The 115343-nt window shown below is 38.2% G+C and carries 118 protein-coding genes, 1 riboswitch and 1 other annotated feature (1 of these 120 running past the window's edge); of the genes, 19 read left to right on the top strand and 99 right to left on the bottom strand.

What is annotated here, in order from left to right; genetic code table 11:
* From HNQ80_RS11000 to HNQ80_RS10905, 20 genes are all read right to left on the bottom strand, one after another.
* Positions 1-226, bottom strand: partial view of an NADH-dependent [FeFe] hydrogenase, group A6 gene (locus tag HNQ80_RS11000; protein WP_184310694.1) — the 5' end (the start) only. It extends 1562 nt beyond the left edge of the window; only the first 226 of its 1788 coding nucleotides appear in the window; it begins with the start codon at positions 224-226; its stop codon lies off the left edge, out of view.
* A gap of 18 nt (positions 227-244) precedes the next feature.
* Complete coding sequence (locus tag HNQ80_RS10995) at positions 245-1891, bottom strand: NADH-ubiquinone oxidoreductase-F iron-sulfur binding region domain-containing protein (protein WP_184310693.1); 1647 nt, start codon at positions 1889-1891, stop codon at positions 245-247.
* A gap of 93 nt (positions 1892-1984) precedes the next feature.
* The gene (locus HNQ80_RS10990; RefSeq protein WP_184310692.1) at positions 1985-2377 is read right to left on the bottom strand and encodes a (2Fe-2S) ferredoxin domain-containing protein; all 393 of its coding nucleotides are present in this window, start codon (positions 2375-2377) and stop codon (positions 1985-1987) included.
* An 11-nt stretch (positions 2378-2388) separates the two neighbouring features.
* Entirely contained in the window at positions 2389-2901 is a 513-nt protein-coding gene (locus tag HNQ80_RS10985; RefSeq protein WP_184310691.1) for an NADH-quinone oxidoreductase subunit NuoE family protein, read from the bottom strand.
* Between the two features lie 150 nt (positions 2902-3051).
* Entirely contained in the window at positions 3052-3987 is a 936-nt protein-coding gene (locus HNQ80_RS10980) for an AEC family transporter (protein WP_184310690.1), read from the bottom strand.
* 113 nt (positions 3988-4100) lie between these two features.
* A complete protein-coding gene (locus tag HNQ80_RS10975; protein ID WP_184310689.1) occupies positions 4101-5756 on the bottom strand; it encodes an L-lactate permease in 1656 nt (551 codons plus the stop codon).
* Between the two features lie 254 nt (positions 5757-6010).
* Entirely contained in the window at positions 6011-7405 is a 1395-nt protein-coding gene (locus HNQ80_RS10970; protein ID WP_184310688.1) for an FAD-binding oxidoreductase, read from the bottom strand.
* Positions 7406-7427: 22 nt separating this feature from the next.
* Complete coding sequence (locus HNQ80_RS10965) at positions 7428-8648, bottom strand: electron transfer flavoprotein subunit alpha/FixB family protein (protein WP_184310687.1); 1221 nt, start codon at positions 8646-8648, stop codon at positions 7428-7430.
* An 11-nt stretch (positions 8649-8659) separates the two neighbouring features.
* Positions 8660-9448 (bottom strand): electron transfer flavoprotein subunit beta/FixA family protein, encoded by a 789-nt coding sequence (locus tag HNQ80_RS10960; RefSeq protein WP_184310686.1) that lies wholly within the window; start codon positions 9446-9448, stop codon positions 8660-8662.
* Between the two features lie 536 nt (positions 9449-9984).
* Entirely contained in the window at positions 9985-10689 is a 705-nt protein-coding gene (locus HNQ80_RS10955; RefSeq protein WP_184310685.1) for a FadR/GntR family transcriptional regulator, read from the bottom strand.
* A 255-nt stretch (positions 10690-10944) separates the two neighbouring features.
* A complete protein-coding gene (locus HNQ80_RS10950) occupies positions 10945-12102 on the bottom strand; it encodes a RuBisCO large subunit C-terminal-like domain-containing protein (protein ID WP_184310684.1) in 1158 nt (385 codons plus the stop codon).
* Between the two features lie 24 nt (positions 12103-12126).
* Positions 12127-13134: a transketolase family protein gene (locus HNQ80_RS10945; RefSeq protein ID WP_184310683.1), complete on the bottom strand. Its 1008-nt coding sequence runs from the start codon at positions 13132-13134 to the stop codon at positions 12127-12129.
* A 1-nt stretch (position 13135) separates the two neighbouring features.
* The gene (locus tag HNQ80_RS10940) at positions 13136-14089 is read right to left on the bottom strand and encodes a transketolase (RefSeq protein WP_243183169.1); all 954 of its coding nucleotides are present in this window, start codon (positions 14087-14089) and stop codon (positions 13136-13138) included.
* Positions 14090-14100: 11 nt separating this feature from the next.
* Positions 14101-15177: an S-methyl-5-thioribose-1-phosphate isomerase gene (gene mtnA / locus HNQ80_RS10935; protein WP_243183168.1), complete on the bottom strand. Its 1077-nt coding sequence runs from the start codon at positions 15175-15177 to the stop codon at positions 14101-14103.
* 35 nt (positions 15178-15212) lie between these two features.
* Entirely contained in the window at positions 15213-16439 is a 1227-nt protein-coding gene (gene mtnK / locus HNQ80_RS10930; protein ID WP_184310682.1) for an S-methyl-5-thioribose kinase, read from the bottom strand.
* Positions 16440-16545: 106 nt separating this feature from the next.
* Complete coding sequence (locus HNQ80_RS10925; protein ID WP_184310681.1) at positions 16546-17004, bottom strand: YdeI/OmpD-associated family protein; 459 nt, start codon at positions 17002-17004, stop codon at positions 16546-16548.
* Positions 17005-17058: 54 nt separating this feature from the next.
* The gene (menA, locus tag HNQ80_RS10920) at positions 17059-18006 is read right to left on the bottom strand and encodes a 1,4-dihydroxy-2-naphthoate polyprenyltransferase (RefSeq protein ID WP_184310680.1); all 948 of its coding nucleotides are present in this window, start codon (positions 18004-18006) and stop codon (positions 17059-17061) included.
* 191 nt (positions 18007-18197) lie between these two features.
* Positions 18198-19799 carry a CotH kinase family protein gene (locus tag HNQ80_RS10915; RefSeq protein ID WP_184310679.1) on the bottom strand — a complete coding sequence of 534 codons (1602 nt, stop codon included), beginning with the start codon at positions 19797-19799 and terminating at the stop codon, positions 18198-18200.
* Positions 19800-19816: 17 nt separating this feature from the next.
* Positions 19817-20503: a DUF4956 domain-containing protein gene (locus HNQ80_RS10910; RefSeq protein WP_184310678.1), complete on the bottom strand. Its 687-nt coding sequence runs from the start codon at positions 20501-20503 to the stop codon at positions 19817-19819.
* Positions 20452-21240: a polyphosphate polymerase domain-containing protein gene (locus HNQ80_RS10905; RefSeq protein WP_184310677.1), complete on the bottom strand. Its 789-nt coding sequence runs from the start codon at positions 21238-21240 to the stop codon at positions 20452-20454. Before HNQ80_RS10905 ends, HNQ80_RS10910 begins: the two co-directional genes overlap by 52 nt.
* Positions 21241-21442: 202 nt before the next feature.
* Between HNQ80_RS10905 and HNQ80_RS10900 the strand changes: the two genes are divergently transcribed.
* Both HNQ80_RS10900 and HNQ80_RS10895 read left to right on the top strand, forming a co-directional pair.
* A complete protein-coding gene (locus tag HNQ80_RS10900; protein ID WP_184310676.1) occupies positions 21443-22120 on the top strand; it encodes a response regulator transcription factor in 678 nt (225 codons plus the stop codon).
* Positions 22121-23386, top strand: a complete 1266-nt coding sequence (locus tag HNQ80_RS10895; protein WP_184310675.1) for a sensor histidine kinase — start codon at positions 22121-22123, stop codon at positions 23384-23386.
* Positions 23387-23496: 110 nt separating this feature from the next.
* On the opposite strand, the gene HNQ80_RS10890 is transcribed toward HNQ80_RS10895, so the two are convergent.
* Positions 23497-25182 (bottom strand): glutamine--tRNA ligase/YqeY domain fusion protein, encoded by a 1686-nt coding sequence (locus HNQ80_RS10890; protein WP_184310674.1) that lies wholly within the window; start codon positions 25180-25182, stop codon positions 23497-23499.
* A 72-nt stretch (positions 25183-25254) separates the two neighbouring features.
* Positions 25255-25518 (bottom strand) — a binding site (T-box leader).
* A 301-nt stretch (positions 25519-25819) separates the two neighbouring features.
* On the opposite strand from HNQ80_RS10890, the gene HNQ80_RS10885 reads away from it, so the two are divergent.
* Positions 25820-25957 carry a hypothetical protein gene (locus HNQ80_RS10885; protein WP_184310673.1) on the top strand — a complete coding sequence of 46 codons (138 nt, stop codon included), beginning with the start codon at positions 25820-25822 and terminating at the stop codon, positions 25955-25957.
* Positions 25958-26114: 157 nt separating this feature from the next.
* Here the strand turns inward: HNQ80_RS10885 and HNQ80_RS10880 are convergent, their stop codons facing one another.
* Positions 26115-26705: a glutamine amidotransferase gene (locus tag HNQ80_RS10880; protein ID WP_243183166.1), complete on the bottom strand. Its 591-nt coding sequence runs from the start codon at positions 26703-26705 to the stop codon at positions 26115-26117.
* 36 nt (positions 26706-26741) lie between these two features.
* Entirely contained in the window at positions 26742-26912 is a 171-nt protein-coding gene (locus tag HNQ80_RS10875) for an SHOCT domain-containing protein (RefSeq protein WP_184310672.1), read from the bottom strand.
* A 353-nt stretch (positions 26913-27265) separates the two neighbouring features.
* On the opposite strand from HNQ80_RS10875, the gene HNQ80_RS10870 reads away from it, so the two are divergent.
* Positions 27266-28870: a peptide chain release factor 3 gene (locus HNQ80_RS10870; RefSeq protein ID WP_184310671.1), complete on the top strand. Its 1605-nt coding sequence runs from the start codon at positions 27266-27268 to the stop codon at positions 28868-28870.
* Between the two features lie 86 nt (positions 28871-28956).
* Here HNQ80_RS10870 and HNQ80_RS10865 read toward each other — a convergent pair whose 3' ends face one another.
* The 18 genes from HNQ80_RS10865 to HNQ80_RS10780 all read right to left on the bottom strand — a co-directional run bounded on the left by HNQ80_RS10865 (position 28957) and on the right by HNQ80_RS10780 (position 48217).
* Positions 28957-29349 carry a bacteriohemerythrin gene (locus HNQ80_RS10865; protein ID WP_184310670.1) on the bottom strand — a complete coding sequence of 131 codons (393 nt, stop codon included), beginning with the start codon at positions 29347-29349 and terminating at the stop codon, positions 28957-28959.
* Between the two features lie 182 nt (positions 29350-29531).
* Entirely contained in the window at positions 29532-30815 is a 1284-nt protein-coding gene (gene larA / locus HNQ80_RS10860; protein WP_184310725.1) for a nickel-dependent lactate racemase, read from the bottom strand.
* A 43-nt stretch (positions 30816-30858) separates the two neighbouring features.
* Positions 30859-32283, bottom strand: a complete 1425-nt coding sequence (locus HNQ80_RS10855; RefSeq protein WP_184310669.1) for an FAD-binding oxidoreductase — start codon at positions 32281-32283, stop codon at positions 30859-30861.
* A gap of 1 nt (position 32284) precedes the next feature.
* The gene (locus HNQ80_RS10850) at positions 32285-33286 is read right to left on the bottom strand and encodes an electron transfer flavoprotein subunit alpha/FixB family protein (RefSeq protein WP_184310668.1); all 1002 of its coding nucleotides are present in this window, start codon (positions 33284-33286) and stop codon (positions 32285-32287) included.
* Between the two features lie 13 nt (positions 33287-33299).
* Entirely contained in the window at positions 33300-34103 is an 804-nt protein-coding gene (locus HNQ80_RS10845) for an electron transfer flavoprotein subunit beta/FixA family protein (RefSeq protein WP_243183165.1), read from the bottom strand.
* 93 nt (positions 34104-34196) lie between these two features.
* Positions 34197-35879, bottom strand: a complete 1683-nt coding sequence (locus HNQ80_RS10840) for an L-lactate permease (RefSeq protein WP_184310666.1) — start codon at positions 35877-35879, stop codon at positions 34197-34199.
* A 407-nt stretch (positions 35880-36286) separates the two neighbouring features.
* Positions 36287-37198 carry a cell division protein FtsX gene (locus tag HNQ80_RS10835; RefSeq protein ID WP_330602830.1) on the bottom strand — a complete coding sequence of 304 codons (912 nt, stop codon included), beginning with the start codon at positions 37196-37198 and terminating at the stop codon, positions 36287-36289.
* Positions 37182-37850, bottom strand: coding sequence for a cell division ATP-binding protein FtsE (locus HNQ80_RS10830; RefSeq protein WP_184310665.1), 669 nt, complete (start codon positions 37848-37850; stop codon positions 37182-37184). The genes HNQ80_RS10835 and HNQ80_RS10830 overlap by 17 nt, the downstream gene beginning before the upstream one ends.
* Positions 37851-37880: 30 nt before the next feature.
* Complete coding sequence (locus HNQ80_RS10825; RefSeq protein ID WP_184310664.1) at positions 37881-38990, bottom strand: coiled-coil domain-containing protein; 1110 nt, start codon at positions 38988-38990, stop codon at positions 37881-37883.
* Between the two features lie 273 nt (positions 38991-39263).
* Positions 39264-39860: an ABC transporter ATP-binding protein gene (locus tag HNQ80_RS10820; RefSeq protein WP_330602829.1), complete on the bottom strand. Its 597-nt coding sequence runs from the start codon at positions 39858-39860 to the stop codon at positions 39264-39266.
* A 43-nt stretch (positions 39861-39903) separates the two neighbouring features.
* The gene (locus HNQ80_RS10815) at positions 39904-40830 is read right to left on the bottom strand and encodes an ABC transporter ATP-binding protein (RefSeq protein ID WP_184310662.1); all 927 of its coding nucleotides are present in this window, start codon (positions 40828-40830) and stop codon (positions 39904-39906) included.
* 12 nt (positions 40831-40842) lie between these two features.
* Complete coding sequence (locus tag HNQ80_RS10810) at positions 40843-41703, bottom strand: ABC transporter permease (protein WP_184310661.1); 861 nt, start codon at positions 41701-41703, stop codon at positions 40843-40845.
* Complete coding sequence (locus HNQ80_RS10805; RefSeq protein ID WP_279288984.1) at positions 41693-42721, bottom strand: ABC transporter permease; 1029 nt, start codon at positions 42719-42721, stop codon at positions 41693-41695. Before HNQ80_RS10805 ends, HNQ80_RS10810 begins: the two co-directional genes overlap by 11 nt.
* Entirely contained in the window at positions 42722-44323 is a 1602-nt protein-coding gene (locus HNQ80_RS10800; protein ID WP_184310660.1) for an ABC transporter substrate-binding protein, read from the bottom strand.
* 349 nt (positions 44324-44672) lie between these two features.
* Positions 44673-45530, bottom strand: coding sequence for an amidohydrolase family protein (locus HNQ80_RS10795; protein ID WP_184310659.1), 858 nt, complete (start codon positions 45528-45530; stop codon positions 44673-44675).
* Positions 45531-45573: 43 nt separating this feature from the next.
* The gene (locus HNQ80_RS10790) at positions 45574-46749 is read right to left on the bottom strand and encodes a threonine synthase (protein ID WP_207726966.1); all 1176 of its coding nucleotides are present in this window, start codon (positions 46747-46749) and stop codon (positions 45574-45576) included.
* A gap of 314 nt (positions 46750-47063) precedes the next feature.
* Positions 47064-47312 carry a hypothetical protein gene (locus HNQ80_RS10785; RefSeq protein ID WP_184310658.1) on the bottom strand — a complete coding sequence of 83 codons (249 nt, stop codon included), beginning with the start codon at positions 47310-47312 and terminating at the stop codon, positions 47064-47066.
* Positions 47313-47452: 140 nt separating this feature from the next.
* The gene (locus HNQ80_RS10780) at positions 47453-48217 is read right to left on the bottom strand and encodes a MerR family transcriptional regulator (protein WP_184310657.1); all 765 of its coding nucleotides are present in this window, start codon (positions 48215-48217) and stop codon (positions 47453-47455) included.
* A gap of 308 nt (positions 48218-48525) precedes the next feature.
* Here HNQ80_RS10780 and HNQ80_RS10775 point away from each other — a divergent pair, with 308 nt between their 5' ends.
* Positions 48526-49104: a hypothetical protein gene (locus HNQ80_RS10775; RefSeq protein WP_184310656.1), complete on the top strand. Its 579-nt coding sequence runs from the start codon at positions 48526-48528 to the stop codon at positions 49102-49104.
* A 129-nt stretch (positions 49105-49233) separates the two neighbouring features.
* On the opposite strand, the gene HNQ80_RS10770 is transcribed toward HNQ80_RS10775, so the two are convergent.
* From HNQ80_RS10770 to HNQ80_RS10735, 8 genes are all read right to left on the bottom strand, one after another.
* Positions 49234-49887 carry a M48 family metallopeptidase gene (locus tag HNQ80_RS10770; RefSeq protein WP_184310655.1) on the bottom strand — a complete coding sequence of 218 codons (654 nt, stop codon included), beginning with the start codon at positions 49885-49887 and terminating at the stop codon, positions 49234-49236.
* A gap of 10 nt (positions 49888-49897) precedes the next feature.
* Entirely contained in the window at positions 49898-52807 is a 2910-nt protein-coding gene (locus HNQ80_RS10765; protein WP_184310654.1) for an N-acetylmuramoyl-L-alanine amidase, read from the bottom strand.
* 180 nt (positions 52808-52987) lie between these two features.
* Positions 52988-53713, bottom strand: coding sequence for a VCBS repeat-containing protein (locus HNQ80_RS10760; RefSeq protein WP_330602828.1), 726 nt, complete (start codon positions 53711-53713; stop codon positions 52988-52990).
* Between the two features lie 161 nt (positions 53714-53874).
* Complete coding sequence (locus HNQ80_RS10755; protein WP_184310653.1) at positions 53875-54654, bottom strand: ABC transporter permease; 780 nt, start codon at positions 54652-54654, stop codon at positions 53875-53877.
* Positions 54655-55440, bottom strand: coding sequence for an ABC transporter permease (locus tag HNQ80_RS10750; RefSeq protein WP_184310652.1), 786 nt, complete (start codon positions 55438-55440; stop codon positions 54655-54657).
* Positions 55433-56407, bottom strand: coding sequence for an ATP-binding cassette domain-containing protein (locus tag HNQ80_RS10745; RefSeq protein WP_184310651.1), 975 nt, complete (start codon positions 56405-56407; stop codon positions 55433-55435). Before HNQ80_RS10745 ends, HNQ80_RS10750 begins: the two co-directional genes overlap by 8 nt.
* A gap of 153 nt (positions 56408-56560) precedes the next feature.
* A complete protein-coding gene (locus HNQ80_RS10740) occupies positions 56561-57547 on the bottom strand; it encodes an ArsR/SmtB family transcription factor (RefSeq protein WP_207726965.1) in 987 nt (328 codons plus the stop codon).
* 80 nt (positions 57548-57627) lie between these two features.
* Positions 57628-58356: an MBL fold metallo-hydrolase gene (locus HNQ80_RS10735; protein ID WP_184310649.1), complete on the bottom strand. Its 729-nt coding sequence runs from the start codon at positions 58354-58356 to the stop codon at positions 57628-57630.
* 313 nt (positions 58357-58669) lie between these two features.
* Here HNQ80_RS10735 and HNQ80_RS10730 point away from each other — a divergent pair, with 313 nt between their 5' ends.
* A complete protein-coding gene (locus tag HNQ80_RS10730) occupies positions 58670-58846 on the top strand; it encodes a hypothetical protein (RefSeq protein ID WP_184310648.1) in 177 nt (58 codons plus the stop codon).
* A gap of 228 nt (positions 58847-59074) precedes the next feature.
* A complete protein-coding gene (locus tag HNQ80_RS10725) occupies positions 59075-59656 on the top strand; it encodes a LysM peptidoglycan-binding domain-containing protein (RefSeq protein WP_243183163.1) in 582 nt (193 codons plus the stop codon).
* Between the two features lie 110 nt (positions 59657-59766).
* Here HNQ80_RS10725 and HNQ80_RS10720 read toward each other — a convergent pair whose 3' ends face one another.
* From HNQ80_RS10720 to dhaS, 3 genes are all read right to left on the bottom strand, one after another.
* Positions 59767-60006, bottom strand: a complete 240-nt coding sequence (locus tag HNQ80_RS10720) for a YkoF family thiamine/hydroxymethylpyrimidine-binding protein (protein WP_184310646.1) — start codon at positions 60004-60006, stop codon at positions 59767-59769.
* A gap of 200 nt (positions 60007-60206) precedes the next feature.
* Positions 60207-61793, bottom strand: coding sequence for an oleate hydratase (locus tag HNQ80_RS10715; RefSeq protein ID WP_184310645.1), 1587 nt, complete (start codon positions 61791-61793; stop codon positions 60207-60209).
* A 185-nt stretch (positions 61794-61978) separates the two neighbouring features.
* A complete protein-coding gene (gene dhaS / locus HNQ80_RS10710; protein ID WP_184310644.1) occupies positions 61979-62533 on the bottom strand; it encodes a dihydroxyacetone kinase transcriptional activator DhaS in 555 nt (184 codons plus the stop codon).
* A gap of 406 nt (positions 62534-62939) precedes the next feature.
* On the opposite strand from dhaS, the gene HNQ80_RS10705 reads away from it, so the two are divergent.
* On the top strand, positions 62940-63977 hold the full coding sequence (locus HNQ80_RS10705) for a LysM peptidoglycan-binding domain-containing protein (protein ID WP_184310643.1): 1038 nt from the start codon (positions 62940-62942) through the stop codon (positions 63975-63977).
* 108 nt (positions 63978-64085) lie between these two features.
* Here HNQ80_RS10705 and HNQ80_RS10700 read toward each other — a convergent pair whose 3' ends face one another.
* The 7 genes from HNQ80_RS10700 to HNQ80_RS10670 form a co-directional block, all read right to left on the bottom strand.
* Positions 64086-65606, bottom strand: a complete 1521-nt coding sequence (locus tag HNQ80_RS10700) for a M56 family metallopeptidase (RefSeq protein WP_184310642.1) — start codon at positions 65604-65606, stop codon at positions 64086-64088.
* On the bottom strand, positions 65599-65982 hold the full coding sequence (locus tag HNQ80_RS10695) for a BlaI/MecI/CopY family transcriptional regulator (protein WP_184310641.1): 384 nt from the start codon (positions 65980-65982) through the stop codon (positions 65599-65601). The genes HNQ80_RS10700 and HNQ80_RS10695 overlap by 8 nt, the downstream gene beginning before the upstream one ends.
* A 106-nt stretch (positions 65983-66088) precedes the next feature.
* Positions 66089-66757: a flavodoxin family protein gene (locus HNQ80_RS10690; RefSeq protein ID WP_184310640.1), complete on the bottom strand. Its 669-nt coding sequence runs from the start codon at positions 66755-66757 to the stop codon at positions 66089-66091.
* A gap of 83 nt (positions 66758-66840) precedes the next feature.
* Positions 66841-67191 (bottom strand): GIY-YIG nuclease family protein, encoded by a 351-nt coding sequence (locus tag HNQ80_RS10685; protein WP_184310639.1) that lies wholly within the window; start codon positions 67189-67191, stop codon positions 66841-66843.
* Positions 67188-67493 (bottom strand): DUF2087 domain-containing protein, encoded by a 306-nt coding sequence (locus HNQ80_RS10680; RefSeq protein ID WP_184310638.1) that lies wholly within the window; start codon positions 67491-67493, stop codon positions 67188-67190. Before HNQ80_RS10680 ends, HNQ80_RS10685 begins: the two co-directional genes overlap by 4 nt.
* Positions 67494-67731: 238 nt before the next feature.
* A complete protein-coding gene (locus tag HNQ80_RS10675; RefSeq protein ID WP_184310637.1) occupies positions 67732-68403 on the bottom strand; it encodes a LysM peptidoglycan-binding domain-containing protein in 672 nt (223 codons plus the stop codon).
* Positions 68404-68516: 113 nt separating this feature from the next.
* Positions 68517-68924 (bottom strand): YjdF family protein, encoded by a 408-nt coding sequence (locus HNQ80_RS10670; protein WP_184310636.1) that lies wholly within the window; start codon positions 68922-68924, stop codon positions 68517-68519.
* A gap of 397 nt (positions 68925-69321) precedes the next feature.
* Between HNQ80_RS10670 and lpdD the strand changes: the two genes are divergently transcribed.
* The gene (gene lpdD / locus HNQ80_RS10665) at positions 69322-69723 is read left to right on the top strand and encodes a prenylated flavin chaperone LpdD (RefSeq protein ID WP_184310635.1); all 402 of its coding nucleotides are present in this window, start codon (positions 69322-69324) and stop codon (positions 69721-69723) included.
* A gap of 179 nt (positions 69724-69902) precedes the next feature.
* Here lpdD and HNQ80_RS10660 read toward each other — a convergent pair whose 3' ends face one another.
* The 14 genes from HNQ80_RS10660 to HNQ80_RS10595 all read right to left on the bottom strand — a co-directional run bounded on the left by HNQ80_RS10660 (position 69903) and on the right by HNQ80_RS10595 (position 85771).
* Positions 69903-70664, bottom strand: coding sequence for an energy-coupling factor transporter transmembrane component T family protein (locus HNQ80_RS10660; protein WP_184310634.1), 762 nt, complete (start codon positions 70662-70664; stop codon positions 69903-69905).
* Positions 70642-72177 (bottom strand): ABC transporter ATP-binding protein, encoded by a 1536-nt coding sequence (locus tag HNQ80_RS10655; protein ID WP_184310633.1) that lies wholly within the window; start codon positions 72175-72177, stop codon positions 70642-70644. The genes HNQ80_RS10660 and HNQ80_RS10655 overlap by 23 nt, the downstream gene beginning before the upstream one ends.
* Positions 72178-72218: 41 nt before the next feature.
* Entirely contained in the window at positions 72219-73592 is a 1374-nt protein-coding gene (locus tag HNQ80_RS10650) for a UbiD family decarboxylase (protein WP_184310632.1), read from the bottom strand.
* Between the two features lie 12 nt (positions 73593-73604).
* Positions 73605-74177 carry a hypothetical protein gene (locus tag HNQ80_RS10645; RefSeq protein ID WP_243183161.1) on the bottom strand — a complete coding sequence of 191 codons (573 nt, stop codon included), beginning with the start codon at positions 74175-74177 and terminating at the stop codon, positions 73605-73607.
* Positions 74174-75910, bottom strand: a complete 1737-nt coding sequence (locus HNQ80_RS10640; RefSeq protein WP_184310631.1) for a hydantoinase B/oxoprolinase family protein — start codon at positions 75908-75910, stop codon at positions 74174-74176. The genes HNQ80_RS10645 and HNQ80_RS10640 overlap by 4 nt, the downstream gene beginning before the upstream one ends.
* Positions 75901-77979: a hydantoinase/oxoprolinase family protein gene (locus tag HNQ80_RS10635; RefSeq protein WP_184310630.1), complete on the bottom strand. Its 2079-nt coding sequence runs from the start codon at positions 77977-77979 to the stop codon at positions 75901-75903. The genes HNQ80_RS10640 and HNQ80_RS10635 overlap by 10 nt, the downstream gene beginning before the upstream one ends.
* A 102-nt stretch (positions 77980-78081) precedes the next feature.
* Positions 78082-78271: riboswitch (cobalamin riboswitch) on the bottom strand.
* Positions 78272-78401: 130 nt separating this feature from the next.
* Entirely contained in the window at positions 78402-78989 is a 588-nt protein-coding gene (locus tag HNQ80_RS10630) for a GNAT family N-acetyltransferase (RefSeq protein ID WP_184310629.1), read from the bottom strand.
* A 119-nt stretch (positions 78990-79108) separates the two neighbouring features.
* Positions 79109-80554: an MFS transporter gene (locus tag HNQ80_RS10625; protein ID WP_184310628.1), complete on the bottom strand. Its 1446-nt coding sequence runs from the start codon at positions 80552-80554 to the stop codon at positions 79109-79111.
* A gap of 19 nt (positions 80555-80573) precedes the next feature.
* Entirely contained in the window at positions 80574-81017 is a 444-nt protein-coding gene (locus HNQ80_RS10620) for a MarR family winged helix-turn-helix transcriptional regulator (protein WP_184310627.1), read from the bottom strand.
* A gap of 404 nt (positions 81018-81421) precedes the next feature.
* Positions 81422-82114 (bottom strand): hypothetical protein, encoded by a 693-nt coding sequence (locus tag HNQ80_RS10615; protein ID WP_184310626.1) that lies wholly within the window; start codon positions 82112-82114, stop codon positions 81422-81424.
* A 64-nt stretch (positions 82115-82178) separates the two neighbouring features.
* Entirely contained in the window at positions 82179-82778 is a 600-nt protein-coding gene (rpsD, locus tag HNQ80_RS10610; protein WP_184310625.1) for a 30S ribosomal protein S4, read from the bottom strand.
* 215 nt (positions 82779-82993) lie between these two features.
* Positions 82994-83521, bottom strand: a complete 528-nt coding sequence (locus tag HNQ80_RS10605) for a DUF2284 domain-containing protein (RefSeq protein WP_207726964.1) — start codon at positions 83519-83521, stop codon at positions 82994-82996.
* 173 nt (positions 83522-83694) lie between these two features.
* The gene (locus HNQ80_RS10600; protein ID WP_184310624.1) at positions 83695-84882 is read right to left on the bottom strand and encodes an MFS transporter; all 1188 of its coding nucleotides are present in this window, start codon (positions 84880-84882) and stop codon (positions 83695-83697) included.
* A 253-nt stretch (positions 84883-85135) separates the two neighbouring features.
* On the bottom strand, positions 85136-85771 hold the full coding sequence (locus HNQ80_RS10595; protein WP_184310623.1) for a flavodoxin family protein: 636 nt from the start codon (positions 85769-85771) through the stop codon (positions 85136-85138).
* A gap of 221 nt (positions 85772-85992) precedes the next feature.
* Between HNQ80_RS10595 and HNQ80_RS10590 the strand changes: the two genes are divergently transcribed.
* A complete protein-coding gene (locus HNQ80_RS10590; protein ID WP_184310622.1) occupies positions 85993-86319 on the top strand; it encodes a winged helix-turn-helix transcriptional regulator in 327 nt (108 codons plus the stop codon).
* Between the two features lie 80 nt (positions 86320-86399).
* On the opposite strand, the gene HNQ80_RS10585 is transcribed toward HNQ80_RS10590, so the two are convergent.
* The 16 genes from HNQ80_RS10585 to HNQ80_RS10510 form a co-directional block, all read right to left on the bottom strand.
* Positions 86400-86690, bottom strand: a complete 291-nt coding sequence (locus HNQ80_RS10585) for a copper amine oxidase N-terminal domain-containing protein (protein ID WP_408626315.1) — start codon at positions 86688-86690, stop codon at positions 86400-86402.
* 42 nt (positions 86691-86732) lie between these two features.
* A complete protein-coding gene (locus tag HNQ80_RS10580; protein ID WP_184310621.1) occupies positions 86733-87650 on the bottom strand; it encodes an MBL fold metallo-hydrolase in 918 nt (305 codons plus the stop codon).
* 31 nt (positions 87651-87681) lie between these two features.
* Positions 87682-89859 carry an EAL domain-containing protein gene (locus HNQ80_RS10575; RefSeq protein WP_330602826.1) on the bottom strand — a complete coding sequence of 726 codons (2178 nt, stop codon included), beginning with the start codon at positions 89857-89859 and terminating at the stop codon, positions 87682-87684.
* 471 nt (positions 89860-90330) lie between these two features.
* Positions 90331-90522, bottom strand: a complete 192-nt coding sequence (locus HNQ80_RS10570; RefSeq protein ID WP_184310620.1) for a hypothetical protein — start codon at positions 90520-90522, stop codon at positions 90331-90333.
* Positions 90523-90723: 201 nt separating this feature from the next.
* Positions 90724-91794: a M24 family metallopeptidase gene (locus tag HNQ80_RS10565; RefSeq protein WP_184310619.1), complete on the bottom strand. Its 1071-nt coding sequence runs from the start codon at positions 91792-91794 to the stop codon at positions 90724-90726.
* A gap of 64 nt (positions 91795-91858) precedes the next feature.
* Positions 91859-92953: a M24 family metallopeptidase gene (locus HNQ80_RS10560; RefSeq protein WP_184310618.1), complete on the bottom strand. Its 1095-nt coding sequence runs from the start codon at positions 92951-92953 to the stop codon at positions 91859-91861.
* 21 nt (positions 92954-92974) lie between these two features.
* Positions 92975-93934 (bottom strand): ABC transporter ATP-binding protein, encoded by a 960-nt coding sequence (locus tag HNQ80_RS10555; protein WP_184310617.1) that lies wholly within the window; start codon positions 93932-93934, stop codon positions 92975-92977.
* A gap of 32 nt (positions 93935-93966) precedes the next feature.
* The gene (locus HNQ80_RS10550) at positions 93967-94995 is read right to left on the bottom strand and encodes an ABC transporter ATP-binding protein (protein ID WP_184310616.1); all 1029 of its coding nucleotides are present in this window, start codon (positions 94993-94995) and stop codon (positions 93967-93969) included.
* Positions 94996-95021: 26 nt separating this feature from the next.
* On the bottom strand, positions 95022-95960 hold the full coding sequence (locus HNQ80_RS10545; RefSeq protein ID WP_330602825.1) for an ABC transporter permease: 939 nt from the start codon (positions 95958-95960) through the stop codon (positions 95022-95024).
* Between the two features lie 11 nt (positions 95961-95971).
* Positions 95972-96892 carry an ABC transporter permease gene (locus HNQ80_RS10540; protein WP_184310615.1) on the bottom strand — a complete coding sequence of 307 codons (921 nt, stop codon included), beginning with the start codon at positions 96890-96892 and terminating at the stop codon, positions 95972-95974.
* A 76-nt stretch (positions 96893-96968) separates the two neighbouring features.
* Complete coding sequence (locus HNQ80_RS10535) at positions 96969-98606, bottom strand: peptide ABC transporter substrate-binding protein (protein ID WP_184310614.1); 1638 nt, start codon at positions 98604-98606, stop codon at positions 96969-96971.
* Between the two features lie 182 nt (positions 98607-98788).
* Positions 98789-99361 (bottom strand): cupin domain-containing protein, encoded by a 573-nt coding sequence (locus HNQ80_RS10530; RefSeq protein WP_184310613.1) that lies wholly within the window; start codon positions 99359-99361, stop codon positions 98789-98791.
* Between the two features lie 308 nt (positions 99362-99669).
* Positions 99670-100392 carry a DUF169 domain-containing protein gene (locus HNQ80_RS10525; RefSeq protein WP_184310612.1) on the bottom strand — a complete coding sequence of 241 codons (723 nt, stop codon included), beginning with the start codon at positions 100390-100392 and terminating at the stop codon, positions 99670-99672.
* Positions 100393-100550: 158 nt separating this feature from the next.
* Positions 100551-100739, bottom strand: coding sequence for a 4-oxalocrotonate tautomerase DmpI (gene dmpI / locus HNQ80_RS10520; protein WP_184310611.1), 189 nt, complete (start codon positions 100737-100739; stop codon positions 100551-100553).
* A gap of 67 nt (positions 100740-100806) precedes the next feature.
* Positions 100807-101253: a MarR family winged helix-turn-helix transcriptional regulator gene (locus HNQ80_RS10515; protein WP_184310610.1), complete on the bottom strand. Its 447-nt coding sequence runs from the start codon at positions 101251-101253 to the stop codon at positions 100807-100809.
* 210 nt (positions 101254-101463) lie between these two features.
* Positions 101464-101706 (bottom strand): hypothetical protein, encoded by a 243-nt coding sequence (locus HNQ80_RS10510; RefSeq protein ID WP_184310609.1) that lies wholly within the window; start codon positions 101704-101706, stop codon positions 101464-101466.
* 386 nt (positions 101707-102092) lie between these two features.
* Between HNQ80_RS10510 and HNQ80_RS10505 the strand changes: the two genes are divergently transcribed.
* Positions 102093-102308, top strand: a complete 216-nt coding sequence (locus HNQ80_RS10505; protein ID WP_334297384.1) for a DUF1657 domain-containing protein — start codon at positions 102093-102095, stop codon at positions 102306-102308.
* 373 nt (positions 102309-102681) lie between these two features.
* Here the strand turns inward: HNQ80_RS10505 and HNQ80_RS10500 are convergent, their stop codons facing one another.
* From HNQ80_RS10500 to lgt, 4 genes are all read right to left on the bottom strand, one after another.
* On the bottom strand, positions 102682-103062 hold the full coding sequence (locus tag HNQ80_RS10500; RefSeq protein WP_184310607.1) for a YkvA family protein: 381 nt from the start codon (positions 103060-103062) through the stop codon (positions 102682-102684).
* Between the two features lie 1153 nt (positions 103063-104215).
* Entirely contained in the window at positions 104216-104830 is a 615-nt protein-coding gene (locus HNQ80_RS10495; protein WP_184310606.1) for a class I SAM-dependent methyltransferase, read from the bottom strand.
* A 72-nt stretch (positions 104831-104902) separates the two neighbouring features.
* On the bottom strand, positions 104903-105289 hold the full coding sequence (locus HNQ80_RS10490; protein ID WP_184310605.1) for a NusG domain II-containing protein: 387 nt from the start codon (positions 105287-105289) through the stop codon (positions 104903-104905).
* A 17-nt stretch (positions 105290-105306) separates the two neighbouring features.
* Positions 105307-106137, bottom strand: a complete 831-nt coding sequence (lgt, locus tag HNQ80_RS10485; protein WP_184310604.1) for a prolipoprotein diacylglyceryl transferase — start codon at positions 106135-106137, stop codon at positions 105307-105309.
* 472 nt (positions 106138-106609) lie between these two features.
* On the opposite strand from lgt, the gene HNQ80_RS10480 reads away from it, so the two are divergent.
* Genes HNQ80_RS10480 through HNQ80_RS10465 form a run of 4 tightly spaced genes read left to right on the top strand, consistent with a single transcriptional unit; the run spans position 106610 to position 108480 of the window.
* Positions 106610-107308, top strand: coding sequence for a YetF domain-containing protein (locus tag HNQ80_RS10480; protein ID WP_243183130.1), 699 nt, complete (start codon positions 106610-106612; stop codon positions 107306-107308).
* 19 nt (positions 107309-107327) lie between these two features.
* A complete protein-coding gene (locus tag HNQ80_RS10475) occupies positions 107328-108050 on the top strand; it encodes a YetF domain-containing protein (RefSeq protein WP_184310603.1) in 723 nt (240 codons plus the stop codon).
* 14 nt (positions 108051-108064) lie between these two features.
* A complete protein-coding gene (locus HNQ80_RS10470) occupies positions 108065-108265 on the top strand; it encodes a hypothetical protein (protein WP_184310602.1) in 201 nt (66 codons plus the stop codon).
* 17 nt (positions 108266-108282) lie between these two features.
* Positions 108283-108480, top strand: a complete 198-nt coding sequence (locus HNQ80_RS10465) for a spore coat protein (protein ID WP_184310601.1) — start codon at positions 108283-108285, stop codon at positions 108478-108480.
* A 45-nt stretch (positions 108481-108525) separates the two neighbouring features.
* Here the strand turns inward: HNQ80_RS10465 and HNQ80_RS10460 are convergent, their stop codons facing one another.
* On the bottom strand, positions 108526-108723 hold the full coding sequence (locus HNQ80_RS10460; RefSeq protein ID WP_184310600.1) for a hypothetical protein: 198 nt from the start codon (positions 108721-108723) through the stop codon (positions 108526-108528).
* 46 nt (positions 108724-108769) lie between these two features.
* Positions 108770-108946 carry a hypothetical protein gene (locus HNQ80_RS10455; RefSeq protein ID WP_184310599.1) on the bottom strand — a complete coding sequence of 59 codons (177 nt, stop codon included), beginning with the start codon at positions 108944-108946 and terminating at the stop codon, positions 108770-108772.
* Positions 108947-109296: 350 nt separating this feature from the next.
* Here HNQ80_RS10455 and HNQ80_RS10450 point away from each other — a divergent pair, with 350 nt between their 5' ends.
* Together HNQ80_RS10450 and HNQ80_RS10445 are read left to right on the top strand one after the other, a co-directional pair.
* Positions 109297-110484, top strand: a complete 1188-nt coding sequence (locus HNQ80_RS10450; protein WP_184310598.1) for an SAM-dependent methyltransferase — start codon at positions 109297-109299, stop codon at positions 110482-110484.
* A 58-nt stretch (positions 110485-110542) separates the two neighbouring features.
* The gene (locus HNQ80_RS10445) at positions 110543-111205 is read left to right on the top strand and encodes a DUF421 domain-containing protein (protein WP_330602836.1); all 663 of its coding nucleotides are present in this window, start codon (positions 110543-110545) and stop codon (positions 111203-111205) included.
* 42 nt (positions 111206-111247) lie between these two features.
* On the opposite strand, the gene HNQ80_RS10440 is transcribed toward HNQ80_RS10445, so the two are convergent.
* A complete protein-coding gene (locus HNQ80_RS10440) occupies positions 111248-112144 on the bottom strand; it encodes a multicopper oxidase family protein (RefSeq protein WP_184310596.1) in 897 nt (298 codons plus the stop codon).
* A gap of 171 nt (positions 112145-112315) precedes the next feature.
* Between HNQ80_RS10440 and HNQ80_RS10435 the strand changes: the two genes are divergently transcribed.
* Positions 112316-112825, top strand: a complete 510-nt coding sequence (locus HNQ80_RS10435; protein WP_184310595.1) for a DUF4149 domain-containing protein — start codon at positions 112316-112318, stop codon at positions 112823-112825.
* Positions 112826-113537: 712 nt separating this feature from the next.
* Here HNQ80_RS10435 and HNQ80_RS26665 read toward each other — a convergent pair.
* Both HNQ80_RS26665 and HNQ80_RS10425 read right to left on the bottom strand, forming a co-directional pair.
* Positions 113538-113705, bottom strand: a complete 168-nt coding sequence (locus HNQ80_RS26665; protein ID WP_408626314.1) for a double zinc ribbon domain-containing protein — start codon at positions 113703-113705, stop codon at positions 113538-113540.
* A 77-nt stretch (positions 113706-113782) separates the two neighbouring features.
* A complete protein-coding gene (locus HNQ80_RS10425; RefSeq protein WP_184310593.1) occupies positions 113783-114073 on the bottom strand; it encodes a hypothetical protein in 291 nt (96 codons plus the stop codon).
* A gap of 494 nt (positions 114074-114567) precedes the next feature.
* On the opposite strand from HNQ80_RS10425, the gene HNQ80_RS26660 reads away from it, so the two are divergent.
* Positions 114568-114732, top strand: a complete 165-nt coding sequence (locus tag HNQ80_RS26660) for an SHOCT domain-containing protein (protein ID WP_184310714.1) — start codon at positions 114568-114570, stop codon at positions 114730-114732.
* A 37-nt stretch (positions 114733-114769) separates the two neighbouring features.
* Here HNQ80_RS26660 and HNQ80_RS10415 read toward each other — a convergent pair whose 3' ends face one another.
* The gene (locus HNQ80_RS10415; RefSeq protein ID WP_184310592.1) at positions 114770-115066 is read right to left on the bottom strand and encodes a zinc ribbon domain-containing protein; all 297 of its coding nucleotides are present in this window, start codon (positions 115064-115066) and stop codon (positions 114770-114772) included.
* Positions 115067-115343 lie beyond the last annotated feature (277 nt).

Raw genomic sequence — 115343 nt, 5'->3', positions numbered from 1 at the left:
TTTGATTGCCGCCATCTACCAGTTCAACCATGCAAACCCTGCATGATGCTGTTTTGTTATACAATTGCAAATCATGGAGATCCAGATGGCATAGGGTAGGAATTTTCACTCCCACCTCATGGGCAGACTCTAGAATCGTTATTCCTTCTGGTACCGTCAGGTCCTGATCGTTAATTTTTATCTGAATTTTTTTCCTATCTTTATATTTTTCTTGATTTTCAGCCATAATTTCACCTCGCTTAATTTAGGACTTCATACCGATCTTATTCTTCGGAACATATTTTCCTTCCCCTTGTGGATGATCCTCATCCTTGATAAACGCCAAATACTCATCCCAGAAATGTTTCATGGTACTAATGATAGGATTGGGTGCTGTTTGACATAGACCACACAAGGCGCTATCCTTCACCATATAGGCCAATTGCTTCATCGCATCTAGATCCGCCATGGTAGCCTTGCCGCTGGTTATTTTATGAAGCATCTCAAACAATCTTTTGGTACCGATTCGTCCTGGGCCACATTTTCCGCAGGCCTCGTCCATGGTAAATTCAAGATAGAATTTTGCAATGTTCACCATATTGTCATCCTCATCCATGACAATCATACCACCGGATCCCATCATAGAACCACGTGCAATAAGACTATCATAATCAATGGGAGTATCCAGCCCTTCTTCTGTAATCACGCCTCCCGATGGCCCGCCGGTTTGTACAGCTTTAAACCTCTTCCCTTTAGGAATTCCTCCTCCAATATCAAAAATAATCTCACGAAGGGTAATTCCCATGGGCACCTCCACAAGACCTACGTTGTTGATCTTGCCTGCTAAGGCAAAAACCTTTGTCCCCTTGCTCTTTTCTGTACCCATAGATGCAAACCAGTCTGCTCCCTTTATGATGATGGAAGGGACATTGGCAAAGGTCTCCACATTATTCACACAAGTCGGATGACCCCAGTATCCTTCCTCCGCTGGATAAGGCGGTTTAAAATTGGGTTCTCCTCTTTTCCCTTCGCATGAATTAATCAGTGCTGTTTCTTCACCACAAACAAAGGCACCAGCTCCGTATTTTAAGCTAATGTCAAAGCTAAAATCTGTTCCGAAAATGTTCTTTCCAATCAATCCAAACTCTCTAGCCTGCTTTAATGCTGTATTCAATCTAGCGATGGCCAATGGATATTCTGCGCGAATGTAGATGATGCCTTTGTCCGCACCGATGGCATAGGCGCCTATGGCCATGGCCTCCAATACGCTATGAGGGTCACCTTCTAGTATGCTTCGATCCATGAATGCTCCTGGGTCACCCTCATCGGCATTGCAAATCATGAATTTTACATCACGCTCTTGCTTCTTGGTAATCTCCCATTTAAGTCCTGTAGGAAAACCTCCGCCGCCTCGTCCTCTCAAACCTGACCTTTTTACCTCTTCAATCACTTGATCTCTTGTCATCTGGGTAATGGCTTTCCCTAAGGCCTCGTAGCCACCCAATGCAATATAGTCATAGATATCCTCTGGATTAATCAAGCCACAGTTACGAAGGGCAACTCTTAGCTGCTTTTTATAAAAGGGCATATCTTCTTGTTTCTTTATTTTTTCCTTTTCATTTGGTTCCACATATAAAAGCCGTTCCACTTTTCTACCTTTAATGATATGCTCATCAATAATATCCTTGGCATCCTTAGGACTTACTCTGACATAAAATACATTGTCCGGTTCGACCTTTACGATGGGGCCTTGTTCGCAAAAGCCAAAACAACCAGTTTTGATAATCTGTACTTCCTCAGCATATCCCCGGGCCTTTGCAATTACCTCTAAATTTTTTAATACCTTTTCACTTTCGCTTGCCAAACAGCCTGTACCACAACAAACCATGATATTTGTACGAGTGCTTGCCATGGCTAACCTCCTCTGCATAATTAATATTTAATGCTAAGATATGATATTTCAACAACCATGATAGCTTATCCATAATTCTATAAACTCTATTTTCTAAGCTCTTTCAAAATCCACATGTAAAATCAGACTTTCTACCGGTTTTCCACCTTTGATGTGTTTTTCTAATATCTCCCGAACCTTGTTTTCCTTTACATTTCCATAAAGTACAGGCCTTTGACCCGGTATATTCACCTGTACTGTTGGTTCTGAATGACAATATCCTATGCAGCCCACTGGTACTACCTTGACATTGTCCATCCTTTCACTGGATAGTAGATTTACAAAGGTATTGAGGGTCTCTCTTGCACCTGAAGAAATCCCACAGGTGGCCATACCGATTAATATCTCGATTTTGTCTCCGGTTACTTCCCCATGCTCCCGTAATCGTACTTGATTTGAATGCTCTTCTCTTATCTTTCTTAATTCATCTAGGGTTTTGATCTTCATGATTTTGCCTCCTAACTGCGATATGCTTTGATAATATCATCTAAATCTTCTTCCTTTACCCGTCCATATACCTTGTCATCCACCGTCACTACGGGGGCAAGGCCGCAGGCACCTATACAACGGACATCTCTCAACGTAAAAAGACCATCCTCGGTGATTTCATTAGATTCAACGCCGAGCTTTTCCTTAAACTTCTCAATCACCTTGTCAGCACCCCTAACAAAGCAAGCCGTTCCCATACAGATACTTAGGGTGTGCTTTCCCCTTGGCTTCGTCGTAAAATAAGAATAAAAGCTTACGACACCAAAAACCTCTGCCCCAGGAATACCCAGTTTTCTGGCAATATAAAGCTGTACATCCCTTGGAAGATACCCAAATATATCCTGGGCTTTATGAAGAATTTCAATCAAAGCTCCCTTTGTAGTTTCCAAATTATCGATAAAGGTTTCCAGTTCGTTAAATTTTTCTTCAGGTAAATCTTCACTTATGGGTTTTGTTACACTAATGGTTTGTGGTTTTGTCACGATATTCACCATCCTTTCCAATTATTGAAAAACTTACTATCTCCAATAATATTTCCGTTTCCTAAAACATTTAATACATATTTTGGAATGTTTTATTAAAATCAAAAGGCAGTTCACCTTAGTGAACTGCCTTTTGATTTTAATAAAATTCTATATGGTCAAAACAAATAGAATATATACTGCTATCGTAACAACCGTATTTAATACAACCGTGTTGTTTGTTAATTCTTCATGTTCTTTTGTGCTATAATTTCCAACAAATATCGATAATGACAGGGGGGGAGGCAGAATCAAAAATGTAAAGTACGCATAATCAAACATCACATCTGTCATCACGAGGCGATCCATAATAAAAAACTTAAATACATAACCTATGATTAAAATGCTTATACTCCGAAGCAAGACAAATTGTATGCTTTGTCTCATGTACTTTTTATCGAATTTGAGTCCATACCCTACAATGATTAATATTAAAGGTGTAGCCAAATTGGACAAATACTGAAGCGTAGTATAGAGCCCCTTTGTAAAGGAATACTCCTGTATCCATACTCCCAAACCCATGATATTCAATACAACGCCTAAAACCACACTAATGATCAAAGGAGATTTGATCATTTCCTTGGCTATATCCATGGAGAGTCTCTCATTCTTAAGCTTCATCCTCATAAGCGTTATAAATACAAACCAAATAAAGAATTCGTGCCCAACGCCAAGAATCGATAGTTTCCCTATATTCTCATTGCCGAAAACTGTGCCAAAAAGAGTTATTCCCAGTAGTCCAAAGGCATTTCCTGTTATGATGAAAGGTATTAAGGGATGGCGTAATCCTTTTAACCGATTCAATCCCACACCTATGCTATACAATATACATAGCAAAACAAAAATCAACAAACAAAGGAGAAAATATTCTGCCTTCAATTCCATGTTAATAAAAGCAAGAAAAAGAACAGAAGAGAGGGCAACATCCATTACAACCTTCTTTATCTCATCAATGGTGCTTTGGCTTAATATATGTTTATAACTCAAATAGCGCCCAAAAGCAATCAATAAAAGTATCGGTATGATTTTTGCAACGATATCTGCCATTATTTTGACCTACCTTTACACTTTTGTAATACCTCGTATTATATATCTGTATACTGTATATTGTCAAATAAAAATAAAAACCGATTAATCCAAAGGATTAACCGGTTTCATGGTTAGAGCGGTAGTGGGTTAAAGCCACTATAGATGAGAATCGCAACAACAGCAGCTACCACGATACCATAAATAAAGCACGGCACTGCATTTCTTCTTATGATTTTTCCTTCATTCCCTTCACTTCCTACCGTGGCACAGACAGCAACTACGTTATTGATACAGATCATATTCCCCACAGCGCCACCAATAACCTGAAGGGCTACAATCAATACCTGGGGCATATGGAGGATGGATGCTGTCTCAAACTGTAAAGAAGAGAAAAGAATATTTGATACGGTATTAGAGCCTGACATGAATGCACCCAACACACCAATGAATGGCGCAAAGAATGGATAGGCTGTTCCGGCCAAGCCAGCAGCAGTCTTTGCCATTTCTGTTAACATGCTGGCAAGACCTGCATTGTTCACTCCAGAGTTCAACATCAACTGTACCAAGGCAATACCTGCAAATAATGTAATCGCCGCCCCAGTTAATTGCTTAAATGTACTGGTCCAAGCCGTTTTCACCTGTTCCCTAGTCATTCCATGGATGACGTGGGTAATCAGGGCAACAAGTATAAATGGAATGGTGCCTGGAAGATATGCCCATTGTAATCCGTAATTTAAATTTTCAATTCCTAATATGTTTGGTATGCGAATTTGTTGCGCACTGAGTAATGCCTTTAACCCAAAAGAAGGAATACGGGTAACGACTAAAATTATTGCAATCAGTATATAAGGTGTCCAAGCTTTTAGGAGGGACATTTTTGCTTCTCCTACATTACCAGTATCTACCTTCGATTTCCAATCCTCATGCCACTCAGCCTTCTCAGGGAAGTCCCAATGTTTCTTTGGTACCAAGAAACCATTCTTGGCTGCAATAACGACAATGGCTAGTCCAATAAATGCGCCTACCAGTGATGGTAATTCTGGTCCAAATATAGTTGCAATCAAGATGTAGGGAACTGTGAAGGCTAGGCCTGCAAATATGGCGAATGGAGCTGCTTCTAATCCTGGTTTAATTGATTTTTCTTTTCCAAAGAATTTCGTTAGCATACAGATTCCTAGCAATGGTATAAATGTACCTACTGCACCATGGGATAATGCAATCCATTTGGTCATGGTCATCTTGAACAGCTCTGGATCAGCATTGACAGCCTGTAGATTGTTGGCAATCGTACTCATTGCACCAAATACAGGTGTTCCGACCGCCCCAAAAGAAACAGGTGTACTGTTAAATATAAGTGCCACCATGGCTGCAGCTAATGGAGGAAATCCTAATCCTACTAGTAGTGGCCCCGCCAATGCAGCTGGTGTACCAAATCCAGCTGCCCCTTCGATGAACGCGCCAAACATCCATCCAATAATAATAGCTTGAATACGTCTATCTTTTGTAATTCCATTAAAACCATTATTGATGGTCGTCATAGCACCTGATTGTTTCAAGGTATTTAAAATCAGTATAGCACCAAAAATAATGATCAGTACATCCACTGCCTTTAATACACCAAAGACAGAGTAAGCCAATACGTTGTGAACATTCATTTTCCAGACAGCAACAGCAATCACTGCCGCTAGTATCCATGCGATTGGTAACGCTTTCTTCGCTGCCCAATTAAAACCAACCATTAATACTATCGTCAGTAAGATCGGTAAAAAAGCTATAAATGCATACATACTACGATTCCCCCTTCAATTTAAAGTAGTTTTCTTTGTTCTACCTTGACAAAAACAATGTTGCCTATCGACAATTTGTTTCGTTAGGAAACCTTGATTTCTTTCGACAGCCTCCTGAGTACAGCAAAGGGGCCCCTCCCCCTTTGCACTCTCCCAGGTCTAGGAAATCCAAAATCATCATTTCCTATATATTAAGAAGTATTACGCCTTACCTTTAAAAGCTGCTGGTAAGGTAAGGCGCAAATTCTCTCAATCTAACAAACTTTGCCTGGATTTAGAATATTTTTTGGATCAAAAGCTAATTTAATATTTTTTAATAGTTCCATACCATTGTTACCCATTGACTCAATTAAGAATGGTCTTTTCGCATAACCGATGCCATGTTCACCCGATACCTGGCCGCCTAATTCCCTAGCTCTGCCATACATACATTCAAAAACATCTCCAAGGATCTTTTTCCACGCTTCTTCTGTACGCTCATCCCTCAGTACATATACATGGAGGTTTCCATCCCCAGCGTGGCCAAAGCTCTTAATTCTTACGTTAAACTGCTCTTGCAGTTCGTGAGTATATTTAATAAAGTCTGCTACCTTATTCCTAGGAACAACCACGTCACATTCATCCATTTCTGTCGTTGAAGCCTTGATTGCCTCTAGGAACGCACCTCTCGCCTTCCATATAGACTCTTGTCTCTCTTGCGTATTTGAAATCAATACATCCAAAGCTCCTGAATCTAAACAAATATGGGCTACCTTGTCATAAGCACTTTCTATTTCTTCTTTACTGTTTCCATCAAAGGTAAGAAGTAGATATGCATCGGAAGACTTGTCAGGAAACTTCATTCCTAGAAACTCTTCCGCCGCCAGTATAGCAGCCCTTTCCATAAATTCTACCGCTGTTGGTATTGTTTTGGATTTAATGATTTTGGGAACTGTCTCGATAGCCATAGCCAAATCTGGGAAAGGAATCAATAAACTGATTGCTTTTTTAGGCAGCGGTAACAATTTCAATACGGCCTTTGTTACGATAGCCAAGGTCCCTTCTGAACCAACGATCATGTCCTTTAAACTATACCCAGAGCTATTTTTTACGATTTTCCCCCCTACTTCCATCACATCACCGTTAGGAAGCACAATTTCAAGTCCTCTCACATAGTCCCTCGTTACACCATACTTTACAGCCCTCATCCCCCCAGCATTGGTGTTGATATTTCCTGCAATCGTGGCGCTTTTCTCTCCTGGATCTGGCGGATAAAATAAATCATGGGCTTCAACGAATTTTGAAATTTCCATCAGCAACACGCCAGGCTCTACCGTTAAGGTCAAATTTTCCTCATCTAGCTCTACAATTTTATTCATCTTCGTCAAGTTCAACATGATGCCACCATGGATCGCAACAGAGCCTCCTACTAATCCTGTACCTTGTCCCCTTGGTGTTACAGGTATATGATGATCAAAAGCATATTTCATAATTTTAGATACTTCTTCAGTCGAAATTGCTTCAACCATAACCTCTGGTAATTTCTCAATGCCACCAAGTTCGTCATGGGCAAAATCTTCATTGATTTCTTCCCCTACGAATACTCGACCTTTTCCACAGACTGAAATCAGAAACTCTATATCCTGACTATCTATTGCTTTATAATTCATATGTTTCCCTCCCATTCACTTTTTAGGATACAACCTGCTTCAACTGATCTATCGATATATTTATCCCAAGACTATTTATTTTTCTTATAAGCGCTGGAATAATCTGATACATATCGCCTTTTAGCGCATAATGGGCTACTTTAAAGATCGGTGCGTTTTCATCTTGATTGATGGCAATAATACATTCCGAATTGTTCATACCTGCAACAAACTGAATCGCCCCTGAAACCCCACATGTAATAATCAATCTTGGCTTTACTGTTCTACCGCTTAGTCCGATCTGTTTTCTAGGATCGGTCCATCCTGCTTCAATCAGAGGCCGTGTACTTGCCACATGGGCACCCAAAAGATCTGCTAATTGATGAATCATCTCCAAATCTTCTTGCTTCTTTATACCTCTTCCAGCTACGATCACAACTTCCGCATCCTCAATGCTCATCTCTTTTTCCTTTTGCTTTACATCAAGTACAGTAATTTTTGATGCTAATGCTTCTTTGGCAATTACACAATTTGTTATTTTGCCTACTGGATTCTCCAATCTTTCTGGTGCCGAGAATATCTTATATCGCACAGTAGCAAATTGAGGTCTATGATTTGGTGTATAGATATGGGCCATAATGTTTCCACCAAATGCTGGTCTGATCTGGTCTAAGTCTGTGTTTTCCTGAACCCCTAAGATGGTACAATCAGCTGTAAGACCTGTTCTAAACCTTGCTGCTACCCTCGGTGCCAGGGACCTTCCTACTGTAGTTCCTCCCACTAGTACGATGGTTGGATGCAAATTCTGAATAAAATCCTCAAATACTGCTGTATAAGGTTCAATTCTAAAATCCTTTAATTCTTCATCATCATAGACGAATACCTCATCTACACCATAATGGAGCAATTCATTGGCCTTTTCTTCGATCTCATGTCCCATAAAAACACAGTAAACAGGATGATTTATTTTCTCAGCCAGCTCTTTTGCTTTTCCAATCAACTCCAATGTTACGGGATGAATCTCACCATCTACATGATCCACATAGACAGCAATTCCTCTCCATTTGCTTTTGTCAATCGTTACTGTTTCCTCTTCTACCCACTCAAATACACCTGCTCCTTTTTTGATACAAATCTTACACATTTTACACGCCGCATTTATAGATAAATATTTGTTATCATATTCAATAGCACTAAAGGGACAAAGCTTTACCAATTCCTCTGGGCTTGTTACTTGATTTTGATGAATAATTATTTTCGCCATATAATTCCCTCCTATACAAATTTTAGTTCTTTCAATTTGGTTAATAATCGATCAGCAAGGTCTTCACCTGAGCCTTCCCACATTTCATGATCCGTGTTTGCTTCTGGCGGGAATATTTTTAAAACCTGAGTTGGGGATCCATTTAAACCATAATTCTTTTCATTTTGATCTTCAAAGTCGGTCATACTGTAAAAAGGTATTTCCTTATCTTTCGTAGCCAGCTTTAATTTGAAGGAAGGCAGTCTTGGCTGGAAAATTCCCTTCTCCACTGTAATTAGACATGGGAACTTAATATCTGCGATTTCAATTGTATTGGGCATATCCATCTCAACAACAACAGAATCGTCTTTTAACTCTATGATTCTTCTTACATTGGCCACATGGGGTATGCCAAGGAACTCTGCCATTTCAGGTCCTACTTGGGCAGTATCTCCATCTGTCGTTTGTTTTCCACATACGATCAAGTCAATATTACCCATTTTCTTAACACCTTGAGATAGCGTATATGCAGTAGCCAACACATCTGCACCAGCAAACTTTCTATCTGTTAGTAATGCACCATTGTCAGCGCCCATCATAAACGCTTCCTGAATAATTTCAGCCGCTTGGGGTGGTCCCATGGTAATCACATTAACCTTTGCATCCTTTCCCTCTTTCATCTTCAATGCTGTTTCAATCGCATATAAGTCATATGGATTCAGCTTTGAGTCAATGCCATCTCTCTTTAGCACACCTGTTTTTTCATCTACTTCTACCTCTGAAGTCCCGGGTACCTGCTTAATACAGACAAGTATTTCCATTGAATAGCCTCCTTTTTTATTTGTGGTATTATGGTCTTACCAGTTAACATTTTTTAGAAGTGCTTTTCAGCACTTGAAATGGATGATAAGGTTTAATCTCTATGGAAACCCTTGAGTATAGATTTCCTAGCAAATCAACAAGCTCTTTTCTCCTTTATGCGACGCCTTCCTAGCAATTGCCAGGATTCTCTATTTGTTTGACAACGCTTTCCTCTTGACCAAAATTTAATGTGCATTTATTCACTATTACATGCCCTTATTTCATATCATGAATACACATTTAAACCTTACCTGATTTTTACACGGAATGGTACTATGGTAATACCACTTTAAATTAAAAATATCACAATATTAATAATTTTTCTACAATAATTTATTTATTAACAAGCCTATTTTTTTGTAGAAATTTTCCAAGCGTTGGTTTACCTCATTGCTTTTATTTGTTGACAAAAAAAAACACTTTTTTATCGCTTATTCATTTTGTTTTTGTCTTAAAAATAACAAGAATCACCCAGCTTCTCACTGGGTGATTCTTGTTATTCACTCTCTAAACTTTTCATACTATCAATTACGGTTTGAAAATGGGCGTCCATCGCTCGATAAGCTCGTTCCGGGTCTTTCGCAATAATAGATGCACATATTTCTTGGTGCTGTTGAAGTAATAAATTTCTTTCTTTTTTCCAGTTGATAATTCTAATTCTAGCTTCCTTTATAAATGATTCCATTAAAGTGGAGATAGCATTCAATACACTTAAAATAAGATAATTCCCCGTGATTTCTGCAATCTTATAATGAATTTCTTTGTCTATGATGGTGCTTTCATTTTCATCCTTCGCCTCTGCAAGGGCTTGTATCAATCTGTCCAAAATCTCCGCATCTTCTTTCTCAATTCTTTCGGCGGCAATTCTGGCTGCTTCATTTTCAATGATAATTCGAAGTTCTAAGATATCCAAGGATGTACCTTGATGAATCTTAAACATAACAGATAAAGGCTCAAAGAGGCTTTTCTCCATACTGGCAGTAATAAAATTCCCCTCGCCTTGCCGACTCTCAATGGTGCCTATAATCTCTAGCACTCTTAAGGCCTCACGAATAGATGTCCTGCTGACACCCAAAGTCTCTGCTAATTCTCTCTCTGCAGGTAATTTATCCCCCTTCTTCAAGGTCCCATCCATAACCATAACCTGGATCTGCTCAATTACATGCTGATAGACTTTTTTGCTCTTTATTGGTGTAAACATGTAAACATACCTCTTTCGCCTACTAAATTTATATCTATTTCATCATATTCTCATTGTACCATAAAAAGGTATTCGTCCATATATCTTTGTTAGAATTTAGTCTATCATATTCGTCTCTTTGATTCAATTTTTTCTCAAATCAAAAACCAGTTTATTTTTAAGTCTTATTTGGACTTCTAACAAGCCCTTCTATCGATAAAAAATCACACCCGCTCGTGTCAAGTCGCTCAACAAAAGGGTGTGATCTTGAAATCTTTACTTATTGTTACTTATTTCTTCCACAAGCTTTTTAAAGTATCTGCTATTCTCTATAATATCGGGACCTTGTCTAAATAAACCTCCCCCTACCAAAAATATCACATCATTACCGTATACCTTAAGGGACTCCGGAATGCTTTGGAGGCTCATTCCTCCAGCAGGACATGGAAAAATAGATTTTAAATGACCCATAGGAATCAAACTGGCCGTTGCTATTGCTTGGCATTCTTCCTTACTGAAGGAAAATCGTCCGCCAAAGTTAGGATATATGGTGCCATCTGCTCCTGCCAATCGCGGTATTTGACCAAACAGTACTTGATGAGAAAGTCCACTGTCTCCAAGGACATAACTTCCTTGAAAAGCCGGATGGCTCATGATAGGTAGTCCAATATCATCATTCTCAGCCACTTCCCTCATAGCATCTAATCCCGTAAGTCCAGGGGCAATCAAAAGACCTCCTGCCCCCAGCTTTTTTGCAAGCCTTGCTCTATCAAGAACTTCATGATGAGGAGCCGTAATGTTTGGCATATAAATACTTCGATATCCCGTCTCTTTATTGGCCCTATCCACTGCCGCTGCACATAGTTTCACTCGTCCTTCAAAAGGAGAGAACGATTGATTGGAGAGACCGTGGTCATCTTTAATGATATCAATACCACCAAGGGCAAATTTATAGGCAAGTTCCGCCAGTTCTTCATTGGTAAGTCCCATAGGTTTCAATGCCGTAAAGAGCAGCGGCCTTTGCTCTACACCTAAGAGTTTTCTCAATCCTGCTGTCCCAAATCGTGGACCTTTGAAATTACACAATATTGAATCTGGAAGCTCTAAACTCATAACCTTGATGCCAGGTTTTATGCTAATATTTCCAAAAACCACATTCAATAGCTGGGTCAATTCCTTGGCAGCACAATCCACATGATAACTCACGGCCACATGAAAGCTATGGTCGTCCCATGACGCAAATGACTCTATTCGCCCCACAATATGGTCCGCAATCACTCCTGATGGAACTAACTCCTCTGGAAACTCTACTGTTTGTTCCAAACAGATATCCTTGGCCTTTTCATAGGCTTCTTTTTCATTTCCTAAAACTCTATATATAACTGTAAACCGCTCACTAGGCAGGTTTAATTTACTAACACCAGAAAAAAACATGTCTAGACTCCTTTCAATCTTTCATTATAGAGCCTCTGCCTTTGCCTTACTATGAACCTCTACAATAAAGGCTTCCGTTAGCTCATCTTCTTTTATGTTTAGATCTTGACCGACCATTTTTTCAATTTGATTTATCAAAGCCATTGCGTCCAGCCCATATTCCTTCATCAGATACTGTTTGCTAGCTCCATGAACAAAGGTATCCTTGATCCCTATCCTAGTCAATTTCTTACCCAATCCTGCTTCAGCCATTTTCTCAGCAACGATCGTTCCAAGACCACCTACGATAGAATGGTTCTCCATGGTAATGACGCCATACTTTGATGCAGAGATGGCGTCCATTACAGCCTTGTCATTGAATGGCTTTAAGGTTGTGATATGTCGATGATGGATAGATATTCCCCTAGATTTCAATACTTTAGAAGCTCTTAACGCTTCTTCTGTACAGATGCCGCTGGTTAGGAGAACAATATCGCTACCTTCACTGACAAGTCTTGATTTACCAAGTTCCATAGGTTCTGATGCAGGGAACAGGCGAGGAATTTCTCCCCGGAGCATTCTAATATAAACAGGACCATCCACACCATTGGCCACATCTAATACCGATTCCACATCCGTTGCATCTCCACACTCAAGGATGGTCATATTGGGCAAAGATCTCATAACCGAGATATCCTCTATTGCTTGATGGGTTGCTCCTCCAGGTGTCATAATGCCAGGTAAAAACCCGAACATTACCACGGGTAGGTTAGGGTAGGCAATAGACATGGCAATCTGGTCATATGCCCTTCTATAAATGAAAACTGCAAAGGTATGAATAAAAGGTTTATATCCTTCCCTGGCAAGTCCCCCTGCAAAGCTCATCATATTCTGTTCAGCAATCCCCATGGAAAAAAAACGTTGGGGATAGGTGTCTCTGAATCCATCAACCTCTGTGGAACTAGTCAAATCCGCTGAAAGCACTAAAACCTCCGGCTTATCTGCTGCCCATTTTATCAGGTTTTTTGCGTGAACCTTAGATAATATCTCCATTCTATTTACCCCCTCTCCTTGTAATATCGACCATTTCCTGAAAGACTGTCCTATACAAATTTCGCTCTTCTTCATTATTAAATCGCACATAGTGGAGTTTAGGAATTCTATTTTTTAGTATATCCACACCTCTGCATGGGTCTGTATCGCAGAGTATAAAGGTAGGTCTTCCATCGGGTTTGAGTTTACCTAATGCCGCCAGTGCCTCCACATCATGTCCATCGATTCTAAACACTCTGACTCCAAAGGATTCCAATCGTTTATCAAAGGGTTCAATATTCATAACAGTTGCGGTTTTTCCATCACATTGATATCCGTTAATATCCACATAGGCCAGCATATTGTCCAGTTTATGGTAAGACATGGCTTGCACCGCTTCCCAGAATTGACCCGACTGGCATTCTCCATCCGACAGAAACACGACAACTCTGCCCGCTTCCTTTTTTAGTTTCCTGCCCATTGCAATTCCTGCAGCTTGGCTGATACCTTGACCCAATGAACCTGTCATGATTTCCATTCCTGGAGAATGATCTGCACCAATCATCTCTACAACACTTCCGTCTTTATTGAACTCAGCTAACCCACCAGCTGCCATGCGCCCTGCTTCAATAAGGGCAGCGTATAACACCAATGAATAATGGGTAGGTGATAGAAAGAATCTATCGTATTCTGGTGCCTTGACACCGTGGAATGAGGTCCCTGTAAGATGGTTTGGATTATCAGCACCCGGCACACCTAAAAAAGACCCTGGCATCAGTGGTTTTTCAGGCATCTCCATATTTAAAACATTTAAATATAGGGTCGCAAATATCTCTGCTGCTGAACAGGCTTGACTGAGATAACCACCATTGTTTTTTATCGTATGTTCCATTACCCGATGTCGTATTCCCTCCGCAGCTTGATAAATCTTTTGCTGCCACAGCATCGTTCTTTCATCTGTTTTGTTTTTTACCATTGATTTCACTCCTATTTATTAAACATGGTGGATAAGCTTTCGTGATATGGTGGATAAGCAATACCTTTTTCCGTAATAATGGCTGTAATCAATTCATGGTCTGTTACATCAAAGCAAGGATTATAGGCCTTTACCCCAGCAGGCGCCATGGGCTTTTCATACCACTTTGAAGTAATTTCCTCTTCGCTGCGCAGCTCAATATGGATCTTCTCTCCAGCACTGCAAGTCATATCTATGGTAGAAAGGGGAGCGCAAACATAAAAAGGTATTTGATAGTGCTTGGCCATGATGGCAACACCAGAGGTTCCTATTTTGTTGGCTGCATCACCATTGGCTGCAACCCGATCACAACCTACCAATACCGCTTGTATGCGTCCTTCCTTCATAACAATGGAAGCCATATTGTCACAAATCAACGTTACATCTACACCCGCTTCCTTCAGTTCCCAGGCTGTAAGCCGAGCTCCTTGAAGCAACGGTCTCGTTTCATCGGCATATACCTTAAAATCATATCCCTCTGCCTGCCCTAGGTAAATTGGTGCAAGGGCAGTTCCATATTTTGCAGTAGCGATGGTACCTGCATTGCAATGGGTTAATATTCCCCACCCAGGTTCCAAGAGAGAAAGGGCATAATTCCCAATAGCTTCACAGACCTGTTCATCTTCCATGCGAATTTTCTCAGCTTCGCTCTTCAAGGCATCCTTGATACTTTCTACACTTTGGTCTGCTTCCTCCTTTAATCGTGCTTCCATGCGATCAAGGGCCCAAAACAGATTCACTGCCGTAGGCCTTGAAGATCCTAAATAATCCCTCACTTTTTTAAATTCTTCATACAAATCCGCAAATGTAGTCGCAGCAGAATCCTTAATGCCTAGATAAGCACCATAGCCCGCTGCAATCCCTATGGCTGGTGCTCCCCTTACCCTTAAAGAATGAATCGCTTCCCACAAATCTTCCATTTTTTTAATCTCTAAGAATCTTTTCTCGTTTGGCAGCAGCGTTTGGTCAAGAATAATCAATGCATCTTTTTCCTCATCCAGCCTTACGGACTGGATGACCGTAGCACCTACCTCCATGAATTTTTCCATTTCTACACCTTCCTATTGAAACGACAATTCCTCGTTTACTTTATTTTTACTTCCCAATCTTTCACAACGCTCATGAAATCTCTCCCGCTTTTTAGTTTCTCACGCTGTAATATAAAAGTCTTTCCTACAGAGAGACAAATTTTTTCCGCTCGGGCTCTTTTTTCTAAGTCCTCGATGGCGGTGATATCCTTCACATGGGCAATCCCCAAGATTCTACGGCACAATTCGCAGCCTGCCACCGCTGCAGTATCTCGAATGATATTGTTTAGATAGTAGGCATCAAACCCTTTATATTTCGCCGTTCTCTCTGTGGTATGCTCTTTCCACAACTCTTTGAATTTGTCAACAAATAGATCCATCACCTGGATAATTGTTTCCTCCAACCATCCTTTATAGTCAATTTTTTCTTGTTGATCCTCAATAGTCGCCTCTGCATTTTCATAGGCAAAGATCAAGTTTGCAATCACATTCCCTACGTCATATCCAGCTGGTCCATAAAATGCAAATTCAGGATCAATCACTTTTGTAGAGTCTGGTTTGATAAATATCGAGCCCGTATGTAAGTCTCCATGGAGCAGGGATTGGGCATTGGTCATAAATTCGAACTTAAGTTTCGCAGTTTCTAGAAGAAGAGCCTCATCTGACCAGAGCTCTTTCTCTGCATACCCTCTGGTAGGTGGAAACACATCATTTCTTGGGCAGTCAAAAAACGGTTCTGTATAGACAAGATCCTCTGTGATCTCACATAACTCAGGATTTGTAAAGTTCTTTACAAGCTCCTTCTTGGCCTTATGATCCATCATCACGTCAGAGGTTAGCAATAGTGTTTTTGTCATAAAAGTGGTGATATGATCTGCAAAAAAAGGAAACTTTTTATGTTCCATCAATGCTCTACGCATAATTACATGGTCAGATAAATCCTCCATGACGCAACAATTCATTATTGGATCATATTTGAAAACCCTTGGAACAAATCCCTCTGCCAACCGGTGCTGAAGTTGAAGTATCTCACTTTCAATACGATTGCGATCTGGTGACACCTTGAATTCATCAGAGATTCTGGCGCAGGGTCCCGCTTGTTTTATTATAATGGATTTGCCCGCTTTTTCATCCATGACTCTAAAAACATAATTTAGATTTCCATCTCCAATCTCCTTGCAGCTTAGTACTGCATGAGAATCAAAGCAGTCCAGCACAGTCGTCGCATAATCAAGAACATCAGCTTCTTTCATTGTGAAATAACCCATTGTAAACTTTGACATAATATCCCCCCAAGCTTTTCTTCTCCAGCGTAACATAAATATATTGTATTATAATTATTTCTCATTTTCTACAATTCATTTACTATTCTATGTTTTCACATTCCCATTATTTCAATGGTTTACCCTCCCTCAACATTGCAATTGCCTTCTCTATTCTTGCAGCTCTCGTTTCTGCTTTTTTTGCATCAGTGATCCATTGTACATATTCTTTCCTTCGGGAATAGGACAATTTCTCAAAATGAATCTTCCCATCAAGGTTTTGTTCAAGCACTTGTTTAAAATCATCTGGTAATTCAATAACTCGTTCTTCCTCGTCTTTTTCAACTGCGACCTCGACCATATCTCCAGGATTCTTGCCAATTGACTTTCTTAACTGCTTGGTCAGTCCAAGCATATAGCAGCCGCCCATTCTCACAATAGAGCCTCTATAGGCTGCACCATCAAAGCTAGCTTTAACCTTGACACGCTTCGCCCCGAATATGGCTTCCACGTCAAAGGGTATTTCCACATAAGCACCATCGATATCCTCATGTTTCTGAATCTCAGCAGTAAATCTCTGTTTCATCCTATAATCTCCTCACTTCCCTTTGAGATTTTTATAAAACTTTGTGTATTCTTTTTATTTCATGATCAAAGCCACAACAAGCGTAACCACAAAGGTCATGTTTACCACCACGAAATTCTTGACTGCAACGATAAAAGTGTCCTTTTTGTTTTGCTTTTCATAAAAAGTACTTATATGCTTGTTCACAAGGACGAAGGTAGCCAATGTTATCACAGAAACCCACGGTACCACCCCTATGATCAATAGTATGACCAATGCAATATATCCTATATAGTATAATGACTTAAAAACTTTTAACGCAGGGCCTTTTCCAATAAAAACAGGGAGGGTGTACCTTTTGTTTTCCAGATCATCTTCAATATCACATATATTATTGGCAAGCATGATATTTGATATTCCAACCGTTGATGGCAGAGATATGAGAGCAATAAATAGGATTTCCAGTATGTTGATATCTAGATTGATCATCCCACCTTTCATGGCAATGTTCACCACATTTTGATCATATACATGTATATAGATTGCTATAAAAGGAATGATAAAGCCCATGAATCCACCGGAAAAAATCTCTCCAAAGGGTGTACGAGATATAGGAATAGGGCCAAAGGAATAGAGCACACCGATCCCAAAAGATAATACCCCTAAAACCAAGACCAGGATGTTTGTATTCAAAAATAATAAGATTCCGAATAGAATGGCTATAGCCAAAAGCATAAAGATCATAGCTAGCGCTGTAGATTCTTTAAGATTATGACTTACCATGGCATTATGACTTTCATAGCCGTAACCATGTTTCTTATTTGCTCTTTTAAAATCCTGATAATTATTGATGGCCGTTGTAGCCATATCTATACAAAATAACGACACAAACATAAGCAGGAAATTCTTCAGGTTGAAAGCATCAAACCGATATACCGCATAGCATGTGCCTAATAAGAAGGGAATGATGCTGGCTACCTTTGTTTGGATCTCTACTAGCTCTAGAAAACTGCCGATTGTCATGGTTAAAGGCTCCTTTCTCTGCTATATACGGGTAGTTGTTATCCTTTCAAATTTTATCATGAACAAATGGAATAAGCAAAGTATTATCATTTAGCAGATTCTATATGCAAACAAAAGCATCTATCCCGTTCGATAGATGCTTTTGTAACCCACTTCATACTTCCTTATACATTTCGTGATATGCATTGGTTTTATCTGTTATTTCCATTGCCTCCCCTGGAATTATTCATGGTTGTGTTTCCAGTAGTAGGAAGCTCTCCAGACAATTGTTGCAGAATGTTTGCAACCCTATCTCTGATAAAGTTCATAATAGAAGTTGATCCTCCCATCATTCCTCTGCCACCAGGCCCACCTTTCATATTCCCATCTATAGCCCCTTGTGGTGGCTCAGGTCTATCGCCATTTTCAAATCCTTCCGGCATGCCTTGTGGCGGTTCTGGCCTATTTCCTGAGAAACCATTCACATTTTTTGAATCATCGGTCGCAGCACCTGTCTGATTTTGAGGTTGCTGAGGAAGTCCTTGCTTTTCCTGGGGTGTTATTGAGGTTTGAGCTGCTTCAGCCTTCACCTCAGAATAGCTGATGTTCGCCTCAAACTGTTCCATTGTGTAAAATTTCGTTGGATCTGCTTCCACATAAGGTCTGATTATTTTTGCAAGCTCTGTCACTCTTCCCTCGAAATTCTCAAGATAACCAAGTAGATCTTTTATATATCCATGATATTCTTCTTTATACTCTTCTACCGCCAATAGATTATCAATAAGCGGAAGATTTTCAACCTTTACTCCTAATACAGGTTCATCGATAGGAATAGTTGTTTGGTCTCCTCCACCGCCAAATCCGCCTATAGACATGTTGTAATCCCAAGGGATCACCGTAAACTTACCGTCCTGCCCATACAGATAATAATTCTGTGCCATGTTTCCACTGTAACTATCATAATTACCCAGTACTGTGTTAGCTGCTATATATCTTAATGCGCTATCTACATCCAGTACTTTTTCAATATCGCCTTTTTCTCCTTCAGGCATTTCATTTAAAATCTTTATAAAATTCTTTAGGTCTGTTTTTGACGTATCGTCACCTACTTTTAACTCACTTTTATCATAACTGCTGCCCTCAATATGTTGTAAGGTGCTACCTTGTTCCTGCTTGTATAGATTGCCATCAACCTCTCCAAAGCTTCTTTCTAAAAAGCTATCGTCAACGGCTTCCACAAAAAGGTAGAAACCATATAGCTCACCATTGATATAAATATTAGCAAAATTTGCAAGAGGTACATCGGCGCCAATTATCCGAAGCGCTTCATAGCTCAGGTATTCCCTCATATAGGATGGGTCAGCATACATATTGTTTAATACAAACTCATCCAAGCCCAGAAGACTTTGTCCTTTTACATATTTATCGAGTTTGATTCGAAAACTATAGCGATCAGAGTCACTGTTTGCAACGGATCTTAACGTAAGGTTTCCCTTTGTTCTAAATCCTACATTTTCTAGAGTTATACCATCCATTTTCACCGATGCACTCTTGTATTCCTCTGCCAATGGGTCGGCAAGCATGCTTTTCCAATCCGTTTCTGATACTTCAATATAGATATCCTTCACACTGTCTTTTTTAAACAGGTCTTCATATCCCGTTGTCGCCTTTGTCGTACTTTCTGTTACTATTGTGTCACCAGACTGATTTGATTTATCAGCAGCATAGATCCTTAATATGGTGATTGATCCTAAAAGAAATACCAGTGCAAGGGCCACCGCTGCTATCTTTTTCATGATTGTTTTGTTTTCCATTTTTCATTCCTCCATTCTTAGTATTCTGCTGAATCGGCAGCCAATGATAATGTAATATTCAGATTTCCATTCCTGCACCGGAGTGCATCTAGAAATTCTTTTTGATTGATATTCTGATTCATTATAACCATGTACACAAGCTCGTAAAGACTACCTAAGTCTGTGGTCCTTACTTTTCTAAGATCATGACTTAAGGTAAATTCTTCGAACACCTCATCAAAAGCACCTTCATAATCTAAATCTTCGGGAATAATTATTTTCAACATCTTCTGGGAAGATTTCTTTGCGCCAAAATGGATAAGGTGAAGGATGAGCATCAATAGACATAGGACTGTAGTAAACAATATAGCATATCCATAAAGCTCAGCACCACAAGCAAGACCTGTTGCCATTGTTAAAAGGACGTATGCTATATCCTTAGGATCTCCAGGAGCACTTCTGAATCGGATGATTGAAAAAGCCCCTGCCAAGCTGAATGCCCTAGCAACATTGCTGCCAATCAAGAGGATAATGATGGCGATCACCGTAGGTACAAGAATCAGTGTTAATGAAAAATTTTGGGAATAAGTAGCTTTGTTGCTAGTTTTCATATATGTCAGACTGATCAACCCTCCTAGAAGGAATGATACAGCAATCGTCAGGATTGCACTGGTTAAAGATATTGAGGTAGGAGCTGAGGTTGTACTGAATATTGTTTCAAGCATGGTTTTCTTTCTCCTTTCATTTTTTGGTTTTCCAATAGCATCATTTGATGCTCTAGACCATATTTTGAAAAACTTGTCTTGTATAATCTGTATTCAGAAAGCAGTTTTGACAGCCAAAGAGGTATATTATTTTCAGCTTTTACCTCCATAAGCCATCGGTCTTTCTCCAGCAAGGGTTCTCCATAATCACCACTTTCTAACCTAAGGTCATATCTTCTTGTTCTAATGTTTGTATCGAAGGTTATCCTCAGATCTTTGTTTTCCTTGCTAAAAAGTGCTTTTCTATCATAAGCCAGATAAAGTTTTGGCTCCAGATCATATAAATTTAGCATATAGGCTATTTCATTGATCACCTGTGTATTCATATATGGCTGATACACTGGTTTTATCCCAGTGCGGACAAAGTCATAGGCTTCATTCAGCTTTAGTGTTGTCCTTCTTTTGTTGACTAGTCCAAAGACTTTTTTCTTGATTTCCAGATATACCTCTTCATCAGCTGTTGGGGCCCCATACGCTCTGATACGCAGTTTTTCTTTGTATTTAGGCTTTGATAAAGAGTTTCTAATCAAATGATCATCCTTCGTATCAAGATATATATTGCTTATTGTATAGAACCCATTTTGTTGATTGTATTTGTCCAATTCCATATAATCCAGTAGCCTATTCTGAATCTTTTCATAGGTATCTTTGTCTAGTAAGAATTTGCTCTCGTATCGATTAAAAACCTCAATTGCCATAGTGTTTTCTCCTTTCATAAATCTTGTTTGTTTCGCCTTAATTTCATTCTAGGGATGAAACCTTAAAGTAAGCTTAAATTTTTAGAGAGAATGATATAATTCACAAATTCCTCACATTTAAGGTTGTTTTAAGGATTGCCATGATATAATACAATTACAAAGTTGCCTAATATTAAAGAAAAATGAAATCCGAGGTGATGCTATGCGTATATTAATTGTAGAAGACGAACTTCATCTGGCAGAAGCATTGATGCAAATATTAAAGAAAAACAATTATACCGTTGATGCAGTTCATGACGGGGAATCCGGATTAGATAACGCTTTAAGCGATATTTATGATCTCGTCATATTAGACATCATGTTGCCAAAAATGGATGGTATCAGCTTACTGAAAAATATGAGAAAAGAAGGAATCACAACACCTGTTATATTGCTTACCGCAAAAGGTGATGTTTCTGATAAGGTGGCTGGCTTGGACAGCGGCGCCGATGATTATTTGGCAAAACCCTTTGCAACGGAGGAATTACTGGCAAGAATACGGGCAATGTCCAGACGAAAAGGAGACATTATCGTCGATAACGCTTTGAAATACGGAGATATCGAATTAAATACCTCGAATCTTAAATTGTCGAAAGGCAATAAAGAAGTGAAGCTTACTTTAAAAGAAAGCGAACTTCTAGAGTTTCTTATTTTGAGAAAAGGCATCGCATCTTCCAAAGAATTGATCATTGAAAAGCTCTGGGGATTTGAAGCTGAAGTGGAGCATAATCATGTAGAAGTTTATATTTCATTTTTAAGAAAGAAATTGACATTTTTAGAATCAGAGGTGACGATACACACTGTCCGTGGGATCGGCTATGTATTAGAGGGGGAAAACTAAATGTTTAAGAAACTCAGAAATAGGTTTCTCCTCTTAAATTTAGTTATTATTTCCGTCACGATGCTCATTGCCTTTGCATCTATCTATCTGATTACTTATAATAATGTTGCAAGGGATATTTCCATGGAACTTCATAAGGTTTCAGATTTGAATCGTAAGCCAAACAAGGGAGCAAGCCCACGACCTTGGGATTCTGGTATTGGTCAACCCCCACCTGATTTTAATCATTTGCAACCACCTGAACGGTCTGTCTCTTTCACCCTCGTAACAGATCTTCAGTGGAATATCTCTGATACGATATCCATATTTAACACGGAAGATAGCTTTTATGAAGATGCCAAAAAGGCCGCTCTCTCTGCTAAGGTAAACACAGGTAGGTTTAAGCTAGATGATAATCATTGGGCATTCATCATACTGCCCTTTCCAGAAGGCTATCGAATGGTATTCTTAGACATTACTGCTCAGCAGGCCATTCTAACGAATCTTATTTATACTTTCTGCCTAGTAGCATTTGCTATGCTAATTGTTATCTTCTTTATCAGTAGATTCTTCGCAAATAAATCTATACAACCCATCCATGAAGCTTTTGATAAACAGAAACAATTTATTGCAGATGCATCTCACGAGTTAAAAACGCCTTTGGCAGTGATCAATACCAATGTGGATGTGCTTCTATCCAACGGTGATGATCCTATTCACAATCAATCCAAGTGGCTTTATTACATTAAATCCGAAACTGAAAGAATGACCAAGCTGACAAACGATCTTTTATATCTGACACAAATGGACTATTCTGATATCAAAATGATTTTTACAGAATTTAATCTCAGTGAATTGATTGAAAATGTCATATTGACCATGGAAGCCGTATTTTTTGAAAACAATATCTCATTGAAATATGAGATTGAGCCAGAATTAACGATTCATGGCAATCGTGAGCAGATTCAGCAGGTGGCTATGATTCTTCTTGACAATGCTGTAAAATACACTAACCTCAATGGATGCATTGATATTACACTTAAAAAACGCCACAATCATAATATTTTTTCTGTCACCAACAGCGGTGAAGGAATCCCCACGGAGCATATCCATAAAGTATTTGACCGATTTTATCGCACTGACAAATCCAGGGTACGGCAAACCGGTGGCTATGGCCTTGGTCTAGCTATTGCAAAGACAATCATTGACCAGCATAACGGGAAAATTTCTGTAAAAAGTATCCCAAATGAAACCACTACCTTTCGCTTTGAATTACCTAGCGTATAAAGATTTCTTTTTATAAGACAAAAACCACTGATTTTTCAGTGGTTTTTCTACATAATAGGGCTTGTTTAAATTCTATGTGATACGCCATGATACCATGAATAATCTTTTTCTTACTTTTTACTCCATGAATCCTTCAAGGATACGATTCTATTGAAAACAAGTTTCTCCTCTGTGGTGTACTTATGATCTACTGTAAAATATCCATGCCGCATAAATTGATACTTCGCTTCTTTGAAGGCATTTCTAATACAAGGCTCTAGCATACAATCTTTTAGAATAATCAAGGATTTAGGATTCAGTTTTTCATCCCAGCCTAATGATTTATCCTTCAATAATTCTTCATCTACAATCAATTTGTCATATAGATGAACATCTGCGCAAAGCGCATCCTTTGCCGACACCCAGTGAATCGTGCCCTTCACCTTCCGGCCTATAAAGCCACTTCCACTTTTTGTTTCTGGATCATAACTGCATTGAAGCTCTATAATCTCACCTGCTGCATCCTTGATTACCTTCTCACATCGGATATAATAAGCGCCTTTCAATCGCACCTCATTTCCAGGTGATAGTCTATGGAAGCCTTTTATGGGTTCCTCCATAAAATCTTCTTTTTCAATATAGATCACCTTAGAGAAAGGTACCATCCTTTTTCCTAGCTCTGAATTACTGGGATTATTCTCAATTTCCAACAACTCACTTTCATCATCTGGATAATTGGTAATCACTACTTTCAAAGGTTTTAGCACAGCCATGATGGATGGCACTTTATCCTTTAAATCCTCCCTCAGACTGTGTTCAAGCATAGAGATATCTACAGTACTTTCATCCTTTGAAACGCCAATTTCAGAAAGAAATGATTGTATGCTCTCAGGCGTAAAGCCCCTACGTCTAAGTCCTCTCAATGTTGGTAGTCTAGGGTCATCCCAACCATCAACATATCCACCAAAAACCAACTCTCTCAAATATCTTTTGCTGGTAACTACACCTTCCAGGTTCATCCGCCCAAATTCCCTTTGCTTCGGAGGCTCTTTTATCTCTAGTTCCTGTAATACCCAATCATATAAGGGTCTATGATCCTTAAACTCGATGGAGCACAGGGAATGGGTGATACCTTCTATGGCATCCTGAATGGGATGCGCATAATCATACATGGGATATATGCACCATTTGTCTCCTGTTCGATAGTGGTTCGCATGGATGATTCTATATATAACAGGATCCCGTAGATTTATATTCGCTGATTTCATATCTATCTTTGCCCTTAAGACCTTGGCGCCAGCTGGGAATTCGCCTTTTTTCATCCTTTCAAACAAATCCAAGTTTTCTTCGATGGTACGGTTTCTATAAGGACTATCTACCCCCGGATCCTTTAGCGTACCCCTATATGCCTTTATTTCGTCACCACTTAGATCACAGACATAGGCTTTATCCTTTCTTATTAACTTTATGGCATATTCATAAATCTCCTCGCAATAATCAGACCCGTAAAATATCCTTTCATTTGGTTTAAAACCTACCCAGGTCATGTCCTCAATAATAGCATTCACATACTCAATATCTTCCTTTAATGGGTTGGTATCATCAAATCGAAGATTAAACTTACCACCATATTTTTTGGCTATGGTATAACTTATATTGATGGCATATGCACTGCCAATATGCAGGTATCCATTGGGTTCCGGAGGAAATCTTGTACAGATTTCTCTGCCATATACTTCATTCTTCAAATCTTCATCTACGATCCTATGCAAGAAATTTGAATGGAAAATCTCCTTTTCATTTATTTCATTCTCCATCATATAAACCTCCTTTTTGTACATTTATGATCAAAAACAATAAAAATACTCTCACCCCCAAGGCAATTTAGCCTTGGGGACGAGAGTATCTACTTTCGTGGTGCCACCCCAGTTTATCGATATGTCACCATATCGACCTTTTCATGTACGTCATCACCATGGTAATGGTTATACACTAGCTCTATAACAGGAGCGCCTGTCACAGCCTTCCCTTCATTCAAGGATCGGTGCGAGACTCAGAGGCTTGCTTCAATAAACAACTCTTTGCTTCTTTTCAGCTACCGAAGCTCTCTGATAAAGAATTCATTTATTTACTCTTCTCTTCATTGTCTTTTATTATGATCTATAAGTTTTGTTAGTATATTATATGAATTTTTTTATCCTGTCAACCTTATTTTTAAGTATATCCTATAATTTTGTAACCGTTTTTCATGTCTCGTATATGATGTAGTGGGACAAATCCCCTTTGTCCTACATTTAAACCCTTCTTTTTTCTACCCGCTGATGCGGGTAGTTTTTTGCCTTCATCTTCGATTTAACAAAACTTTATTTTGATCTTAATAGAGTTTTAACCTTGCTTTGTTACGATTGGTTTGTACAAGCCTTAGAAAAAAGTGATGAGGAGTGTGTATTCAAAATGAAAAACATACAGGTCCTTAACCAATCTCTTTCTATTAACGAAATGCTGGACGAAATCATAAGCAAGGGTGCTGAAAACATATCATCAGAAGATTTAATTAAGATCAATGAATTGTTAGATCTACTGGCTTCATAATTACTAACTGTAAACTCTCCCACTTAATGAAAACCATATTATTTTACAAGCTCCAGAAATCGACTTAACAAAGCTTTGCCACAGTTATTTTCTATCACAGATTTTTTTAATGCTGTCACATCATAGCCATCCTTAGCAAGGTCAGCCTCCAGTTCTTCTATATATGAAAATGTAACTCCTGCTTGAACTCTGGATGGAACTGTACTCCCCATATATGATTATCCAGTCCAAAAGCATGATGGGATTCAAAATCATTTTTTGCCAATACCCTTGCATTTGACGGTAGTGTCAGTACACTTTGAGAATGGGCAACATGCCCTAGAAACCCATGGGAGAGAACACCAAGGAGGGGGTCTTTTTTCCCTTCCTCTGTCAATTCTACCTCAACTGTTCCAAAATCCCTTCCTTTTGGGTGGTAATCTACAGTCCCGCCAAATGTATGGGCCAGCAATTGGTGTCCATAGCAAATACCAAGGGTAGGTATGGGTTTCTTTAATACTTCTCGAAGCCATTCTGCCAACATGACGCTCCAACTCTCACAATCTGTTACCATGGAATGGGATCCTGTTATGATGATCGCTGCAATATCCAGCATAGCTGGTGCAGATATATCCTTCTGTACATCCCAAACCTTCACGTCATTCTTTCTCAAATCTGCATTCTTTATGATCAAATCTTCAAAATCTCCATACTTCTCCCGTATACTCTGAAATGTTGTTCCCGTTTTTATAATGAGTATCTTTTTCATTCTAAATCACTCCTTTGAATCCCTATCCAAAATCGGCTATGAATCACGTTTGGACCTTCTATTTAAAAATGCTCTTTTTTCTTTTACATGTTCTAAATACTCTTCTTCACTTAATTCTCCTGAGGCCTTTAGTCGATCAAGGATTTCAATTACCTGAATACAAAGCAAAATTAATTTTTCCTCCAAGCGAACCCACTCATCATCCATGTATTCAGTCCTCCCTTTGTATTTTTTCAGAATATTCATTTTTCTATTTAGTAATTCTAGAAATAACTTGAATTTCCTTCTTTCTAATCCAATCATGATCAGATGGTTTGTCTACATGTATGATTCTGATCTATAGATGTATTCCTTTTATCTCCCTGTAATATCCATGTATATAGAACCATTTATCATGTTATAATCTCTACATGGCAATGGATTCACTCATTATTTAAAAATTTTTTATCTGACGGAATGGTAATTGACATAGAAACGATAGAAGTATAAAATTTAAAAGGTTATATTTAAACATAAAATAAGTTATCATACATCATTGATGATAAAGAAAGAGGAAAAGAATGGCTGAAGAAACTTTAAGTTTTATAGATGAAGTACGAAGAAGAAGAACCTTCGCAATTATTTCCCACCCCGATGCGGGTAAAACAACCCTGACAGAAAAGCTGCTATTATATGGAGGAGCTATTCGTTTGGCAGGTTCCGTTAAATCAAGGAGAGCACAAAACCATGCTGTATCTGACTGGATGGAGATCGAAAAACAAAGAGGAATCTCTGTCACCTCCAGTGTGCTTCAATTCGATTATAACGGCTATTGCATTAACATCTTGGATACACCCGGCCACCAGGATTTCAGTGAGGACACCTATCGAACCTTAATGGCTGCAGACAGTGCTGTCATGGTTATTGACTGCTCCAAAGGGGTAGAAGACCAAACAAAAAAACTGTTTCATGTTTGTAAAATGAGGGGAATCCCCATCTTCACCTTCATTAACAAACTAGATCGTGCTGGAAAAGATCCCTTTGAGCTATTAGAAGATATCGAAAACGTTTTAGGTATTCGTTCTTATCCTATGAATTGGCCTATTGGTACCGATAGAAACTTCAAAGGGGTTTTCAATCGTCAAAAAAAACAAATTGAACTCTTCAAAGACGGAAATCACGGACAGTCTGTAGCTGAAGCCATCGTAGGAGATATTTTTGACGAGCAGTTTAGAGGATTACTCGGAGAAGATCTTCATGAACAGCTAATCAATGATATTAGCCTTTTAGACATGGCAGGAGATGGTTTTAATCTGGAACAGATCTTAAATGGAGAATTAACACCTGTGTTCTTTGGAAGTGCCTTGACAAACTTTGGTGTAGAACCATTTTTAGAATCCTTTTTGAACATCACTACCCCTCCGACACCTCGCCTTAGCAATTTAGGAGAAATCAATCCTGAAACAGATAATTTTTCTGGCTTTATCTTCAAAATACAAGCCAATATGAACCCTACCCATAGGGATCGAATCGCATTTTTAAGAATTTGTTCTGGTAAGTTTGAAAAGGGTATGACTGTGAATCATGTACAAGAAAATAAAAAGGTTAGATTGGCACAACCACAGCAGTTTTTAGCCCAAGAGCGTGTTGTAGTAGAAACTGCCTACCCTGGTGATATTATCGGGATTCATGACCCTGGAATCTTTAAAATAGGTGATACCTTATGTCAGGATCAGTCTAAATTACAGTATGAAGGGATACCTCTGTTTGCGCCTGAGCATTTTGCTAAAATATATACAAAAAATGCCCTGAAGCGAAAGCAATTTATCAAGGGGATTACCCAATTGGCAGAGGAAGGTACAATACAGGTTTACAAACGACCTGATATTGGTGTAGAAGAATTAATTGTGGGTGTAGTTGGTGCCCTTCAGTTTGAAGTTTTAGAGTATCGCCTTAAAAACGAATATGGAGTAGATATCATCATGCAAAATCTTCCCTATCGTTATATTCGCTGGGTTGAAATGGATAATTTTGATCCAAAAACCTTTAGTATCACCATGGATACAATGATTGTCGAGGACGAAGATGGACATCCAGTCCTATTATTCCAAAATGAATGGTCCATCAGCCAAGTAAAAGATCGAAATAAAAATGCCGTCTTGAAAGAAATTTCCTTGCGTAAATAAAACAAACAACCCACTACAATAATCTTTTCTTCATGTAGTGGGTTGTTCCCTAAATATGTACGCACCGATATTCTCCATTCCATCTGTTACTCAGCTTTAATTAATTTATCTTTTTGCAATATATGTTCAAGCGTCCAATTAAAAATGAATGCCAATATATCTTCTAAATATTTTTCAGGATTTTCATCTACAATATCAAGATTTACTGCATTTATTTTTCTTATGAAATCATCATGTTCTACTTTTTGGCTAAAATATCTGCGGTAGTTAATTTTCTTCATATATTCTTCTTCTGATTTAAAATGAAACTGGGTATACTGGCGCAAATCTTCAATGATTTGCACAACCTTGTCATACTTATCCGTACAAAAATCATCCCGCAATAGCTTATAAGCGCTATTTCCAATTTCAAAAAGATGTTGATGCTGTGCATCAATTAGTTCTACTCCTATAGAATATTCTTCTTTCCATATCAACATGATTCGTTTCCCCTTTCGACTTATTTAAGCGTAATTTTATTATTAATAAATATATCATAACCACCTTGAATAACCAACTAATTCATTGAGTAATTCGACAAGAATCCTTATTAAAAATCAAAATGAAAGAGCCCCACGGACTCTTTCATTTTGATATCTTATATTTTAATGAACAGCCTATTCTAATTTCCTACGATTACTGAAACACCATCAGGTACAACCGTAACCGTTGCATCTTCACCCTTGATCTCATGCGCCATCGTCAATGCTTCCTCCAATGTATAGGCATGTAGCATATGCATATCCGTTACCATCTTTGGATCACATTGATCGGTAACTAGAATTACTTTATGTTTTATTAAGATTCTTGCCAATATTTGTGACTCCCACTGATCTGGAATTGTTTTTTCCATTGGAATTTGCATGATCTTATCCATAATAGACTGGGCAGTTGGATTTTCTATGAAGGTATCATAAAAGGCTTTGCCGCCGTGTCCATCATTACATGCAGCAGCAATAATAATGACGCCATCTTCTTTTGCAGTAGCCTCTGCAGCCGTCATGCCTTTTACCGCCTGATAGATATTTTGATCTAATGGATATCCGCCATTCGAAGTAATCGCAATGTCTGCTGGCTGTGCTTTCACACTTGCCAATGCAGTTACAAACTCACAGCCCCTTTCATGGGCTGCCACCCGATCCCCTGCAAATGCATTGATAATTTTCTTCTCGCTATCAATGACTACATTGAAAATAAATGCTAAATTAGCAGCCTCAGCTGCATATACCATATCCCTATGGATGGGATTTCCTTCTAAGATGCCAGTTCTAGCGTATTCACTGGCAATAAACTTGGCACAGTGATTCGCCAATACAGTTGTCCCAGAGGCCACACCAGGCAATACACTTTTTCTGCCGCCTGAGAAACCAGCAAAGAAATGGGGCTCGATAAAACCTTCTGCTATTAATAAATCTGCCTCCATGGCCAGCTTATTCAATATTAATTTTCCCCCTGATGGTAATATACCCACATCTACTAAGCTATCTTTATCCCTGCAGTCATGATTTACAAGCTTTTCGTTTTTTACGATTTCTTCTCCAAATTTATTCATCATTTCTTCATAGGTTGTTAATCGATGAAACCCAGTTGCAATTAATATGGTAACATCCGCATTGGGATTTCCACTTCTGATTTCCTCCAGCAGTAATGGCAGCGTAATTTTGCTAGGCACAGGTCTTGTATGATCACTGGTGATAATTACAATCTTATTTTTTCCCTTTGCTAACTCCATTAATCTGGGTGAATCGATGGGATTTTCCAGCGCTCTCTTTGCTATGGTTACTTGATCCTCTTCCGTCTTGAAATGATGGGCTTTCGATTCTAGCACAGCCAGTAGATTTTCATTTGATACTTCCAAATCGACAAAACCTTTAGAATAAGGTATTTTTATAACAGCCACAGGCATTTCCTCCTTTTTATCGCTCCACAGATGAATCAAATTGACTACGTCAATTTGATTCATCCAAATCGAACATCTTTCCAGGGTTCATAATATAGTTAGGATCCCACGCCTTTTTAATTGCCTTCATTAAATCCAATTCTACTGGATCCATATTCTCTAACATATATCCCTTACGCTTCACACCAATTCCATGCTCACCACTGATTTTACCACCTAATTTTTTTGTTACTTGATATAATTCTCTTAACGCCTTTGGCTCAATCTCATGCCAATGTTCTAATGTATGATCTGGATTCTTTACAAGGGTTGCATGAAGGTTACCATCACCAGCATGCCCATAGCATGGAATCTTTATATCATACTTTTCAGAGATACGATCCAACTCAGGAATAATATCTGGAATTGCTGCTATAGGAACGACAATATCCTCTAAGCTTTGAATTGGACTTACAACTTTAAAGGCTTCAGCGATATTTCTTCTAACACTCCAAATCCTTTCTTGGGTTGTATAGTTGTCGGCTACATAAACCTCAATGGCCCCATTTTCCATACACAAGTCACCAATTGCTTCGGCCTCTAATTCGACTTGCTCTTGGTTGGTTCCATCAATTTCAATTAACAGCATGGCACCAGCCTGTTGATAAGGTAGGCTTTCATTTAAATATTCGCAAGCTGTTTTAACGGATAGTTTATCCATAAATTCCATACTGGTTGGAATTGTCCCTTTTGCCATAATCACTGGTACTGTATCAATGGCAGCTTTTGGTGTTTCATATAGAACAAGAAGGTTGGACTTCGCTGTCGGCAGCCCTGTTAATCTGATTGTCGCCTTTGTCACAATACCCAGTGTCCCTTCAGAGCCTACCACCAGTTGCTTTAGATCATAACCTGTAACGTCCTTTGATAGCTTACCGCCTAAGTTTACAATTTCCCCTTTCGGTGTAACAAGCTCCATTCCCATTATATATCGGCCAGTAACGCCATATTTTACTGCTCTACCTCCACCAGCATTCTCAGCAATATTACCACCCAAATAACAGGTTTCCAAACTCATTGGATAGCCCGCATAGAATAGACCTTTTTCCTTAATCAATGCATTGATCTCGTTCGTTACAATACCAGTCTCCGTTGTCAACATCATATTTCCATAATCTATATCTAGAACCTTGTTCATTTTTTCTACAGATAAAAGAATACCGCCGAAGATGGGTATGGCTCCACCGGAAAGACCACTTCCTGCACCACGGGGAGTTATCGGAATCAGCTCACGATTGGCCAGCTTAACGATCTGTGCAATTTCTTCTGCAGTTGTTGGTGTTACAACAACCTCTGGCATATGGCCATATTCTTCTGCATTGGTTTCGTCATGGGAATAGGCTTCCATTTTTTCTTCATCACTAAAGACATTTTTGGATCCTACAATTCTCCTCAATTCTTCAATAATTTCAATGGTAATGGGATTATATCTCATCTTATTTCCCCTCCTTCTTATACGCTTCCAACCTAGCATTAATCTTTGGAATAACCTCAAACAGGTTACCTACGATGCCAAAGTCTGCTAGCTGGAATATATTTGCATCCTGATCTTGATTGATTGCAACAATATATTCAGAGGTTTTAATACCTGCTAAGTGCTGAATGGAGCCTGAAATACCTGCACAGACATATAATTTTGGTGAAATTGTTTTACCACTTAAACCTACTTGGTGAGGATAAGGTAACCAACCTCTATCAACAGCATCTCTACTAGCACCCAGTACGCCCTCGAAGTGGTTCGCAAGGTCACGTAATAAAGCGAAGTTTTCTTGTTTTTTCATACCCTTGCCACCAGCTATAACGACTTCTGCTTCCTCAATATTCACAAATTCCTCTACATCTTTTCTAAATCCTACCATCTTCACACGATGATCTACCAATTCATCTTTCAGTCCTAATCGGACAATTTTACCCTCTCTATTTTTATCTAATGGCAATGGTCTACTCGATTTTGGTCTTACCGTTGCCATCTGAGGATTATGACTTGGGGTTTTGATTGTAGCCATAATATTCCCACCAATTGCTGGTCGCGTTTGCAGCAAGTGATTTGTTCCTTCTTCAATATCCAATTCTGTACAATCTGCAGTTAAACCTGTACTAACTTGTATGGCCACATATGGCATCAGGGTTCGGCCACTGGAAGTAGCAGCAGCCAGAACTGAATGGGGATGATATGTCTTGATTAAATCTGATAATACATTACTGTGGGTTTCCACAATAAAGTTTTCCAGCTGAGGATCATCTACAAAATAAACTTCATCGGCACCTCTGTAAATGAGCTCTTGTAACGTCTCATCAGAAACATTGCTTCCCAATAAAACAGAACAGAGCTTTGTGTTCATTTTGTCAGCTAATTTTCTCCCTCTACTCAATAGTTCGAAGGAAACTTCCCTTAGTTTACCCTTACTTTGTTCGGCAATCGTCCATACATAACTCATCTATAATCCCCCCTTATATCAATTCTTTTTCTTCCAAGAATTTAATCAATTCCTCTACTGCTTCATTTACGCCCTCTTCCCCGGCTGCCTTTACAATTTTCCCGCCTCTTGTTACCTTTGGATAACCAATCTTTACAACCTTCGTTGGAGATCCCTTTAATCCGATATAGGATTCCTCTAATTGTAGATCTGCAGCTGACATTACAGGAACCTCGCTCACTCTCGCTTTTTTCTTGCCCCTCAAGGTCGGCAGCCTTGGATTACTGATTTCTTTAACCACTGTTAATAATGCTGGTAGAGGCATTTGTAATACTTGATATCCGTCTTCCACCAGTCTTTCAACAGTTATACGATCATTGGTAACCTCATTGATCTTACTGACATATGTAGCTAGAGGAATATTTAGCCAAGCAGCAACGCCTGGACCTACTTGACCTGTATCACCATCCGTTGCCCTCTCTCCAGCTAATACTAGATCGTACTCTCCAATGTGCTTAATGGCTTCTGATAGAGTGTAAGAGGTAGCCCATGTATCAGCCCCAGCAAACTTCCTATCAGAAATAAGGATTCCCTCATCGCAGCCCATTGCTATTGCTTCTTTCAAAGCCTTGGTGGCTGTTTGTGGTCCCATTGTGCATACAGTTACCTTGCCACCAAACTGTTCCTTTAGCTGAATACCTGCTTCAATCGCATAGAGGTCCAGTGGATTAATCACACTTACTACCCCATCACGGATCATAGTACCTGTCTCTTTATCCATCTTTACATTACTTGTTTCGGGGACCTGTTTAATTGGAATAATAATGTTCAATTTCATTCCCTCCTCATCATAATTGATTGTTTAAGATGCAGGATAACCCACATGCTATCCTGCACCTTTTATTGAATAGCAGTTTACTCTATTACCTTTCTAGAATAAGCCAGGTACGAAAAGATACATGGCAAGATAAGCAAAAATACCTGCAACCAAAACGTATGTAAAGCAAGGAACGACATTGGTACGGATCACTTTGCCTTCCTTTCCCAATACACCTACTGTAGTACATGCTGCCACCACGTTATGTACACAGATCATATTTCCAGCTGCTCCACCAACCACTTGGAGACCAAGAATGATCAGCCTAGACATGCCAATTTGATCAGCTACACCGAATTGGAATCCTGAGAATAGAATATTAGAAGTTGTGTTGCTTCCTGACATGAAGGCCCCTAGTATGCCGATGAATGGCGCAAAAATCGGCCATACACCCTGGAAAATATCAGCTGTCGTTCTTGATAAGGCAACCATCATACCCACTTCGCCTGTGGTATTATTGCCAGAGTTTAGCATCACCTGTACCATGGCGATTGCGAAGCTAAGGGCAATAGCTGCTGGTATCACCTGTTTAAAGGAAGTTTTCCATGTTTCTTTTACTTTAGGACTGTTCATCTTATGCATGAAGATCGTGATGATCGATACGAAAATAAACGCTATCGTTCCAGGCAAATATAAATATTGTAAAGAGTAATTTAATTTCGTTCCTAAAATTTCCTTCCAATAGATTGTAAAAGTAGGACTAGTTAGAATCGCTTTTAATCCTAGCTGTGGAATCCTTGTAACAACCAATATTAAAGATACAAGAATATAAGGAAGCCATGCTAAGAAGCTGCTGACTTCTGCAGTATCATCCTCTACCGTCGCTGCACTTTCTGATGTGCCTAACCAAGAGCTGTCCCATTTACTGCTGTTGGCAAAATCCCACGTAGTTTTAGGTTGAAGAAAACCTTTTTTCGTAGCTGTAATCACAATGGCAATTGCAATTAGCCCCGAGGCTAAAGAAGGAAGCTCTGGTCCAAAGACAAATGCGATGAATATATAAGGTACTACAAAAGCAAGACCTGCAAAAATTGCAAAAGGTGCTACCGCCAAGCCTTCCTTAAAGGACTTCTTTTCACCAAACAATTTTGTCATCATGCAAACAATGATTAACGGCATGAAGGTGCCCATGATCGCATGGGGCAATGCTGCCCAGATCCCTACATTTTGAAGGAAGCTAGGTCCTGTAAAGCCTGCAGCTTCAATTTTCGCTAAAATTTCTGTAGAACCTAATATAGAAGATACACCACCCAAAATAGGTGTTCCAACTGCGCCAAAGCTTACAGGGGTGCTATTTCCTACCAAAGCTAACATAGCTGCTGCCAATGGTGGAAATCCAAGTCCGACCATCAGTGGTCCGGCCAGTGCTGCAGGTGTACCAAACCCAGCTGCCCCTTCAATAAATGCACCAAATAGGAAAGCAATAATAATCGCTTGAATTCTTCTGTCAGGACTAATGCCATAAAAAGTCTTATTGATAGCCTTAATTGCGCCACTGTTTTTTAACGTATTCATCAATAATATTGCACCAAACACGATGATAAGAATATTAAATGCACTTAAAGCGCCAAATACAGTGGATCCTGCTAACCAGTCGAAGGATACTCCCCATTTAAGCGCGGCCAGAACCACTGCCACCCCCCAAGCCACAGGCATAACCTTTTTGGCCGGCCAGTTAAAACCAACCATTAATACTACCGTCAATAAGATAGGTATGGATGCTAGAATTGCTAACATTGCATAAAGACCCCCTTTTCCTTTTTAATCCTATTGGTAACGTTTGCCTCCCCCTGAGAATAGTTTGCCTATTCCTCTGATGTGAACCTTCTCTCTTCCCTCCTTCTTTAAAATATGATCATCCATCCATCAGATGGTCTGACCTTATAGAAGTTTATTCAATTTATATCCTGTTATTCCTTCCTGTTTTTGAAGATTCAAAATATTTTTAATGTTATTTTTTTAACTTTTTCCAACGGTTTCAGCCCATTCGTCATGATGATAATCTTACAAACCCCAGTCATTTTGCAAGTTGATTTGTTATGTATTTATCATGATGATCGAGTTATGTCGAAAGGTATATTGAATCATGTATACATCTATTTATTGATCAAAAATATAAGCAGGCTTTTCAGCCTGCTTATAACTTAATTGTTTTTTGCCGATGATAGTCCCAATAGACTTCCCACGATTCCCATGCAGGCACTTAAGCCAGTGATCAGAATCACTAAATTAAATATCAATGCATCACGGGAAGGCAAAGGAATAAAAGGAAGAGGTCCTGCCAGCTGGGCATAAATATATTTTATGGAGAATATGGCCAGAACTGCTGCAAATATGCCCCCTCCCACTGTTAGAAACAATCCTTCTAGTAAAAATGGGAATGCAATAAATAGCTCAGGAGCGCCTAAGAGTCTTAAGGTATTTATTTGTTCTCTGTTACTATATATTCCCTGCCTAATGATATGGGATATAATGACCAAGGTCGAAATACCTACCGCACCTACCACCACAAATCCTAGAAATTTCAATGTCCCTGCGATATTTTTAAGACGATCCAATATTTCTCGATTGTCTCTTACATACGCAATATCTGCCATGGTATCTAGATGGGTCAACACTGAGTTGATTTCCTCCAGATGAATTTTCACCTCAATAAATGGACTGAAGGGATTATCCTCAAAAAACTCCAATACTCTAGCATCTTCCCCTAGTATTTCTGCCATTCGATCATAGGCCTCATCTTCATTGACCAAGCGAGCCTCCTGCACACCATCAATGGTCTCGATTTTTTCAACCAATGCAGTTACTCCATCATTCCCAATATTCTCATCAAAATAAGCGTTTATTTCTGCTTCTCCTTGAACTGCCTCAACTACTTGATTACTGATCCACCATCCCGACATTACCATGGTAAGGATAAAGAAAATCAAGGTGGTACTAAAAAGCGAGAAAATGTTGGACATTAAATCTAATCGAATAATAGTCCGTACCTCTTTTAAAAAATACCCTGAATTATTTAAAAAACTCTTCATTTTCAAATCACCCCAGTCTTTCACAACAAATACGCCCCCCATCGACCTGAATTAGTTTGCCATGACTCTTATTGTCAATCAAATGGGTTGCATGGGTGGTAACAATAACCGTTGTGTTTTCATCTTTTAGCGCAGTTAAAAGCTCCAATATATTCAATGCATTGTCTGTGTCCAAATTCCCTGTGGGTTCGTCGGCCAATATGAGTGCCGGCTTCCTAGCTACTGCCCTTGCTATAGCTACCCGCTGGCTTTCTCCCCAAGACAGATTTTCTACAGGAGAAAGTGCTTTATGCTCCAACCCAACCTTTATTAATGCATTCATAGCATCCTCTTTTATCGTATTAGGATGAATATCAAGAAATCGCATGCCTAGCATAACATTTTCCATGGCAGTTCTCCCTTTAATGAGCTTAAATTCTTGAAAAACAGGTCCAATCATCCTTCGAAGTCGCCTAATATTCATTGCCTGATCTTCCCTCATAGGCTGCTCTAATACCGTCAAAGTTCCCGATGTGGGGTACTCCATACCCATAAGAAGCTTCAACAGGCTGGTTTTCCCTGAACCGCTATGCCCAATAATGTAAACCATCTCACCCGGATCAATTTGCAAATCAATATTGTTCAAAGCCATTGTCCCATCAGCATATCTCAAACAAACATCTTGTGCTTCAATCATCGTTAGTTGCCTCCCAGTATAGTACTTAAGTTATTTTGGCATTACTAGAAACTCTAGTTTTCCCTCTGATAATTCTATAGACTTTAAAACATTACCACCTACCAATGGTTTCAAATTCATCGTGGGATAGCCCTCTTGCATCAATTCTTCTATAGCTCCAGAACCCAGTGGCATCCCATAAAAACTGCCTTCTTTCACATCAAATTTCAAGATATTCCCTTCTAAAATTACAAATTTTCCTGATAAAACAAGATTCTTTTTAGGCAGATTCATGTCAACACGTCCTGGGTAAAAACGAAGTGTCATCCCTAAGAGGCTTGGATTTTCTTTTATTATATTATTGAAAGTTTCCTCTTCGATAGATCCCTTAATGCCAAATAATGTAATACTGGTCTTTATAGCATTAGATGGCAGTTTATCTGCCTTGGTCATAGAAGAAAACTCATCGGAAATTTTCGAGAACAGAGACTTGAGTTCATCCCACATTTGCTGCACATTTGCAAGTTGAGCTTGATAATGCTCCTTTTCATCATTAAGAGAATTTAAATATGCCTCCTGCTCCTTCATTAACTGTACTTTTTTGTTTAAAGATTCTCTTGCAGCATTTTGTTTTTCCTCCAGCAAAATTAGCTTTTCATCTAACTTTGTTTTTTCTACCGATAACTTCTCTCTACTTGCCTCCATGCCATCCAATAGCTCTCCCGTATTGCGGGTGAGATCTCTCAGCGCGTTGATTCGCCTTATGAGAGTTGTCAAACTGTCAGCATCCAGCATGATTTCCAGATACGTTCCAGGACCTCTTTTTTGATACGTCTTGAGAACCTCTTTCAAAACAGTCTTCTTTTTCTCATATGCTATTTCCTCATTTTCAACGGCACCCTTTAAGGCCTCAATTTCTTCTAGAATGGTATCTTTCTCTAGGCCAATTCGTTCTTCTTCTTTCTCTATTTCTTTGATTTCCTGGGCAATGGTAAACAAATTCTGAAGAATTTGCCTTTCCTCTTCAGAGATTCCAGCCAACTTTTCCTGTATTTCTGAAGAAGAATCTCTTTGACCTTCAGCCATCCTTATAGAAAAAAACATCAACACAAGAATGATGCTGAAAATCAAAACTAATTTCATCTTTCCCTTTTTGAGCATGTACTTCTTCCTCCTGTTTCCTTCAATAGAAGCATCCTTTCATTTGCGCAATGATCATCTAATGTAATCTGTAAGTTCCCAAAGTCCAGTTAAGTATCCTCTCCCCTTTATGATTAACCTATAAGAATTCATCACCATATACTTGAATTCCTCTTTTCATAAACAAGTTATTTAATAAATCGACCACAATTATTGACAAAATCACCTATCTTATCAGAAAACAACAAAAAAAGACCGTATTTCTAAGTGAAATCAGTCCCTTTTTATTGATTTCTAATCATTATGAACTTTGTCATGATACAATGTGTTTGCCTCTATATGATTGTTTAATTCTAAATCTACCATGCGGGTACATATACGTTCAGCAAGGGCTTTATTATGAGTAACTACCAATAGACCTATTTTTCTTTTTTTCACAACTTCCAAAACAAAATTCCAGATTTGTGCTTGGGTTATGGTGTCCAGCATCGTACTCATCTCATCAGCCAGAAGGAATTTGGTATTTTTCCCCAAAGACCTCAAAACACAGAAACGTTGCAATTCTCCACCCGAAAGTTCGTTTGGCCAGCGTTCTAACCATTCTCTTTCTATCCCCATCCCATCTAGAAATGTATCATCTGGAGACCATCCTTCATATAGGATATCTTTCAATTTCCATCTTGGATTAACAGCCTTTTCAGGATGTTGATATATTAATTGTACGGGACAATACCCTTTTTCTGGGAGAGGCTTGCCATCTAATAATATTTTTCCGGATACAGGCTTCTCATAACCTGCTAATAATTTCGCAAATGTACTTTTACCATATCCGCTAGGGCCTACTACTCCAACGCATTCATTTTCATCCATTTCAAAATTTACATTTTTCAATATCCAGGGGCCCTTTCCATAACGAAAACTCACATCTATTGCTTCAAGTCGCATGACAACACCTCACCATCCCCCCTCTGAGTTCTCTCATTTCCATAGGCTTAGCGCATTCTTCTGTTTCATGTTGACATCTGGATGCAAAAAGACATCCCTTAGGAAGATTTCCTGCATAAGGTTGAAACCCAGGTATTGGTTTAAAGCCATTCTGTGGAAGAGCCTCCCATAAAGCTCTACTATAAGGATGTCTAACTGCTGATCCTCCTTTCTTGAAATCTTCCACAGGTGTAATCTCAACCGTTGTCCCTCCATAGAATACAGCAATCTTATCTGCGATTTTGAAGGCTAAGTCAATGTCATGGGTAATCAATATGACAGCACACCCTTCGTCTGATAATTCTCTGAAATGTCTAATGGTCTCTTCTGCCATTTCAGGGTGCAAACCAGGTGTTGGCTCATCAGCAATAAGCAATTTCCCATCACCGATCACTGCCGTAGAAACCAATACACGTCTTGCCATTCCTCCTGATAACTGAAAGGAATACATCTCCTCTGTTTCAGAATTCAATCCATATTTCTCAAAGATTATCCTTTGAGCTTCTTTGGACCCATAAATTCCCATTGCTTGTTTTCCAATTTTCATGAGTGGGTCCAAGTACGTCACTGACTGGGGAATAAATGCAATTTCCTTTCCCCTTAATTCTTCCTGTCTTTCTTTGGTTAATTCCTGCCCTCGATATTTTATGGAACCATCAGTGATCGCATTTTGCGGAAGTATCCCTAAAATCGCATGGGCAAGTAAGCTTTTACCGGAACCGCTGGAGCCTACCACTGCCAATATTTCCCCTGCATTTACCGTGACGCTGAGTTTTGAGATCACTTCTAATTCCCTTTGCTTTAATCCTTTATCATATTGCCTAAACCTTACGGAAAGATCTTTTACCTCAAGAATTTGTATGTTCTTATTCTTCATTCTTTCCCTCCTTTACTCATGGGCACTGTAAGGGTCCATCAATAACCTTAAATAATCTCCTATGGTATCAAACAAGAGTACGATCACAAGAAGGGATAACCCTGGAAAAAATGCAAGCCACCACATACCCATAGATAGATATTTCATGGATTCAGACAAAATCACACCGATTGCAGGCATCTGCAGGGGGAGTCCAAAGCCTAAAAAAGTAATAGCAGCTTCATGTAATATGGCATGAGGAAACAATAGCACTAGGCCTACCACGAATTGGGAAAGCAAATGAGGAATCAAGTGCTTTCTTGCAATCCACCATCCGTTTTTGCCCATTTTTATAGATGCCTTCACATATTGTGAGGAACGGATTTGTATGACTTCTGAACGTATGACGCGGGTAAGATTCGGCCAATGGGTGAATGCTACACCAATAATCACACCCTTTACCCCTTTACCGCATACAAAGGAAATAAGCATCAACAATATAATATGGGGAATACCCATCATCAGATTCACCGCCATAGATATTATTCTATCTCCATGTCTCCCTAGGGTACCCGCAGCCATTCCAAGTACCGCCGCCATTACTGCACTTACAGAAGCTGCAATGAGACCTATAAATATACTCGTTGAAAGGCCCTTTATGGTTCTTGCCAGCATATCGCGCCCCAAATAATCAGTACCGAAAAGATGTTTTATAGATGGCCCTTGATTTTTCTCCATAAAATTTGAGCCATATGCATCTACATTCATGATGGAGCCTACAATCGTAATACTGGCTAATATGGTCATCGCAAGGACGATAATCATGAGAGTCGTGGTACGTCTGTTTATTGTAAATACTGTTCTTCTATTGGACGCTGCGATCTTATGCATCATGTAATCCCTCTCTTATCTCTGGTGATATGATTCCATAAATAATATCTGCCAGTAAATTTCCAGTAAATACAAAAAATGCACTGAATAAGGTAATACCCAAAAGCAGCGGAACATCTCCCCTTGTTCCTGCCATGGTTGCCGCCTGTCCTAAACCGGGATAGGAAAAAACTTGTTCCGCCAATACTGACCCACCAAAGAGTTCACTGAACGATGCAAATTGGAGGGTAATGGCAGGCATCATTATATTTTTGATTCCATGTCTCTTGATCAATGTCCAGCCCCTTTCACCTCTAGCCTTGGCAAATAGAACATAGTCTGTTTCAAGTACATCCATCATTTTCTGGCGTGTATGCAATGCTATGTTGGACACCCCTGTAATACTCAATGTCAATGCTGGCAATGTAAGATGATAGATCCGCTCACCCAAAGTCACATGCTGCGCCAGTTTTCCTACGGGTGCTGCAAGGCCAATGGGAAACCACCCCAGCCATACGGAAAATACCATAATGATGAGCAGTGCAATCCAGAAGGTAGGAGCGGAGCTCATCGTAAGACACATCAGCTTAATCACTTTATCAGGCCATCTCCCTTTGTTTACACCCGCTACGATTCCCAGGAAAAATCCAATGATGCCAGACAATACCCATGCAGTACCCATTAAGAAAAGGGATGATTTAAACTTTTCTCCAATCACTTTGATTACAGCCTGCCTGAAAATCATAGATGTCCCAAAATCACCCGTTAAAATATTTGTAAACCAGCTTAGAAACCTTTCCAAAGGAGACTTATCTAAGCCCCAATGGCGACCGATATTTGCATAATGTTCTGCAGTGATTTGGGCATCCGCTCCTATATATGCTTCCACGGGATCTATGGGCGAAATATTTATTAGTGAAAAGGTTCCTATACTTACAAGAAGCATCAGTATGATCATCTTACATAAATTCTTACCAATAAATTTTAAGATATTTTTCCCTTGCTGTATTTTTCTTCCTTCCCTATCCATTAGCAGCATCATTTATTCTCTCCATGCCCATTCATTAATATTTTGCACAATCGGCCATCCATGTCCATGGGGATGTACCCGTTGTATCCCTATATCAAGGTGGTCATTCATTAAATACAAATGTTGAATATTCACAATCCATAACCATGGTGCATCTCCATTGGCTCCCAATCCTGTTGTCCCATCCCATTGGGCCAATTTCCAATATTTCATGGATTCCTCTTCATTCGTAGCATATAGTGCTTTTTCTATATATTCATCTACCTTTGGATTATGGTATGAAGCTGTATTGTTAATGCCCACGCCTATGTTTTTGCTATGAAATGAGAAATAGATCTGTATTGGGCTATAGCTGCCAAATCCAAATACAGTGGGTGTTGACATGGACTGAGCCTTGGCTTCTGTCCATCCTATGGCTTCAGCTTTGATGTTTATTCCCAATGCTTTCGCTTGATTACTGAGAGATACTGCCAAAGTATATCTCTGCAAATCATCGGTTCTGCCATATACCGTAAATTCAGCCTTCATCCCATTTTTTTCACGGATGCCATCACCATCTGTATCGATCCATCCTGCTTCTTCAAGAATTTCACAAGCCTCTTCAATGCGCCCATCCATCACTGCTGTTTCTGGATTCCACCAAGGTTGCGTATCGCATACGGAGTATGCAGGTGTACCATAACCATTGAGGGCATCATCAATTATCTGCTGTCGATCAATACCTATATTTAAGGCTTTTCTTATAGCCAGATCAGAAGTAACATTATTTCCAATCAACTTCCCTTCTGGGTCTGTTGATTCAGGAATGGTGGGTAAATTGATTCCCCTATTGTCTACTGTATCTATAGCAACCAATTTCATTCCTTCAGGAACTTGCTCTGAAAACTGCGGATTTATCATCGCTATATCTAACTGCCCCGATTGAACTGCTGCAAGTACTGCATCCTCATCTAAGAAAAGTATTGTAACCTTTTTAAAAGATGATCGTGTCCCGTAGTAATATGGATTTGATTCAAGGATCATCTGCTGTCCCTTATCCCATTGGGTAAGTATGAAAGGCCCTGACCCTATAGGCTTTTGGCTATATTCACTGCCATATGCATGCTCTGGCACAATACCCCTCTCAGCAACTACATTTAAAAATACAGAATAGGGCTTTTCAAGGGTAAATACGATGGTCTTGGCATCCTTCGCTTCGACAGATTTCATAAAACTGAGATCAACGGTCGAACCGCTTTCCTTTGTCGTGTTGTATGTAAAAACAACATCTTGGGCTGTCACAGGTGTTCCATCACTGAATTTCACATCATCTCTGAGTATAAATGTATAGGTTAGTCCATCTTGACTTACACTGTAGTCTGATGCCAAATCCTTTGTAAGATTACATTCCTTATCAAATCCCAATAGTCCACTAAAAAAGAGATTTATACCTGCTCCAGTACATGGATCATAGCCATCTTCGCTTTCTGCACCCACCGAGATCACAATTTCATCTTTCTTCTCTCCTTCTACTCTATCTGCATTACTGGATTTACTAGAGCAACCTGCCAACATACTCGTCATGATCAAAATGATAGTTAACATTAAGTACCATTTTCTTTGTTTGTTTTTCATGAATATCCTCCTTATCGTATTCTTATTGATAGGTCATTCTTACTGGTACATTCACCTCCTTTTGAATTATTTGAGCTTCCATATCAAATATAAAAATGTATACAAAAAACCACGATAGAGATATCAGCATATTCAAATACACCGACAGCGCTCCTTCGTGGTTCGCATTATTCCAAAGTATACAATTTTTCAATTTATCATTTAACAATAGATTGTCTTCACCGTATAAGCCTTCATGGCTCTTACTTTTAAAATATTACCATTCATTTCTTAGAATGTCAATTATTGCTTTTCAACCAGTTTTATTTGATCTCCCGCTCACAGATATTAAAATACCCTATCATTTATTTTACTTACCATTGAGCAAGCTTTTAAGCTTAGGAAAGACACGCAGAGCATTTTTGTAAAATACATCTTCATGGTACATATCGGGAATGATATGCTGAACAAACTCTACATAAGGCCCAATCGGTACTAGGGGCCAGTCTGTTCCGAAAAGAATCTTATCATACCGATTGGCGTATACGAAGCCCTGCTGAAGAGGCTCCACAAATAGCCTTGTATCTTTCATCGTCCTCACATGATCCTTGTTTCCAGCAAGGAGCCCTGATACATCCGTATAGACATTTGGATTTTTCAAGATCAATTCCGCCGTATCCATCACCCATGGCACACCCAAATGGCATATGACAAAAGTAATATCTGGATGATTTACAGCCAACTCATCGATGGTTAAAGGATGAGAATACTTTAAAAGTCCACGAGCAGATTGAGTATCTCCACAGTGTATCACCACAGGGACATTATATTTTCTAGCCAATTCATAGATTGGATCGTAGACCTGATCATAGACATAATAATGAAAGTAGCCCGCATAGAGTTTTATACCAATCACATTTTTTTTGTTGAGCTCTTTTTCAATCCTTATCAATTCATCATTATTCTCTTGAAGTCTTATTGGATTAACGCCTACACAAGCCATCAAGCAGCATGGCTCATCTTCTCCTAACATTAATGCTATGGAGTCCTCAATAGATCGATCCTCATCATCCCCAGGTGTCATCATGACGATCCCTGCAACCACATTTGCGTCTTCAAACTCTTTCATCAACCCCTTTGCACTATACTCAACCTGCCCAATCTCCCTGGCAGTTTCCTCCAAACCTTCATGATTTGTAAAATGAAGATGGGTATCTATTATTTTCAAAGGGAAGCACCTCTTTTCTCATTTTATTTCTAAGTAAACATTATTAGTTTGCTTTCAATCCTGCACCACACAGCGGTATTAATATTTTCCCACACATCCTACTGCTATTTTCTTTATAATAGGTCATGAATCCTGCATAAGTGGCAGCTGTTGTGGGTTCTACATAGAATCCTTTTTCTGCTAAATATTCTCTGGCTTCAACAATCTTATCCTCTGGAGCTTTAATGATCTCCCCTGCTGTCGCCCTTACAGCCTCCAATATTTGTTTTCCACGCTTTGGCGCCGCAATAGCAATTCCCTCTGCCAGTGTACCGCTGTTGGTAACCTCTTCAACGGAATCCCTGCCTTCTTTGAAAGCCTTGTATATGGGTGCGCAGCCTTCAGCTTGGACTGCTATGATCCTTGGCATTTTTTTGATGAGACCTACATCCAATAACTCTTTGAAGCCATAGTAGGAACCTAAAAGCAAGGTGCCGTTTCCCACGGGTATGACCAAGATTTCTGGAACATCTCCTTTTAATTGTTCATAGATTTCATAGGCATAGGTTTTGGTTCCCTGATAGAAGAACGGATTATAAACATGACTTGCATAGAAACCTCCTCCTTTTTCTACAGCCTCCAACGCCGCCCTTGCAGTATCCTCCCTCGTTCCCTTGATGACATGAATCTTTGCTCCATGGGCAGTAATCTGCTTGATCTTCTTTTCGGAAGTACCTTCAGGTACATAAATGTCGCATGCCATACCAGCCCTGCCAGCATAGGCAGCGATGGAGTTTCCAGCATTGCCACTACTATCTTGAATCACTTTTTTTACGCCAATCGCCTTAGCTTGTGCAATTAACACTGCTGCACCACGATCCTTAAAAGATAGCGTAGGCATCATATAATCAACCTTCGCCAGTAGGTTTGGATTGTTCCTATCAATGGGTACAATAGGCGTTAAACCCTCTCCCATGGTGACATCTTTCCACAAATCAAAATCATCTTCAAAAGGAAGCGCTTTAAGATATCGAAACAAACTCCACTCATTCTTTATTATTTCTGATGGAGAAAAGGAAATAGGAAATGACTCTAAATCCAAGACGCCACCACATTCACATCTGAAGATCTGAGTTGTTGAATCGTACTTTTTTCCGCATTCAGTACATACATATTTGATGGACATATTATTTTTCCCTCCCACGACCTTTTTAATCTGCGTTTCCTTTTTTGATTTCATCTTGCATCCTGTTACCTCCTTTTGTATGATACATCCTAGATTTTCTTTTATGATATATAATTTTTTATATATTTTCTAGGATATAACCCTATTTCTTATTAAATCTATATAATATTTTATATTTTAAACATAATATTCTGAAATCCTGCAGTTTCTTATATAATATTCCTTCCTGATGTGACAAAGGCACCCACTATCGGATGCCTTCATATTACTATTTGTTTATATTGTGGCGATCTGCTTAGGAAATATTTTAATACAGGATACACTTTAATCACCAATTTTAAAACCGTGTTTTCAAAATCCTTTGTATACTATTCTTCTTCTAAAGATTTTGTATACTCTTTTTCACTGATTGGTATTACGTGCCATACCTTTACGCCTAATTGCTCCGCCAGTTCCTTTCTAAACTTTTGGACTACTTCATCCCTCTCCTTGTTATTCAGTTTCTTTTTCGCCTCAAAACATAGTTCACTGTATGCAGGTCCTGATTGAATATCCCCGTTCTTACTTTTCAGTCCAGCTTTTTTTTCTATGCGATAATAAAATTTATAGATTTTCATAAGCCACACCTCCACACTATAGCATATTAATCATGCTTCCAATAAGTCCCTAATAACAGACTGATTACTTGGTAGCGGACCCCTGAATATTTAATAAAAAAGGCTGCAGATGAATCTATTTCATCTGCAGCCTTTTTTAATTATTTTTTCATGCCCGTATAAATGAGAATGGCATCTCTTAAGAATTCTGCTGTGCCTGGTTGCTCTTTATCATAGAAGGCTCTAAATCTTTCGTCATCCACATACATTTGCGCCACTCCGGCATGGGCCTCCTTGCTGTATTCACTCCAATAATAGGTTAGCCATCGTTTGTGCAAATCAGCTGCCTTTTGCGCCAGTTCACTGGCTGGGTCTCCAGTTTTGAAAGCTTCAGCCAATGTTTCCATTACTTGTTCTGCCAATCTTGTGACTTCTTCATACTCTTCCTGAGTCATATTCTTTACTTTTTCATTGGATTTGTTTACTGCATCTTCCCCATACTTTTCTCGAATCTCTTCACCATATTTTTTCTCATTCTCATCTATCATTTTCTGCTTGAATCCTTCAAATTTTTCTTTATCTGTCATTTTTATTCTCCCTTCTGTTAGCGCTATGGTTTTATCCACGTTTGCTATTAACAAATCCAACTGTGCTCTTTTTTCAAGAAGCTTTTCACGATGTTCCCTGAGTGCTTTTGTCCCATCAAAGGAAGGTGCAGTTACAATATCCTTTATTTTTTCTAGACTTACACCTAATTCCCTGTAGAACAATATCTGCTGTAATCTATCGACTTCTCTTTGACTATAAATGCGGTATCCTGACGAATTAATTCTTGCCGGCTTAAGAATCTCTATTTCATCATAGTACCGCAGTGTTCTGGTGCTAACCCCCGCTATCTGCCCTAATTTCTGCACTGTGTATTCCACGTGATCACCTCCTGATAATATTACTTTACACCTTTACGCAGCGTCAATGTCAACGGGTTTTTCAAAAATTTTTTCAATAAAAACGAATGGGCCTCTTAGGGTACATATTATACCCCTAAAAGGCGTATTTTCATAAATATTTTACTGAAAACTCTCGAGGTCCAAAGCGTTACATCACTGGCTTAATAAATACTCTGTTAAAGCAGTCCTCAGAACTTAGCAAAAATGATACAAGCTACATTAATTCCTATCATTTTGGCAATAATGTATTTGAAGCCAAAACTACTTTATTTCAAGGAGGTTTTTATATGAAAGTCAAAGCCCTATTATTAACATTTGTTCTACTTACTTCACTTTTTGTAGGATGTACACAGCAGCCAGCACCAACGCCTGCTCCGGAACCAACAACACCGCCTCAGACAACACCTCCAGAGACTACACCTGATGTGGTAACAACAGCTTCTATCGTAGATAATGTAGAAGACTTTGAAGAGGCTATAAGCAATACTGGCACCTGGATTATCGCGACTGTAAACGATCTCTCTACCGATAAGGAGCTTGTCCTTGATGGCGAATTTAAGAATGGCAAAAAAGATGATGCTGGGAAGGATATCATTCAGCGTAAGATCGCTCTTTACACTCAGGATGAGAATCGAAATGTAACAGCTAGATTCACTTTAACCGCTCCGAAACTAACCATCAATAGCCCTAACGCTAGGATTCAAAGCGGGACTTTCAAAGGAGATGTATATGTTTCTGCGGCTAACTTTGAGTTAGTAGATGCTACCGTTGACGGAAACGTATTTTTTACGACGGATGACGCCAAGGCCACATTCAAAATGGATGACAAAAGTAAAGTAACTGGAAAGCAAGAGCTGAAGAAGTAATACTAGATTCAACAAAGAATCTCAAAATTTAAGAAGTCCTGACCAACATAAATACAAATCATGTTGATTAGGACTTCTTTTGTTGCCATATGCTTTGCGCTTCACTAAGGCTTTTTTATTCAACAAGTTTTACAACGTCATATCATGCCCGTGTCTTGCCAGATATTCTTGCTTTTTTTTATAATCTGGCACAATACTCCCGACACGGCGCCAAAAAGACCGATCATGGTTCATATGAATCAGGTGGCACAGTTCATGGATGATTACATAATCGATAATTTCCACAGGCGCCATGGCTAATCGATAATTAAAGGTTAGTTTCTTAGATGAACTACAACTTCCCCATTGGCTATTAGACTCAACGATTGCAATGTTTTTTGGCTTTACACCTAACTGTTGCTGATAGATCCTTATTCGCTCTTCAATGATCTTTGCACAACTTGTAATGTAGAATTTTTTAAGATTCTTCTTTAATTCTTCTTCCCCTAACTCCCCAGTCTTTATCAATTCATGGAGAAAATATTCTTTTCCAAGATAAAAGAATTTCCCTTGGTCATCATAGACTCTCGTCTTAGGTCTTTCCTTAATCTTTGTGATTTCATCTAATTTTGCTTTTATCCATTTACCATTCTGCTTTACAGCATGTATGATAGTCTCTTCACTTATATTCTTAGGAGCTTTCACGGTGATGAGGCCTATGGCATCAATGTGAATAGATAGTTTTTCCCGTTTTCCATATTGAATATCACATTCTATTATCCCATCTTCAATTTCTATCCTCATACATCCCGTCCTATTTAATGCTCTTCGATGGGCTAAAATATTGAACGATGGCATCCGCCATACTCTTGGCCAACAGTCCTTGTTCATTTTCATCGATCAACCACTCAAATTCATTTGGATTAGGTACAAAACCACTTTCAATAAGTATGGATGGTGTCCATGTCCCTCTGGTAACATAGAAGTTTTTATTGTGGATTCCCTTATTATTTCGCTTTAACGTATTGATTGTATAGTTAAAAACTGTCTCTGAAAGGGGTTGAGCAAATTCTTCTCGATAAAACACCGAGAATCCATCAATTTTTGATATATCCACATTGTCCCCCATACTATTGGCATGAATAGATATAAACATATCAGGTCTTGCATTTCTAGAAGCAGCTAGGCGTTCTTCAAGGGATACATTTTTGTCCTCGGTCCTTGTCATGAGAACGGTAGCCCCAAGCTTCTCCAGCTCTGCTCGCAGCTTCATAGCAGTATTTAGGTTTATTACTTTTTCTGAACTATCTAACCCCAGGGGCCCTTGGGCTCCCGAGTCACTTCCACCATGGCCTGGATCCACCATGATCATTATTCCTGAAAGGGGCTCAGTGCCTTCTTTTGCAACTACAGGTCTTTTAATATTTAAGATTAACCCCGTATCTGTTTTTTCAACGTGATAACCTTCGATGGGCTGATTTTCTTTTAGGGTAAAAATATATTGAACTTTGTTTCCGTTTTTGGAAACAACAACGGATGAAAATAGTGATTCCTTTGGTAAAACAGGTGTAACAGCTGATGAAGTGTTCGAAATATCAAGCTTTATCGATGTCCCGTCAAAAGATGGAAATGCGCTTACAGGGGAAGACATATCTAGCTTTAATGTATCCCAACCCTCCCCTACGGTATACTCCGCTGCTTTAACCTTTGATTGTAATTGAGATTGGGTTGTATAAATTTTTACATTCTCTTTTTTTACCCATTGACCTGCAGATAAACGAATGTAATCACCTGTCATTCCTGTTATATAATCTACCATTCCCTTATAAAGCTCGTAGTCCGCTCCATTAGATGAAGCAGGCGTAGCGTAGGTATCTACGACATCTTTGATCACTTCTGCATAGAAAGGTGAGCTTTCCATAATCACGCCTATCTTAGCTGGAGCCGTTTGCGTTTTTGCAACACCTTGGTAGTTCATAGAATATTCAGGTGCCCCTAAATCAATATTACGAGGCTCACCTTTATAAGCTGGAATGGTGTATTCATAAGTAAAGGTATCGGCATAGATTCCATTGCCAATAGATGCCGTATTGGAGGATTTCATATCATAGTTCTTTCCATCAATTTTCACCGTTACCTTAGCGCCTATAGGTGCTTGGCAGGAAAGGGTTATTTTTTCTCCTGTCATACGATATACCTGGGCTTGTGGAGAAACAGATGCGGCAGGAATTTCTGCTACATTCATTTCTTTAAGTGCTGTAGAAGGAATTTCTCTGTTAATTACACGTGTAACAGAAGAAGCTCCTTGGGAAAATGTGAATATATTTTCGCCCTCAACAAGGGAGACTAACACACCAAAGTAACCATTTTTAGAACGATTTTCTACAACTTGTCCATTGAGATATAATGGCTGTTTTGGATCAGAAGTCCCATACAGGTAAAACTGACTTAGATTTGTCTTTGTATTGTCCGATGGCTTTGCAACACTAAGAGGCCTCGACCCAATGCTTCCATCCCGCTGTAGATAGGTGTCCTTGATCACTGCACTTAGGGCAAGATTATCCCGCAGAGATTTTTGGCTGAAAAAGATGCTTCCCTTTACTTCTGGATAATCTGCATTTAGTTTAAGCTGCTTTTCAATTTCAGCGACACCATACCACGGACTGGCTGGGTCGGTATTTCCGGCACGATAAGCTGCCTGTCCAATATATAGATCTACCCCAGTACCGTACACTGTATCCTTCCACCAGGATAGCAGCTTACTATAGTCTGCCGCTGTGAATCCAATATTCCAGTATATCTGAGGAGCGATATAATCTATCAAACCCTCTTTTACCCATTTTCTTGAATCGGCAAACTGATCATAATATGCCTGCATACCTTGCGTATCACTACCAAGAGGATTTGTTTTCTTGTTTGCCCATATACCTACAGGGCTAATCCCAAAGCGTATGTTCTTTGAAGTCTCCAGGATGGCTTTTGATAAATCACGGATAAGGATGTTCACATTCTCTCTACGCCAATCACTGATATTTCCATAGGCAGTTCCATACTTTTCATAGCTTGCCTTGTCATTGAAGTCCTTGCCCGGATAGAAATAGTCATCAAAATGGATGCCATCCACCTCATAATTATTAATGATTTCCAAGATACCATCGATAACTAATTTTCTAACCTCTGGCAGTCCCGGATCATAGTACAGATTTCCATCGGTATGTTTTACAATCCAATCAGGATGTAATCGCGCTGGATTGGAAGGATCCAGTGATGCAACGTCATGTTTTGGATCTGCAGCCGTTTTTTTCGTCACCCTGTAGGGATTGATCCATGCATGCAATTCTATTCCCCGTTTATGAGCTTCCTCAATCCAAAATTTTAGAGGATCGAAATCATCTTTAGGCACTAACCCTTGGGTTCCGGTCAAGTACTTTGACCAAGGAAACAACTGTGATTTATAGATTGCATCTGATGTTGGACGAACCTGTAAAAAAACTGCGTTTAGTCCTGTATCCACTGCATGATCAAGTATCTTTACTGCCTCATCTTTCAATAATTCGGGCTCAATGGTTGCCTGTGATGGATAGTCAATATTTATTACCGTCGCTACCCATACACCGCGGAGCTCTCCCTCTTCCATGGCACTAACAGATACACCAGGTATTAGTCCATGTAGGACCAATGTGGCAATAATAAGAAAAATGCTGATTTTGACTGTCTTTTTCATGGTTCACCTCTCGATTCATTATGTAGATTCATCATTTTCAATAAAATTTCTACACATCTATGGAGATGACCTTCTCCTTCAAGTATTCTTAATATAATTGTAACAAACTCTCGCTTTCAACAAAGAAAATGAGAACTTCCTTTCACTAGAAAGCTCTCATTTCTATTAAACGATTTTTCTCTATTTCTTTGCTCCAAAAATGGCTACATATTGATCTGACAGATTAAACTGTCTTTTATTCCATTTTAATGTTGTTTGAACATATCCCAAGGAATCTGCATTGTATCTGCCTGCAATCCTTTGAAAAGCAAACAAATCATATATCCCGTCTGAATCAAAATCGATTGGATAAAGACCGCCTAAAGGATTTACAAATCCTTGAATCGGAGCCTTCAGCTTACCATTTGCTTGATATATTTCATTCAAATAGTCTTTTTCTCTATCTGATATATCAATCAAGTATCGCGTACGCTCTGTAGTATTCACTACCTCCACCTTATAGTTATCCTTGTAAGTCACGTCATACTTATAAGTTTCATTAAACACCTCATAATCAAATAATAATCTGGGCATGTTCCTGATGTCTGAATAGATGTAATAATACATCATTCCACCGCTTCCACCTGAATTAATGCCGACCATGATATCCTTTACGCCATCACCTGTGAAATCTCCTAAAAATAGGGTAGGATTATATCCTGCATCTGATTTAAGAGGAACATGATGGGTCATCCCCGTTCTCCCATCTTGAATCATAAGCGTAATTTTTTGAATAAAAGGACTATCAGGGGTCTTTACACCTGTAAGATAGACATAATCGGGTACGCCATCACCATTTACATCGCCCCATACTGAATAAACAACTTTAGCATTCATTGGATTTAGGTCACGATACCAATTATACACAATATCCTCCTCCAAAAGCATTTCAGATTTATTATTATCATATGCTTTGATATTGGGATTGTGCAAAACAACGATTGATACACCTACTGACCAATGTCCTGAAAACAGTTATGAGATTAATGTTAGGTATTTCTCTTCTTTAAATGATGTGCTGTCATTTATCAATATGCTTCCAATGTCGCAGAAACTCTAGCCTTATATTCAAAGTATCCGTAAAGTACAAAACCAATGAAAATATATACACTTCCTATCATAAGATCTATTCCCAATAGCTGTAGTGCACTAAGCAAATTTCCTTTTGCAATAATAATTCTTGAAGCATCAATACTGCGAGTAATTGGTATTAGATTTGATAGGAGATACATCCCTTCCGGTAATCTTTCCCTACTAAAGCTTGCACCTGTTAGTATATAAAGTATCATATTCGATACGTTAAGAAAAAGATGAATTTCTCTCATCACCAATGCAATACTGCCGAGAACCAATCCTATACCCATACCACCAATCATTGCAACAAGTATCGATAAGGCAAAAGCAAGTATATTGGTACCAGTAAAATTCAGTCCAAAGAATATTACACCAATGATTAATCCAATGATCACCGTAAAAGATGCATCTAAGACATTGAAAAAAGCTCTGGCAAGGAAAACATATAGTTTATTAGAAGGAGAAGCTATGATTAATTGCAAAGTTCCTTGATCTCTATCACTTCTAAGCATGCCGCCCACAGCAAATACCGCATTCTTTGTGCATAATAAGAATGCATTCCCTAGAATCCAAGGAGTTATATCCTGAGATTTATATACAAATTGAACCATAGTGGTATAAAAAATCATTTGAAGTGCTGGATCAATAATCTTATAGATGATATACATTTTGGGATCTAACCAGCCCAATAAGGCCTTAAATGAAATGAAAGATATCCTGAAAAATCTTGCCAATTACACCACCTCCAAAGTTGCTTCTTTTCTTGCCTTGATATCAATTATTCTATAGAACGTAAAATAGCCAATCGTATAAAGTATTGTTACAAAAATCAATCCAAACATATAATTTATAAACACGTTATAGTCGTTGATTCCGTTAATACTCATTCTAGCTAATTTTAGTACATAAGTAGGACTGAGAATATAGGATATAGGCTTAACCCATGAAGGTAATAATTCGACTGGAAAGAGTGTTCCGCATAGAATGAATATTGGGTAATCGATGCAGTTCATCAAAACCCTAGTATTTCTAGAAATCGCCAATAATCCAGAAAGTAACATGGCAATGGCAGCAAAAGAAACCACACCGACAAGGAGACTGATCGTAAATAATACCGGATGAACCATAGTAAATTTTACATTGAAAAGTAAATTCACAACCAGGAAGCTGATCACCATGGAGAAAATACCTAGTATCGTATTCCCCATAACTTTACCAAGCATAATAATCCGAAACTTTGTTGGTGCAGAAAAGATCACTTCCAAAGCCCCCATAAACCGTTCTCTATCAATATCTCCGGCTGATGAAAAGCTTATAGATGTCCACATGCTTGTGACTGCGGTTCCTAAAAAAACATATGAAATAAGGGTCACGTCATTTTTGCCTGCATAAATAAAATAGAAAGTAATTGCTGAAAGAATTGGATAGGCAATAATACAAAACTTAAACATGGATCTGGAAAAGGATTGTTTCATTTGCAGCTTACAGCTTGCCATAATAACCCTAATATTATCACGCACTATAATCCCCTCCAATGATTTTCAAGTACACATCTTCCAGCGTTGCTTCTCTCATTAAAATAGACTTGACATTGTTCTCACTCAGCTGATCATTTATCAGAGACATGATCTTTCTTGGATTTCTACAATCGATTTTCAATTTATACCCCACATCGTTTGGAATGACATCCACACCTGTAACGTGCTCGATATTATTTAACCTCAATAGTGTATCCTCTTTCAATGTATGTATTTCTACTTCTATGACGGATGAATCTATATTTTCTTTTAGCTTTTCACTGGTATTGAGTGCGAAAAGCTTTCCTTTATTTATGATCGCAATCCGGTCGCAAAGCTCATCCGCCTCCTGCATATAATGGGTCGTGAGTAGTATTGTTTTTCCCTCGCTAGATAATTGCTTTATTATTTTCCTAAGCGTTTTAGCCCCAACAGGATCTAGCCCAATCGTAGGCTCATCAAGAAATAACACTTCTGGATCATTTACCAACCCCCTCGCAATCTGCAATCTCTGTTTCATTCCTTTTGAAAATGTTTCAACCTTATATTGCGCTTTATCGCCAAGTCCAACCATATCTAGCAATTTCTCAATTCTATCTTTTTTGACACGCTCAGGAACATGGTATAAATCACAAAAATAAGAAAGATTATCGTATGCTGAAAGCCTCCAATAAAGACTTCTTTCACCTCCGAAAATAAAATTTATCTTTCTTCTAAGCTCTTTTTCTTCCCCAAAGCAATTGTGACCCAAGACTACCGCCTGTCCAGACGTTGGAGCCAAAAGCGTTGTCAGAATTTTGATTGTACTTGTCTTCCCTGCGCCATTCGGCCCCAGCAAACCAAAAATCTCACCTCTCTCTACTTCAAAGCTAATATCCCTTATAGCGTTTATTATTTTTTTGTCCCTTTTGATGATACCTAAAGAAGTTTCATAATCTCTCTTCAAGTTTCTAACCATAATCACGCTCATAAAAAATCCCCCTTACAAAGATAATTCTATATAAATCTAATTCGATTATCATCGTATCATATTTATTTTTCTAAATCAATCCAATATTGTTTTTTCACAAAAAAAATAACTAGATCTCTCATCTAGTTATTCATGACTTGATTTTTAATTTTCTTATTTTTCAATAAAACGTCTCATCCCATCGCAGAACCGATTATACTCTTTTCTATTTATACTAAAATACTTCGTGTTTTTTTCACGTTCTTCGTGAATGAGTCCTATAGATCGTAACTGTTCCAAATGATGGGATACTGTAGAAGTTACAATGCCAAGTTCATTTGCCAATTCTTTACCATACATCGGTCTTACAGATAACTTTTCAATAATCTCAAGACGGGTCTGGTCACCAATAATTTTCAATGCATTTACAAGCATATTTTTATTATATCCATCAGCTTCTTGAGTGGGGTAAATAACAACCTGAGTTTTTTCATTGAATGTGCGCATAGGTTGATGCCCATAAAAATACGATGGAATGAAATAATACGTATTAAAATCAAATACTCTTTTAAACTTTTTGCCCATAATGCCTTGAGCCACATCCAATGGCATCTTGGATTTCAAATCCAGACTAACCTTTGATATGCTATCCTCATATATGGTTTCCTCAACCAATAGTTCTACGACTTCTTTATTTAGGATCTTAAATACGTCAATTAATTTATCAACAAATTCATCGGTTCTTTCAAATACAAACCTCATACTGTTGCAATTATATCGCTCTAGATATTTATTATTCGCAATAATTCCTTGGATCGAGTCAAATTTCTCTATTAGCAACTCGATTTCTGACCTTGAAAATTCTTCTCCACATAATAAATATAAAAAATCGTTCTTCGCATAGTTTTTTAATACGCTCTCAAGCCTATAAATGTCATGAATATTCTCCTCATAAAGATATAATTCAAACAATTCACATCCTTCGATTCTAAAATCTTTAAACAAATCTAAGAATGAATCTTGGCTATCATTAAATTGAATTTGCCGATAAGTTCTGTCTTTTATTACTCGATTTAGCAGCGCTACCATTTCTATATAATATGCTGGTTTATTTATAATTCTTAACTCAAACTCTCTAGCCATTATATCACCTAATTTCATAGTAATATTTGAATTATATCATCTAATTCTATATTTGTCGAATTAGCATGGACGCTATGTATCCGCCCATTTAATATCAATTAGTTTGTAACAATTTTTTCTAAAGATGCTTTAACATTTTTCGTATATACGCCACCATGATAACAGACAATCCTATCTATCTCATAGCTTAGCAGCTTTTTTATAGATTCTTTCGCTTCTATCATATCTAGGGTATATTGTGGATTGGCCATACATAACTGCTCATTCTCTACTACCATTGCATCACCTGCAATCAAAGTCTTGCTCTCCTTTGCATAGATACAGATGTGTCCTGGCATATGACCTGGTGTAGCAATTACTTCAACGCCTCCACACCATGGAAAGAAATCTTTATCTTTCAAGCAGTGATCTACATCTACCGTTTCTATGGATGCAAGCAGTGCTTCAAACCGTTTTGCATTCTCTTTTTCTCCTTCTGGAAGACTATTATATATTCTTTCTGCTTGTTGCAGTCGTAAAGATTTCTCTTTCCCACTAATATACTTTGCTTCTTCAGCAGAAGAAAACACTTGAATATGGGGGTATTCTCTTTTAAATTCAGCCAGTGCCCCCATATGGTCAAAATCATGATGGGTGATGATGATCTTGGTCAACCGATTCATATCAATGCCATTTGATTTAGCAGTGTTTTTTATTAAATGCAAGAAATGTGGATATCCACAGTCAATCAAAACCATCTCGTTTTCATCCCTTAGGATCACTGGGAAAATTGTGTTTTCATTACCGTTAAAATCGAACTTTATTTTTAAAACCAGTATCTTTTCCATCGTTTCACTCCTCTATCTTTCATTTATCCTGAACTTATCCAGTTCTGAATATGCTCTCATCATATATCTTTTTAATAATCGTTGTATATATTGGAATTTGAATCTTCGTAAATTCATGGATAAGCCTTCCTATAGAATAATAACATAATTTTACACAAATAAGAAACAGCCATAGTCTCATATATGTCATCCTTTACTTCTACAGGTTTCCAAAATTTCCTCTAAATATAATTAACAACGAAAAAAGATTGCATAGATTTTAAGGTTAAGTTCATACTATTCTTGAATCATTTTAATGAAGGAGGTGTTTCATTTGCCTGGAAAAGCAAAACAACAAGTTGATCAAAGTATGGCAACTGTACAAACTGCTGTTAGCTCATTACAGCAAGCTCTTAATTCAGCAGAAAAGCAAGACAATAAAAATAGAATTCAACAAGCAATAAATTCACTTAACTCTGCATACCAACAATTGTCTGGATATCAAGATTAATGGAGCATTAAGCTTACTGTCTTAAAAAAGGGTAAGGTCAGTCTATACTGACCTTACCCTTTTTTCTCCGTTATATTCTAATGATAATGACAAAAAAATTATGAAAAAATAGCAATTTATAATGCTGTCTCATATGATATTATATCGATTTCTATAAGTTTAAATAACTCATTTCACTTCTTAGTTTTAAAAAAGAACAACGAAATAATTAATATGGAGGTAATATCTATGTTTAGACAGCTTCCACGGATTCCACGGAACTGTCCTCCTGCGTTTCTAGGCAGGTATACAGTTCAATCAGGGGATACGTTTTTTACCATCGCACAAATGTTCAGAGTAAGAATAGAAGGACTTTCGGTAAATAACCCACACATCCAAGATCCTAACCTCTTATTCCCTGGAGATGTCCTTTGCGTGCCCGGGCTCATTCCCTATCCCTGTTCTATTATTTTAAAACCTCAAGTACGTGTACCTTTTGGAACAAGCGGCGTAGCTTATGTGAATTTTGCTCCTAGGGGAGGGCAGGCCATAAGCTTTATGGCAACACTGCCATCACCTGCAACGTTCGGCAACTTCGACATGTACACAGGTGAAATATTGATCCCCGCTATTGGCGGCTATGGTAATCAATTGTTTCCAACACCAGAGGATCCACCTACTTGGTCATCTAGGGTTGAGCTTCCTACCGTTGTAACGATTACTCCAAACTCTAGAGCAGTAATTCGCCCATCTAATTCATTCACTGGAATATCTGGCCCCATTATCCTAGAAGCTGTTATTCGTAGCTCTAGCTGCCAGCCTCAGCAATAACAGCTTGATGCTCCTCTACCTATTCCTCTTTTGATGAACACCTGATTCATAAATAGATTAACCTCTATCGAAAACCATAAAGGCATCCCTCTGGATGCCTTTCGTTTTACCTATTTACCTGCATTCGTTATTGTAACCACCATACTTATTTCTCCACCGCTATTTTCAGCTTCTGTAAACATTGATTCTAAACTTCTAAAGATTTGATCTTTCGTTCCTGTCAATCTTGTATTCATTGAATTCACATTATAGCTGATATTACTATTCCTTAACACATTAATAGAACTATCTATTACATTTGTAGCATGGGTAGTCTTTAATGGATATATAGCAACTTCTGCGTTGATCATCTGCTTTCACCTCCTTATCCTTTTTTCGCTTTCCTTAGTAGTATGCTAATCATACCAAAGGGATATACTCCATCAGATTTTTAAAGATTTTTATACATCCATCATAAAATACATCCTTTAACCTTTACTTTGTCAAGGAAATGAAGATGACAAAAGCACCCATCGTTCTGACAGGCGCTTTTCAATATAATTTCTCTCTTTTATCTAAAACTAGTGTTCAAAGCTTTCAGCAGCGTACGGATATCATAATGATAGGGCGTAACAGGACAAATCTTCTTATCCAAGCCCATCAGTGTATACACGGCAATACGTGCCGCACGAACTGAGAATTCTTCAGTAAATACCATATCTTCAGGGATTTCAACAAATTGGCTGATCATGGCAAAATTGGTTGAGCCTTCTGGCACCACCTTCGGTCTATCCGTCATAGCTCTCGGCTGGAACTGGGCATCAATATATGGCATCATGCAAGGGATTACATTCACAACATCTCTCATGATTTCATCCAAGTCTTCTTCAAAATGGAGATGATGGAGCAGTTCAATGAGGATTTCTTCGCCAGTACAATCTCGCATAGGTTTCTTTACATAGTCGCCAACCTTATCCGTGTATAAGCCGTAACCCCAGAATATAGTTTCATCGGCCCCTTGGGCTTTAAAATGGGGCTGTGCTGCTATAACGATAGACATGAGCCAGTTGGATTCTTTAAAAGTCATCAATGCTCCGCTTCCTGGGACATTACGGGAATATTTCTCAATCATTTTCAACAGTTTGTTGCCTCTCATCGTTACAGTAAAGGATTCCCAATTGGTTTCTTCTGGATTGCCAAAGAAAGGTTTCGGATTGCCAAGACCACTTTTTTTCATGGCAATATTCGCCCATAAATTTCCGGAAACTGGGTCTTTTACTTTAAAAGGCGCAGGGGTATGAAAATCTCCTAAGGTTGCGCAATCCGTCATGCAGCCGTTGGTAATAATACAAAGATCACCCTCACGGAGCTGGATCATGCCATCACCATTTTCATCTCTATAGTGGATGGCAGTAACAGTAATATCATCACATTCTTCAAAATCAAGATCAGTCACTGTACATTTGATAGTAAAGTCAACACCATGGTCATCCAAGTAGGCTTTCAGTGGCAGAATTACTGAGTCATATTGGTTGTAAGGTGTTCTGGTAACCCCTTCTAACGTTTGAATTCTAGAAAATTCGAACATCATGCGGAACATATAGCGTCGAAATTCAAACAGGCTGGACCATTTCTGAAAAGCAAAGGTGGTTTGCCACATATACCAGAAGTTTGTTTCAAAGAAATGAGGGCCAAACCAATCGGATATTTTCAAGTAATCTAATTTTTCTTCTGGTGTCAACAGGAGCTTTCCCATTGCTATACGATCATTGTTATCAAAACCCATGCTCATAACGTCCAGCACCTCACCCGCTTTGTTGATTAGACGAGCGTTGGCATGGGTTGGATGAGCATGGTCAAAAGCAATGATTTCATCGGTTACACTTATACCTTCCTGCTCAATGGAAGGTATTGATGAAAAAAGTTCCCAGAAGTTTTCGTAGGTTTCCTCATTGAGCATCCGACCGCCACGGCATATAAAACCTCCTTTCGATGTACCAATCCCGTCATTGGAGCCACCCAAAATATGCATACTTTCCAAAACGTGGATATTTTCGCCCTTGAAGTCACAATCACGAATAAGATATGCGGCGCCTGCCAGTGAGGCAAGCCCTCCACCTACGAAGTAAGCCTGTTTATTGCTATAATCTTTTTCCATAGTTGTTCCCTCCCATAAAGTTTTATTTGCAGGATTTTTTCCTTGTGACCCTATTGTAATCAATGTTAGCGAACAACACTATAGACAATGAAGGCACAGTGTCAAAAGTTTCGACACTGTACCTTCATTGTAAAGATTTTAGACAAATAAACTTATTTGTTTAAAATTACTCTATAAAATTCTCTCTATTGCTCATATTTAAGCAGCGCTCTATGGATATCACCTGTAATCAGCTTGCTTAACTTATCGATAGTATCCTCAGGTCGCTCCTTCATCCCAGTCCGAATCCACTCCAGCATTAATCCTACAAAGGCATACTTATAAAAGTCCGCAATGAACTGTTTATCCACTTCAGATACACGCATTCCCTCGGCTTTTTCATTTACTACATCTATCAGCAGCTTGTAAACTACATCATATAAATATCGCTCCAGGTGCTCACGCCCTATGGAATGATATGCATTGACCACCAATGTTTTATTTTGTTCTACATATTGAAAAGCTTGTAAAAACCCCTGTTGCCAGGTATCATAAGTTTTATTGTTTGAAATAACCTTTGTAGCTTCGTTTACAAATATCCATTCCAACAGCGCATAGACATCTTGAAAATGATAATAAAAGGTTTGACGATTCACCTCACAGTCCTGCACAATATCCTTCACTGTAATTTTATCGAGGGTCGTTTTCTCTAAAAGCTTTTTAAGTGATGCTGCAAGCGCCTTTTTTGTTGTCAGTGACACAGTTACGCACCTCCATTTTCTCTAGATTTTACGTTTGCTATAAATCTGACATGAACAAATAGATATGTCCTTGAATACCCTGACATAACCTTATAAAAATAAAATGGCATACTTCCCTTGACGCATTCTCTTATTATATTTACATCCATCTTTAGTCATCAACTTTATAATTACATTTTAACTGTATAGCTGCAGGCTTTGTATCTTCTAACTTTCATCCAATATGCAATTAAATGGTATCCGAGGAAAATTGTTGAATTATTTTTAATTTTGTGTTAACATTTTATCATAAATCAACTTCTTTGCAGAGTTTCATTTACAAATATTGCAAAGAATTGATTAATAAGTCATTAAGGGGGTAGTTCATGTGAAAAAGAAACTTGCAACAATCTTAGCTTTATTGGTTTTGCTATCATCGTCCGCAGTTTATTCACAGCAACCATCAGCAGTTGATACGATTGCTGCAGCTTCTACCTGGGTAGAAGAAACTCCAGTCAAACCAGCAGCACCTGCAACAACGACTAAAGCAGCACCAAAAGCAACTCCAGCCGCAACAGAGACAAAAACAACCAGCGCTGCGGTAGGTGAAGGTCAGGTATATGTTGTCGTTAGTGGTGACATGTTGTGGAAGATTGCTCAAAAGCATAATCTTACTTTAGAGCAACTTTTAGCATTGAATCCACAATTAAAGAATCCAAACAAGATAGCTGTAGGTCAAAAAATTATCGTTGCAGCTGCAGCTCCATCTGCTACTGCATCTGCCACTACATCTGCTGCTGTACCAAGCAGTGTAAAAGTTTATCAAGGATTAGGACATACTACAACTTTCCGTAATGGTCCTGGCACAGACAGTGAAGGGGTACCTGTTTATAGTTTCAACGTTGCTATGGCTCAAGCTACCTTCGATGCTGAAGGAAGAATCCTAAGCGTGTACATAGATGGTTATGAAGTTTCTACACCAAACTATGACGGAGCATCCATGCCGCATTTTTCAGGATGGCCTGACAAAGAAGGATACAATGTAACAGACCATGACGCTGAAAAAGTAACTGGAGTATCTGTAAACACAAAAGAATCAGCTGCTGCTGAAGTTAATGGATGGCAGACCAAACGTCAACGTGGAGATAGCTACCATATGAATCCAGCCAATGAATGGTATAAGCAAATGGATTTCTTCCAAAAATTCTTTGTTGGTAAAACTGTAGCTGAATTAGAAGCTTGGTTCGAAAAGAATACAACTGCAGCTGGTCGTCCAATAAAAGCATCTACAACGAATGAAGCGGAACTTGCTAAGTTAGCGAAACTTACAGATGCAGAAAAGGCTGCCCTTGCTGATGTTGTTTCTGGTGCTACAATGTCCATTAGAGATGCCCATGGCGATTTCTTAGGTGCTGTAGCCAATGCTTATGAAAATCGTGTTGAAGTAGTAATTCCAGTTAAATAATCTATGTAATACGGCTCTTAAAATTTATTAAAACATATAGAGTCAACCCCCATCTTCTATGACCTTGTATGCACAGAGAGATTGTAAAGTGGGGGTTGAATTCTTTTCTTAGTATTTACTTTCCCTATCAATAATATCTTGAAGCAAGTCTATATTCTCTGCTAACACAGAAAGATCTCCATATTTTTCTTCGAACGAACGTCTTTGGAATGTGAAAGCAGTATCATATTTTGAGACATCAAGTTTTCCTTCAGATTGTGAAATTCGAAATGCAAAGGTTATTTCATCAAGATTATCAATCATGCAAAATGCAATAAGTGCATTTGTCCTGAAATTTGCTTCAATAGCAGAATCTGGTGTAACAATAGGCCATACACCTTCATACTTTTCATCCGATGCTGGTTCATAGTATATAGTAAGGCCATAAGGTCGTTCTTGCGTTTTCAAGGAAATATACTGATGTCTGAAATATTTATCTGGGGCAGGCAGACGGCCAGCAACTCCAGAAACCTTAATGTAGTTCCCCACATAGGGTGTTTTATATTTTGATATGTCCGTTAACCAGCTATCGGTTTCTATACTCTCCACTACAGTTTTGTTTTTTTCTGGTACATCCTTGCCAATCCCAACGCCTGCTCCTACATATAATGCGCCAAAAACAACACATCCTAGCAAAATTGCTGAGAAAATCACTCTATATTTTGATGTTTCTCTATAATTCATAATTGCGATCAATCTTTCCTTTAAACTCTTCTTCTCCTCACACATCGTTGCCTGTAAAACCCCAGCAGGATATTTATGCTCTGCCACGATAGATATTAAAGTATCCCCATAGGCTTGTTTTTCTGACGCATTCAGGCTTCTGATAACCGCTTCATCACAGGCTAATTCACAAGCATAATTGATTTCCTTTTTAATAAAGTACACCAGTGGATTAAACCAATGAATGGATGTAGCGATCATCATCAGCCATTTTACTACAATGTCAAAACGTTTAAGATGTATAATTTCATGGCGTAGAACATGCTTCAGTTGATTTTCACAAAAGTCAATGTCTGGAATGATTATATACGGTCTTAAGATTCCAATCAACATGGGGGTAGTCACAAAACGGTTGCGTACAAGACTCACATTTTTTCGCCCATTCAATAAGGCGGTCAATATTCTGTTTTCCTCATCCGTTGCTGGTTTATTCCCTTGTCTTAAATTTTTCAAAAACCGAATATAGCCAGCTATATTCACAGTAACGGCTGTAATCGTTCCAAATAACCATATATATAAAACATACTGATACAATAGATCCCTAAAATATCTATTGTGGTCTGTATCACCATTATAGAGCCCACTTTTTACGTTTGTCTTTACATTGGGCATTATGGATGTACTTCTAGGACTTTCGCTTTGAGCACTTATATCCATAAAAGGACTGTTGCTATAAAACACATCGTTCATGATACTGTCTTCAAAGGAAAGTGGAAGTATAAGTCTTAGGAGTATTACGATCCAAATGTAGTATTGTATAGACTTTGAAAGCCTGTGCTTTATCAATGGCTTTATAGCAAACAGTAAGATTGCAAGAATGCTGCCTGATAGAGAAAGAGACAGTACAAGTTTAATGGTTTCACTCATCGCGCTCACCAACCTTAAATAGCGCACGCAACTCTTCGATATCAGTATTATCGAGCTTTTTGCTTCCCAAAAGAGATGCAATAAGGTTTTTTGCGCTGCCGGCGTACAACCGATCAATTAAGTTTTGTGTAGTATATTCATTATACTCTGACTCACTCACCAAAGGCTTATAGTAGAACACGTCTCTCTTGGTTGCCAGAACAACCCCCTTTTCACAGAGTCTACGTAACAATGTTTTTATTGTGGAAGTTTCCCATTTACTCTTTTCTTCAAGGGTTCTTCTAATATCTGCCAGGGGCAGCTCACAACCTGCCTCCCACAATACACGCATGACTTCAACTTCTGAATCCGTTATCTTTGAAACTATTTTACTCATATGAATCCCTCCATTCGAGTTACAAGTGTAACCTTGCAATCAGTTTACACTTGTAGCCTCCACATGTCAATAGAGAACTCATATTTTTTCTACACAGACATGGTTCTTATATGGAGATAAGGCCTTGCTCTAATTTTTTTTCTGTTATGGCTGACAATTTCATACTGGTGGCAATCTCTTTCCCCGCCGTTTCTAGCAGTTGTAAATAGCTGGATACAGCAGAACGCAGCTGATCAGGTGGATTTGTTAGAATTTTGCTCTGTGTTGCATAAATCTCCCCTGCTAATTCCATGTGCATTTTTTCAGCAACCCGATGAATCCAGAGGGATGTTACATCAAATTCAGATCGATCGGCATGTCCACAACTTGATATCATCATCAATTTCGGCCCTTCCACCCTCGCTGGTTCCATGTGCTGTTGATCTTCTCTCGGACTCGCTTGTGAACCAGGGCCACCAATCATCGTCATTCGATCCATAAACATCTTTAACATTCCCGCTATATTCTCAAAATACACTGGTGAGGCAAAACAGATAATATTTGCACCACCCATTTGGGAGATGATGCCTAGCATATCATCATGAATTACACATTGCCCTGGTCCCCTGACCCAACAGGTATGACATCCTTTGCAATGCTCAATTTCTTTTTCAGCTAAAAAGATATTTATAGTTTCTGCGCCAGCTTCCTGAGCCCCCTTTAAAAAAGAACGAACCATTATATTTGTATTGCTGTCCTTTCCTTTAGGGCTTCCATTAATTACTACGATTTTCATCTTTGGATTTCCTTTCTCTTATTAAATTAATGATTTGAATATATACACGCTTAGATAAAGCAGTTATCTATAAACACATTCTTTTATCTTTCATAAAACTCCAGTTTTTGTTTTAATAATTTTTCTTCCCAGATCATTCGCAGCAAAGCTAAATCTTCCTTATAATCGGTTTTCGATTCATCTTTATCATATTCAAGGTTTTCAAGGATTTCAATTGTGAAGTTACCTTCACCAAATTCTTTCCATTCTTTTTGCAACTGGCGATTTGGGTGAGCACCCGCTCCTAGTTTAAATCTCGTACCATTCATGGTACCTCTTAGATCTTGCGTTGCTTCAATATAGCATTTATTATTTACTTTCGAACGAATGATGAATATTCCCATCTCATGCCTCATTTGTTTGTACTGTTCCTTTAACTCCTTTTTTCTATTCATTCACTAGCACCTTCTTTTTCTTCCTCTTTTTTTATAACCCAGTATTTTGCCCCATCTAGGGTACGCCCAAGGAACTTATAATCGATCAGCAATCTTCTCAATATGAAATAATCTCTAAAAGTATGCCATCCATCGATCACTTCATTGACTTCTTTTTCAGAATAAATCCGATCTTCTTCAAATTTTCCGGCTAGATAGGCCAAGACAGGGATTTTTGTCCTGTTTGGTACGGGAATTTGAGCTATTTTCCCAGTATCATCCAAGAAGGCGGAAATGTTGATTTTTTTCTTTGCTTTACCCATTGTCAATACCCCATCTCTTTCAATATAATAGTTTAGTAATTTAGTAAATTACTAAATAAATTATAATCCTATTTGCCTACAATGTCAATATCTGATGCAGCAATGGCGTTTGCTATTATATTCCTATTTACAACAAAAACAGAACTCCTCATATAAAGAAGTTCTGTTTTATAGCCAATATCTACGAATTTCATTTTAAAGTGTATATCCATACAATTTTAAGCTCATAAACGATATTTTACTGAGATATAGGTACACGATATCCGAAAGAATGCCATACTCCAAAATTATCCTTAACCGTTATGCCTCTCTGACCTCCCATAGCAGCATCTGTATAATAGGGGTAGCTTTTTCCTTGTGTATAGTTCCCCCTATAATTCCCTGCAAATACTACAGGCGCTGCATCAAATTGCAGCTCTCTGTCACTCACTTTTAAAACACGAGTTGTTTGCGTTGCGTTTCCATAATTTGATTCCGCTGTTTGCTGAACGTTGCTCTCAGCCTTTAGCATATTAATATCTTTTTGCATGGCTGCTATCATTTCCTGATAGTCGGAATGATCTGCAGCGCAAGCCGACGGTATACATATACGCTGACCGACTCTAAGATAATTTGGATCAATCCCTGGATTTGCTTCTAGGATGCTTGTTATAGTTACACGGTACGCTTGTGCAATTTTATATAATGTATCTCCTGGTTGAATTATTTTAGCAGTATGATTGGGCGGGCAAGCTGGTATACACAAAATTTGACCCACCCGAAGATTATACGGATCTACACCAGGATTTGACGCAATTATTCTTGAGACACTAACTTCAAGCCTATATGCAATACTATTTAAGGTATCACCTGGTTGTATCGTATATGGATAATGATTTGCAGGACACTGCCTATAAAGATCATATAACAAAAGAAATTTCTCCCTTCTATATTTATTTTCTTATGCATACTATGCGCTGAAAAATCTTTTGTTACAAGAATTAAAAAAACACAAAAAGCTGTTCGCCTTTTGTGTTTTTCAATTTAATGTCCTTTTTTCTTTTGTTTCTTTTTTTCTTGCTTCATCATAAACTTCATTTCTTTTTTTGTATCTTTTTTCTCTTTAGACACAATTTTTCTTTCTAGTTTACTTGCTTCTCTTTCAAGTTGAATTGCTTCTTGGGCTTTTGTCGATATCCCTTGGTTTTGCAGAGCATTTTTAATTTTTCTTTGCAGTCTCTTTGGGTTAATTCTTTTAGCGCTTTCTTCCTGAACGATTAGAGGTCTACTAAATTTCAATTGCGCATAATGCTTTAAAATGAACGCATACACTTCATAATCTTTAGGCTCTGCTCCAAAAACAACCCTACACGTTTCCAAATGACCATCTTCAACGCGCTCAAACACACCAACCCAAAAAGGATCATCAAAATAAACCGTTAGCTGACTCATGTTCATTTCCTCCTGTCAAATTCGCTTTGTACAGAGAATGGACAACCCCAGGAGGGCAGGTTACTGACAGATTTACATCTGCATCCGGACTACCAACCGAATCGTGTTTTTATCTCAAAGCTTTCATTCCATATAATCATAGCATATCTAAGCCTATCTTTTCTATTTGTTTTTTTCCAAATCTAGTTGTCATGAAACACCATAATGCTCATTAACCCAACCAAATTTTTCAGCAAATTCCTTTGCCGCTATAGGTAGCTCATAGGAATAAACAGGAAAGATAATACCTAGTCATTTTCTATTTGTAAGTTTTACTAGCACAACAGGTTAAGTTATAATGAGATCATGACAAAAGAAAGAGATTTCAATTTGTTAACTTTGATGGGAGGATTATCGTATGTATTCAACATTCCATATTCAATTTGGTGAAGGGAGTCTGTGTTTAAAAAGCTCTATCGTAAAAACACAAGATGGTATTCATATTTATGTTGGCGGGGGCGAAAAAGCCCACATAGGCACTACTGTCATCAGTCAACCTCGGCCTAGTTTAAAAGGGGATGGACGTACAAGCTGTACAACTTCTGTATTCAATATTTTAGGGCACAAAGATGATGAAATTGCCATCCCCATCGCAGAAGAAATATGCAAGTATTTTAACGAGACCACAGTAGTAACTGCAGGAATACATATAGGGCAGGCAACCGCTCAAGATATTGAACAATTAAAATGGTATGGAACTCAAATTACTATTCTTATCATAAGGGCCATAAATGAGGAACAAAAGCATTTCATGCTCTAAGATGTAAGGAAATGCTTTTGTTCTTCACAGGGAACTAATAGTTCCCTATGACGCTTCGCTGTAACCCTCCAATTATTAGACATAAAGGGGTGAACCCCTTTAAAAATCCCCCATATCTAGGAAATCGAAAACCGTAATTTCCTAGATTTTAAAAAATTATCCCTTTCGGGATATATTATTTAAGTCATATAGAAAAATATAAGTCCGCTAAAGTAAATAACCAAACAGCTAGAGGCAATATAATCCATCGATGAGAATGAAATACTGTCTAAAAAGGTACGGGTAGGAAATCTGTTATACCCTTTTAGTTCCATAGATAGGGCCACTTCCTGAGACCTTTTTAATGCCCGCAGGACCAGAGGAAGTATGATTGGCAGCAGGCCTTTGACCTTTTGCCAGACCGTTGTCAGTTCTAAGCCTCGAGCTTGTTGACTATCGTAAATAGCACCCAAATCCTTTTCTATAATAGGCAGAAAGTGAAGGGCTAGCCCAATCAAAACAGCATATTTATGGGGTAATCCCAGTTTTACGAATAATAACGTTAGCTCTTTAGGAGCGGTCCACATCACAAATTGAAGAAACAAAAAGGCTAAAGTTATTAAGAGCATCATACCCTTTATGCCAATAAAAACACCGCCAAGGTAGAAATTTAGGCTGCCCAACCGAAATAGAACTGTGCCTGCTGGACGCAAAAATCCTTGAAATATAATAAATTGTATGCCTATGATTGCCATTACTTTTATTAGAGGTAAAAAAACAATTAGGGATATCCCTGCTAAAATCGTAGTTATTAAAACAATTCCTAAACTAAGGAACAATACAGGGAAATACTGAAAAAAGATAATCAAGATTAGATTGCCTACGAGCCATAGAAGCTTCACCCGAGGATCCAACCTATGAATAAAGGAATTATTTTCACTATATTCCAGCAATAGCTTCATATCTCATGTCTCCTTCAGCATATACTTCTCTTATATCAAGCCCCAACTCACATAGTCTTTCTTCATATTGGAAACAATCGTCAGTTGGAATATCCAATACAATCTTTCCTCGATCCATTACGACGATTCTACTTGCAAAATGGAGGGCTAGATTTAAATCGTGGGAAATCATGATAACCGTACCGCCTTTGCGATGATGCTGGTCAATCAATTCCATTGTCTCCCAGCTCTGGGCAGTACTCATCTGGGAAGTCGGCTCATCTATGACTAATAGATGGGGCTCATTTACTAGACTGGAAGCTAGGCCAAGCTTTTGGATATCACTTTTCCCCAGACGGTAAGGGTGATCTTGTGCAAACCCAATCAGCCCCATTTTATCTAAAAGTGGTAAAACTCTCTTTCCAATTTCTCTTTTCGGCAGCTTTTTTGCCTTTAATGTAAAGGCCACTTCTGCTTCCACTGTATTGGTGCAAATCTGAACTTGAGGATTCTGAAACAAATAACCCACCTGATTTGCCAATTGGGCTGTTGAATAATTTTTTGTATTCATATGATGAATGAGGACATCCCCTTGCACAGGCTTATGTAAGCCATTAAGGTGCTTTGCAAGGGTAGTCTTACCAGCCCCATTCTTACCCATGAGGGCTACAAACTCCCTCGGATAGATATCTAATGAAACATCTCTTAATGCAAATTCTCCATTGGGATATTGAAAAGTCAGGTTATTCACGGATACGATTTGGCCCTCTGGGTTAGAACCATTTCTTGGATGAATTTTTTTAGGAAAATCCCAGATCTTTTCTCTGGAAAGAATGGCCTCTTTTTCTGGAGAACCATCATAGATGATACGTCCATTATCCATGCATATCAAACGATGGGCCAAGTGCAAGTAAAGATGGGCTTTCTCTTCTACAATCATCACCATCGTCTTCTCCTGTATGGCTAATATGCGTAACTTTTCATATATTTCCTTTCTCCCCTGGGGGTCCAATTGGGAAACTGCGCCATCTAAAATAATCACCTTAGGTTCCAGGGTCATCATGGAAGCAATGGCAACCCGTTGTCCTTCACCTCCCGAGAGGGTTTCTGGCTTTCGCTTTTCATATCCTTGTAATCCTACAAATCGAAGGGCTTTTTCAATTCTAGCCCTTATTTCTTCCGGCTCTAGCAGAAGATTGCAGGGACCAAAGGCTAGGTCTTCTTCGACTGTTGTGCAAAATAACTGGTTTTGTGATTCATCTCTAACCAGGCCAATTTTTCCTGCCATTTCTGGCAGACGTTTATTTATGATGTTTTCTCCCTCAAAGTTAATTTCACCAATCAAAGTGCCCTCTTTAAAGGAGGGTATCACACCAGCTAGGGCCTGGCATAAGGAGGATTTGCCAGAATGCGGAGAACCTACTAAGAAGACAAACTCACCCGGCCTAAAATCAATGGAAATATCCTTGAGTGTGGGGTTCATCTGCTCCGGATAATAAAGACTCTCAATTTTTGCAGTAAAATACTGTTCCATGACAGTTCCTCCTTACTTTTTATGGTCATCAAAGGTATTGCTTATAGCCCCATGTTTCTTAAAATTTCTTGGGCCTTTTTCTTGGCCTCTGGATGAAATGCGATACTACTTGCAAAATTTCCAAGGGGTTTTGTTGCATCAATTCCCATTTTGGCACTTCTGCTCAATTCATCGGTAGATGGATCCAAGGTACAACCCATTCCCATATGCTGGGGAATGATATGAACATCACGATCTGCCTGGACTCTAGTAGCAATCGCCCATAATACTTGGCTTTCGTCAAAGACATCCACATCCTCATCCACCACAACCACATGCTTTAGATTATGATCTACGGAAAGGGCAGTCATCATCGCTTGCATTGGCTGTCCCTCTGCTATTTTCTTCATGGAGATATAACAGTGAAAAAGTCCGCAAGCAGATAAAGGTGCATGAACTGCCACGATGTTCGGCAGATTATCCTTTAATGCCTTCAGCACATCTCCTTCACGCTGGACAGCTACAATCGTATTGTGCTCAGCGCACATGCCTGGTGTAATACATTGATACAAAGCATTGGTTCGATGATAGATAGCCTTGGGAATAAAAATATTCTCTGTACTTCTATAGCACGCATAGTTGGTAAATTCAGCGAAAGGTCCTTCAGGTTCTCGCTCCCCTGTTAAAATCTCACCTTCAATTACGATTTCTGCCCAGGCTGGTACTTCTACATCGATGGTACTGCAAGAAGCAATTTGTAAAGGTTCCCCTAGTAAACCACCCATTCGAGCAAACTTGCCCTGATCATAGGGAACCAGTGCCATTGACCCTAGAGATATTGCGGGATGAACGCCCAACACCACAGCTGCCTCTAAATTTTTCCCCATACTTTCAGCCCTGCGATGGTATTCCCACAGTCGCTGCCTTGAGTGAAGGCTGACACTCAGCTTACCCGGCCCTTTGAGCTGCATCCTATGATAACCACAGGTGTCAGCGCCAGAAATCGGGTCCTTCGCTGTTACCAATCCAGCTGTAATATATGGTCCAGCATCGATTGGAAAATGAGTGAAAATCGGAAGCTTGGTCAGATCCAAGTCAGGACCTGTTAGGCAATTTTCTTTAAAAGGGGGTGTTTTTATTCGTTCAGGCTCAATTGCTATCTTGATCCGCTCTGCATAAGCCGTGGACAACGCTCTCTCATCAACCCCTATGGCCATGGCCATCCGCTGCCGTGTAGCGATGGTGTTGGCTACCACACGAAAGTCTGAACCAGCAATTTTTTCAAAGTGCACAAGGGGGTAACGCTTTTGCCTCTCTAGCTCCATAATAATTCCTGTCGGTTCATATTCTCTGTTCAATTCTTCTTGAATGCGCAGTACCTCTCTGGGAAACTGTTCTTCGAAGTCTCGTAAAAAAACTCTCCAGTCCTGATTCATCAAAATCTCTCCTTATCTCAATACGCCAGATTTTATTACATTCTCGTAGATCATTTTTGTAAGGATGGTCCCACCAATAATTCCTGCTAATGTAGTAATACATGAGCTTATGATAATCACAGGCATAGGCAGTTTAAGAATCACATGGAGCCCAATTCCAACACAAATGTTACCTGCTACATTTGTCACGATTTGTGCCAATACATGATGGGACCACTTATCCATTGGCAGCTTCCAGGCGATAAGGGAATAGCCTAGAGATCCCAAAGCATTTGCAGGTATGAAGAAGGCCGCCAGCGGGGAAAGTCCCGTAGCCAAAGCGATGAAAGCCTGAATTTCAGCTGTAATAATTCCTGCAGGCTGCCTAAAAAGAAGTACCACCAATCCCATAAAAGTTGCCCAAGTTACGCCACCAATAATGACAGAAGCTGGATTAATGATGGCATCGATCCGATGGGCAATCTGTTGTACGAGGACAAAAACAACACCCAAAATCACTGCACCAACCAATGCCTTTGTATCAAACCCAGTAACCTTTTTACTTGTTTCCATGCTCACATCTTTGTTTGCTACAACTTGACTCATGATAAATCCCCCAATCCCCTTATTTTTTCCGTTTCGCTCCATTGAACACCCTTGTCTGTCAATACTACGCCATAGGCTTTTAAAGCATTCTCTTTGCTTATATATCCATTCTTATAGTCTTCGTAGACCAGTTGTGGATCTCTTTCATAGGGATTCCCCCAGCCTCCCCCACCAGAAGAGAAGAGGGTCAATGTATCGCCAGGCTGCAAGCTGAGGGGAGGTGTTTTGCTCTTTAGGCATTCACTCCCCTTTTTCTTTGTAACCAATTGATTTTTATTCAAGCTGCCCTCTTCTCCCCCTTCTAATCCATAGGGTCCTATCTTCATCCCATCTCCGAACATAACAATGCTAGGGTCAGGACCATAAAATTCAACCTGATATTTCACCCCAGGCGCACCCCGATACTTGCCTGCGCCTGCCGTATCTATTTCTAAGTGATGTCTTAATGTAAGCAAGGGGTATTGCACCTCATTGGCTTCATTATTCGGGGCACGTACCCCGCCATAGTTGGAGATGGGTGCCATATAAGGAAGTCCATCCCGCCCTTTCATTCCTCCACCTGAACCTAGGCAGCAAAAAGCAAAACCTACATAAAATTTTTCATTTCTTGGGTCTACACCATAAAAAGAAGGTCCACAGTAGCGTCCAAATCCTGCTGGAATTCTTTCAGGCACTATCTTCCCACAGGCCTTCAAAATGGCTGAGATGATTTCACTGGCACAGTGGAGGGTGGACAAGGTAACCGGTGCAGGTTCAGCAGGGTTTACAACCGTTCCCGTTGGTGCAATGACTTTTACAGGTCTAAAGGCTCCACTATTCCTTGGTATTTCTGGAGACAAAGTCCATAATAATGCGATATAGGCTGCACTTGTCGTCGTCACAAGGGCACTGTTGACAAATCCTGTTACCTGCTTATCACTTTCCGTAAAATCAATGATCACTTCATTATTTTTAAAAGTAACGGCCACTTTGATCTTTACTGGTTCTTGTTGAAAACCATCGTCATCTAACCACTCTTCACCCACATAAGTCCCTGGAGGAAATTTAGAGATTTCTATTCTTGTTAAATCTTCTGCCTTTTGGAGAAGCTGCCCAACCGATTCTTTTACTTTCTCTAATCCATATTTCCCAAGCAGCGCCCTTAATCGGTCATGACCAATTTTATTGGCTCCTATTTGAGCAAAGAGATCGCTTCTCAGCATTTCAGGATTTCTTGTGTTATAGGTGATCAGGTTAAGTACTTCATCAATGATAATATTTTGACTTGCTACCTTCGTTGGGGGGATTCTAATCCCCTCTTGAAATATTTCTGTAGCCCCCGTGTTATAACTACCCGCTACTGCTCCGCCGATATCCCCATGATGGGCGCGGCTTACCGTAAAGAATACAAGTTCTCCTTGATAAAAAACTGGAGTAATAATGCCGATATCCGGCAGGTGATTTCCACCCCAATAAGGGTCATTGACGATGAATATATCCCCTTCTTTTATATTGTCTCCATACTTCGCTAACACTGCTTGAACGCTAAAAGAACCCGCCGCAGCCAAAATAGGAATCCCATTTAATTGAGAAACAAGCTCACCCTTTTGGTTACAGACACCGCATGAAAAATCACAGGCCTCTGCAAAGATTGGAGAGCGGGATGACCGCTCAAGTGCTATCCCCATTTCCTGGGCAATTGTATCTAAACGGTGGGCAATTACTGACTGAAGAATAATCTGATCTACATGCAATTAGAATTCACCTCCCTTTCCATCAAGATAATATTATGGTTGCTGTCTGCATGGGCCTTGAAGTTCGGACTGACAAAGATTGTGGTGTAGGCTTTTTCAATGAGTGCTGGTCCTACAATTTCAAAGCCTGCTTTCAAGCTCGAGAACTGATAAACAGGGACTTCATGGAAAATTAAATCATGATGCCAACAGATTAGTCGCTGCTCTGTTGGAACAGGAACTTGGCCAATGATTGAGGTATTATTTATTTTCAAAGGGTAAGACAGTTCCTTTTCCCAAGCTTCTAGACGTATATTAATCAGTGAACATTCTTGTCCAGGTTCAGCGTATCCATAATGCTTTTCGTGAAGCAGGTGGAACTTACTGATTAAACATTCAATATCCCTAGCGTCAAGATCCTCTCCGGTAAAGGGAACTGACAGCTCATGATGCTGATCGGCATATCTCATTTCAAAGAAAAACCTAAAATCGCTGCTTTCTGGCGCAACGCCTTGCCTAATCAATTGTTCTTGTGCCTTCCCTTTTAATTGCCTTAAAACATCATTCACATCATAGGTGTTGATGTTCTTTAAATCCCTTATATAACTTTGCACCATATCTAGCTTAAGATGAGATTGCAGCATTCCCTGGGCACAAAACACTTCTCCAAAGGCAGGGATGATTACTTTTTTTATCCCTAGGTCCTGGGCTATTTGCGCAGCAAATAGGGGTGATGCACCACCCACTGCTCCCAGTACAAATTCTCTAGGATCATATCCCTTTTGCACCGTCATTAAGTGAACTGCATCTACCATTTTTGCTGCAGCAATTTGATATATAGCAACAGCTGCTGCTTCAACATCAATACCAAGAGGTATAGCCACCCTCTCCTTTATTGCCTGAAATGCAAGTTCTCTTTTTATTTCTATACTGCCCCCACCAAAACTATTTTGTTTCATAAATCCCAGTATGAAGGCAGCATCTGTAATCGTTGGTTCCTTTCCGCCCCTATCGTAGCAAGCTGGGCCTGGAAATGCCTCAGCCGAATCAGGTCCAACACCCAATTGCCCACCAGCATCTACAGCAGCAATACTACCGCCGCCAATGCCTATTGAGTTGATGTCTATCAAGGGAAGATTGATTGGATAGCCTGCTACCTCAGCTTCTGGAATAATTTTGATAGAATGGTCCTTAATTAAACTCACATCAAAGCTAGTTCCGCCCATATCTACTAGAACCAAATTGGGTTCTTCTAATTCTCTAGCCAGGGCTTGGGCGCCACAGCTCCCTGCGGCGGGTCCTGAAAAAAGCCCCTTTACACCAAACTGTTTGGCAAGGGTTATATCTGCTAAACCGCCATTATTCTGCACCAGCTGAATATTACACATTAATCCTCGTCCTTGGAGAATTGAGGTCAACTCATTCAGGTAATTTGACACAAGGGGTGTAAGATAGGCATTCAGCACAGTGGTAGAAGCCCGCTCATATTCTCCAAGCTTTGGCGCCACTTCGCTGGAAAGGGATACAAATACCTTGGGCAGCATCTCTTCCATATATGCTTTTACCAATCTTTCATGGGAAGAATTTAAAAAGGAAAATAACAGGCAGACCGCCACAGATTCTATTTTTTCAGCTTTAAGGGCATCTACTATCTCCTCAAGATTTTTGTGATCCAACGCTTCAACGACCCTTCCGCTGTAGTCAATCCTTTCCTTTAGGTTAAAACGCAGATACCGAGGAACCAACACCGGAGGAATTGGGGCAAAGAAGTCCCATTGATTACTTAACTTAGAACGCCTCATCTCTAAGGCATCATGAAATCCAGCCGTGGCGATGAGGGCAGTTTTTACCCCTCGTTTTTGTATAAGGGCATTGATAGCGACTGTATTACCATGGACGAAGCGATTGATTCTAGGTAAGAATTCCTCTAACGTTAAATGATAGCTTGCTGCAATTCCTTCTAATCCATTGATTACTGTGGCAATAGGATAATTCTTATTTGATGGAACTTTGACTGTTCTAGCATCACCTTGATGAAGCACAATAAAATCGGTAAATGTGCCACCCATATCGATCCCTATCTGAAACACGCCACCACTCCTTTGCAATTTAATAAATAAAAAAAGTCCCCAGCCTTAATAGACTGAGAACTTTGCCATCATTCTCAAATTATCACTCTTTCCTAGAGAGTTTCTAATCTGTACCAATAAGCAGGTTTCCTGACTCGCGCATCAATGCGTCCTATCTCCTTCCCATTTTCAATCAGAAAACAGTGGTTGAATGATAAGTTGCTCCTCGCTTACAGTGGCGGGACCGTTCAGGAATTACACCTGATTCCCTATTATCCTCAAAGAATGAGGCACTCATTGGAAATATTCACCTAACTAGATTATATTTGTATGTATTAGAAAAATCAAGCATAATTTATGGAATCGTAATAATCTTCTGACAAGATAATAGGACCCTGAATGTTTAATGGCATAACCTAGTATCTTCATTGATCCCATTCATCTCACGATCTTAACGATTTAAATTTCATCTTATGAATAAACTGTTTCCCCATAAGTTTAAAATAAATTTCATAAATAATCTGTCCAATTTCTTTATTCATCATCTGGCTTGAGATCTCCTGAGGCAGTGCCATAAGATGCATGGGTACATCCCATATGGAATAATCAATATGGGGTATCAAATAAAACCCTGCCTTCTGATAGAATTGAATTCTTTTTTCACGTATGGCTTTTTCTTCATTGGTTAAGGCATCTTCAGGTCTTTCAACCTCTACAAGAATCCCTTTCTTATCTGAATACCTCTTTTTTAATGCTTCAAGCAATACTGATCCGAATCCACTGCCTCGAAATTCCTCATACGCAGCCAATAAACTAATGAGAACATAGTCACTCCCATCTTCTCCAGCACAAATCCCATAGGCAACCGCCCTCTCGCCATCAAGCAAAATCAGCCCAGTTTGAACACCTTCTTGAAGCTGCTGATATAAGATCTCATATGGGGCATATTCCCCTGGTACAAAGTCACGCTCTATTCGGTCATAGATATCTTTAAATTCATGTAACTCAATTTCTCTGATGGTATACTTCATCTTATTTTCCCTTTCTAGCAGCTATTCTAAAAAAAACAAGAACCTTCTCCAATTTGAAAGTCCGAGTAATCTTTCATCCTGACCACTCGGAACGTATCCTCTCATATGGACTATGCTATTTATTCTCTACTAAGACTTCCTACACTTCCCTTTAGTTTTCCACTTTTTGCATACAATCTGTACGCAGTCAGCAGTGCTCCGATTCCACATATAACTGCTGCAGTAACATAGACATACTTCATTCCATAGATAAATGCTTTTTCTTGCCCTATTATATAGTCAGCAACATTGTATCCTAATTTATAACTCATACGATTATACAACAGGGTAGTGGCTAAAGAGATTCCAAAGACCATTCCTAAATTTCTTACCAGAGCGTTAATGCTCCCTGCAATCCCCAATTTACTCGGAGGTACTGTGGACATGATTAAAGAGTTATTGGGTGATTGAAACAAGCCGTTTCCAATAGACATAATGGCTACAAAGACAACCAATGTGGTCAAACTGGAGTGTTCATTCAAAGTAGACATAAAGGACAGGCCTGCACTGGTCAGCAGCAGTCCCAAAAATGTCAAAAACTCAGATCCGATCTTATCGGATAAATAGCCGCTGGTTGGCGCTACTACGGCCAAAATCAGCGGGTAAGCCATCATGGTCATCCCGGTGACTGCCGGTGATAGGCTCATAACATTTTGAAGATAAAAGGGCTGAATAATGTTTGAACAACTGATGGCAACAAAAGAAATAAACCCACAGAATATACTTAGAGAAAATAGCTTATTCTGAAAAATTTCCAATTGCAGCAATGGTGCGGCTACTTTTCTTTCTACTGCAATAAATATGATCATCAATATGGCTGCAACGCCAATGCCTGTAGCAATCATAGGATGAGTATACCCTATCTCTTCTCCTTTGATCAATGCACCAAACAACGTTACAATCGTTAGGATGATCAATAGGGCTCCTTTGATATCAAACTTCTCTGATGTATTGCTAACACTCTTAGGAAGAACTTTTGCTCCCATCATTAAAGTGAAGATTCCAATAGGTACATTGATTAAAAAGATATATTTCCAACTAAGGACACTGATAATAAATCCTCCCAAGGGCGGCCCCACTAACGATCCGAGTGCCACGGATGTTCCCGCAATCCCCAAAGCCCTTCCCCTTTCGTTCCTGGGAAATACCTGGGTGATGATTCCTTGATTTGTAGCCATAGCTCCTGCTGCCCCAACGGCCTGAATCACTCTGGCAATCACCAAAAGGGAAAAAGAGTTTGAAATTCCGCACAGAAGCGAACCTATGGTAAATAAAACAATTCCAAATTGAAATATCTTCGTCTTGCCCTTGATATCCCCTAGCTTTCCATAGATCAAGATTGTCGCCGCAATGGAAATCAAATAGGCCGTTACAACCCACGAGATCGACTCTGTGGAGACCGACAGCTTTTGTGCCATGATTGGCAGCGCTACGTTGACGATACTGCCATCCAGGCAGGCCATGAAAGTCATCATGACCACATTAATTAGTATAAGCATTCTATTTTCATATATTTTTTCTTCCATATATTCTATACCCTATCCTTTATTTATAGTTATTTCTACCTCTTTCTGCATTCTCTAAAACCTTGTTTAGTAAATCTTTCATTTGCTCCTCTTCCTGCGGTGTTAAACCTTCCGTTATCATCTCATTCCACCGATGCAGTTCCCCTTTAACAGCCGGAATAATTTTCTTCCCACTTTCTGTTAAATACAATTTGTAAGCCCTTGAGTCTTCATGATCTTCTTTTTTCTGCAAATACCCAAGCTCAATGAGCTTCTTGATCGCCCTAGCAGACATGGCCTTATCAATGTTTAACTCTTTACTGATTTGATTTTGATTGATGCCTTCATTTCCATAAAGGGTAAGCAGATAGGGATATGTGCCACTGCTTAACTTATATTTTGCAAGGACTTCATTGGCATAGGCCTGTGTACATCTATAAAGACTATTGGCCAGTTTCGTCAGCGCTGGTTTTCCATCTTTCATGTTGTTATATCCTTTTCTTTTATATATTTTATGACTCCTATAAAATAGGATATAGCAAAATAGTTGATTAGTCAACATTTTCGTTATATCCTATTTTGCTGCAGCAAAATGATTCTTACAGACTACCGTATGATGCCAAGGATAAGGTAATGTTTGGACAATATGACGGCTATAATATACAAGAAGAGTCGTTGGTGAAGAGGCTAAGTAAGAGAAATTCCCTCGAACCATTCGTCAGAGGGAACATAAAACACACTTAAATTTTCAACCAAAATTCTCTACATAACTTGAGATAAGATTATTTCTTTTCTATCAACACGATATATCTCGCATGAGCAGTATATTACGTTAGCATTTGCATTCTTACGAATGCTTTACGATAGCGGGTACTTTCGTTGAATATTTTAAAACCATATTGGAATTCTAATGTTTAGCAGTTCAATTATATTTTTATTGATAAGGGACTCATCATAAGCATGCTCACACATAAATCGTAGTTGCTCAATTGACATTTCAAGTTCTTCTTCAATAACCTCTTCAAATTCATCTACAATATTTTCTAAAATAAACTCCACGATCTCTTCACTTTTTTCAAACACTCTAACAAATAACTTTTTTTCAGGTTCTTGATCCCAAGAAAGATTGAAGTCGCTGCAAAATTGTATGAGCTTTTTCCTTTTCTCAGCATCATCGTATTTCCACATGCTATTTAAATAATTGTATGCTTTCTCCATTTTTATAGCATCATTCGCTATATTCCCATCTTCATCTTCCATGACAGATTTTAAAACTTCCTCTCTAAGAACATGAAAGGGCGAGAGGGGAATATAAAAGCCATCACTTTTTCTATCTATCCATGTATAAAAGGCCGTGGGCAAAAACACATGTTGTAAAAAGCCGAGGGCTGTATTTACATCCCCATGGCTACTCCATCCTGATCGTACAAGACCTTTTTTGCTATCCAATATTCCTATGTATACAATTAAAGATTCTCTTGTTAATCTTTTTTTATCTATATTTCCGAATAAAATATCCTCTGTATCTCTAATCTTTTTTTCCCAAAAGTAGAAATTATTCTTTTTATGCAGCTCTCCCATTTTTGATCTCCTTAAAAATAACGAATAGTCTAAGTTATTTGCAAAGACTATTCGACATGGTTTGTTATATAGTTTTTGAGTAAAACTCGACGACTAAATGATCATCAATATAAATCGGAATCTCCTCACGCTTCGGCAATCTTTCCAATACACCTGAAAAATTTGCTTCATTCTTACTTAAGTAAGGTGGTAAAGCTATTCCATTATTGAGAAAATTATCTTTAAACATCTGATTGTTTCTTGATTTTTCTTTCAGAGAAAGAACCTCTCCAACGGATACGGCATAGGAAGGTATATCTATTTTTTTTCCATTTACAAGAATGTGTCCGTGTACTACCATTTGTCTAGCTTGTCGGATAGAATTAGCAAAGTTTAACCGATACACGAGGTTGTCCAGTCTGCATTCCAGTCTATTTACCAATGCAGAGCCTGTCATCTCCTGGTCCTTTATTGCAGCTTGCACATATCTTCTAAATTGTTTTTCCATTACTTCATAATATGCCTTCAGCCTTTGCTTTTCTAAAAGTTGTGTACCGTAGGAAGAGAGCTTCCTAGATGCCCTTGCTTGCCCGCTTCCTTCTCGCCTCATTGCATTTGGATGTCCGCACACATTCAGTCCTAACCTTCTACACTTTTTAAACCTTGGCCCTCTCATTCTAGCCACTTAAATCATCTCCATAACATAAATTTTAGCCGCGATAATTTATGCCACTTACATATTCCTATTGTATCAAAAAAAATTTTAATTGTAAATGATTATCATTATTAATAATCATTTTTTTCTAACCCCATTATAAAAATGTACATCCCATTCCTGAACATGACTGATGATTCTATGACACATAAAAACAAGAACCCCTTATGCCTAAGGAGTTCTTGTTAATCATTGTAAAGTACCAGTGTAAAAAAGCCAACTTTACCCCTTCCAGCATTGTATGTCATTTTTTGATTCATGGACATACGAACTACGTCAATCCCACTACCTTCCATGGAATACTGTATTTTCTCCGGAAAACGGCAAAGTTTATCTTCAAGGGCAGCACAGTTTTTACATACAGTACATGGACCTGCTCCCATTACGAATACTTCCTCATTTTCGAAAGTCTTTCTAAGCGCTTGATTTATATTCGCAAGAAACTCCATGGAATCCATCATTTCTTTCCTTGATCCAATAGATGCTATCTTAGATATTATAAATGCGTTTTTATATTTTAAAACCCTTGCTTTTCTTTCAGCCTCACTTCCAGCTTTCGGTGGGCATCCATGGTTTTTGCCGAAATTTCCGCAAGTATTTCTGGCACATTGGTTAAATACGTCCTGCGAAAAGATAATATCACTAGATTTAATCGCCCTATACTCATCAAACCCAATTTCTTGGAAAGCTTCTATGAGTCGTTCTTTTAACATAATATTCTCTCCCCTTTCCTCTTCCATCATATAGGATAAATTTATTTCCGACAGAATGGGTTTAGTACGACTTTTAGTGATTTGAATATATGTTATCACAATAATATATCTTGGTCCTCTAACCTCTTATCACAGATATTGGAGATACTATCAAGTATCTATCCTGAACATCTTTAGATAACTGATCGCCTTAAAGTAAGACGAATTGAAAGAAAGAATGCCAGCATCAAAAAGCATGCAATCATGCTGATTACGCCACCCCACCCATAGTTTGTCCAAAAGATTCCTGCAGAAGTTCCACCGACACTAGAACCTGCATAATAGAAGAACAAGTAAAGGGAGGAAGCCTGTGCTCTGTCGCGAGCAGCCAAGCTCCCAACCCAACTGCTTACGATGGAATGGCCTCCGAAAAAACCAAAGGTTAGAAGGGCGATTCCAAAAATCTTTAAAACCAGATGCGTATTTAACGTTGTGGAGGCTCCAGCAAACATTAGCAAAATTGCAGCCATGAGTACTTTATGGTGACCATGGCTATCAGCTAAACGTCCCATCCAGGTAGAACTAAATGTCCCCACAATATAAATAACGAAAATAAAGCTTACTAGAGTTGGATTAAGGGAATAAGGCGGAGCTATCAATTGAAAGCCAATGTAATTATATAAAGAAACGAAACTGCCCATCAATAAAAACCCAATGCAATACAGGTAAAGTAAACCTGGATTTTTCAGATGGCAATGCATCGATTTTAATAACTTCCCTATTTCGAGATCTCTGGGCTCGAAGTGCCTTGAAGATGGCAGCTTAAACCAAAATAAAATACTGGCTGCAACACCTAAAACGCCTATACTACCCAGGGCTATCCTCCAATTAAAAAAATCTGTTAGGACGCCTATAATGATACGCCCTCCCATCCCGCCTATGGAATTTCCACTAATATAAAGTCCCATCGCCATACCAAGACTCGTCTTCTCAATTTCCTCGCTAATATAAGCCATGGCAATAGCAGGCAGTCCTGCCAAAACAATCCCCTGTAAAACTCTTAATACCAGCAGTGAAGAAAATCCTGGAACAAATGCAGTGAGCATCGCTAGCATCGATGCTGCTGAAATGGAAAAAGTCATGATAGGCTTTCGCCCCCATACTTCTGATAACGATCCCACAAGTAACATGCTAACTGCAAGGGTAATAGTTGTCACGGATAGGGATAAGCTCGCTACAGTGGGAGATATGTGAAATTCATTAGAAAGATAGGGAAGTATCGGCTGTGTGCTGTATAAAATTGCAAAAGTATTAAAGCCACCGGCAAATAGCGCAATGCTTGTATTTCGAAATTCCTTCGTACCCTTTTCTATATAAGCCATATGTTTATCACTCCAGATCTGCTATGAAAGTATGCCTCTTATTTTCATTAATGTATTATCATTAATCATTATATAAGGGTTCAACATAATACATTTCCATTCCTCCTTCAACTAGCAATTCTTTCGATAAATGATTTAAAAACAGCATAGGAACCTATCTTCTTGATAGATTCCTATGCCCATTTCTTATTCAAGTTTAAGCTAACTTCAGATAAAGTTCCGATCGTCCCTTGATTTTAGTTATAGGGTAAATTTAGCGTATAAAATTCGTATATACTTTACTTTCTCTCTCTGGTTCTTTAACAGACCCTTTTCCATTTTCAACCAATTTCATAAGCCATGCCATATTTTTACCAAGAACTCTCATGATTTGTACACCTTCTTCATCCTGCAACGCTTCTCCAGGTCTAGCACCATGAATAACATTCCAGTAATTAGAAGTTGGTATCAACATTTCTGAATAATTGATATAGTTGTTTAGTTGATCAAAGGTTGGAAGTCCACCTGAACGTCTTACAGCAACAACGGATGCACCTACCTTGTGTCTTAACATTCCATCATTAATACTGGTAACATAAAAAGCTCTATCCAAAAACGACTTCATTGTTGCTCCCAATGATGAATAATGTACAGGGGATCCTAGAATTATACCATCTGCCTCTTTCATTTTTTGAATCCACTCATTAACCTCGTCGCCTTGAAGAACACATTTTTCGTTTTTATTTTTAACACATTGATTACATGCAATACATCCTCTAATTGATTTATTCCCGACATGAATCACTTCGGTTTCTATTCCTTCTTTTCGAAGTTCATCAGCTACTATTTTTATAGCATGATAAGTGTTTCCCTCTTTATTAGGACTTCCGTTAAAAGCCACAACTTTCATTTATATTCCTCCTCTTATTCTTGATTTCATTTAGTTTTGTTTCTACTATTTCACAGTATATATCCTGTGGATATACAGAACAAGTAGGCACTTTAAAGTAAGATAACTTACCTAGGGGTTTGAATTTAGTGGTTTACATGTTTTCAAATGAGAATAAATTTATAATTTTGTACCATAATGATATAATCTATATCATAAATGAATGAAAAGCAGGTGATTCAATGTTAGAATATAATAATAAAAAATATGTCTGTCATTTAGATTTAGGAATTGATTTAATTCGGGGCAAATGGAAAGCTGTTATTCTATGTCATCTCCATAGAGGTCCTAAGCGGTTCCTTGAATTACAGAGAATAACCAGCGGAATCAGCCAAAAGGTACTCAATGAAAAATTGACTGAGCTAGAAAATGACGGTTTGATTTTTAAGACCATCTATCCGGAAGTACCCCCTAGAGTTGAATTTGAACTCACTGAAAAAGGAAAAGAAATCTATCCGGCTTTGGATATCTTAGAAAAATGGTCTTTAAAATATTTTTCAGATCTATAAGACTCGTCTACTGCCCTAAAATTTAAAACTTATATATTAAAAGAGATTGTGGAGTCCATCCACAATCTCTTCTAAGCCTTTTAGTCATGTTGAATAATAACCGTTCTAGAACTCGATTCCCAATCTACCTTTGCGCCTAAACACTCCGCAATAAATCTAGCTGGAACTAAGGTGCGTTTATTTACAATGGTTGCAGGGACATCTAGGTTTAAATCCTTTCCATTAAGCTTTGCCACATTACTACCGATCTTCAACTCCACAATGGTTTCGCCCTTGATTCCTGTAACTGTTTCTGTAGCGCCATCCCATTTTATCTCTGCTCCTAAGGCTTCGAATATTGCCCTCAAAGGAACCAACGTCCGATTATTGATCGGCAGTATATAGTATTACTCCTATAGCTTTGAATATTTTTTTCATAGATTTCCTCCTGTATGAAGGGATCTTTTTGTATATTTGAGAAAACCATTCTCCATAATCAACTCAATCATTCCTACTTCATTCAAATATTCAACATAGGATCTTAACATTCTTTCTATTACCATATATTTATAGATGCTCTTGGCACGAATATTAAAAGCTTTCATAGCAGACTTCACAATGTCTTCCATTGTCATAGCACCCTCTATGACATCATATACACTTTCTGCTCTACTCCTATAAAAATTTATATTATCCGTTATAAGCTCTGTAATATTATCATATATGCCCTTATGAGCCACTACATATTTGCTGCATTCTAGATCATAGAGTTTTTCCTTGCTTTTCAAATCTTCACTGAGAATAAAGGCATACGGGGTCTTAGCCCCTGCCATGACTTCATAGCTTATGAGGGCATCTCCTATGTAGGCAACTTCATCGGGCGTGATAATCGATACATGGGCAGGACTATGTCCAGGTGTATGAAGAATTTTAAAATTAACGCCACAAATATCTATTTGATCGTCATTATCTAAAATCATCATATCTGTTTTGCAAACCATATGCCCATAGTGTTTTGTTATGTCGGATAATGTTTGACTGTTATAGTAAACCTTGAGATTTACTGCCGAACTGCAAATAAACGCCTCATAGGCAGGCATGGCAATAATACAGTTATATTTATTCTTTAGATATTGATTATTTCCAATATGATCTACATGGGCATGGCTGCATATTATACCCATTACCTTAAAACTTTTTTTTTCTAGAAGCTCTTCTATTCCTTTTTGCTCCCCTTCTTCCCATCCTGAATCCAACATAATAATTTGTTGATCATTCATTTTATAAAAAGGTATGTATGTCATGCCGGTATCAATACAATACGTATTTCCCTTTACGTTCTTTATTTTCATGTCGTTCTCTCCTAGCCTGGGGTTTCGATTTCTATCTTTTAATATTACTATAAATATTGCCGCTGGTACAGTCATCCCTATTCAAAATATATTCTATTAACTCTTCATTAGGAATCGCCTTGCTATAGAGATATCCTTGATATTGATCACAACCCAGTTCGTGGAGGATACTCTTCTGCTCTTCATTCTCCACATACTCAGCTATCACTGAACAGTTTAATGATTTACATAAAAATACGATGGATGAAATAATATTGCGACAGTTGCTATTGGATATAATCTCACGGACCAAAGAACCATCAAGTTTGATTGTGTCAAAATCATACTCTTTTAGGTACATCAGAGAACTATGCCCCATACCGAAATCATCCATTGCCAGTTTTACGCCCAGTTTTTTTATAGATATTATCTGATTGATGATCTTATTGCTGCTTGTTAAGGCCAATTGCTCAGTTATTTCAATTTTAAGATCCTGAGGCTTAATTTCGTATTTTTTCATAATCTCTTCTAGATTCTCAATAAAATAATCACTTTCCAATTGAACTGCGGAAATATTCACAGATACTGTGATGTTTTGAAGACCCAATCCATTTATTTCTTTCAGATTACTGCAAGCAGTGTCCAATATCCAGTAACCAAGCTTATCTATCAACTGTGACTCCTCGGCAAGGGCAATGATCAAAGGGGGATAAATATACCCATAACTGTCATGCTTCCATCTCAGTAATGCCTCTACACCAAAAACATTTCCATCGTAATCCACCTGGGGCTGATAGAACAGGGTTATTTTATTGTTTTGCAGGTCATGCTCCAAATCGAATGCTAAAAACCGAGAGATATTTCCTATATCATCATACCTAGTAAGTAATGTGGATGCCATTCCACGTTCCTCGCTCTGTTTGAACCAATCATATACCTTTTGCAGGTTATTTCTCCCTTGTACATCAGCAACATCTTGGGCAAGACTTACAAAGGGTATGTAACAAAGAGTTCCCAAAACCAAATTAAACAATTGCAAAAGACTGCCATTTATTGAATTGGTCGAAGCATAGCCACTTAAAAAAATAGGAGTTGTCCACTCAATGTGGTTGCATGTATAGGGCACTAGCCCATTGTACATGGCTAGGAAAGAAGTGATGGTCAAAATGATAGGTACCAATAGAAAAGGAATCATATAAATGGGATTTAATACAACGGGGATACCAAAAACAATTAATTCATTAATATTAAATATCACAGGGATAAGCGATAGTTTTGTAAGTCGTCGTTGATTTTTATGTCTCCCTGCAATCAAAATCGCAAGGATAAGACATAGGGCAGTCCCACAACCTCCCATTAGAACGAATGTATCGAAAAAGGTTTTGGTAAATATTCTTGTGGGTACCTGACCTGACCGAATTAATATTTGGTTCGCTGTTAAGGCTGGTACAAATATGCTCTGAGCCACTGGTTCAAGGATGTTGCCGCCATGCATTCCGAAGAACCAAAAAATATGCATAAAGGCTACGAATAAAATGGCACTCAAAAATGGAGATTCTATTTTGTAAAATCCATTACGGATAACATCTGATATAAAACTTTGTATATCTGATATATCAAAAAGAATGGCTAGTACGTGACTTATCATTGCAAAAACTGTTATTGTGATGGCAGCCGGATAAATGGAAGTTAAAGCATAATTAAAGACTGGATTGGCACCGTCGGTAAAAGCTTTTATTCTTAGAGTCTTTATTGAGCTAAGCTTTAAAAAGAGCTTGGCAGAGACGACCGACACGATCATGGCTATAAAAATACCAATTACTCCGAAATTTCCGGTAAAAATCCAATCTCTACTCAACTTAGAGATTACAATAAATGAACACAAAGAAACTGAAGCTGCGATGATGGGACTTACATTATGTTCATATCGTTCACCAAATTCAATGATATATGAATAGCTGATGCATATGACCATTATGAGTGATAAAATATTGAACGTACTATCATGAATAGAGAGAAAGATATTCTTCCACCGACTACCAAACACTTCTAACATCATTCTCTGATAAGAAGGAATAGGCAAGCTTACGAATAGTAAGGCCATAGAGCCTATCAGCATCAAAGGAATCATATAAGTAAGTCCACGTCTTACTGAAATCAGCAGTGGCTTTTTTTCAAACCTCTCATCAAATTCGGAAAATAATTTAAGCATTCTACTCACACTTTCCACGTACTTCTTCCTCCCTACGTTCTGCTCCAAATATCTTTACATGACCATATGGGCGCCATCTCAAACTCAAAACAAGCACCTATTTTGTTTGAAATTGGATATATTTCGAAGACGCCTTTGTTTTTCTTTTCTCCAGAGGAAAAAGCCTTATCCAGAAATCAAAGATTTAACTCAACACATATGTATGCAATTCGCACCGATAGAAACCATATACATTATACCATATTTCGCCAATTTTTTTCAAAATAAGACAGCATTTTTTTGTCACGATTATGCTGAAGCCGTGCAAAATATTCCTCAAAACAAACAAATCCATCCTTATACTTATATAAGTCTAGAGTTTCAATACTCTTGATCCTATTAAAACCATATTGGGATTCTAGTGTTTGGCAATTCAATTATATTTTTATTGATAAGAGGCTCATCATAGGCATGATCACACATAAATCTAAGTTGATCAATTGACATTTCTTATTCTTCTTCAATAACCTCTTCAAATCCATCTTCAGCATTTTCTAAAATAAATTCAGTAATCTCTTCGCATTTCTCAAATACCTTTGCAAACAACTTTCTATCAGGCGTTTGATTCCAGTCATTATAAAACTGCTTTAGCCGTATCCTTTTCTCCCCATTGGTTGTATTTACGCACCATGACTGCTTCATTCTGATCGTAGAAGGCCTTTTTCGCGATCTAATTCATCATCACTATATGTGGCAATTACACTTAAATCTTTTAACAACATTGTACTATTAAGAAAAAAATAAACAGACCATATTTTATTGACTGGTCTGTCTTTAATAAAAAAATGTGATGAAGTAACTATATATACATATATGACTGGGGACATTTTATGTAAATTCTGATTATACTACAATCAATGCTTTGGAAGCCTTTGTTAATATTTCAGCTCCATTCTGATTAACAACCACCGTATCTTCAATTCTCACGCCACCCCAATCAGGTATGTAAATACCAGGTTCCACAGTAACTACACATCCTGATTTAAGTATATCCTTACTTTGTATTCCCATGAATGGTGCTTCATGAATATCCAGCCCAACGCCATGCCCTAGTCCAGGATAGTAATAATCTATATATCCTGCTTGATCAATCACCTCTCTCACCTGTTGATCCGGAATATTTCCTACTATTTCACTTTTTAATGCATTGACACCCCTATTCTGTGCTTCCTTTATAACACTATAGATTCTTCTCTGTTCATCATCTACTTTTCCCACTGCAATAGTTCTTGTCATATCAGAACGGTATCCGTTATATATGCCTCCAAAATCCATGGTTATGAAATCCCCGTATTCAATCTTTTTCCCCGATGGAATCCCGTGGGGCATAGACGTCTTTTTACCTGAAATCAATATTGTTTGAAATCCGATGCCCTCAGAGCCTGCCTTCTTAAGATAATACTCAAGTTCAAGAACTATTTCATTTTCAGTAAGACCTGGCTTTATAACTTCAAGAATTTTCTCAAATGCTATATCAGCAAAAGAAGCTGCTTTTCTTATACAATCGATTTCCTCTTCGTTTTTAATATATCTAAAGGATTCAATAATATTTTGCGTAGGCATTAATTCTACAGATGGCATTTCAGTAACAAGTCTGTCATAAAAATCATAGCTCATATACTTTCTTTCAAAGCCCAGTCTCCGAATACCTAGCTTAGCAGCAGTATCTGCTATGAACGCTTCAAGAGAACCTATCGTTTTTTTCCATTCTGAAACAGTAAAAGTTTTACATTCCATCTGTGCCTGCTCTGTATACCTAGCATCCGTTATGAATGTTTTTTGATCAGGTGCCATTAGGATATATGCATCTGAGCCTGTATAGCTACTAACATACCGGATATTGGAATCATTGATTAAAAGCAGTCCGTCCATTCCTAATTCTTTCATTTTTTCAAAAACTTTTGAATCAATCATTCTTTACAATCCTCCTGTTCATATTTTTAACATTGTACTTACTTTTTAGTGTTATATTTCAACTCTAAAGAATAATGATATTTCTTTCAAAATGATTCATTACTTCTGGTCCATTTCCTCCTACCACAATAATATCTTCAACTCTAACGCCAAATTTCCCGGGCAAATATATGCCTGGCTCAATGCTAAATGCCATTCCATTTTTTATAATTTGGCAATTCCCCTCCCTTATATAGGGTGCTTCATGAACACTAAAACCAATTCCATGCCCCACTCTATTAAAAAAGTAATTTCCATAACCTGCATTATGAATAATACTCCGCGCCTGGCGATCGATATATTCTGCCGTCACACCTTCCTTCACCGCACTTTTTCCTGCCTGATTTGCTTCTAAGACAACCTGATAAATCTGTTTCTCTTCTTCCGTAGCTTTACCTATAAAAAAGGTCCTGCTAATATCTGAACAACAACCCTTATATCTACACCCTAAATCTAATATAATCACGTCTTTTTCCTGTATTATTCGATCGTCCTGGTTATAATAGGGCTTGGAACTGTTGGGGCCTGAAGCAACAATAGGCTCAAAAGCTATCTCGCTTCCCCTTGCCAAGAATAATTCAATAATTTTTTTCTTGATATCCTTTTCTTTCATGCCAGGCTTTATAAAAGAAGTTAGTGCTTCCATTACTTCATCAGCTATCTGTCCTGCTTTTTTGAGATGCACAACTTCCTCCTTGGTCTTTATAATGCGAGAATCCTCTATTATCTGTATTCCGTTAATAAATTCTCCTCTAAATATTTCTGTCATATCCAAAAGATCAGTGCCCTTTATGCCACAATTAACAGCAATCTTCTTTTCAGACAAATCATTTTCTGCCAGAGCATATTTTACAGTGTTTGTAAACCCTTCCCCATCATCCCAAGAATAAATCTTCGTATTTTTTCCAAGTATATGTTCAATTTCTTCCTTATTCAGCTTAGGGGATATATAAAAACACCTTCCATTTCTTAGGATAAAAAGTCCTTGGAAGCGTTCATCCTCCTGTGACAAAAAACCAGTTGCAAACTCTAAATCTTTTGATGGTCCAATAAGGATTGCATCGATATCAAGTTCATCTATCTGTTTGGATAATCTTTCCATATATTTCTCGTTAATCATTTTCTACACCTTCCTTAAATGTTAGTAGAGGTGGCACGCAGCATAATGCTGGCTGGATATCTCTTTTAAAGCTGGTCTTGTTTCAAAACATACTGACTTTGCATATTTACATCTATCTACAAACTTGCAGCAGTCAGGAGGATTCACCGGGCTGGGAACATCACCTTCAATGATTATTCTTCTTCTGGATGCCTGTAAATTAGGATCTGCAACAGGAATTGAAGAAAGCAGTGCCTTTGTATAGGGATGAATAGGATTTTTGTATAGCTCTGCCGAATCAGTATATTCTATGATGCTTCCTAGATACATGACAGCGATCCGATGGGATACGTATTTCACCATACTTAGATCATGGGCGATAAACAGATAGGTAAGTCCCATATCTCTTTGAAACTGCAACAGCATATTGACAACTTGCGCTTGAATGGAAACATCCAGCGCTGAAATAGGTTCATCACAAACAATAAATTCCGGTCTTACCGATAATGCCCGGGCAATACCTATTCTTTGTCTTTGCCCCCCACTAAACTCATGGGGAAATCTATTCACATGCTCCTTATTTAGACCAACCAATTCCAGTAAGCTATAGACCTGTTCCTTTAATTCTTTGTCAGATATGGTGTTGTGTTCCTTTATTCCCTCCCCTATGATTTCTGATATGGTCATACGTGGGTTAAGAGATGCGTAAGGGTTCTGAAAAATCATCTGCACCTTTTTACAAAACTCACCTTTCCCCTTTTTATTAAAAAGATTGATATCATTTCCTTCTAGAAAAATACTTCCAGCCGTTGGTTCATAGAGCTTCACCAAGCATCTGCCCGTTGTCGACTTGCCACATCCGCTCTCACCGACAAGCCCTACCGTCTCACCCTTATTGATAATAAAAGAAACATCATCCACTGCTTTAAGTATTTCTTTTCTTGATAACTGAAAATATTTTCTTAGGTTTTTAACTTCTATATAAGGTTTTTCTGCGTTCATATTCTACACCCCTTTTAAGATCTTTTCCTCACCTACATGCTCTCCTTTACAAAAGCTGACTTACTTTCTTCCCATAGAACTTCAGGCGCATAAGGATGCTGCAACCAACACATTGTACGATGCTTTTCAGTTATCTCATATTCAGGTGGCAGCTCTTCATAGCAAATTTCCATGGCATACTCACATCTAGCAGCAAAGGGACATCCTTTAGGCGGCGAGAATAAATCCGGAGGCGTTCCATCTATTGGTATCAATTGTTCACTTTTATCCATATTCAACGTAGGCACCGATTTGAGAAGGCCCCAAGTATATGGATGTTTTGGGTTATAGAATATCTCATGCAGATCGCCCTGCTCAACGACCAGTCCTCCGTACATGACAATTACTCTATGACATAAGCTGGCAATTACACCTAAATCATGGGTTATCATAATGATCGAAGTATTCATTTTTAATTGTAGTGCTTTCATTAGGTCAAGTATTTGCGCTTCAATCGTAACATCCAATGACGTAGTCGGCTCATCTGCAATTAACAGACTAGGATTACATGCCATAGCTATGGCTATCATAGCCCTTTGCTTCATTCCTCCACTAAACTCGTGGGGATACTGAGAATATCTTTTCTCTGCATCGGATATTCCTACCAGTTTAAGCATTTCAACAGCTCTTATTCTTGCTTCCGTCCTAGAGACAGACATATTATTCATTACAGATTCCTCTATCTGTTTGCCTATTTTCATTGTTGGATTTAACGAAGTCATAGGATCTTGAAATATCATACCGATTTCTGAACCACGAAGCTTTTTTATCTCTTTTTTTGATAGATTGATTACTTCTGTCCCCTTATATTGGATGGATCCCTGTTTGAAATAACCCGGTGGTTCTGGATTCAGTCTCATGATGCACTGGGCAGTAACACTTTTTCCACAGCCCGATTCTCCCACAATGCCTACAACTTCTCCCTCATCTACATGAAAGGATACCCCTCTTACTGCGTTCACTTCTCCCCCATAAGTTTTAAAGGAAAAGTGAAGGTTATCTATTTCTAAAAGTCTCTTCATTTTTATTCACCTCAACTTTTCCCCAGTTACTTTTCCTGTCCTCGCAGTTTCGGATCCAGTGCATCCCTTAAACCATCACCAAGCAAGTTCAATGCCAGCATCGTTGTACATATAAAAAAACCAGGAATAAACAATTGATATGGATAAAGCCTAAATGATTGGGCCCCTATCTTAGCCAGTGATCCCCAGCTGCAATCAGGTGGCTGGATTCCTAACCCGATATAGCTTAAAAAAGCTTCTGAGAAAATATAACCGGGAACCGCCATCGTCAAAGTAGTAATCATTAAACCTACTACATTGGGAATCATATGCCTATAGATTATTTTAAATTCTGATACCCCTAGCAATTTTGCAGCAAGAACAAAATCTTGTTCCTTCAGCCCTAGGACTTCTCCCCTGATAAATCTAGCCATTCCAATCCAGCCCACTATAACCATGGCAATAATTAGCGCTTTCATTCCAGATCCCAGAACCATCATAACCAGTATCGCTACAATGATGTAGGGAATACCATATAGTACATCAATAATCCGCATGATCAACATATCAATAATCCCACCATAATAACCAGATATCCCTCCGATCAAAACACCAATAAAGCCATTTATAATCGCTGCAGTAAATCCGATTGTCAGAGAAACCCTAGCGCCCATCCATACTCTAGCCCACATATCTCTTCCAAGTTTATCGGTACCAAACCAATGGTTTGATGACATCCCCAGATTTGTAGCTGAAGCATTTGTGCTTGTATAGTCATAGGCACCTATTTTAGGTCCAACGATGGCAAGAATAATATATGTGCCAATAATGATCAGCCCTACAAAAGCAACTCTGTTTTTCTTCAAACGTCTCCATCCGTCTTGCCAATAGTTCAAACTAGGTCTGGAAATAGCCTCCATCCTATCCTTGTTTTTCCCTACATGATTAAATTTGTCTTTCTCAACATCGGTACATATATGCTCCACCTGAAACACCTCTACTTTTTATAAACTCTTATTCTGGGATCGATGATACCATAGGCTATATCTACCACTGTATTTGCAATTACTAGCAAAACGCCATAAAAGATAGTAGACCCCAGTATCAAGGTATAGTCCAAGGTCTGAACACCGGAAACATAATATTTACCCATTCCCGGTATCGTGTAGATAGACTCTATCACAAAGGTTCCCGTCAAAATTGCGGCTACTATTGGCCCTAATACAGTAATCACAGGCAGGATTGCATTCCTTATCTGATGACCAAATACGACTTGTATTTGAGACAATCCTTTGGAATTGGCTGTCTTGATATAGTCCTGATTCACTACTTCCAACATGCTGGCTCTCATGACCCTGGATACATATGCCAATGTATAGAACCCCAAGGCAATTGAAGGTAGAATTGTATACTTAAACCCTTGCCATTGGGCTACCGGTAAAAGCTTTAGTTTTACACCAAACATATATTGCAGTAATGAACCAATGATAAAATCTGGTACAGAGCAGCCTATGATCGCTATGATAATACAAAAATAATCCAAGAATCTGCTTCTGTTTAAAGCCGCGACGATTCCTAAGAATAACCCGGTAAAGACTGCAAACAGTAAAGCCCGCGCTCCCAAATCAGCTGAATAAGGAAATGAATCCTTCAGTATTCTCGTAACCGTCAAATTTTTATAATTTAACGAGTATCCAAGGTCACCATGAAGCAAATTCTTTAAGTAGATTATATACTGAGTGGTTAAAGGCTTATCAAAACCGTAATATCTCATCATGTTTTCCTTTATTTCCGGCGATAGCTTATCACTGGCGAAAGGATCTCCCGGCAATAGCCTTACAAGTATCCATACGGCGGTAATAAGTACAAGTATTGTCAACATCGATATGAACAACCTTCTTAGCAGGTATTTAGCCATAAATATCACCCCTTTATATTAAGGAAGGCAGTAAAAAACTACCTTCCTTATGATATTTCCATATTCAGTTTAATGGCTATTCTTCAATATCTGCATAAATATAATCTTCTCTTGGACCTACATATGATTTAACCAGTCCTTTAATCTTTGGGTTCATAAGCCAAGCCACTCTTCTCATCTGCAGCGGTACAATCGCCCCATCCTCTAACAGCACCTTTTCAGCTTCAAATAAAGCATCCATACGTTCTTTTGGATCTCTGCATGTGGAAGAAAAATCCAACAATTCATCATATTTTGCATTGCTATAGGATATCTGATTGTATGGAGAATTAGTGGTCCATAGACATAGATATGTATGAGGATCATCATAATCCGGTGCCCAACCGCTGAAAACCATTTGGAATTCTCGATTGGTTTCCATTTGCAATCTTTGTTTATACGGTACTTGCTTGATGTTCACAACGATTCCAAGATTTCTTTGAATCTGATCCTGAAGAACTTCTGCTTGTATTCTTGAAACATCTGTATCTGTAGTTAGTAATTCCAGCTTGATTTCTTGTGGATTACTTACACTAAGCTCTTTCATAGCTTTATCCAAATAATCCTTGGCAGTATTTATATCAGCCTTTAATGGGAAGGCTTCATAGGGATATTCCTCGCCGTACTTCTTATCTACCCCTGCAACAACAGGAAGAACATACCTCGTCCCAGCATCGAATAGTCCGTCTGTTGTAATATTGATATAATCTTCTCTATCAATCGCGTAGTTTACAGCTAATCTTAAATTTTTATTTTTAAGAGGATTCTTACCATCCATATTTAGTTTTAAGAAATCATCGGCTCCATTATAATAAAGCTGTGATTTATCTAAGTATTGTTCTACTAAATTTGAAGGCACATCCACAAAATCCAAGTCTCCGTTTTCAAACATGCTCAGAGCTGTATTTGGGTCTGGAACCACAATTACATTTACTTTATCCAGATTTACTTTGTCTTTGTCCCAATAACTTTGATTTTTCACAAGCACTAATCTGTCTTCATGCTTCCACTCTTCTAATACAAACGGACCACAATATACATTGTTATCAGGATCAGCAGCAAAGTCCTGTCCAAACTTTTCCACCAAGTCTTTTCTGACTCCATTAAAATGAGGCATATTCAACATTGCTAAGAAGTAAGGTGCCTGTTTTTCTAAAGTTATTTCCAGTGTCTTTTCATTCAATGCCTTCACGCCGGTTTCTTCTATACCCAACTCACCGGAGTTGACCTTCATCGCATTTTTGATGGGCTCAGCGATAAATGAATAGGGACTGGCAGCAGCTGGATCAACTAGCCGCTTTATGGCGTACTCGAAATCATATGCCGTGATATTCACATCATCACTCCATTTTGCATCTCTGAGGTAGAATGTATATACCAGGCCATCTTCAGATACTTCCCATTCTTTTGCAATTCCAGGCAGTACTTTGCCATCGTGGAGCCTTACTAAGCCTTCTTGTATCTGGCTTATCAACGTCATAGAATCCGTAGAGTTAACAAGTGATTGATCTAATGTAGGCATATCAATCAGAACTGAATATGTTAGAATTTTTTCCACCGAAACATTCTCTTCCTTAGCTGAGGTGTCTGCAGGTGTCTGGTTGCCACCACATCCCATAAGCGATAGCAGCATAATGATGACGAACAATAACGCTAAAACAGTTTTTCTTTTCATTTTAATACCCCCCTTTAGAACCTTAAGAAATATAACATTACCAATTCCAACAACACCTTACTTTATTTACTTATTAACTACACCAAAGCCCTCACCCCTTGCTCCGTTTTTTGTTTATCGTCGTAGAGATCATTATGTACATATTTACTGTTAGCGACTGTTCTGTTCTCGTTTTCAAGAGATTATCTAGGTTTTTTGATTTCAAAAATCTTTGGAGTGTTTACAGACAGTATTTTAACTACTTTATTGGTAAAATTTGCCCAATTGTGAGGAATCGAAGAATCTATATGCAGGCTGTCACCCGGATATAAATCATACTTCTCACGCTCAAGATAAAGGGTCAAAATGCCCTCCAACACATAAATAAATTCTTCTCCCTCATGAGCGTATGGAATCACTTCATCCTGTCCTCGTTCTGGATAGATGGTCACTAAAAACGGCGTCAATGCTTTTCCTTCTGCGTCGTTTACCAAATTATAGTATATAAACTTAGAGTTCTCTATATGGAATATCTCTTGCTCATACCCTCTGATTACCCGCTTAGAATTTTCAAAGGGGGGTGCAAAAAAGTATGAAATATCTACTTCCAATGCTTCTGCTATATTTTTTAGAGACATTATAGCAGCAGAGGTCAATCCTCTCTCTAGCTGTGACAGGAAAGCAATTGATAAACCTGTTTTTTTACTTAACTCCTTAAGGGTTATTTTTTTTGAAGCTCTCAGTTCCTTAATTTTTTGTCCCATATTATCTTCCATGTTTAGCACCTCATCAATTATCATTTGATTAAACTAAAATAATTTTAGTATTTGTAAATATTATTCTATTTGTACTTAAATTATCATCTAAATCTCCTTTTATTGTTCATAAAATATATAAAATTCAGATTATTAACGGTATTTATTTGAGCTTTACTTAATTTTATTAATGATCAATGCCCCCTTATAATGAATATCTCCCTATAACAGATTTGTTTTCATGGGTAAATAAAAAAAGCCCTTAAGAAATCAAGGGCCTATAATGTATAGCGTAAACTCTATATGGGCAATGTCGTATACAATGAAGGTTAAATAATTCTTTGAGATACATGAATCCAGTCTTTTTTTGTTAAAAAGCTTTCTTCTACGAAGGACTCCAATTCAACAAATCTTTTATAAGGCAGCGCAAAAGACAAAAGATCTTTGTCAATACACTTCCGTGCAGAGATATCGGTTAAGCCGATCAGTGCTTTTGGGCTTTCCGATCTACCCTGGGCGATAACCTCCAATATAGTCTGATGACATCCAGCAGCTGCCAAAATCAATACATTATCTTTTGATGGTTTATCAAAATTTGCAAGAGTTACACATGCTGAAAGCTGGTCGGCGTTTACAAGGAAAATGATTGCTTCAGGTACTTCATCTTCTTCAACCATTTCCAATGTTTTTAGGACAACATACTTTGTAGGAATAGTGACTTCCGGTAAGCTGTCAATAAAACCTTTTGCCAATTCAGGTGTTTTCCGGTAGCATTCACCTTCAACCTTTCCTGGAATCCCTACGGATAAAAAATGCTCGATGAAACCCATTTCAAACCTCTTAAATCCGATCCCTGTGGCTCCACCCGTACAGCCGCATGTTTTCTCGTCGAAAACCGCAGTCCGGCCTTTTGAAGCTATATTTATCATGGATATCACACAGCCCCATTTATCTTCTTTAAATTGAACAGCATTTTCAGGTTTTTGATCTGCCCAAAGTACTGCAACGGGGGAAGAATTTAGTTTAATCGCCTTCCCAATTTTGCTTTCCATGTTGGTCCCTCCTTTATTTTAAGTTTTAAAACCATGGTTTTTATGTATTGGATTTTAAGAAAGCACCAGACTTGTACAAAAAAGTATATGTTACAGAAGCGTACAAGTCTGGTTGAATACTAAAATCTACAACGCAATGCCCATCTGTTGTATAAGCGTTACTTATGTCTATCAGATAGTAATGTCGTTCCATTGCCTATGTTGTCAAAGTCATTTTCTCGAACAATGGTAACAAAAGCTTGTTCAGGAAGATTAAGTATTTCGCTGGCCTTTGTGACAAATTCCTTTACAAGTTGAGCCTTTTGTTCTTTGGTAAGCTTCGGGCCATCCAATGTAATCACTGGCATCATTTCCACCTCCTTTCTGATTATTTTTCATAGATCTTTCCATAAAACTTTGCTTCTTTCATTACGTCTATTCTTCATAGGTTTTATAGTAGGATAAAACATTGTCAGACATCTTTTGCAGGGAATTGAGTAAATACCGCCTTTCTTCCATTGAAAACCCATCTGCAATAATATTATTCCATCGCTCCAATACCTCATGTAAGCTTGGCTTTATCTGCAAGGCCTTTTCCGTAATATATATTTTATAAGCTCTTTTATCTTCAGGATCTTCCTTTCTAACCACATATTCTTCTTTTACCAGATGGTCTATTGCTCTTGCAGTAGTACTTTTATCAATACAGATCCTTGATGAGAGCTCCGCTTGATTAATACCATCCTTACCATATAGATGTAACAAAAAAATATACTGACCACTACCCAGATTAAACTGTTCTAGTTCTTCATTTAAGTAGGTTTGAGAATATCGATATAAAAGAGAAATCCATTTCCCTATGCTTTCCGTTGTTAAATCCACCATAATTCCTCCTAGTATATAGTTGCATTTGCAACTATATTATATCGTATAATAGTTGCAATTACAACTATAATTCATTTTTATATATTTTAATGAATTGTACTAAATATTGAAAAGCCCATAATTCGTGGGAAGCAATGAATTACGAGCTTCTGTTCTATAAACATAACAATAAGTTTCAAAAAAAACGATGAAGTTTATTATGGTGCTTCAGCTTCTTTCATGCTTATTTACAGAGGCTGCCTGCTTTCTGGCAAAGAATTCTGTAATCCACTTGCTTACAATCGCAATAGCAACATAGATGGGAAAGGAATAAATGTATTTCCATCCGTGGAGTTCATAAAGACCTAGCCATACAAGCAGCGGCTCCGACAGAAAGGAAAAGATGGCAGAGATTAGAATATTTGCTGCTATAAAACCCTTCCATGTGGGGAAGTATTGATAAGCAAGCATGTAGGGGTAATACCAGCAACCGTGTTATGTACTGAAAAGTAAATGTAAATTTATGTAAATTGTCGAGTGGAACGGTCGTAGGAGTATCGCATCCAGAGGTAAAGTAGATTCCAATTTATGTGGGATACGAAAACGATTCGTGTAAAAACTGCACAGAATAAAACCGCGGCTAAAATATTGGCTCTTTTTAAGAATAATGTTGATGTTATAACCTTATTAAAGGAAACCCCTTTTTGAAGTTTCCTTTAATTCATAAAATAAAAATATCTTGCGATAAAGGATATAGATGAAAATAATTTAGAAGTGATGTAATGGAAAAATCAAGATAAATCTAAATATAGAATTATTCAATACATTTTGGTTAAACTATCATCAACGAAAGAGAGGTGATTAGTTTGACTGTACAAAGTGATTTGCAAAAAGCAATAGCATCCTGTGAAGCTGCGAAAGGCAGTTATTCGATGATGGCAGAATCAACCGAAGATCAACAAGCAAAACAGATGTTCAACGGTATGAAATCGGATATTGATAGGCATTTACAATTTTTAAACGACAGGCTAGATTACTTAAGCCAAAATAATCAATTGAATAAGCAGCAATAATAGTAAAGGGGTAGTGGTAGCATCAGAAGCAAAGTAGATTCCAATTTATGTTAATCTACTTTGTTTTTATTTATCCATATAGCACCAAAAATAACGCCTATTAGGGGTCTCGCCAACATTGTCAAATCCCACGCTAAGGTAACCATTAGAGCTATTTCTTGCTTTTAGCCCACTTTAAAGATTAAACATGCAAAAGTATAAGTTTCATACGCTATTTACATTTTTAAGACAAAAACACTTTCTTGTTGCAAAACCATGATAGTTTTTCTCCTGCCTAAATTCGCGAGAGATCTAGCTACAAAAGAAAAGGCACTCTAATTGGTTCAGCACTTCCTACAAGACTAGAAATTAACCCAACAATTCCGCTTGTTGTCTATCTTGTGAATTTATGAATTACAAATACAGCAACCAGTAACCATACTAAGATGATAATAGCCCCAGCTTTCCAACTTTTAGGTTTCCCATCTTTAAACAAATCTTCTGCTTCTAATCTGCAAGATTCAATAACTTCCGCAGGAATTAATTTGATGGCTAAAGTAATACCTATTGGAATTAAAATGAGATCATCTAGATATCCTAATATCGGAACAAAATCAGGTATTAGATCTACAGGGCTTAGAGCGTAACCAACTATCAAAGCAATGAAAACTTTAGCATACCAAGGAACTTCAGGTTTTCTATAGGCCAAGTACAAAATACTTAGGTCTTTTTTTATTTTTTCAGCCTGAATTTTCAAATCGTCAAATAATTTCATCATTTCCACCTCATATATGAAATACTTTTACAATAAGGTATACGGCAACGATTCGTGTAAAAAACAGCCACAAGCAAATTTTCTGCATGGAAATGATTCGCGCAAAACTGCAATATACAAAAGGAAAGATCTCTTCTATTTGGTAGAATATATCTTTCCTTTTGCAAGTATTTCGGTTTGGTAGGACGGAACACCCCTACATTTCAGATACCGTTTTCAAGCAGTGAGCCATGATCCTTTATGACCGCAAACCAAGATTTGCTTTGGCTTCTCAATCACTTATAATATGAATCCTATACCATCGTATAGGCGAATTTTTTTCTATATTTTGGATCACGCCAACATTTCCGACTTAACGCTAAGAAAACTATCGGTTGTGAATTTGGGATTTGACTTCGTCTAATTTTCATTGAACTTTTAAACCTTTTTTCTATGGCATATAAAGAACTTAGAGCCTATTTAGGCAAAGTTTATGAATAAACCAGTCTAGATAGGCTCTTGCTATTGTGATGAAAGTAACTATATAATAATATTTTCTAATTTTTCAAGAACGAAATTTATATCTTCTTTTCATAGTATACCTTCCAAGACTAAAGCGGATTGCTCCACGTCCTTGTTCTTCTGAAACACCCATAGCCTTTAGTACAGGGAATAGGTAGTAAGACCAGAATGGCACGCAAACCCTGTTGATGCTGCAATTTGGCCCAAATGATCTAAAATCTTATGTCCGTTAAAGCCTATAAAACTAACCTATTTGACTCTGAAGAAAGTGAAGATTAAGGTATTATTTTATATAGTATTTAAAACATTATTCGCCCCTTATACTAAAAATATATAATTGGATTAATCCATTTGCATATTGCCGAAAAACTGATATTTACTTACAACTTAAAAAGATAGATGGGAACCCGTAATTAAGGGTTCCCATCTATCTTCTTGGAAACTTTAGTTCTTAATAATTTGCTCTTGCACTTCATTGCTATAGGGTTCTACTATTCTCCACATATTCGTTCATTGCCACAAATCATTTTCATAATGCGTCACTTGTTCTGAAGCCAGTTCAACAGGAGTTTTTTGTACAGAAACTTTCAGCAATCAGTGTTCCAAACCCTCCCTAGTTGTTTACTCTAACTACATAAAACAACCCTACTTCCTAGCAGAATATTTGTATTTTCTTTACAATATCACTAGAGAGGTTACTAACCTCAACCTTGGTAAAACCAGCTTTGTACACATTCTCCACAGTACGCCTATTAATATTTGCACCATAAAGGTTTACAACCAGCGGATTGAATAGATCCATCACCAGCCCTAATACCGCGCTTTCACTTCTTACATGTTCGATCATGATGATTTTTCCGTTTGATTTACATACCCGTCCCATCTCTTTCAACCCTTTTATCGGATCAGGTACAGAGCAAAAAACACAGGTTGTGAATATGGTATCAAAGGTCTGGTCTGGAAATTCTAACTTTTGTACATCCATGTTCCTAAGATCTACCTTTTTTCCAAGTCTTTCTGCTTTATCCTTTGCTTTGGCTAACATCTTCTCACTAAAATCAATGGCTGTTATATCTAACCCTTCAGGATAGTGTTCTATGTTTTTTCCTGTGCCAACCCCTACTTCAAGTACTTTCCCTTTTAACTCATTCATTACTTCTAATCGCCATTTTTTCAGTGCCATTAATTCCATGGGACTTTCCAATACATCATATAAAGTCGATACCCTATCGAACCTTCTTCTTATTTTCTCCGTATGGTTATCCATTTTTGTCACTCCCTTTGAACGATTCAATCCCCTTAGCGATTGAACCAGTATTTTTGTTAGTTTGTCCGTAATTTAAAATGCTATCATATCTACATCTGCTTCTTGCCCATCTTCAAAGCTCACAACAATTCTATTAGGCAAGCAAACAATGCTTTGATATTTCTTATTAATCCAGCCTGTATCAGAACATATGGCGTCAGGACAAATTGCTCTACTCATTTCAAGCATTCGCACAGCGCCATCCTTTGCTTCAATATATCCTGTATGATTACCGAACTGAAATTCATAGTTTTTTACTTTTCCATTATTTTCAATGGATATCTTCTTAATAACCTTACCATCAACAGTCACAGTAGCATATCTTTGCCCAACATTTGCCGCAGAAGCTGCGGTAAATATCATTCCAAATACACTGGCAACAAGTATAAATGCTATTAATAGCTTATCCCATTTCGTCATCGTATCAGCCCTTCTTATTAATGAATGTTGTAATATATCCATGTACCTATCAAACCAATAGCAGCAATGAATACATATTCCAAAATTGAAACATTGACTTCACTGCCTACTAAATCCTTCTGAAAATCTGATTGCTTACGCTTGATAATTCTTCCAATAAATAACGCCAAAATAATGATAACAAAGCTCGTTATATGCGCTATTGAAAAAGGTTGAATTACGATAGGATTACTTCTAAAAAATTCAACGATAGCCCTATTTATTGAAAATCCTATAATATATTTTATAAATAATTCTCCATTGTATTTTATCCTGGTTCTCCCTCTCCAAAGATAGGCAAATAATATTAGATCTAAAAACATTTCATATAGCTGTGCAGGATGTAATAATTGATTACCAACCTTTACTGCCCATGGATAAACATTTCTCATAGGAACTCCAAATACATCGCAACCTATTCTCCCAATGGCCTGTCCAATGATAATTCCTGGCGCAAAAGTATCCGCAGCTTGTAAAAATGAAATATTGTTTTTCTTCGTATACCATAGAGCAAATAAAACGCCTGATATTAGCGCCCCTTGTATGGATAAACCTCCACTGCGGAAATGAAATATTTCTATAGGATTTTGAAGGTAGTGATCAAAATTAAAGGCCAAAATATAGTATATTCTTGCCCCAACAACAGCAGCGATCATAGTATATAGAGCTAAATCTAGCATTTTACTGCTATCCATACCTTTTCTTCTGGCTTCTTTCATCATAATCCATAATCCAGCTAGCATGCCGAAAGCAATTGCTACGCCAAATACATATATTCCAAGATCTCCAACCCTAAATAGTTCTTTCACTTTTTTTCCTCCTCAATTTATAACTACAGATTATATATGCAATTGTCGTGCCATGACTTGAGACATTCATTTCAGTAGTTTATTGTTTTTTCCCTTCTACACACTGTATTAAATCCAACAATTCCAGTGTGATATGAGACACCAAGATATCATTAATTGCTATTTATTCTTTGTTATCCATTGAACATCATTAGATTATGACGATTGCAATTTACCATTTTCGAAAGAGGAGTATCGTCAGCATTTTCGATTTATCTTTAATCTGTTAGCTAAAATTCAGTATGTTTGAGATTATCTATGATAAATATATGTAAATAATCAATATCAAAGCTCGAAGGTAAACCCTTTGAGCTTTGTATTTTTAGCTCCTTCTTTGAGAACAATAATTGTATAATCCCAAAATGAGGCCTCTGAGGAATGCGTATTTCACAAATAGAGAAAATTAAAGGAAGTCAGTTAGGAGGAACTTGCTATGGATTGGAAATCCTTTATGGAAGGGAGTAAAGATTTATCAGTTTTCGCCTTAGCTTTAAGGGCTGTCATCCTTTATATTGCATTAATTATTGCAACTCGTATGATGGGCCATCGTCAAGTAGGGATTTTATCAGGTCATAATTATCTGGTAGCCGCCGGTATCGTCAGTTTAGCTGCCATTCGAATGCTAAATCCTGAATCTTCTCTTACCTCTGGAATCGTAATTGTTTTCGTATATGCCTTCGTGAATGTATTACTGTCCTATTTGGATATAAAATGGCCTAAAGCAATCGATCGGAAACCGACAATACTTATGAAGGGGGGCATGTTTCTCAGAGAAAATATGCTTGACTGTCATGTAACGCTGGATAACCTTTTAGGACAATTAAGGTTAAAAGGAGCTCCTAATCTATCAGAAATCGACTCCATCGTATTGGAACCCTATGGAAAAATCAGTGTTATCAAAAAGCCTGAAGCGCTACCTCTAACGCGAAAACAAATGAACTTACCGCCCAAAATGGTAGCGCTGCCTACAATTCTTATTTATGATGGTAAGATAGACGAAATGAATCTTCATCAGATGGGCCTAGACCATGAGTGGCTAATAACAAGGTTAAGGGAAAAGGGAATTATGAATCTGAAAGATGTATTTTTAGCTATGTTGGAGGCAAATGGAACAGTTTATGTAAGTGTCTAAATTTAAGGAAGTGATAGAATTGGAACTATTAAAAAAGGTATTTGGAAGCGCTCATGAAATCAGTCCCTTTGTATTCGCTTTACGCAGTATTGCAGTCGGATTTCTATTATATATTGAAGGAAAAGTCTTACCTCACAGGGCTGGCGGACAATTTGCAGGATATGACTTTGCATTTTTCTGGATGATGGGTGGAATTACTGCAGCGCCCTTATTTGAAGCGAAAATAAGTTTTATTAACACGGTTGCTATTATTGTTGTTATATACATTCTTCACTATCTTATTTCATATATCGCTGTAAAAAATAGAATCTTTGCTAAGATAGTATTAGGAAAATCCATACCATTAATTTCAGGAGGAAAAATTCTCCGACCTAATATGGCAAAAGCGTTTTTCCCGTTAGAACTGTTGTTATCTGATATGAGAAGTATAGATGCACCCAACATTAGTGAGATAGAGGCAGCGGTCTTAGAAACTAGTGGTCACGTAAGTGTTCTCAAAAAATCCGATTATCAGCCTGTAACTCCAAAGGATTTAAATATTCAAACAATGGGCGGTGGTCTTCCTACTCTTCTTATGAATGATGGGAAGGTTGTTGAAGAAAATTTAAAAGAATTAGGATATGATAATAGCTGGTTAAAAAATCAGCTGCTTAGAAAAGGTATAACAAATATAGAGGATGTCTATGCAGTAATGATTGACTCTTCTGGTGAGCTATATTACACTGTAAAAACGCAAGAATAGGGAGGTTTAAAAAAATGCTTACGGAACAAGAAATAATGAACAATGCTTTTAAAGAAATGCTATTTCATGAAGAAAGTATCGCTAAAAAGTATGCCCAGCTTTCTCAGCAGATTAACGATCCTAAACTCAAACAAATGCTAAAAGGAATGGAACAAGGGGCTCGCAATCACTATAGTACCTTATCCCAAACAATGCCAAAGTTTTCAATCGTTTAAAAAAGGAGGGAACTGAAATGAATACCATAGATTTATTGCAGGATGCCCTACAGGATGAGATGATGTTACAGACTATGTACAATAAATACATGATAGAAATTACTAATCCTGAAGTAAGGCAGCTCTTCACCCAATTAAGGGATACAAAATTGCAAAATCTCTCCCAATTACAGCAAGAAGTTAAGAACATGATGAAACAAGGGAAAACGCAATAGATAAGAAAAAGCCTTGTGATGAATTAACTCACAGGCTTTTTTGTATTACATGGTAGGTGCTTGAACTGCTTCCACAGAAAACTGACATTCTTCTATGCACAGATCCAGGTGATGAGCAGCTTCTTTAAGCATCGACTTTACTTGAACATTTGTTTCTTGATTTGCCATACTTTCAAGTTGTTGTGCTGTCTGTTGACATTTTTGGATGCATTGCTGAATATCGTTAGCAGGATTTGTCGCCATATGTGTACATCCTCCTTATCATTAAATTTAATATAATTCACTGTTTTTATTGCTGCATATTTGCATTTTCACATTGACGAATACACATTTCGATATGACCGGCTCCCAGAGTAAGCATTTCACGAACACTTGCCTTTGGAATAGCATTTGTTGCCGTACGAAGCATATTAGCTGTAGCGGTACAATCGGTAATACATTGTTGAATTTGCTGTTTGTTTGCCATAATATCACCTCCTTTAATCCAATACTAGTATGCCGATACGTCTAACAAACTATTCTATAAGTAATCAAAAAGATATATTACCATCTTCTATATTAATTTACTTTGTTTTGAACTCGATTATCTACAAGTCATTTCCATTATTTTCACCTGACACATAATAATTTTACGAGTGGGAAAACCTATCTATCATAGTTAAAATTCCAAATATGACAGGTTTTTCTTTTTTAAAAGTTCATGCAAAAAAGTGAAATATAAGATTTTATTAACACCTTACGCCTGAATAGGATACAATTGTCTATTCGAAATATTGAAACGCCATGTTAAGAATTTTAAATAAAGAGGGTGAAAATATGGAAAAAATTATCCTGCAAAAATTATCTAGCAAAATAGGAAATGCCTCCTTTGCCATTGATTTCTGGGATGGAACCAATGTGAATTATGGTCAAAGAGACCCTGCCTTTAAGATTATCTTTAAAAAAAGAATTTCAAAAGCAAAAATATTAAGAGATCCATCCCTTGCTTTTGGCGAGGCTTATATGGACGGAATCATCGACTTTGAGGGAAATCTACAGGAAATTATTGAGACTATTTTTAACCTGGATATCCCCTTTTTCCGGAAAAGAGAATTTCGCGGGCTGCGAAGGATTCTTTCACAAGAAAATAGATCAACATCGTTTCGCAAACAACAAAAGGATGTCCAACACCATTATGATCTGGGAAACGATTTTTATCAGCTGTGGCTGGATGAAACCATGAGCTACTCCTGTGCCTATTTCTGCTCGCCCGATGATTCCTTGTACAAGGCACAGCTTCAAAAAATTGATTATACCCTGAAAAAATTAAACCTTCATCCTGGTGAATCCCTCCTGGATATCGGGAGCGGATGGGGCTGGCTGATTATCCGTGCCGCTCAGCAGTATGGGGTAAAGGCATTAGGCATCACCCTGAGCGAGGAGCAGTATAACAAAACAAAACAGCGGATTGAAGAGTACGGTCTTTCTGGGCAGGTAGATGTGAAACTCATGGATTACCGAGAGCTTGCGGAAAGCGGGCAAAAATTCGATAAAATCGTCAGCATCGGGATGGTGGAGCATGTAGGAAGGGCAAACCTGCCCAAATACATGGAAACGGTAAACAAGCTTCTTGTCCCTGGTGGGGTATCCATCCTGCACTGTATTACTGGACCGATTGAAGGTTCCTGCAACCGTTGGATCAGCAAGTATATTTTCCCTGGGGGTTATATCCCTTCGAACCGCGAGTTGATCTGGCTCTTGTCAGAACATGGTTTTCACCTTTTGGACGTGGAAAGTTTGCGACTGCATTATGCAAGAACATTAGAGCACTGGGCCAAAAATTTTGAAGCGAATGTGGATTCTGTCCGTGAAAAATACGGCGAGCGCTTTGTCCGAATGTGGTGGCTGTACCTCAACTCCTGCGCTGCTGCCTTTCAGGCAAGTGACCTCAACATTCACCAGATCGGTTTTTCCAAAGGAATCAACAATAATCTGCCGATGACAAGGCATTACTTGTATCAATAAGATGTATTTCAAATACTAAGAGGGATTCTATGAATGGCTATATCGGCATCTTTATAAAATCTACAGTAACATTTTTGGGCTTCTTCTTCTGACTCGTATAATGGGAAGAAAACACTTGTCAGAGCTTACATATTTTGACCACATTGTTTCAATTACCATAGGCTCAATCATTGCCAGTATCGCTGTTGACCGGTCCATTAATACGTTGGATGGAATAACTGCTACTATAGTATGGAGTATCCTACCTATTTTGATCGGATATATCTCTTTAAAAAATTTAACCTTTAGAAAAATTGTAGACAGTGAACCTTTAATCATTATTCAAAACGGAAAATTACTCGATAAAAATATGTCGAGAATAAGGTATCATATGGATGATCTTCTCATGCGGCTTCGGCAAAAGGATGTTTTTGACATAACGGAAATTGAATTCGCAATTTTAGAGTCTAATAGTAAGTTAAGTATACTCAAAAAATCTTCATACAATCATGTAACACCAAAGGATTTGAATATTTCTACCAATTATAAAGGGCTAATGACAGAGTTGATTATAAACGGACAAATTATGGCGTCTCATTTGAAAATGCTAAACTTGGATACAAAATGGTTATCAGAACAGTTGCAGACTAGAAATATAAAAAATGTTGAAGAGGTTATATTCGCTGGCCTTCAGACAGATGGACAGCTTTACATTGCATCAAAAAGCAATGTTGTAAAGTAAATATGTTGTTATAGATAGCATTATGCACAGGGTTAGAAAATATCAATCTCGATATATAATCGTCGTAAACATACCCCCGGTGGGATTGGTTAGATTGTTGCTCATGTGGTGCGGAATGTGGCAGTGGAAAGGCCAGATGCCGTGGTTGTTCGCCTCAAACTCAACATCCCATGTTTCACCAGAAGCTACCAGAATCGTACTTTTCAGCAGTCTGTTATGAACAGGGATTGAATTTCCATCAGCAGCAGTCACATAATACTGGTGTCCGTGAATATGGATAGGATGAGCACCTTCCTGGATATTCCCTAACCTGATTCGTACATTGTCACCATATTTAACATCTAATGGTGTTGTATATGGGAAACTTCGCCCATTCATCGTAAAAAAATTAAAGGTATGTCCGTATGGGTCAATATCAAATATGCCCGGCTTAACTTCATGCGGTTGCAAGCTTTTAACATGGAATTCTTGCAGCATAATAAAGTAATCACGCTGTATATTACTTTTATGTTCATCAGGCTCTAAAATAATAAACCCACCTCCAAGCCCCATCATCTCCTGCTTTGCTGCAATATGGTGTGTATGGTACATGTGGGTGCCGGGAGGGTTAATGATTTTAAAGTGATAATCAAAGTAGTGGTTAGGTTGAATCGCAGGTGACGGTTCTACGTCAGGTACACCGTCCATAACGTTAGGTACATCTAATCCATGCCAATGAATACTTGTAGCTTCAGGAAGCCTGTTATATACTCTTATATTGACATAATCACCTGGATAGACCTGGATGGTTGGACCTGGAATGCTGCCATTATATCCCCAACCTTTCATATATAGTCCCGGCAATAATTCCCTTGTAACCGGTTCAGCAACCAATTCAAAATATTTTACACCATTTCGCATTATAAAAGGAAGGTTAGGCACATCGGGAGTAATAACCATATAAAACACCCCTTTATACTTTATTTTTCATTAACAATATATAGTTATAAGATTAAATATATGATATTGAAGTATTTAATGAATAAATTTCTGATAAAGACACAATATACTATGGAATATTTAAACTGCATAATCGATGAAGCGAATTCACTTAAGAGAGGTTTTCACGTTATGGAAAAAATACTTCATACCCTATCAAGTACATTGCACATTCTGGCTGCTGTAACCTGGATCGGCAGCATGATATATAGTGAATTTGCAATCAAACCGGCACTAAAAACACTGGACGACATGAAGGCTCACAGCATTAATGGCATAGCAATGAAAAAGTTTTCAGGTCTTACATGGGCCAGTCTCATCATTCTTGTTCTTACAGGCTTCTATGCCGCATATGACAAGAAAGACAAACTGATCCCAATTTTCCACGAGTCCCCGGGGATTGCCCTGACGTTTAAGCTTATTTTGGTAACTATACTGTTTATCATTTTACTGCTCCAGGTATTTGTTTACGGACCCAAAATGGGCAACCTCATAAGTCCGTCTACCCCTAAAAACCAAGAAAACCAAATGGCAATGACACAAACTACAAAGACTGCCGAAGTCCTGTCAAAGGTCCATTTATACGCCGGGATTGTAATTATCATCCTAGGGGTTATCCTTTCCCAATTGCTTGAAAAATAATTACTAAATCCAGTTTTTTACGAGGGAATGCTTTGGACTGGAAATCTTTTATGGAGAGAGCAATACTTTATCCACCCTCGCTATGGTTTTGAGGGCAATCATCCTTTATATCGCATTGATTATTGCTACTCTTGGATGGGTCATCATCGAGTAGCAATTTTATCAGGTCTTTTGATTACTGGCAAAAATGTGCAATCAGTTTATTTATGTCACGCGTCGCTCGCCGTTCTTGCTCTACTATATATGAAATTTAACTTATGAAGGCATAGCCACACAAACATATGTACTTTTATCAGTTTTTATAAAAATGTTTACTTGTTTACCTTCTAAATTATTGATATTTCGATTGTTACAAGATATTGAAAAATATATAATGTAATATACAGTTTTGTATTCTTTTGAGAGATGAAAATTGTTATTATAGAAAATCTTAGAGTACATGAATTTGCTATGGAAAAGTAATTATTTTACTCTTTGCTACAATAATGTATACACTTTTATGAATTAATTGAAAAGAACGTACGGACTTTTATTCTATATTACAAAAATGCCTATACTTTTAAATGACTAAGTAGTAACACAAATGTATAGGCAATATTTTGTATCAATGCAATATACGTAATTGAAAATGAGTCCAATCTATTGAAATGAATATATTTAAACTATTTGATTAAACTTGGTGATTTTTTATCATGCACATACTCTTATATTTCTAGACATTTGGAGCATTACAGTACGGGCAGTTTCGCCAAGTAATATTAATAAACTTGCCACAGCCTTTACATTTCTCTTTTAGTTCTACTTTACATTTTGGACAATATATAAAATCATCTTTTATTAAATGCCCACAATTATAGCATTTCACACGTGCATTTTCCATTTCACATGTACATTTATTTGAGTCTTCAGAATAGATAAGATAAACGATTAAGGCGAATATTATCATTCCTACCAATATCATCGCAGATCATCACCCCTTCTTTCTAAGCCACAATAAGGACACATAACCCAATCTTCTTCCATCTCTGCTGCACAGCCTAAACACAACGTTTTGTACATCATGGACCGCTTGAAGTCCAGCAATACAGATCCTAGTATCATTATTCCAATTATGATTCCAACAGTTCGCAGTGCAAGCACCTCTGAACCACAAACACCATTTTGCAGTGGATGATACATAGTCCCAATGTATATAATCAACGCAACAAGTACTAAACAAATGATAGAGATACCGATTTTCTTTTTCATATCTCCCACCTCTTTCTAATATCCTTATATATACTACATCTATCGCCAACTGATTTTTCATATATCGTTTAATTGCAACAATCATGCCAAAAACAAAAAAAGAATGAAGATCATTAATAATTGATACTCCATTCTGTTAACCTGTAAATATTCTGTATTTAGTACTGCAAAAAATTGATGCATCATACTGCTGTAACTTTATTACAATTGCGTGAGAAATCTGGATTTTTCATGTGCTTGATATGCTACACTGCATGTTGCATTTCATGCAAAAACTATCTTTTGGGGTTAACTTTTTATTGAAAGTTGATGGTCTTAAGTAAGCACCAATCATAGATTTCTTTTTGAGTAGTTTGGTGCATCACGGATAATTCTCCATAAAATCTCCATAAATTTTCGATACAATTAGATTAAACTTTTTAAAGGAGGTGACATTAGTGTTTTTGTTCCCGCTTATATCATTTATTGTTGTCATCTGGTTAGTCGTGTTTATTATGAATACACTAACAACAAATTCTCACAATGATAGGTCTAATAACTCAAATACAAACAGAACTTCAACTCAATCAAACAGACCTATGGAAATCTTGAAAGAGCGTTATGCAAAGGGTGAAATATCTGAAGAAGAATATTTAAAGGTTAAGAGAAATCTAGAATAAAATGCGGTGAAGATTCTTTCTTCACCGCATTTCTAAATTATTGTCCAAGTAATTCTTTTAGCCACTGGTTTCCATGTTCAAATACCAGTCTCTGCTTTCTGCCCTTTTTTACTTCGGTTTTACAAAACGGGCAAAATCTCCAATTTGCTTTTATCTCTTTAGAACAGCAATTACATGGCTGCATTTCTACTTTTGTTGTACAGTGGGGACAGAAATGCCACTCATCTTTCATTGGTCTTCCACATCCTTTACAGGATGCTATATGAATAACTTTAAGTTCCCTGCTATTTTCCAAAAGAACCACCTCATCATCTGTTTTATTATCTATTTTCATGATAAAGGATGGCTTTCTCATTTGTCAAAAACTAAGATTGCCGAAAAGCCACTAGTTTTATAAGTATATAAGAAGTTTTGTCGAACCCTAGTATTTTCAACATTTTTTATTGATTTGACCTATTTAGGGATATATAATTATGCTATCAGACAGGGGGATACAGCACTCTACAATATTTTTTCCAAGGGGGATACATATGAGGAATAATTTGTTAACTGTTGGAGCAGATTTGGGAAATGACGCTTTCAAAATTATAGGTCCTACCAAAAGGGAATTG

The sequence above is a fragment of the Anaerosolibacter carboniphilus genome, from assembly GCF_014205875.1.
GTDB classification, from domain to species: Bacteria; Bacillota; Clostridia; order Peptostreptococcales; family Thermotaleaceae; genus Anaerosolibacter; species Anaerosolibacter carboniphilus.
This window is presented reverse-complemented; position numbering and strand designations above follow the sequence as displayed.

Bases quoted from the DNA above. Each gene is read 5' to 3' on its own strand.
- HNQ80_RS10995 (WP_184310693.1), bottom strand. From the start codon at position 1,891: ATGGCAAGCACTCGTACAAATATCATGGTTTGTTGTGGTACAGGCTGT.
- HNQ80_RS10990 (WP_184310692.1), bottom strand. From the start codon at position 2,377: ATGAAGATCAAAACCCTAGATGAATTAAGAAAGATAAGAGAAGAGCAT.
- HNQ80_RS10980 (WP_184310690.1), bottom strand. From the start codon at position 3,987: ATGGCAGATATCGTTGCAAAAATCATACCGATACTTTTATTGATTGCT.
- HNQ80_RS10975 (WP_184310689.1), bottom strand. From the start codon at position 5,756: ATGTATGCATTTATAGCTTTTTTACCGATCTTACTGACGATAGTATTA.
- HNQ80_RS10970 (WP_184310688.1), bottom strand. From the start codon at position 7,405: ATGAATTATAAAGCAATAGATAGTCAGGATATAGAGTTTCTGATTTCA.
- HNQ80_RS10965 (WP_184310687.1), bottom strand. From the start codon at position 8,648: ATGGCGAAAATAATTATTCATCAAAATCAAGTAACAAGCCCAGAGGAA.
- HNQ80_RS10960 (WP_184310686.1), bottom strand. From the start codon at position 9,448: ATGGAAATACTTGTCTGTATTAAGCAGGTACCCGGGACTTCAGAGGTA.
- HNQ80_RS10955 (WP_184310685.1), bottom strand. From the start codon at position 10,689: ATGTTTACACCAATAAAGAGCAAAAAAGTCTATCAGCATGTAATTGAG.
- HNQ80_RS10950 (WP_184310684.1), bottom strand. From the start codon at position 12,102: ATGTTTTTTTCTGGTGTTAGTAAATTAAACCTGCCTAGTGAGCGGTTT.
- HNQ80_RS10945 (WP_184310683.1), bottom strand. From the start codon at position 13,134: ATGGAGATATTATCTAAGGTTCACGCAAAAAACCTGATAAAATGGGCA.
- HNQ80_RS10940 (WP_243183169.1), bottom strand. From the start codon at position 14,089: ATGGTAAAAAACAAAACAGATGAAAGAACGATGCTGTGGCAGCAAAAG.
- mtnA (WP_243183168.1), bottom strand. From the start codon at position 15,177: ATGGAAAAATTCATGGAGGTAGGTGCTACGGTCATCCAGTCCGTAAGG.
- mtnK (WP_184310682.1), bottom strand. From the start codon at position 16,439: ATGTCAAAGTTTACAATGGGTTATTTCACAATGAAAGAAGCTGATGTT.
- HNQ80_RS10925 (WP_184310681.1), bottom strand. From the start codon at position 17,004: ATGAAACAGAGATTTACTGCTGAGATTCAGAAACATGAGGATATCGAT.
- menA (WP_184310680.1), bottom strand. From the start codon at position 18,006: ATGACAATCGGCAGTTTTCTAGAGCTAGTAGAGATCCAAACAAAGGTA.
- HNQ80_RS10915 (WP_184310679.1), bottom strand. From the start codon at position 19,799: ATGGAAAACAAAACAATCATGAAAAAGATAGCAGCGGTGGCCCTTGCA.
- HNQ80_RS10910 (WP_184310678.1), bottom strand. From the start codon at position 20,503: ATGCTTGAAACAATATTCAGTACAACCTCAGCTCCTACCTCAATATCT.
- HNQ80_RS10905 (WP_184310677.1), bottom strand. From the start codon at position 21,240: ATGGCAATTGAGGTTTTTAATCGATACGAGAGCAAATTCTTACTAGAC.
- HNQ80_RS10900 (WP_184310676.1), top strand. From the start codon at position 21,443: ATGCGTATATTAATTGTAGAAGACGAACTTCATCTGGCAGAAGCATTG.
- HNQ80_RS10895 (WP_184310675.1), top strand. From the start codon at position 22,121: ATGTTTAAGAAACTCAGAAATAGGTTTCTCCTCTTAAATTTAGTTATT.
- HNQ80_RS10890 (WP_184310674.1), bottom strand. From the start codon at position 25,182: ATGGAGAATGAAATAAATGAAAAGGAGATTTTCCATTCAAATTTCTTG.
- HNQ80_RS10885 (WP_184310673.1), top strand. From the start codon at position 25,820: ATGAAAAACATACAGGTCCTTAACCAATCTCTTTCTATTAACGAAATG.
- HNQ80_RS10880 (WP_243183166.1), bottom strand. From the start codon at position 26,705: ATGAAAAAGATACTCATTATAAAAACGGGAACAACATTTCAGAGTATA.
- HNQ80_RS10875 (WP_184310672.1), bottom strand. From the start codon at position 26,912: ATGGATGATGAGTGGGTTCGCTTGGAGGAAAAATTAATTTTGCTTTGT.
- HNQ80_RS10870 (WP_184310671.1), top strand. From the start codon at position 27,266: ATGGCTGAAGAAACTTTAAGTTTTATAGATGAAGTACGAAGAAGAAGA.
- HNQ80_RS10865 (WP_184310670.1), bottom strand. From the start codon at position 29,349: ATGTTGATATGGAAAGAAGAATATTCTATAGGAGTAGAACTAATTGAT.
- larA (WP_184310725.1), bottom strand. From the start codon at position 30,815: ATGCCTGTGGCTGTTATAAAAATACCTTATTCTAAAGGTTTTGTCGAT.
- HNQ80_RS10855 (WP_184310669.1), bottom strand. From the start codon at position 32,283: ATGAGATATAATCCCATTACCATTGAAATTATTGAAGAATTGAGGAGA.
- HNQ80_RS10850 (WP_184310668.1), bottom strand. From the start codon at position 33,286: ATGAGTTATGTATGGACGATTGCCGAACAAAGTAAGGGTAAACTAAGG.
- HNQ80_RS10845 (WP_243183165.1), bottom strand. From the start codon at position 34,103: ATGAAATTGAACATTATTATTCCAATTAAACAGGTCCCCGAAACAAGT.
- HNQ80_RS10840 (WP_184310666.1), bottom strand. From the start codon at position 35,879: ATGTTAGCAATTCTAGCATCCATACCTATCTTATTGACGGTAGTATTA.
- HNQ80_RS10830 (WP_184310665.1), bottom strand. From the start codon at position 37,850: ATGATTGAAGCACAAGATGTTTGTTTGAGATATGCTGATGGGACAATG.
- HNQ80_RS10825 (WP_184310664.1), bottom strand. From the start codon at position 38,990: ATGCTCAAAAAGGGAAAGATGAAATTAGTTTTGATTTTCAGCATCATT.
- HNQ80_RS10815 (WP_184310662.1), bottom strand. From the start codon at position 40,830: ATGAAGAATAAGAACATACAAATTCTTGAGGTAAAAGATCTTTCCGTA.
- HNQ80_RS10810 (WP_184310661.1), bottom strand. From the start codon at position 41,703: ATGATGCATAAGATCGCAGCGTCCAATAGAAGAACAGTATTTACAATA.
- HNQ80_RS10805 (WP_279288984.1), bottom strand. From the start codon at position 42,721: ATGATGCTGCTAATGGATAGGGAAGGAAGAAAAATACAGCAAGGGAAA.
- HNQ80_RS10800 (WP_184310660.1), bottom strand. From the start codon at position 44,323: ATGAAAAACAAACAAAGAAAATGGTACTTAATGTTAACTATCATTTTG.
- HNQ80_RS10790 (WP_207726966.1), bottom strand. From the start codon at position 46,749: ATGAAATCAAAAAAGGAAACGCAGATTAAAAAGGTCGTGGGAGGGAAA.
- HNQ80_RS10785 (WP_184310658.1), bottom strand. From the start codon at position 47,312: ATGAAAATCTATAAATTTTATTATCGCATAGAAAAAAAAGCTGGACTG.
- HNQ80_RS10775 (WP_184310656.1), top strand. From the start codon at position 48,526: ATGAAAGTCAAAGCCCTATTATTAACATTTGTTCTACTTACTTCACTT.
- HNQ80_RS10770 (WP_184310655.1), bottom strand. From the start codon at position 49,887: ATGAGGATAGAAATTGAAGATGGGATAATAGAATGTGATATTCAATAT.
- HNQ80_RS10765 (WP_184310654.1), bottom strand. From the start codon at position 52,807: ATGAAAAAGACAGTCAAAATCAGCATTTTTCTTATTATTGCCACATTG.
- HNQ80_RS10745 (WP_184310651.1), bottom strand. From the start codon at position 56,407: ATGAGCGTGATTATGGTTAGAAACTTGAAGAGAGATTATGAAACTTCT.
- HNQ80_RS10740 (WP_207726965.1), bottom strand. From the start codon at position 57,547: ATGAAATTAGGTGATATAATGGCTAGAGAGTTTGAGTTAAGAATTATA.
- HNQ80_RS10735 (WP_184310649.1), bottom strand. From the start codon at position 58,356: ATGGAAAAGATACTGGTTTTAAAAATAAAGTTCGATTTTAACGGTAAT.
- HNQ80_RS10725 (WP_243183163.1), top strand. From the start codon at position 59,075: ATGTTTAGACAGCTTCCACGGATTCCACGGAACTGTCCTCCTGCGTTT.
- HNQ80_RS10720 (WP_184310646.1), bottom strand. From the start codon at position 60,006: ATGATCAACGCAGAAGTTGCTATATATCCATTAAAGACTACCCATGCT.
- HNQ80_RS10715 (WP_184310645.1), bottom strand. From the start codon at position 61,793: ATGGAAAAAGATTATAGCAATAAACAGGCTTACTTCGTAGGTGGAGGG.
- HNQ80_RS10700 (WP_184310642.1), bottom strand. From the start codon at position 65,606: ATGAGTGAAACCATTAAACTTGTACTGTCTCTTTCTCTATCAGGCAGC.
- HNQ80_RS10695 (WP_184310641.1), bottom strand. From the start codon at position 65,982: ATGAGTAAAATAGTTTCAAAGATAACGGATTCAGAAGTTGAAGTCATG.
- HNQ80_RS10690 (WP_184310640.1), bottom strand. From the start codon at position 66,757: ATGAAAATCGTAGTAATTAATGGAAGCCCTAAAGGAAAGGACAGCAAT.
- HNQ80_RS10685 (WP_184310639.1), bottom strand. From the start codon at position 67,191: ATGAATAGAAAAAAGGAGTTAAAGGAACAGTACAAACAAATGAGGCAT.
- HNQ80_RS10680 (WP_184310638.1), bottom strand. From the start codon at position 67,493: ATGGGTAAAGCAAAGAAAAAAATCAACATTTCCGCCTTCTTGGATGAT.
- HNQ80_RS10670 (WP_184310636.1), bottom strand. From the start codon at position 68,924: ATGAGTCAGCTAACGGTTTATTTTGATGATCCTTTTTGGGTTGGTGTG.
- lpdD (WP_184310635.1), top strand. From the start codon at position 69,322: ATGTATTCAACATTCCATATTCAATTTGGTGAAGGGAGTCTGTGTTTA.
- HNQ80_RS10660 (WP_184310634.1), bottom strand. From the start codon at position 70,664: ATGAAGCTATTGCTGGAATATAGTGAAAATAATTCCTTTATTCATAGG.
- HNQ80_RS10655 (WP_184310633.1), bottom strand. From the start codon at position 72,177: ATGGAACAGTATTTTACTGCAAAAATTGAGAGTCTTTATTATCCGGAG.
- HNQ80_RS10650 (WP_184310632.1), bottom strand. From the start codon at position 73,592: ATGAATCAGGACTGGAGAGTTTTTTTACGAGACTTCGAAGAACAGTTT.
- HNQ80_RS10645 (WP_243183161.1), bottom strand. From the start codon at position 74,177: ATGAGTCAAGTTGTAGCAAACAAAGATGTGAGCATGGAAACAAGTAAA.
- HNQ80_RS10630 (WP_184310629.1), bottom strand. From the start codon at position 78,989: ATGAAGTATACCATCAGAGAAATTGAGTTACATGAATTTAAAGATATC.
- HNQ80_RS10625 (WP_184310628.1), bottom strand. From the start codon at position 80,554: ATGGAAGAAAAAATATATGAAAATAGAATGCTTATACTAATTAATGTG.
- HNQ80_RS10620 (WP_184310627.1), bottom strand. From the start codon at position 81,017: ATGAAAGATGGAAAACCAGCGCTGACGAAACTGGCCAATAGTCTTTAT.
- HNQ80_RS10615 (WP_184310626.1), bottom strand. From the start codon at position 82,114: ATGGGAGAGCTGCATAAAAAGAATAATTTCTACTTTTGGGAAAAAAAG.
- HNQ80_RS10605 (WP_207726964.1), bottom strand. From the start codon at position 83,521: ATGTTAAAAGAACGACTCATAGAAGCTTTCCAAGAAATTGGGTTTGAT.
- HNQ80_RS10600 (WP_184310624.1), bottom strand. From the start codon at position 84,882: ATGGCTTATATAGAAAAGGGTACGAAGGAATTTCGAAATACAAGCATT.
- HNQ80_RS10595 (WP_184310623.1), bottom strand. From the start codon at position 85,771: ATGAAAGTTGTGGCTTTTAACGGAAGTCCTAATAAAGAGGGAAACACT.
- HNQ80_RS10590 (WP_184310622.1), top strand. From the start codon at position 85,993: ATGTTAGAATATAATAATAAAAAATATGTCTGTCATTTAGATTTAGGA.
- HNQ80_RS10580 (WP_184310621.1), bottom strand. From the start codon at position 87,650: ATGAAAATAAAGAACGTAAAGGGAAATACGTATTGTATTGATACCGGC.
- HNQ80_RS10570 (WP_184310620.1), bottom strand. From the start codon at position 90,522: ATGAAGCAGTCATGGTGCGTAAATACAACCAATGGGGAGAAAAGGATA.
- HNQ80_RS10565 (WP_184310619.1), bottom strand. From the start codon at position 91,794: ATGATTGATTCAAAAGTTTTTGAAAAAATGAAAGAATTAGGAATGGAC.
- HNQ80_RS10560 (WP_184310618.1), bottom strand. From the start codon at position 92,953: ATGATTAACGAGAAATATATGGAAAGATTATCCAAACAGATAGATGAA.
- HNQ80_RS10555 (WP_184310617.1), bottom strand. From the start codon at position 93,934: ATGAACGCAGAAAAACCTTATATAGAAGTTAAAAACCTAAGAAAATAT.
- HNQ80_RS10550 (WP_184310616.1), bottom strand. From the start codon at position 94,995: ATGAAGAGACTTTTAGAAATAGATAACCTTCACTTTTCCTTTAAAACT.
- HNQ80_RS10540 (WP_184310615.1), bottom strand. From the start codon at position 96,892: ATGGCTAAATACCTGCTAAGAAGGTTGTTCATATCGATGTTGACAATA.
- HNQ80_RS10535 (WP_184310614.1), bottom strand. From the start codon at position 98,606: ATGAAAAGAAAAACTGTTTTAGCGTTATTGTTCGTCATCATTATGCTG.
- HNQ80_RS10530 (WP_184310613.1), bottom strand. From the start codon at position 99,361: ATGGAAGATAATATGGGACAAAAAATTAAGGAACTGAGAGCTTCAAAA.
- HNQ80_RS10525 (WP_184310612.1), bottom strand. From the start codon at position 100,392: ATGGAAAGCAAAATTGGGAAGGCGATTAAACTAAATTCTTCCCCCGTT.
- dmpI (WP_184310611.1), bottom strand. From the start codon at position 100,739: ATGCCAGTGATTACATTGGATGGCCCGAAGCTTACCAAAGAACAAAAG.
- HNQ80_RS10510 (WP_184310609.1), bottom strand. From the start codon at position 101,706: ATGCTTGCTTATCAATACTTCCCCACATGGAAGGGTTTTATAGCAGCA.
- HNQ80_RS10500 (WP_184310607.1), bottom strand. From the start codon at position 103,062: ATGAAATTATTTGACGATTTGAAAATTCAGGCTGAAAAAATAAAAAAA.
- HNQ80_RS10495 (WP_184310606.1), bottom strand. From the start codon at position 104,830: ATGGATAACCATACGGAGAAAATAAGAAGAAGGTTCGATAGGGTATCG.
- HNQ80_RS10490 (WP_184310605.1), bottom strand. From the start codon at position 105,289: ATGACGAAATGGGATAAGCTATTAATAGCATTTATACTTGTTGCCAGT.
- HNQ80_RS10480 (WP_243183130.1), top strand. From the start codon at position 106,610: ATGGATTGGAAATCCTTTATGGAAGGGAGTAAAGATTTATCAGTTTTC.
- HNQ80_RS10470 (WP_184310602.1), top strand. From the start codon at position 108,065: ATGCTTACGGAACAAGAAATAATGAACAATGCTTTTAAAGAAATGCTA.
- HNQ80_RS10465 (WP_184310601.1), top strand. From the start codon at position 108,283: ATGAATACCATAGATTTATTGCAGGATGCCCTACAGGATGAGATGATG.
- HNQ80_RS10460 (WP_184310600.1), bottom strand. From the start codon at position 108,723: ATGGCGACAAATCCTGCTAACGATATTCAGCAATGCATCCAAAAATGT.
- HNQ80_RS10455 (WP_184310599.1), bottom strand. From the start codon at position 108,946: ATGGCAAACAAACAGCAAATTCAACAATGTATTACCGATTGTACCGCT.
- HNQ80_RS10450 (WP_184310598.1), top strand. From the start codon at position 109,297: ATGGAAAAAATTATCCTGCAAAAATTATCTAGCAAAATAGGAAATGCC.
- HNQ80_RS10440 (WP_184310596.1), bottom strand. From the start codon at position 112,144: ATGGTTATTACTCCCGATGTGCCTAACCTTCCTTTTATAATGCGAAAT.
- HNQ80_RS10435 (WP_184310595.1), top strand. From the start codon at position 112,316: ATGGAAAAAATACTTCATACCCTATCAAGTACATTGCACATTCTGGCT.
- HNQ80_RS26665 (WP_408626314.1), bottom strand. From the start codon at position 113,705: ATGGAAAATGCACGTGTGAAATGCTATAATTGTGGGCATTTAATAAAA.
- HNQ80_RS10425 (WP_184310593.1), bottom strand. From the start codon at position 114,073: ATGAAAAAGAAAATCGGTATCTCTATCATTTGTTTAGTACTTGTTGCG.
- HNQ80_RS26660 (WP_184310714.1), top strand. From the start codon at position 114,568: ATGAATACACTAACAACAAATTCTCACAATGATAGGTCTAATAACTCA.
- HNQ80_RS10415 (WP_184310592.1), bottom strand. From the start codon at position 115,066: ATGAAAATAGATAATAAAACAGATGATGAGGTGGTTCTTTTGGAAAAT.